Origin of the sequence: Mycobacterium sp. NPDC048908, assembly GCF_043197955.1 — a bacterium.
GTDB lineage: Bacteria > Actinomycetota > Actinomycetes > Mycobacteriales > Mycobacteriaceae > Mycobacterium.
In genome coordinates, this window is sequence record NZ_JBICUE010000004.1 from 166,556 (window position 1) to 281,898 (window position 115,343).

Sequence of the window (115,343 nt, forward strand, 5' to 3'; positions counted from 1 at the left end):
GCCACTTATTACCAGGACGTCCGGGTGCCGACCAGCAACCTCGTCGGCGAGGAGAACGCCGGCTGGAAACTGGTCACCAATCAGCTCAACCATGAACGCGTCGCGCTGGTGTCGGCACAACCGATCTTCCTGGCGCTCAACGGCGTTCGCGAGTGGGCCCAGAACACCAAGGACGTCCACGGCAACCGGGTCATCGACTCCGAGTGGGTGCAACTGAACCTGGCCCGGGTGCACGCGAAGGCCGAGGTGCTCAAGCTGATCAACTGGGAACTCGCGTCGTCCGACGCGGCCGCGCCGTCACCCGCGGACGCGTCGGCGGCCAAGGTGTACGGCACCGAACTCGCCACCGAGGCGTACCGGCTGCTGATGGAGGTGCTTGGCACGGCGGGCACGCTGCGCACCGACTCCCCCGGCGCACTGCTTCGCGGGCGCGTCGAGCGCATGCATCGCAGCTGCCTGATCCTCACGTTCGGCGGCGGTACGAACGAAATTCAGCGTGACATCATCGGGATGGTGGCACTTGGACTGCCCCGGGTCAATCGGTAAGGAATACCATGGATTTCAAGACGACGGAAGCAGCTGACGATCTCGGCGGGCTGGCCCGTACCATCACCGATTCGATCTGCACCAATGAACACCAGCGCGAGCTGGACAAGCTCGACCAACGCTTCGACCGCGACCTGTGGCGCAAGCTGATCGCGGCCGACATTCTGTCGGCCGCCGCGCCAGAGTCGTTGGGCGGTGGAGGTTTCGGCGTACTCGAGCAGGTCGCGGTGCTCGCAGCGCTTGGTCGTCAGCTGGCGGCGGTGCCGTACCTGGAGTCGGTGGTGCTTGGCGCCGGCGCGCTGGCGAAGTTCGGTCCCGACGCCCTGCAGCACGAGTGGGCAACGCACGCGGTCGGTGGCGACAAAATCATTGCTGTCGCGCTCGACGGCGAGATGGGCGAGGGTCCGGTGCAGGCGGCAGCGAGTGGCTCAGGCTTCAAGTTGACCGGCACACGCACCCAGGTCGCCTTCGGACCCGTCGCCGACGCTTTTCTGGTGCCGGCTGAAACCGAAACAGGTACAAAGGTTTTCCTGGTCGCCAAGGACGACGCCGGCATCACAGTGACGAGCCTGGACACCACTGGCCTCGGCAGCGTCGGCCACCTCGACCTTCAGGGCGTGGAGACCGATCGGGTCGTCGGCGGCGGGGAGGTCGTCGGGTGGCTGACGACTCGCGGTGCGCTGGGCCGCAGCGCCTATCAGCTCGGGGTGCTCGACCGGGCGCTGGAACTGACTGCGTCCTATGCCCGCGAGCGTGAACAGTTCGACCGGCCGATCGGCAGCTTTCAAGCGGTCTCGTCACGGCTGGCCGATGACTACATCGCGATCAAAGCGCTGCGCCTGACCGTCACCCAGGCGGCGTGGCGGTTGTCCGAGGACCTGCCCGCCGATGTCGACGTCAGTACCGCGGCGTTCTGGGCGGCCGAGGCCGGTCACCGCGTCGCGCACACCACTGTGCACGTGCACGGCGGCGTCGGCATCGACCTCGACCACCCCGTCCACCGGTATTTCCTGGCTGCCAAGCAGACCGAGTTCGCGGTCGGCAGCGCCACCGGCCAACTGCTGCGCATCGGCCGCGAGTTGGCCGATACCCCAGCTTGATCCGGTGACTGAGGCCCTGCCGACCGTCACCGGACTGCTGGCCCCGCTCGCCGAGGTCGACGACCGGGGCGTCCTGTTCGAGGAGTCGTTCACCAGTTGGCGTGACCACATCAAGCAGGGCACCACAATCGCTGCCGCACTGCGAGCCCGGCTGGACCAGGACGGCCCGCCGCACGTCGGTGTTCTGCTGCAGAACACGCCGTTCTTCTCCGCGGTGCTCGTCGCGGCGGCCCTGACCGGTATCGTGCCGGTGGGTTTGAACCCGGTGCGGCGCGGCGCGGCTTTGGCCCGCGACGTAACGCATGCCGATTGCCAAGTGGTGCTTGCCGATTCGGCGTCCGGCCGCGGCCTGGACATCGATTACATCGATGTCGACTCGCGGGAGTGGGCTGACGAGGTCGCTGCCTTCGTTCACAGCCCGGTAGAGCCGTACAACGCGCAGCCCGACGACTTGTTCATGCTCATCTACACATCGGGCACCAGCGGGGAGCCCAAGGCCGTTAAGTGCAGCCAGGGCAAGGTCGCGGTCGCGGGCACAACGATGACGCAGCGCTTCTCGCTCGGGCCCGACGACGTCTGTTATGTGTCGATGCCGTTGTTCCATTCCAACGCGGTGCTGGTCGGCTGGTCAGTGGCGATCGCCTGCAGGGGCTCACTTGCGTTGCGGCGCAAGTTCTCCGCATCGCAGTTCATCCCTGACGTGCGTCGCTACGGCGCGACATACGCGAACTACGTCGGCAAGCCACTGTCCTACGTGCTGGCCACTGCCGAGCGTCCTGACGATGCGGACAATCCGCTGCGGGCCGTGTACGGCAACGAGGGCGCACCCGCTGACGTGGAGCGGTTCGCCCAGCGATTCGACACCGTGGTGATGGACGGGTTCGGCTCGACGGAGGGCGGTATCGCGATCGGCCGCACACCTGACACACCGCCGGGCGCGCTCGGCCCGCTGCCGCCGGGCACCGAGATCATCGACGTGAACACCGGAGAGCCGTGCCCTGTCGGCGTGACCGGCGAACTGGTGAACATTTCGGACGCGGGGCGTTTCGAGGGCTACTACAACGATCCCGATGCCGAGGCCGAGCGGATGCGTGGCGGCATGTATCACAGCGGCGACCTCGCCTACCGCGATGAGAACGGCTACGCATACTTCGCGGGCAGGCTCGGCGATTGGATGAGGGTGGACGGCGAGAACTTGGGCGCCGCCCCGATCGAGCGGGTGCTGCTGCGCCATCCCGATGTGGTCGAGGTGGCGGTGTACGGCGTGCCCGCCTCGGATATCGGCGATCAGGTGATGGCCGCGGTGGTTCTCACGGAGGGCACGGAGTTCGACGCCGACAAGTTCAGGGCTTTCCTCGCCGAGCAGCCCGATCTGGGGCCCAAGCAATGGCCGTCGTTGGTTCGTGTTGGCACGGAGTTGCCGCGCACCGAGACGTTCAAGGTGATCAAACGGCAGCTACAAGCAGAGGGCGCGGATTGCACCGATCCGGTGTATCCGATACCGCGCTGACGCGGGATTGGCAGCGCGCCGCAGCGGCGGTCGCTCTCCCGATCGGTGTTGGCACCTCATGTGCCTCATCGCTGTCTGCAGCCAGACCCGTCGTTCGGATGGACGGCGACATTGCGCCGACGGTAGCTATGCGGTCGCGACCACAATGTAGCGGTTCAGGCTGTAGAAGAACTCGCCCGCGTCGCTTCGGGCTTGCAGGTCGGCCACCCAGGCGGCGGCATCCGCCTCGGTCAGGCCGTGATGGCCGGGCACGTATTGCGCGACCGCGCGCATGTCGAACGCACTGAACGAATTCTCAGTCAGCTCGGTGTTGAACAACACGTGCACCCGCTGCGCGGTCACGGTGAAGCCGGCGGTCCGCATCAGTCTGGCGAGCACTCTGGGCAGGTGCGGATGCACCAGGTGGTCATTCCACGCCGCTTTGATGCGTTGATGCAATTCGCGGTCACTGGTGTGCCACACCAGCGAGTCCCAGTCGGTGTCGAGGATCAGAGCACGCCCGCCCGGGCGTAACACCCGGTGCAGTTCCTGCAGTGCCCGCGGTAGATCAGCTACGTATTCGTAGACCTGTGTCGAGACCGCGGCATCAAAGGCGCGATCGGCGTAAGGAAGCTCGAGCACATCACCCTCGTCAACCTGCACCCAGGGTATGTCGGCGCAGCGGCGTGCGGCGATCGTGTTCATGGCGACGCTGGCATCCACACCGCGCACCGCACCGTCGCGGCCGACCGCCGCACCCATCTCGGAAATCATGTAGCCGGGCCCGGATCCGATATCCAGAACACGCTCACCCGGCTGAAGGTCCAAAAGCCCGAGCGCAAACTGGCGCTGGGCCACGACATCGGGCGTCGCGTACATCGCGTCGATCAACGCGGACTGTTCCGCATCGAAATCGAGAATCGTCATATCACCGACAACCCCAATGTGGGCCAATCCGATCCCGTTGCTGAAAGATGCATCTCGTCACAGGTATCACCTCAGACGTTCGGCTTGATGAACTGCGCTGGCAACACGTTCCCTGACCGTGGGACAGACCAGCCGAGGATCTCGTTCGCAGGCTCGCTAGGGACGAACGTGAATCTGGCTCGTGTATGCAGTTCCCGACGTCAAATTCGTTCGGGTATGCGGGTCCGGCCCAAGGACCACGAACATCTTGTCTTGCCGTTCGCCTCGGCGCGAATAGGTCCGAGCACCTACAACGACCTGGCCCGCACAAGGGCTGACGACACGCGCGGACGAGGTCATCCTCAAGCCCCCGTCACAGCAGGCCAAGCAATTGCAGGTCGGTGATGTATTTGACGATGATCGGCCTTGTGATGCGGGATATCCTTATCTGGACCGATTTTCGCCAACTGCACTGCGGACCGGAATCGCCCGGTGGGTGCCAGCGCTCCGCAAGTCGGCTTCTGAGGCCGCTGAAAATTGTGCAACAGCGGCAACACCGAGCTGTGGCGTTGACGTTCGGGCAGCGCGCGAATCGCCGTTTCGAACCGTTGCAACCAGAGGCCATAGTCGCCGATGCGCTCGATCGGATAGCTCGCGTCGTTCAGCCAGTCGACGAATTCGTCGAGGCCGATTCCGTCGTCGTGGGGGTTGAGCACGTGATAGGTCGCGCACGCGTTGCCTATCCGGGTGCCAAGGGTGGAGATGGCTTCGGCGATGAACTCGACGGGCAGCCCGTCGTAGTGGGCGCGTTGCCGCTGGCCGTCGGGACCGAGTTCGTAGAACGAGCCGGGCGCGATGCCGGTGGCCACCAGACTTAACAGCAGCCGGGTGAACACGTCTGGCAGGTTGAGCTGGCCGGCATAGCTGGTGTCGGCCAGGATCATGTCACAGCGAAAGACCGCCGCCGGGAGACCGCACAGGTCGTAGGCCTCACGCAGTAGAACTTCGCCGGCCCACTTGCTATTCGAATAGCCATTGGCGTAGCCATCGTCGATGTTGCGTGTCGCGCTGATGACACGGATATCGGCGTCCTCGACGAACGCCGACGCTTCCACCTGGTCCCCCACGCCGATGGTTGACACATAGATGAACGGTTTGAGTTTGGCGGTGAGCGCAATTCGGATGAGCTCCGCGGTGCCCAACACATTCGGGCGAAATAGCTCGCTGTAGGGCAGCACATGGTTGACCAATGCCGCGGGGTCGATGATCAGGTCCACCGTGTCGGCCAGCCGTTGCCAGGTCTGCGCATCCAAGCCCAGGTTCTGTTCGCCCTTGTCGCCGGCGAGGACCTCCAACCGATCGGTCGCCAAATGCCGGTAACTCTCGAGCAATTCGGGATCGCCGCTGTCGAAAGTGTTATCCAGCCGTGCGCGGGCGGCGGTGTTGTCCTTCGCGCGCACGAGACAGATCAGCTTGCCTCCGACCAGGTCCAGCCGTTGCAGCCACTCCAGGGCGAGGTACCGGCCAAGGAATCCCGTCGCGCCGGTCAGCAGTACGGTGCGCACCTCGGTGCCCGGCCGCGGCAAGGTCTGGGCCGCGGCCAGTGTGTTGGTGTCGAGAAACTTGTCGAGGGTGAGATCTCGGGCGTAGACCGCGGTGGCATCGCTGCCGTGCACTGCGGTGAACGATGGCCGCGTCGTACCCGATGCCCGCTCGGCCTCGATGTAGTCGGCGATGCCCTGTAGGTCGGTCGCTGGGCTGACGATCAGCCCCACCGGCACATCGACGTCGAAGATCTCGCGTAACAGATTGGCGAAGGTCAAGGCCGACAGGGAATCACCGCCCAAATCGGTGAAGTGGGAGTCGGGTCGCAGATCGGTTGCCGGGGCGCTCACCAGCGCACCCGCGGCCCGGCTGAGGGTTTCCAGCACCGGTCGATCGGCACTGCCTTGGCGCAGAGCACGTAGTTCGGCGGTCTGGCTGTCGGCTAGCTTCTCGTAGAGCTGTTCGAGCCGTTGTCCGTAGTGCTCTTTGAGTTTGGGTCGCGCCAGCTTGCGGATGCCGGTGAGTAACCCGTTCGCCAGCGAAAACGGCGTGGTCTCGACCAGGAAGTCTCGTGGGACCTCATAGGCCTGCAGCCCCACAGCTTTGGCGGCGTGCTGCAACGAGTCCTGGATCAGTGGCTTGAGCGACTGCACGTCACCCGCGCTTCGCGACAGCGCATCCTCCGTGGGAACGACAACGGCCAGCAGGTATGAGCGTGCGCTGTTGCCGTAGATATAGATCTGGCGCACCAGCGGGCTGGTCGTGAACACCGCCTCCAGTTTGGACACGGTGACGAACTCGCCTTGCGAAAGCTTGAGCACGTTGTTGCGTCGGTCGAGGTAAGCCAACCGGTCGGCGCCGACCTCGGCCATGATGTCGCCGGTGTGGTAATAGCCGTTCTCGTCGATGACGTCGGCAGTGACCTCCGGGCGTTTGTAGTAGCCGGGAAACAAGTCCTTTGACTTGACCAGAAGCTCGCCGCGCGGATATGGCTGATCGGTGTTGAAGTAGCCCAATTCGGGCACGTCGGCCAGCTTGTAGTCGATCACCGTTGGACGCTGCACCTGACCGTCGATGCAGACCGGCCCGACTTCTGTCGAACCATAGACTTCGGCCAGATGCAGATCGAGGATGGACTCGACGAACGCTCTGGTCTCGGCCGATGTCGGCGCGGAGCCCGTCATTGCCGCCACAAACCGTCCGCCCAACAGGTTCTGACGCTGCTCGGCGATGACCTCTGACTCCAGCGCGGCACGATCGACGTCGCCGCACGACCGCCGGTCGACCTCGCTCTGAAATTCCTGGAACAGAATTTCCCAGATGCGTGGCACGAAATCCAACCGGGTCGGTCGCACCAGAGCGAGGTCTTCCAGCAGTGTGGACAGATCGCTCTTGGCTGCGAAGTAGGCTGTGCCGCCTGCGCCGAGCGTCCCGTAGAGGACCGCGCGGCCCATGAGGTGGCTCATTGGCATGAAGTTGAGCGTGATCGACGGCACGATCTCTGATCCACGCCAGGGCCTGCTGAACTTCTGCCAGTGGTTGGCGACCAGGCGCTCCGATTGCATCGCACCCTTCGGAGCGCCGGTGCTCCCTGAGGTGTAGATCAGCAGCGTGAGCGGATCCGGTTCAGCGGAGACGAACACCGGCGGGGTCGGCAGGGCCATGCCGCGGGCAAGCACCTCGGAGAGATCTTCGACGATCACCGAGGCGCCGGCCTGTGCCAGACGAGTTTTGGCCTCCTGCAAGGCCTCCCGGGCATCGTCAACCTCCGGTCGGTAGTCGAACACCACCAACCGCTTAACAGTCCGAGTGTTCTGCACCAGGTCGACGGCTTCGGCAAGATCGTCCACGCTCGATGCGATAACGGTCGGCTCGGCCTCCGCCACGATCGGTCGCAACTGACTGGTCGGAGCACCGGTTTGCAGCGGCACAGACACCGCGCCCATAAGCACCGCGGCCAGGTCGACGGTGGTGTAATCGACGCTGTTGAAACCCATCAGGCAGATGCGATCACCAGGGCGCACCGTATGGACGTTGCCGTGGCTCAGGGCTCTCGATACCGCGCGGATGCGGGCCCAGAGCTCGCGGTAGCTGATGGTGACGAATCGCGGCAGCAGATCGACTGAGGTCCGGCCGGTCTCCGGGTCGGTCTCGAATCGCACCGCACGTTCCCCCAGCGCGGGCCGATCCGAGTAGCCCTCCATCACGGTTTGAACGATCTGCGGGAGCCGCACACCGGGCTGGTTGATCGCCGCGATGATCGCCGAGCTTGGCCGAGCGTCGGCGAACTGCTGGTCAGTGGCATACAAATCGGATAAGCGGCGCGCGAGCCGCTCCTGATCAGCGTCGGTCGACATGGGAACTCCAATCTGTATTTTTATCGGGTGCCTATGTATAGGGCTAGTTGTCCATCGCCGAGGGTGCAAGGAATTATGAGACAAGTCACTCGCGGTTATGCTCACCGAACGTCACCGCCGGGCTGCCGAGGACGCCGCACCGGCTGCGGGATCCCTTAACTCCACAACCTGAATAATCTTGCTTGGCAACACTAAACGTGCCGAAGATCTGATACACCTCCAGCAGTCGAACACACCAGCTTCGTTGATGGCTAGGTAGACACGACGGCCCCGGTGATCCCAGCCGCCGCGGCGCTATCCCCAGAAGTGCGTAGGTCATAAATATCGGATACCGATTCTTCTATGGTATGAATGAGGGGTGGAGGAGCGAGGGAAGGGACGCGATTGCATCCTTGAGGCGCTCGAGCAGGCCGCGATTCTGATGACGCGGCAGTTCGGCAGCCGCGGAGCGTTAAGCCTGACCGGGGCCACGACACTGACCACACTCGGTGAAGGCCCGGTCCGGCTGACTGCGCTCGCCTCGGCGGTCGGCATCAGCCAACCGTCGATGACCGAATTGGTTCATCGACTCCAGCGGCAGGGGCTGGTAACTCGGTTCAACGACCCCGAAGACGGGCGCGCCGCTCTGGTTGGCATCACCGACGCCGGGCGGGCGCTCATGCAAGACCGGCGCTTGGACCGCCGCGACGGGCTCGATGAACTGCTGACCGCACTCTCGCCGCAAGAGGAAGCTTCATTGACGCTGGCTGCGCACGTGACCCTGCCTATCATCCGGCGTTTGATCGCGAACACGCCCAGTGCGGTACAGACTCCGACAGCGAAATCCCATCGATCTTCCGCGGGTGCCTCGTGCACCGCGACGAGTGGATGACGTTGGCCGTCACGAACCGGACCAGGTTCCCCCGAACCGGTCAGCACCGTCTGCATCGTCACACCCGAGAGCGCTGCGCCGTCGGCCAATCGGATCTCCCGCCGACCGGGTGACGTCACTGGCGAACGCCTAAACACTGCCGATGTGAGCTGACTGTCCATGGGGAGCACGCTAGGTCGGCGGCCGGGCCTGTCATGAACAAATCGGACAAGCCGACTTTCAGGACAGCCGGTTAGCCTCGCTACCGCATACCCCCAGAGCGAGTGTGCGATGTCGACGGCCGTCGACATGAGATTGACAGGAGTTCATGAGTGAAGCGCACAGCAATCACTGCTACTGCCGCGGCAATGGCGATCGCGCTGTCCGGTTGCGGCTCCGCCGCCAAGACCGAACCCGTCGTGTCGATGTCCCCGAAGCCGTCGGCCGGCTCGTCGACGAGCGCCAAGGGCCCGCACCCGACGATCGCAAGCTACATCGCAGAGAACAGCATTCAAGAGACCCCCGTCAAGCGCGGTGACTCCGGCTCCCCCACCATCGATCTGACGCCTCCGCCCGGCTGGCAGGACGGGGGTTCCGATACCCCCGATTGGGCTTATGGCGCATTGGTTTACAAAGGCCCCAACACTGGTGACCACACACCGAGCATCACCGCGGTGATGTCCAAGCTGACCGGCAATGTGGACACCCAGAAGATCATCGACCTGGCGCCCGGTGAGCTCGAGAACCTACCGGGCTGGACACCAACCGATACCGGGCAGCGGAGCACCCTGGGCAACTACCCGGCGTTTCAACTTAGCGGGACCTGGACGCAGGACGGCGAGACGAAGGTCGTTGCGCAGAAGACCGTCGTGGTCCCCGGCAAGGGCGGCCTCTACGTTCTCCAACTCAATGCCGACGGCGTGGTGGCCGAGAAGGAAATCATCAGGGCAGCAACCGATATCGTCGACTCGGACACCAAGATCAAGGCGTGACCGCGGCGCGTTGCGGTCATCGCAACCGGTCGAGAACGTTCGCCAAATCCCTCGGCCGAGACAGGAATGGCGAGTGACTGGCTGCGAACTCCACAACAAAAACGAGGTGTCGCAATAGGTGGTGGTCAACCCATGTGGTTCGGCCATGCGAGTCCGGCGCACTCAGGCCGGCTACGTAGTCAGGGTTCAGCATGTCCGGGTCGGTCAACTGCTGGTGAAGGAACTGGCCGGGATTCCCGGGAATGGCACCCAGATACACCAACCGACGCAACGGCCTGCGCACCGCTACGAGCGGAATCGTCTGCACGGCCAACGAATGCCCGAGGAGAACGAGATCCTCGCCGACGTCGGTCACCGCGACGCATACCACATCGGCGTAATCATCGAACGTTGCCGAGCTGTCATCGCACGGCAGATTCATTGCGATCACGCGATGGCCAAGCGCTTCCAATTCGGGTGTCAGCCGCTCCCAGCACCACGCCCCGTGCCAAGCGCCGTGCACCAAACCGAACGTCACCATTTCCAGTCCTCCCCAAGGGGGGACGCGAGCTAACCCTCGCGGATTTCGTCGAGGCTTCGAGTGGCCTCGTCGAAGCCGGCGACCAACTCGGCGATGATGTCGGCCACCGGACGAATCTCGTTCATCCGGCCGACGATCTGACCGACGGGCATCGCCACGGTTTCGGGGTTGTCCGGCTCGTTCATCCGCTGATGCGCCTCGCTGACGAGGATGTTCTGCAACGGCATCGGCAACGGCTCAGGCGCGCCAACGGCATCCCACGCGTCGGTCCATCGGGACTTGAGCAGCCGCGCCGGCTTACCGGTGTATATGCGGCGCCGCACTGTGTCGCTGGAGGTGGCGGCCAACAGCGCCTCCTGGATCGTCGACACCCCGCTGGCCTTGCGGTGACCGAGATCGTATTCCGCCGAGGTCAAAAACGCCGAGCCCATCCAGACGCCTTGTGCGCCAAGCGCCAACGCCGCGGCGACCTGCCTGCCGGTGCCGATGCCTCCGGCCGCAAGCACCGGCGCCCTACCGTCGAGTGCATCGACGATCTCCGGCCACAGCACCATCGACCCGATTTCGCCCGTGTGTCCCCCTGCCTCGTGGCCCTGTGCGACAACGATGTCGACACCGTTGTCGACGTGGCGCTGTGCGTGTTTGGCGCTGCCCGCCAATGCGGCCACCGGAACGCCCGCCTCGTGCGCCTGGTCGATGACGTCGCGCGGCGGCGAGCCAAGCGCGTTGGCGATCAGTTTGATCGGATGCTTGAGCGCCACTTCGACGTGCGAGCGCGCCACCGAGTGCAGCCAGCCCAGCACACCCTCGTTGCGCGAGCCGTCGTCGGGAAGTGGCGGAACACCGAGATCGGCAAGGGTTTTGGCGACGAAGTCGCGATGGCTCTGCGGGATCAGCTTGTCGATGTCGACCGCAGAACCCTCCTGCGGCACCTTTGCGGGCATGACGACGTCGACGCCGTACGGCTTACCGTCGGTGTTCTCGTCCATCCAGCAGAGCACGTTCTCCAGATCGGCGGCGTCGTTGAACCGCACGCACCCGAGCATCCCCAGGCCGCCGGCCTTGCTGACTGCGGCGGCCACCTTCTCCGAGGGCGTGAAGACAAAGATCGGATGGTCGATGCCGAAGCGGTCACACAGCGCGGTACGCATCAGGTGCTTGACCCCACGTGGTTGGCGTGCGCATCATCGGCCGGACGTTCCTCGGTGGTGTCCTTCGCCCATCGATAATCGGGCTTGCCCGCAGGCGTGCGGTGGATCTCTTCCACCCACCAAACCTTGCGTGGCACCTTGTATCCCGCGATGTCCTGACGGACGAACGAGTCGAGTTCGGCCAGCGTCGGGTTGGTGCCGGGACGGCGATGCACGACGGCGGCCACGCACTGGCCGTAACGCTCGTCGGGCACGCCGACAACGAGAGCGTCGAACACATCGGGATGTCCCTTGAGCGCGGCCTCGACCTCTTCGGGATAGATCTTCTCACCGCCGCTGTTGATGGACACCGATCCGCGGCCAAGCATCGTGACGGTGCCGTCCGCCTCGACTTCGGCATAGTCGCCGGGAATCGCGTACCGGATACCGTTGAACGTCTTGAACGTTTCGGCGGTTTTCTTCTCGTCCTTGTAGTACCCGACCGGGATGTTGCCCTTCTTGGCGATGACGCCTCGGATCCCCGAACCGGGCTTGACCTCATTGCCGTCCTCGTCGAGCACGACGGTTCGGTGGTCGATCGTGACACGGGGACCACCGGTGTGCGACTGGCCTTTTGCCACGATGCTGGTTCCACCGAAGCCGGTCTCCGAGGAACCGATCGAGTCGGTGATGACGCGGTTGGGCAGCAGTTCGAGGAATTTCTCCTTGATGCTCGTCGAGAACAGCGCTGCGGTGCTGGCGAGCAGGAACAGGCTCGACAGGTCGGGTTCGCGGCCTGCGTCGTGCAGCTTCGTCAACGCGTCGAGCAACGGTCGCGCCATCGCGTCGCCGGTGAAGAACAACAGATTGACCTTGTGCCTCTCGATGGTCCGCCACACTTCATCGGCGTCGAATTCCGGCGCCAGCACCGTGGTTTGACCGGAGAACAGCGACATCCATGTCGCCGACTGGGTGGCGCCGTGGATCATCGGCGGGATCGGGTAGCGGATCATCGGCGGGTTCTGAGCGGCGGCCTTGGCGAGGTCGTGTTCGTCCTTGACGAACTCACCGGTGGCGAAGTCGGTGCCGCCGAACAGTACTCGGTAGATGTCCTCGTGGCGCCACATGACACCCTTCGGGAAGCCGGTGGTGCCGCCGGTGTACAGCAGATAGATGTCGTCGGCGCTGCGCTGGCCGAAGTCGCGGTCGGGCGAACCCTGAGCCAACGCGGAGTCGAACTCCACGCCGCCGTAGCGCTCGAAGTCGTCGTCGGAGCCGTCCTCAACCACCAGGACGGTCTTCACGTTCGGCGTCTCGGGCAGCACGTTGGCGACCCGATCGGCGTATCGGCGCTCGTGCACCACCGCAACCATGTCGGAGTTCTCGAACAGGTACTTGAGTTCGCCCTCGACGTAGCGGAAGTTGACATTGACCAGGATGGCGCCCGCCTTGACGATGCCGAGCATCGCGATCACGATCTCGATGCGGTTGCGGCAATAGAGGCCGACCTTGTCGTCCTTCTGCACACCCCGGTCGATGAGGTAGTGCGCCAGCCGGTTGGCTTTCTCCTCCAGCTGCGCGTAAGTGATCTGCTCGTCACCGCAGATCAGGGCGACACGGTCAGGCACAGCGTCGATGGCGTGCTCGGCGAGGTCGGCAATGTTCAGGGCCACGAGACCTAAACTAGAACGTGTTACATTTTCATTCAAGTCTGTGGTACCACGCAGAAAGGCGGACACCCGTGAGCCAGCCCGAAAAGGGCCCCGACGCCCTCATTGAGCAGCGTGGACACACGTTGGTCCTGACGCTGAACCGACCGGAGGCGCGCAACGCCCTCTCCACCGAGATGCTCTCGATCATGGTCGAGGCCTGGGACCGCGTCGACAACGATCCGGAGATCCGCAGCTGCATCCTGACCGGCGCCGGCGGCTACTTCTGCGCGGGCATGGACCTCAAGGCGGCGACGGCCAAGCCGCCCGGCGACTCGTTCAAGGACGGCAGCTACGACCCTTCGCGTATCGACGCTCTGCTCAAGGGCCGACGGCTGACCAAGCCGCTGATCGCCGCGGTCGAAGGCCCGGCGATCGCAGGCGGCACCGAGATCCTGCAGGGCACCGACATCCGGATCGCCGGCGAAAGCGCCAAGTTCGGCATCTCCGAGGCCAAATGGAGCCTGTACCCGATGGGCGGCTCAGCAGTTCGACTGGTCCGCCAGATTCCGTACACCGTCGCGTGTGATCTGTTGCTGACGGGCAGGCACATCACCGCCGTCGAGGCCAAGGAGATGGGCTTGATCGGCCATGTGGTACCCGACGGCTCCGCACTGGAGAAGGCCCTCGAGATCGCCGAAGTGATCAACAACAACGGCCCGCTCGCCGTGCAGGCAATCCTGCGGACCATCCGCGAAACCGAGGGTCTGCACGAGAACGAGGCGTTCAAGATCGACACCAAGATCGGTATCGAGGTGTTCCTTTCCGACGACGCCAAAGAAGGCCCGCTGGCGTTCAAAGAGAAGCGGGCGCCGAACTTCAAGATGAAGTAGGCCCAGCGCCACTACAGTGATGCCCGATGACCCACCTTTCGGGCAAACGAGTCGTGTTCATGGTCGGCGCGCTGCTCGTTGCGGTGATGTCGTTTCAAATCAACGCGACCATGCTCGCTCCCGCGATCCGGGACATCGAGACCGAACTCGGCGACGGCGCGTTCGCGGCAATGTCGACGTACTTCTATCTGGCTGGTGCGGTCGGCAACGTGGTGCTTGTCAGGTGGAGCGACTTCGTCGGGCGCAAGCGGATGATGCTCGGTGTGCTGGTCGTGCTGTGTGTCGGCACCCTGCTGTGCATCATCAGCGCGTCACTGCCGATCGTGTTGATCGGCCGGTTCCTGCAGGGCGTCAGCAACGTGACGTTCGGTCTGGCATTCCTGATCATGCGGGAACGCCTGGACATCAAGACTTTTGGCTTTTCCAGTGGGTTGGTCACCGCAATGTCGGGCGGGGTAGCCGGCACTTGTCATCGTCGAGAAGCGGCTGCCGCATCCGCTGGTGAACATCGACCAGCTGCGGTCGCGCGAGGCCTGGCCGCTGATCGTGTTGACCATCCTCAACATGGGTTCGTTCCTGGTGATACTCGGCTTCATCGTGCCGTACATCGCCGAGGACAAGGACTCCGGATTCGGCCTCAGCGGTGTGATGACCGCGCTGCTGTTCATCACACCCGCTGCCCTGATCCAGCTGATCGTCTCGCCATTGGCCGGGCGCACCGCGGTGCGCATCGGGTTCGTCATGCTGCTGCGCGCCGGTCTGGTCAGTGCACTGACCGTCACGGTGCTGCTGGCTGTCTTCGCGCACAGCTTGGCGCTGCTCGTGATCTTCGTGGCGTTGTTGGGCATCACGTACTTCGGCATGGCGATGACCGCGATGGGAATCCTGGGCGTGGTGCAGGCGCCCGAGGACGAGCCCGGCTCGCTGCCCGGTATCAGCAACGCGGCCTACGGTATCGGTTCCTCATTCGGATTCGCCTGGGCCGGTCCGGTGGTCGGTTCGGGCACCGCGTCGAGTTTCGGGTTGTCGCTGTGGATCTGCATCGGCATCGGCGCGGTCTCGCTGGCGATGAGCCTCATTCTGCGCCCGCGAATGAACGCGACCGTCTCCGGACCGATTGCGCTGCGTCACTGAGAGTTCCGGTCAATCACCGCTCCAGATAACGAGAGCGGCAAGCCCACCGGGCGAGCTTGCCACTGGTGGTGCGCGGGATGGCACCGGCGGGCACGAAGCGAATGTCGGACACCGACAGACCATGCTTCTGCGACACCAATTTTCGGATTGCTTCGATCGCAGGAGCGGGATCGTCTCGTGCGGTGCCGGCCGCCCGTTCGGCGACGATCACCAAGTCGCCGCCAGACACCGTGAATGCCGCCACGTATCCCCGCCGCACCATCGGTGACGCCTCTGCCGTCGTGGCCTCGATGTCCTGCGGATAATGGTGAGCGCGATCGATGGTGATGAGGTCCGCGATTCGGCCGGTGACATACAGCTCACCATCCAGATACACGCCGAGATCGCCGGTGCGTAGCCAATTACCCTGCCGGGAGAGTAGTTTCGCCTCAAACGTCCGGCGGCTTTCATCGCGCCTGCCCCAGTAACCCCGGCAGACATTGTCGCCCTGCAGCCAGATTTCGCCTACATGGCCGTCGGGCACCTCAGCGCCGACGTCGGGGTCGACGATCAACGCCGACTGGCTGCGGGCCACCTGACCGCATGCGACGTGAGCCATCGCATCGGCACTGCCGGCACTCCTGTGCACCGCCCTGCCGTGCGCCAACTGCTCCCGGTCGAAGTAGCTGACCGTCGGTTCCGCGCAGGGCTCGATCGTCGAAACGAACAACGTCGCCTCGGCGATCCCGTAGGACGGCTTGAAGGCAGATCGCGGTAAACCGAAGGGCGCAAAGGCGTTATCGAACGCTCGGATAGCGTCGATGCTCACCGGTTCGGACCCGATGATCAACACGACATTGCTCAAGTCGACATCGTCACCGGCTTCCGGTACGCCCCGCTGGGCAGCCCACTCGTAGGCGAAGTTGGGTGCGGCGGTCACCACACGACCGTCCCGGGAGCCCGCGGACAACGCCCTGATCCACCGCTGCGGCCTGCGGAGGAACGCTGTCGGTGCCATCAGTGTCGAGTGCCCGCCGTACACCGCTGGGAAGCCGATCATGGATAGGCCCATGTCGTGGTAGAGCGGTAACCAGCTGACGCCGTGGGTATTTCGGTCCAACAGGTCGATGGACAGAATCATCTGGATCAGGTTGGTGCCGACTGCCCGGTGGGTGACTTCGACCCCGACGGGAGGCCGCGTCGCGCCGCCGGTGTACTGCAGATGCGAGACGTCCTCGACGTCGAGCGCTACCGGGATGAACGACTCCGCCGCGGAATCGGGTATGTCGTCGATGGCGACAACGGCAGGCCGACGGGCGGCCGGAATGTGCGCCAAGAATTGTTCCACCGACGCTCTGGCCATCGCGGTCGTGAGCACCACAGCCGGCTCAGCGTCGTTGAGCGCAATTTCGAGTCGTTCGGCGTGACCGGGTAACTCCGGTGCGAACAGTGGCACCGCAATGGTGCCCGCCTTCACCGCCGCGAAGAAGCCCGCGATGTATTCCAACCCCTGCGGCGCCAGAATCGCCACCCGATCGCCGCGGGCGGTGACCTGTTGGATGCACGCTCCAATGGCCCGCAACCGGACTCCGAGTTGAGTCCAGGTGATCTCACTGAGCTGACCCGCCTCCGACCGAGTGAAGTCGAGGTAGCGGTAGGCCACCGAATCGCCGACATTGGCGATATTGCGGTCGATGAGCGAGATCAGGGTGACACCGGGTGGCAGCACGACGCCGCCGTCGGCGTCGAGGCAGTCGTCGATCTGGAGCAGCCCGGTCATGACCGCAGTCTAGGCACGGCGACGACCAGTGGCCGCTGCCTGTGACGGACCTCGCTAGCTGGTGAGCACCGGCTTGGTGGGCGTGAAGGTGACCGGCATGGACTCGAGGCCGCTGACGAAGTTCGCTGGTCGCAGTGGAAGCTCGGCGCCGTCGGCGAGTTGCAGATCCGGCAGCCGCTTGAGCACCCGTCGCGTCATGTTGACGAGCTCGATTCGGGCCAACTGGTTGCCTAGGCAGAAATGTGTGCCGAACCCGAATGCCAAGTGGCTATTCGGGTCTCGCTGGATATTGAAGCTGTCGGGGTCCTCGAAGACGGTTTCGTCGAAGTTCGCCGACTCGAACATCAGCATCATCTTCTCGCCCTGCTGCAGCTTCGTACCGTGGAACTCGGTATCGGCCGTCAGCGTCCGACACATGTTCTTCAACGGCGAGGTCCAACGCAGCATCTCTTCGATTGCGCCGGGAACGAGGTCGGGGTTGCCTTGCAGCAGAGCCCACTGGTCGGGATGGCGGATCAGCTGCTCGGTTCCACCGGAAATCGTGTGACGTGTCGTTTCATCGCCGCCGACCAGGATCAGCAGGCTCTCCTGCAGGATGTCGTCGTCGGAGAGTCGATCGCCGTCGACCTCCGCGTGCACCAGCACACTGATCAGGTCGTCGGTCGGCTCGGCGCGACGCTGCTCGATCTTGTTGCGGGTGTAGTCGTTGTAGGCGATGAAAGCGTCCAAGGTGACCTGCATATCGGCCTCGGACACTGTGGAGCTCAGTCCGACCATCATCTCGTCGGACCACTTCAGGAACATCTCTCGCTCGTCGGGAAGCACGCCGAGCATGTCGCCGATCACCGCCATGGGCAGCGGTGCGGCGATGTCTCGGACGAAATCGCATTTGCCCCGTTCGCACACGGCGTCGATCAGCCAGTCGCACAGCATGCCGATGGATTCGCTCTGGACCTTCAACCGCTTGCGGGTGAAGCCGGCGTTGACGAGCTTGCGGCGCAGCAGATGTGCCGGATCGTCCATGTCGATCATCATCGGCAAGGGATCCTGATCGGGGCGGATGCCACCGGCGTTCGAGAACAACTCGGGGTTGCGCTCGGCGTCGATCACCGCCTGGTAAGTCGTCGCCCCGGCCAGCCCGTTGCGATCGCGGAACACCGGCTCGTTGGCCCGCATCCAGCGGTACGCGTCACGGGAGGCCGGTCGGTCGGCGTAAAAGGCACCGTCGGCGAGATCAACGTCGGGCCTTGTCATCGTCGTCACCGCCGAACCTCCTGCGCATCGGCGAACGACATCTCCACATTGCTTGCCGAACTGGAGACCAGCGCACGTTTCGGGAAGCCCAGCGAGGCAAGCTCTTTCGCGTAGGGGTGGTCGCCGAGCCGCACCTGCGCGCCGCCGGGTCGGTAACGTACGCCCTGGAAAGAAACCTGATAGGGGCTTTGGCGTGTCAAACCGTCCAGGCAGGAGTAGGCGCGCAATTCTTGCGACGCCGGCGTGAGCGCCGACGGCACAGCGAGTCCCTGGCTGAATTCCATGCCGAGCACGAACTGGCCGTCGATGCTGGCGTCGAAGCCGAATTGCTTGCCATCGCGAATGGTGAAGTCGGCCATCACCTTCGGGAAGCCCCAGATAGTCCTTCCCGCCTCCAATGTGAACGCCTGGTCGACGAACATGTGGGCCACGAACGCCGATTGCAGCGCGGGCGCATCGCCGCCGGGCGGCTTGACCATCACACACGTGCTGTACTCGTAGTACGGACCGAGGTCACCATCGACGAAGTGCGTCAGAATGAGCGTCGCGATCGCACGACCGGGAACGGGCCGGTACACCTGAAGACCGCTGCACTCGATCAACCGCTGTGCCGCGTCCGCATCGACGGCGAACATGGCGTTGTGCTGACTGGCCTTACGGATCTTCACCGGCATGGAAAGCACGGTGCCCGCGATGGTGTGCTGCGAAGACCCTGATTCAGTCATCCGGCCAATCTAGAACGCGTTCTAGACAACTAGCAAGAAGTGTCTACACCAGTCCCGCGAGGTCGCGGATCTGTTCGGGTGACCGAGCGCCGACAACCATCATCGTCACGCCCGCCGCTTCCCATGCCTTGATCTGCTGCTGCACATAGGGAAGGTCCCCGACGATCGCGGAGTCGTCGACGAGCTCGTCGGGAATGATCTTGGCCGCCTCGTCTTTGCGGTCCGAGCGGAAAAGCCGAGTGACGTCGTCGACCACCTCCGCGTAGCCCATCCGGCGGTAGACATCGGCGTGGAAGTTGGTGTCCTCCGCACCCATTCCGCCCACGTAGAGCGCCAGGTGCGGCTTCATCAATCCCATTACCGCCGGGCGGTCGTCGGTCACCACCACTTGCGCGGTCGCGCAGATCTCGAACGTCTCCCTGGTCCGGCGGGCGCCCGGTCGTGCGAAGCCCTCGTCGAGCCACTCGTTGTACATGGAGGCGATCCGCGGCGAGTAGAAGATCGGCAGCCAGCCGTCACAGATCTCGGCGGCAAGCGCTACGTTCTTCGGGCCCTCGGCACCGAGCATGACCGGGATGTCCGCCCGTAGCGGATGCGTGATCGGCTTGAGGTTCTTGCCGAGGCCGGTCGTGCCTTGTCCGGACAGCGGCAGTGGATAGTGCGGGCCGTCGCTGTGCACAGGAGCCTCGCGGGCCCAGACCTGGCGCAGGATGTCGATGTACTCGCGGGTGCGGGCCAGCGGTTTCGGGAACTTCGCGCCGTACCAGCCCTCGACGACCTGCGGCCCCGACACCCCGAGTCCGAGGATGTGCCGTCCGCCGGACAGATGGTCGAGTGTCAGCGCGGCCATCGCGCAGGCCGTCGGGGTTCTGGCGGACAGCTGAATGACGGACGTGCCGAGCCGCATCCGTTTCGTCTCGCGGCCCCACCAGGCCAACGGCGTATAGGCGTCCGAACCCCAGGCTTCGGCGGTGAACACGGTGTCGAAGCCGGCGTCCTCGGCCGCGGCCACCAGTTCAGCGTGGTTGTCCGGCGGCTGTGCGCCCCAATATCCCAGCTGCAATCCCAGCTTCATTAGCCCGCCTCTCTAGCATTCTCACGATGGCTTGAAACCATTCTTAGAACCTGTTCTACTCGAATCCGTGACCACCAGCCAAAGCTGCCCGGTGCAGATCGACAAGCATGAGCGGCCGCTCTCCGCGCCGCTGAAGCTCTCATTCGACTACACCCGTTCAGTCGGCCCACTCCTTAGCCAGTTCTTCACCGCGCTGCGCGAGCGGCGCATCGTCGGTGTCCGCGGTTCAGACGGGCGTGTGCACGTGCCGCCCGCAGAGTACGACCCGGTGACGTATGAACAATTGACCGAGATCGTACCGGTGAGCGGCGTCGGAACGGTGCTGTCGTGGACCTGGCAGTCGATCCCGCTGGAGGGTCAGCCGCTGGACCGGCCGTTCGCGTGGGCGCTGATCAAACTGGACGGTGCAGACACCGCGATGCTGCACGCCGTCGATGCGGGGTCCTCCGACGCCATCAGCACCGGCGCCCGCGTGCATGCGCACTGGATCGACGAGCCCGTCGGGGCGATCACCGATATCGCCTATTTCCTGCCGGGCGACGAAGACGAGTCAGCGGAACCCTCCTCCGACGACCGCGAGCCGGTCAAGATCCAGGTGACGCCGTCGTCGATCGAAATCCAGCACACGGCATCGCTTCCGGAGACCACGTTCCTCAAGGCGCTGGAAGAGGGCAAGCTGCTCGGCGCGCGCACGAGGCGCGGACGCGCCGATAAACCGGGTCCGGTGTACTTCCCTCCCAAGGAGGCCGATCCGGCCACCGGCCTGGAACTCGACCAGTTCGTCGAGCTGCCCGACAAGGGCACGGTCACGACGTTCGCGATCATCAACATCCCGTTCTCCGGGCAACGGATCAAGCCGCCCTACGTCGCGGCGTACGTGCTGCTGGACGGCGCCGACATTCCGTTCCTGCATCTGGTTACGGAGATCGACCCGGCAGATGTCCGGATGGGCATGCGCGTTCAGGCCGTGTGGAAGCCCCGCGAACAGTGGGGCCTCGGCATCGACAACATCGACTACTTCAAGCCGACCGGCGAGCCCGACGCCGAGTACGACACCTACAAGCATCACCTCTGAGGACTGGCATGACTGATATTGCAGTGGTGGGCTTCGCGCATGCGCCCCACGTACGCCGCACCGACGGCACCACCAACGGCGTCGAGATGTTGATGCCGTGTTTCCACAAGCTATACGACGAACTCGGCCTGCAGCAGACCGACATCGGCTTCTGGTGCTCGGGATCTTCGGATTACCTTGCCGGCCGGGCATTTTCGTTCATCTCGGCGATCGACTCGATCGGGGCCGTACCGCCGATCAACGAGTCGCACGTCGAGATGGACGCGGCGTGGGCGCTGTATGAGGCCTACATCAAGCTGCTGACCGGTCAGGTCGAGACCGCGCTGGTCTACGGGTTCGGCAAGTCCTCGGCAGGCACGCTGCGCCGGGTGCTCGCGCTGCAGACCGACCCGTACACCGTCGCGCCGCTCTGGCCGGATTCGGTGTCGATGGCCGGTCTGCAAGCGAGGATGGGGCTGGACGCAGGCAAGTGGACGGCCGAGGACATGGCACAGGTGGCCCTGGATTCCTTTGCGGCTGCGGGCCGTACCGACTCAGAGAAGCCGGCAAAAAGCATCGACGAGTTGCTCGCGCGGCCGTTCTTCGCCGACCCGCTGCGCCGCCACGACATCGCGCCCATCACCGACGGCGCCTCCGCGATCGTGCTGGCCGCGGGCGACAAAGCCCGCGAGCTGCGCGAAAACCCGGCCTGGATCACGGGTTTCGAGCATCGCATCGAGACGCCGATCCTTGGTGCGCGGGATCTGACCACCTCGCCGTCGACCGCCGCGTCGGCGAAGGCGGCGACCGGCGGAGACACCGGCTCCATCGAGGTCGCGGAGATCTATGCGCCGTTCACCCATCAGCAGTTGATCCTCACCGAAGCGATCGGGCTGCCGTCGTCCACCGAGGTCAACCCGTCGGGCGGTGCGCTTGCCGCGAACCCGATGTTCTCGGCGGGCCTGGAGCGCATCGGCTTCGCCGCACAGCACATTTTCAACGGCTCGGCGCAGCGCGTGCTCGCGCACGCCACCAGCGGTCCTGCGCTGCAACAGAACCTCGTCGCCGTGCTGGAAGGGAGGAACTAGTGGCCGGTCAGCTTGCCGCGGTCCTGGGTACCGGGCAGACGAAGTACGTCGCCAAGCGCCACGACGTGTCGATGAACGGTCTGGTTCGCGAGGCCATCGACCGGGCGCTCGAGGACTCCGGTTCGACGTTCGACGACATCGACGCCGTGGTGGTCGGCAAGGCGCCGGACTTCTTCGAGGGCGTGATGATGCCCGAATTGTTCATGGCCGACGCGACCGGCGCCACGAACAAGCCGTTGATTCGCGTGCACACCGCGGGTTCGGTTGGCGGTTCGACCGCGATCGTTGCGGCCAGCCTCGTGCAGTCAGGCAAGTACAACCGCGTGCTGACGATGGCCTGGGAGAAGCAGTCGGAGTCGAACGCCATGTGGGCGTTGAGCATTCCGGTGCCGTTCACCAAGCCGGTGGGCGCCGGCGCCGGCGGCTACTTCGCACCCCACGTGCGGGCGTACATCCGCCGTTCGGGTGCGCCGACGCACATCGGGGCGATGGTCGCCGTGAAGGATCGACGCAACGGCGCCAAGAACCCGTTGGCGCACCTGCACCAGCCCGACATCACCGTCGAGAAGGTGATGGAGTCGCCGATGCTGTGGGATCCGATCCGCTACGACGAGACCTGCCCGTCGTCGGACGGCGCGGCCGCGATGGTGATCGGTGACGAGGCCGCCGCCGATGCCAGGGTGGCCGACGGTCACCCGGTCGCGTGGATCCATGCCACGTCGCTGCGGACTGAGCCGCTCGCTTATGCCGGCCGCGACCAGGTCAACCCACAGGCCAGCCGCGACGCCGCCGCCGCGCTGTGGAAGGCCGCCGGGATCAGGAGCCCGATCGACGAGATCGACGCCGCCGAGGTGTACGTGCCGTTCTCCTGGTATGAGCCGATGTGGTTGGAGAGCCTGGGCTTCGCCCCGGAGGGCGAGGGTTGGAAGCTCACCGAAGCCGGTGAAACCGAGATCACCGGACGGATCCCGCTCAACGCCTCCGGTGGTGTGCTGTCGTCGAATCCGATCGGCGCATCCGGCATGATCCGGTTCGCCGAGTCAGCGATCCAGGTGATGGGCAAGGCCGGCGACCATCAGGTGCCGGGCGCCCGCAAGGCGCTGGGGCACGCTTATGGCGGTGGCGCACAGTACTACTCGATGTGGGTCGTCGGAGCTGATAAGCCGTGAAGTACACGCTCAGCGTGGCGATGAGCCCGATCGAGCAACTGATCGAGCTAGCCAAGACGGCAGAGGAAGTCGGATTCGATTCGATCGCGCTGCCGGATTCGATCTTCTACATGGAGAAGCAGTCGGCGGATTACCCCTATACCGCCGACGGCTCGCGGATGTGGAGCGAGGACACCCCGTGGGCCGATCCGCTGATCGTCGCGGGCGCGATGGGGGCCGTAACGTCGAACCTACGGTTCTACACCAACGTGATGAAGCTCGGCTCGCGCAACCCGCTGCTGCTGGCGCGCCAGGTGGGCTCGGTGGCGAACCTGACAAACAATCGATTCGGGTTTGGTGTCGGAATAGGCTGGGCACCAGAAGAATTCGAATGGTGCGGGGTCCCCTACGCCAAGCGTGGTAAGCGCGTCGACGAGATGATCGACGTCATCAAGCTGGTGCTTGGTGGCGGCATGGTCGAATTCCACGGCGAATTCTACGATTTCGACAGGCTGCAGATGAGCCCGGCGCCCAGCCGGCCGGTGCCCTTCTACGTCGGCGGCCACACCGATGTCGCACTGAAGCGCGCCGCACGGGTCGGCGATGGCTGGACCAGCGCAATGCTGACGTGCGATCGACTGGCCGAGATCATCGGCAAGCTGCAGGCCTTGCTGGCCGAATACGACCGCGCCGACGCCCCTTTCGAGTTTCAGGCGGTGTGCATCGACAAGTTCGACGTCGACGGGCACCGTCAACTCAAAGAGGCCGGCGTGACCGACAACATCGTCATTCCATGGATCTTGGAAGGGCACGGCTTCGACGCACCCATCGAGGCGAAGAAGGATTCTCTGAAGCGCTACGCCGACACCTTCATCCACTCGGGATGGCAACAGTGACAGACAGCCCGGTTCATCTGGCCGGCAAGCGTTCCCGCGAGGCAGCGATGGCGCACGACAAAGAGGCGTGGCTGGCCGTGTTCGCCGATGACGCCGTCGTCGAAGATCCGATCGGTCCATCCCACTTCGATCCGGAGGGCAAGGGACACCGCGGCAAGGAGGCGATCGCGAAGTTCTACGACATGGCCATCGCCCCGAGCCAGCTCACGTTCAACTTCGAGAAGACATATCAGTGCGGCAACGAAGAGGCCAACGTCGGCAACATCGTGATCAGGGCCGCCGGATACGAGGTCACCACCGAAGGTGTGTTCACCTACCGCGTGAACGGCGAAGGAAAGATCGTTGCGCTGCGCGCCTTTTGGGAACTCGACAAGGCCACCGCGAGCGCCCGCAGACTGTAGCGGTGTTAGCGCTAACATGGCCGGGTGTCTTTTCAGCCATGGTCGGCGCTCGGCGAGCAATACCAGCTGAGCCTTGACGCCGCGGGGCGGTCCGTGCGTGCGGTGATCACTGAAGTCGCCGCCGCGATACGGCACTTGTCGATCGACGGCGTGCAGCTCACCGCGGGTTATGACGACGACGCTCCGCCGCCATTCGGCTGCGGAATCGTGCTCGTTCCCTGGCCGAACCGCGTGCGTGATGGACGGTGGACACTGCACGGGCGAACGCTGCAACTCGACATCACCGAACCCGCGCGCGGCAACGCGTTGCACGGCCTTCTGCAGAACGCGCCGTATCAACTCGTCGAGCGCAGCGGTTGTTCGATCACGCTGCGCGCACAGGTCTTCCCGCAGAACGGCTATCCATTTCGGTTGGACACCTGCGTGCGGTACGCGCTCGTCACCGACGGCATCCAGGTGACGCACACGATTCGAAACGTGGGATTGCACTGTGCCCCAGTGGCGGTCGGCGCGCACCCGTTCCTCACTCTCGGCGACGTGCCGACCGACGCGCTGACCTTGACCGTGTCGGCGGACCGCCACATCGACGTCGATGACCGGCTCAACCCGGTCGGCGTCACATCCGTGGAGGGCACCAAATGGGACCTGCGCGGGGGACGGCCGGTGGCCGACCTCGACCTCGACGACTGCTGGTCAGGGGTGACCATGACCGGGGGTAAGAGCATCCACTGGCTGAGCGCTCCCGACGGGCGAGCCGTATCCCTGTGGGCCGACGATCAATTCGGTTATCTGCAGGTCTTCATCACTCGCGAGTTCCCGCACGCCGGTGGCTCGATCACCGCCGTCGCCGTCGAACCGATGACCGCACCGGCGGACGCGTTCAACAGCGGCGAAGGACTGCGGTGGCTGCTCCCCGGCGAGCGTTGGTCGATGTCGTGGGGGATCCGTTATCGCGACACCGTCAGGGTTCGATCACGACCTTGAGGCCGGCCCGGTCCGCGGCCACGGCGAATGCGTCCGCCGCGCGCTCGATCGGATACCGGTGGGACACGATCGAGGAGACGTCGATCAAGCCTTGCTGCACGAGCCGAATCGCGCGGGGATAGGCCTCATTCATACGCCGGACCATCGCCAGCGTAAGTCCTTTACGACGGGCCAGAGACGCTGGGAAGGAGGTGCGATCACCGTCGGGGATACCACCCAACACCACCCGGGCACCCGGCCGCGCCGTGCGCATGGCGATCTCAACTGCCGAGTCGGTCCCGGCCATCTCGAACACCGCGTCGGCACCGACTTCGTCGCTCGCCCCCGTCACGTCGAGAACTTCATCGGCACCGAGCCGCTTGGCCGCGTCCCGTCGATGTGGGAGTGGTTCGACGACCACCACACGCGCAGCTCCCGCCCGCCGCGCCGCCTGCATCAGCAGAAGACCGATCGGCCCCGCGCCGATCACGGCAGCGGTCGCCCCAATTCGCAAGTGGCCCAGGTCCAGTGCGTGCAATGCGACGCCGAGCGGCTCGAGCATCGCGCCGTCGGCCGCAGGCATGTCGGCGGGCACTCGATGAAGGGCCCACGACGGCCAACTCAGGAACTGCCGTAGTCCGCCGTCCAGGCCGCCGTGCCCGGCGAATACGACGTCGGGGCACAGGTTGCGGTAGCCGCCGATGCACACCTCACACTGTCGACAGGGCAAGGCCGGGTCCACCGCGACACGAAGCCCGTGCCGGGGACCGCCTTCGATCACACCAGCGAATTCATGGCCCGGCACCAAGGGCCGGGTGAGCTTGGCGTCGCCGATGCCCGCCTCGGTGAACCAGTGCAGGTCCGACCCGCATAGCCCGACCGCCGTGATGCGCACCAGTTCCTCGCCGGAACCGGCGGTCGGCACGGCTTCGGTGTGGGTCCGAATATCGCGCACACCGTGCAGTCGCGCAGCGATCATCAGAGCCGACATAACTGAATGTTAGCGTTAACATCAGCGCAGGGAAAGCCCGGTGAGCGTTCACATTTGGATACCATGCGACAGCAAACGTGTCTTCGTCGGCACGAGAGGGGGTCGCATCGATGGCGGGAGGCGTCGACAGGCCGGGGCGGCGTCGCGAGGGCCGACCGGTCAACATGTTCGACGTCGCCAAGGCAGCGGGCGTCTCCCATCAGACCGTGTCCCGCGTGCTCAACGACTCGGCCGCGGTGAAGGAGTCGACTCGTCGTCGAGTCAACGCCGCGATCGACGAATTGGGCTACCACCGTAATCTCGCGGCCAGGGCGCTCGCCACACACCGGTCGAACACGTTGGGCGTGATCTGTTTCGACAGCACGCTGTACGGCCCGGCGAGCATGCTGTACGCGATCGAACACGCCGCGCGGGGAGCCGGCTACTTCGTCAGCGTGGCAAGCGAATCCACCATCGACAGCACGACGTTGCCGCGGACACTGAACCGGCTGACCGAACAGTCGGTGGAAGGTGTCGTGGTGATCGCGCCGCTTTCCGAAACCCACGACGCGCTCTCGCGGCTGCGCCGAGACATCCCAGTGGTGGCCGTGGATGCCACCGGTGGACTCGGCCTGCCGGTGGTGAGCGTCGACCAGTTCGATGGTGCCCGACAGGTCACCAGGCATCTGCTGGAGCAGGGCGCATCGACCGTATGGCATGTCACCGGCGCCGAGGGCTGGACAGAAACCGAGGCGCGGCTGGCTGGGTGGCATCGTGAGCTGACCGATGCCGCACGCGCGATTCCCGAACCGCTGCACGGCAACTGGTCGCCGGCATCCGGGTATCAGGCCGGTATCGCACTGGCAAGACGGGCCGACGTCGAGGCGGTGTTCGTCGCGAACGATCAGATGGCACTTGGCGTCTTGCGTGCGTTCGCCGAGGCGGGCCGGGCGGTACCCGACGATGTTTTGGTCGCAGGCTTCGACGATGTGCCGGAGGCCGAGTTCTACTCTCCGCCGCTGACCACCGTCCGTCAGGATTTCACCACTGTCGGCCGAACGAGCGTGGAAATGCTGCTTGCCCGGATCGAAGGCACCGATTCCGGATCGGCCGACGATCAGCCGACACTGGTGCCCGCTCAACTCGTCGTACGGCAGAGCACCCGGCGGAGTTAACGGCCGCCCTTGCGCTTGTTGTAGACGTCGAATCCCACGGCGACCAGCAGCACGAGTCCCTTGATCACCTGTTGGACATCGCTGCCGATGCCGAGGATGGACATGCCGTTGTTCAACACGCCGAGCACCAGACCGCCGACGATAGCCCCGAACACCGTGCCGACACCGCCACTGGATGAGGCACCGCCGATGAAGGCCGCCGCGATGGCCTCGAGCTCGAAGTTGATGCCGGCCTGTGGCGTCGCGGAGTTCAGCCGCGCGGCGAACAACAGGCCCGCGACGGCGGCGAGCATGCCCATGTTGACGAACACCAACAGCGTCACCCGCTGATTGCGGATGCCGGACAGCCGAGCTGCCGCCGAGTTTCCGCCGACCGCGTACACCCGTCGGCCGAGGACCGTGTTGCGCATGACAAACGCGTAGATCAACGTCAGTACCACCAGGATGATCCCGACGATGGGCACGCCGCGGTAGCTTGCCAGCAGCAGCGTGAACGCCGCAAGCGCTGCGACGATCGCCGCGCACTTGGCCACGAACAGCGTGATGGCCGAAACCTGCTGTCCGTAGCGGATTTGCGAGCGCCTGCGCCGGATCTGTGCCACCAGGGTAGCCACCATGATGACCGCACCGAGGATGACCGTCGGCCAGTGATAGACGGCGCCGGTCCCGATCTCCGGCAGGAATCCGCTGCTGACCTGCTCGAGGCCGCGCGGCATCGGGGCGATCGACTGGCCCTCGAGCAGATACTGTGTCGCGCCGCGGAAGACGAGCATGCCGCCGAGGGTGACGATGAACGAAGGGATCCCGACGTAGGCGATCCAGAATCCCTGCCACGCACCGATCAGCGCGCCGATGCCCACGCACACCCCGACGGCCAACAGCCAGGGCATGTCGTTGCGCACCATCAGGACTCCGGAGACCGCGCCGATGAAACCGGCGATTGAGCCGACGGACAGGTCGATGTGGCCGGAGATGATGACGATGACCATGCCGATCGCCAGCACCAGGATGTAGCCGTTTTGTTGAATGATGTTGGTGACATTGAGCGGCTTGAGCAGGATGCCGCCGGTCCAGATCTGAAACAGCAGGACGATGGCGGCGAGCGCCACCACCATGCCGGACTGCCGCACGTGCGACATGAAAAACGACGAAACGCGCTGACGTAGGCCGGGTCGGTTCGGCCCATCGGACTGTGGTTGCGCCTCTGGATTCTCAGACGCCTTCTCGACGGTGGTAGTCACCTTAGGCACGTCCTTCCAACATGTACCGCATCAAGGTTTCCTGCGTCGCATCGGCCTGCGCCACCTCACCGGTCAGCCTGCCCTGGCTCAAGGCGTAGATACGGTCGCAAATGCCAAGCAACTCAGGCAGTTCCGAGGAGATGACCAGCACGGCCTTACCGCGCGCGGCGAGTTCGTTGATGATGGTGTAGATCTCGTACTTCGCGCCGACATCGATACCGCGGGTCGGCTCGTCCAGGATCAGTACGTCGGGATCGGTGAACAGCCACTTGCTGAGCACGACCTTCTGTTGGTTGCCGCCCGACAGCTTGCCGGTCACGGCCGATACCGAGGAAGCCTTGATCCTCATCGACCCGCGGAACCGCTCCCCGACAGTTAGCTCCTCATGCTGATCGACGATCCCCCGCTTGCTGATCTTGCGCAGCGACGGCAGCGTGATGCTCTGGGCAATGCTGTCCATCAGGTTGAGCCCGAGGTGCTTGCGGTCCTCGGTGGCATAGGCGATCCCATTGGCGATGGCATCGGTCACCGTGCGGGTGCTGACCTCCCGATCACCTTTGAAGACCTTGCCGTCTAGGTACTTTCCGTAGGAGCGGCCGAATACGCTGAGTGCGAGTTCCGTCCGGCCCGCGCCCATCAGTCCGGCGATTCCAACGATTTCGCCGGCACGCACGTTCAGCGAGACGTCGTCGACCACCTTGCGGTGTTGGTCGATCGGGTGCAGCACCGTCCAATTGGTCACCGCGAATGCGACGTCGCCGATCTCGCGTTCGGTGCGGGGCGGGAATCGGTGGGTGAGGTCCCGGCCCACCATGCCGCGGACAATGCGGTCCTCGGTGAGCTCATCGTCGACGGACATCGTCTCGATGGTGTGGCCGTCCCGCAGGATGGTGATGCTGTCCGCCACTTCCATCACCTCATTGAGCTTGTGCGAGATGATGATCGAAGTGATGCCTTGCCTGCGCAGCTCCAGGATGAGGTCGAGCAGATGACGACTGTCGGAATCGTTGAGCGCCGCAGTCGGTTCGTCCAGAATCAGCAGGCGAACCTCCTTCGACAGCGCCTTCGCGATCTCGACGAGCTGCTGCTTGCCGACGCCGATATCGGCGACCCGGGTTTGCGGGCTCTCCCGAAGCCCGACCCGGTCGAGCAGCGCCTGTGCCTCGACAAGCGTGTGATCCCAACTGATCACACCCCTTCGGCTCTGTTCGTTGCCGAGGAATACGTTCTCCGCAATCGATAGGTACGGCACCAGCGCGAGCTCCTGGTGGATGATCGCGATCCCGGCGCGCTCGCTGGACCGAATGTCCTTGAACTCGCACATACGCCCGTCGAGAAGGATTTCACCCACGTAGTCCCCGTGCGGGTACACCCCGCTGAGCACCTTCATCAAGGTCGACTTGCCTGCGCCGTTCTCGCCGCAGATGGCATGGACGGCACCGGCGGTCACCGTCAGATCGACATCCGAGAGCGCCGTGACGCCGGGGAACCGCTTGGTGATGCCCCGCATCTCCAAGAGCGTTGAGGTCATTGCACCTGAGCTTCGGTGTAGTAGCCCGAATCGACAAGTACCGCTTTGTAGTTCGACTTGTCGACACTGACCGGCTGAAGCAGGTACGAGGGGACGACCTTCACGCCGTTGTTGTACGTGGTCGTGTCGTTGACCTCTGGCTTGCCACCGGTGAGGACCGCGTTGGCCTCCTGAACGGCGGCCTTTGCGAGTTCACGGGTGTCCTTGAACACCGTCTGTGTCTGCTCCCCCGCGACGATGGACTTCACCGACGCCAATTCGGCGTCCTGCCCTGTGACGATCGGCAGCGGCTTGGTGGCGTTGCCGTAGCCTGCACTTTTCAGCGCCGAGAGCACGCCACGCGAAATTCCGTCATAGGGCGACAGCACCGCGTCGACCCTGGCCGTGGTGTAGGCCTGACTCAGCAGGTTGTCCATCCGGGATTGGGCCAGGCCGCCGTCCCACCGCAGGGTCGCGATCTGGTCAAACGACGTCTGGCCGCTCTTGACGATCAGCTTTCCGCTGTCGAGGTAGGGCTTGAGCACGCTCATGGCGCCGTCGAAGAAATAGGTGGCGTTGTTGTCATCGGGTGAGCCGGCGAACAGTTCGAGGTTGAACGGCCCTTTCCCCTGGCCGAGCCCGAGCTTGTCGATAATGTAATTGCCCTGCAGCACACCCACTTTGAAGTTGTCGAAGGTGGCGTAGTAGTCCACATTCGGTGTGCCTTTGATCAGGCGGTCATAGCTGATCACCGGGATCTTGGCGTCCGCCGCGTGTTGCAGCGTGGTGGTCAGCGACGAACCGTCGATCGGCGCGACGACCAATAACTTGACGCCCTTGGTGATCATGTTCTCGATCTGGGACACCTGGTTCTGCACGACGTCGTCGCCGTATTGCAAGTCGGTGGTGTAGCCAAGGGCCTGGAACTGGTCCACCATGTTCTTGCCGTCGGCGACCCAACGCTCTGACGACTTGGTCGGCATCGCGATGCCCACCGTGCCCTTCTCCACGCTGCCGCCACTCGCCGTGTCGGCGGACCGACCGCAACCCGAGAGAGCCAACGCCGTCAGCACCGCCATTACGGCGAGCCAGATCAACTTCCTCACGAATGCCTCCTCCTCGGGGGGACGCGGTCGGCCAGGCTCCGGCGTCCAAATGTGAGCGTTAACATGCCGGGCGATAGTATGTGAGCCAACTCACTGGCTTGTCAACAAGGTGCCCGAAACGGTGCACTGATCTGCGCACTTGGCAAATTTCTCGCCGGCACTGAGGCGGCGTCACGGCGAAGGCCGCGCCAAAAACACGGCCGTTGACAGGCCGTAATTGTTAACGCTAACATCCTCGCTTTGTAACGCCGGTCACACCCGCAGGACGGCGCGATGCGCGCTGACCTCGCCCGCAGCGACCGATTTCTACAGAACCGACAAACAAGGAGTCGCGGTGAAGAGAACAGTTGCAGCGGCGCTTGGTGCGCTGATCGCAGCAACCATGGTGGGGTGCGGCAGCGGTCCGGCGCCCGGCGGAAACGCGGACGGCAAGGTCACGATGGGCTTCGCTCAGGTGGGCGCTGAGAGCGGGTGGCGCACCGCGAACACGAAGAACATTCAGGAAGCTGCCGCGGCCGCGGGCGTCGACTTGAAGTTCTCCGATGCCAACGGCAAACAGGAGAATCAGATCTCCGCGATCCGCTCGTTCATTCAGCAGCACGTTGACGTCATCGCTTTCAGTCCCGTCGTCCGCACGGGCTGGGATGCGGTCCTTCTGGAAGCCAAGAACGCCAAGATTCCTGTGATACTCACCGACCGCGCCGTCGATACTCAGGAGACCGACGTCTACAAGACCTTCGTCGGCGCCGACTTCGTCGAGGAAGGCCGGCGCGCAGGCGATTGGGTGGTCAAGCAGTACGCCACCGCGCCACAACCGGTGAACATCGTGGAGTTGCAGGGCACCACTGGCGCCGACCCCGCCATCGACCGGAGCAAGGGCTTCTCCGAGGCCATCGCGGCCAATCCGAACCTGAAGGTGATCGCTTCGCAGACAGGCGATTTCACCCGGTCGGGTGGCAAGCAGGTGATGGAGGCCTTCCTGAAGGCACACCCGAAGATCGATGTCGTGTTCGCCCAGAACGACGACATGGGACTGGGTGCGATGGAGGCGATTGAGGCGGCCGGACTCAAGCCCGGGCAGGACGTCAAGATCGTGGCCGTCGACGCCACCCATGACGGTATGCAGGCATTGGCCGACGGCAAGTTCAACTACCTCGTCGAGTGCAATCCACTGCTGGGACCGCAACTGATGGACCTGGCCAAGAAGGTGGTTGCCGGTGACAGCGTGCCGGCCCGTGTTGTCGTGCCGGACAAGACATTCGACCAACAACAAGCCATCGCGGCCCTGCCGGACCGCAAGTACTGACCGACCGGAAGACACGCACCATGTCATCGACATCCGCCGCGCAGCCCGTGGCTCCTGTGGTGGAGATGCGCGATGTCAGCATCAGCTTTCCCGGGGTGAAGGCACTGGACCGGGTCACGTTGCGGCTGCTGCCGGGTGAGGTGCACGCCTTGATGGGTGAGAACGGCGCGGGAAAGTCCACGCTCATCAAGGCGCTCACCGGGGTGTACGATCTCGACGCAGGCAGCATCACGGTCGCCGGTGTGCCATGCCGGTTCTCGGGCCCTCGGCAGGCCCAGGATGCCGGGATCAGCACGGTGTATCAGGAAGTCAACCTGTGCACCAATCTGACCGTCGCTGAGAACATCTTGCTCGGCCGTGAACCGCGCCGACTCGGTCGAATCGATCATCGGGGGCTCAATCGGCGTGCCCGCGAGCTGCTTTCAGAGCTCGAGCTCGACGTGGATCCCCGTTCGTTACTCGGCACGCATTCGGTCGCGGTTCAGCAACTCGTCGCGATTGCACGGGCCACTGCAGTGTCGGCGCGAGTGCTGATCCTCGACGAACCGACGTCGAGCCTGGACGCCGACGAGGTCGCCGAGCTCTTCAGGGTGATCCGGCGGTTACGCGACGGCGGCACGGCGGTGCTCTTTGTCTCGCACTTCCTCGACCAGGTTTACGAGATCTCAGATCGGATGACGGTGCTGCGCAACGGTGAGCGGGTCGGCGAGTACCTCACCGCCGTGTTCAACCACCACCAGCTGGTCACCGCGATGCTCGGCCGCGAACTCGACCTACTCGACGAAATCGGCGACACCGAGCCGGGGACGCATCGCAACGACCTGGCGCCGCCGATCGTCAGCACCTCGGGCATCGGCCGCGAGCCGCGGGTACATCCGGTCAGCCTCGACATCGCATCCGGTGAGGTGGTCGGCCTGGCCGGCTTGCTCGGTTCGGGCCGAACGGAATTGGCCAGATTGCTGTTCGGCGCCGACAGGCCGACGAGCGGGCAGATCAACGTCGACGGAAAGCCAGCCCGACTGCGATCTCCACGAGCTGCAATCGGTCACAGATTTGGCTTCACCTCCGAGAACCGCAAGGGGGAGGGCATCGTCGGCGAGCTCAGCGTGCGGGACAACCTCGTGCTGGCGCTGCAGGCACGGCGCGGCTTCGCGCGGCCGCTGTCGGCGAAGGCCAAGAACCGGTTGGTCCGCCGCTATATGGACATGCTCGACATCCGACCGCGAGATCCCAACGCGCTGATCAAGAACCTGAGCGGAGGCAATCAGCAGAAGGTGTTGCTGGCGCGCTGGTTGATCACCCAACCCACGCTGCTCATTCTCGATGAGCCCACCCGTGGCATCGATGTCGGCGCCAAGGCGCAGATTCAGAAGCTGATCACGGAGCTGGCCGCCGACGGTATGGCGGTGTTGTTCATCTCGGCCGAACTCGATGAGGTCGCGCGCATCAGCGACCGTATCGCGCTGATGCGCGACGGACACAACATCGCCCAGATCAACGGCGGCTGCCCGGTTTCGGAGCTCACCCGGCTCATCGCAAGCGGGAGCCAACGATGACGCGCCGGCTGGTGAGCTCGCCGCTGCTGTGGCCCGTGCTGGCGCTGATCGCCCTGCTGTGCCTCAACATCGCTCTGACACCGTCCTTCTTGACCATCCGTGTCGAGGACGGCCACCTCTATGGAAGCGTGATCGACATCCTGCGCAATGGCGCGCCCACCATGCTCGTCGCCCTCGGAATGACGCTCGTCATCGCGTCCCGGGGTATCGACCTCTCGGTCGGCGCGGTGATGGCGATCTCCGGCGCGCTCGCCTGCGCACACATTGCGTCCGCAGCGGACGGGAGCAGTGTGCTCACCGTTGTGACCGCCATGCTCATCGCACTCGGCGTCGCCGTTGCGCTCGGGCTCTGGAACGGAATCCTGGTCTCCAGTCTGGGGATCCAACCGATCATCGCGACGTTGGTGCTGATGACTGCGGGTCGAGGCATCGCCCTGCTGGTCACGAAAGGTCAGATCGTCACCGTCACCAGCGATCCGTTCAAAGTTCTCGGCGCCGGATACGTTCTCGGCCTGCCGGTGGCGATCTTGGTGAGTTTGGCTGTCTTCGCCGTCGTCGGATTGGTCACCCGCCGCAGCGCGCTCGGCATGTTGTTGGAAGCCATCGGTATCAACCCCGAAGCCAGTCGATTGGCCGGCGTGCGTTACCGCACAATCGTTTTCGCCGTCTACGTATTCAGCGCCATGTGCGCCGGTGTCGCAGGCTTGATGATCGCCTCCAACATATCCGCGGCAGACGCCAACAACGCAGGCCTGTGGATCGAGATGGACGCCATCCTCGCGGTGGTGATCGGCGGCACGTCATTGCTTGGCGGGCGCTTCAGCCTGACCGGAACCATACTCGGAGCCTTGATCATCCAGACCCTGACCACCACCGTGTACACGGCGGGTATCACGCCCGAGACCACCCTTGTGTTCAAGGCGATCGTCGTCATCGCTGTTTGTTTGATGCAAGCCCCGAAGTTCCGGCGACTGGTTCGACGACGCCGTGGAGCAGGCAAGCGACCTGCCATCCCGAGTACCGACATATCCGAACCCACGCGAGAAACGGACAAGGTGGCGGCATCGTGAGCACCCAGACCCTGCGTCGCCCACCGGTCGTCCTCACCTCGATCGGTGAGCGGATGCGAGGACGGTACCTGTCCCCCATCGCCTCCCTCGTCCTGTTCATCGCGCTGTTCGGCACCGTCATCGTGCGGTACGGATTCGCCAGTCCCGGGCAGGTGTTTTTGAACCTGCTCGTCGACAACGCCCACCTGATCGTGCTGGCCGTCGGCATGACATTCGTGATCCTCACCGGCGGAATCGATCTCAGTGTCGGCTCGGTCGTCGCCCTGTCCACCGTGATCCTTGCCAAGACGCTGCAATCGGGTTGGCCGGCACCCGTTGCCATCGCGACCGTGCTACTGGTCGGCACTGTGCTCGGGTTGCTGATGGGTACGGTCATCGAGTTCTTCGACGTACAACCGTTCATCGTCACACTCGCCGGGATGTTCCTGGCTCGCGGACTGTGCTACGTGATAAGCGTTGACACGCTGCCGATCAAGAACCCCCTGCTGAGGGCGCTCGGCTTGAACTATCTGTACCTGTACGAGGACAAGTTCATCCGCTGGACAGTCATCATCGCGCTGACCGTCGTTGTGGTCGCGGTCTACATCCTGCACGAGACCCGATTCGGGCGAACCGTTTACGCGATCGGTGGAAGCAGGCAGTCGGCTCAGCTGATGGGGCTCGCTGCCGCGCGTACTCAAGTCTCGGTGTATGTGGTCAGTGGCTTCTGCGCCGCACTTGCCGGCTTGCTGCTGGGCGTCCAGAAGTTGTCGGGCTACAGCCTCAACGGAGTGGGACTCGAACTGGATGCGATCGCTGCCGCAGTGATTGGCGGGGTATTGCTCTCCGGCGGCGTCGGTTTCGTGCTCGGCTCGCTCATCGGGGTCCTGGTGCTGGGCACCATCCAGGTCTTCGTCACCGCGGAAAACCTTGATTCCTACTGGACCCGGATCATGACAGGCGTCCTGCTGCTGGTATTCGTGTTGGTGCAACGAGTGCTGGTCAGGAACACCCGATGACCGCAGAACCGGCCCCGCGCAGACCCGTCATGGCAGACGTCGCAAAGCTGGCAGGCGTCTCGCATCAGACCGTGTCGCGGGTCATCAACGGCTCGGCGAGCATCCGGCCCAGCACCAGGGAGCGGGTGGAACGCGCGATCGCCCATCTCGGCTATCGGCCCAACACGGCCGCCCGCGCGTTGGTCACGCGGCGGTCGAAGATCATCGGGATCATCGGCAGCAACACCGCCCTGTACGGTCCGACCAGCATCCAGTTCTCGATTCAGGACGCCGCTCGGGCCGCAGGCTACTTCACCAGCCTGGTCACACTCGCCGCGGTCACACACGACGAATTACGCGGCGCCCTTGACTATCTCGGCCGCCAGTCGGTGGAGGCGATCGTCATGATCGTCACCCAGCAGGATGCGCTTGCCGTGGTCCGCTCGGAGGCCACCACCATCCCGCTGATCGTCGTCGAGGGTGAGCTGTCCGGACGTGGCCTGAGCGTGGGAGTTGATCAAGCCGAAGGGGCTCGGCTGGCGACGCAGCATCTGATCGACCTCGGTCACCGCGACATCGTCCACGTCAGCGGCCCGCTGACGTGGACCGAGGCCCGAGCCCGCCGAACCGGCTATGTCGAGGTCATGCAAGCGGCGCGGCTGCCAGTGTTGGCGGATCTCGAAGGCGACTGGAGCCCAGGCAGGGGCTACCAGATCGGCCGAGAACTGGCCGATCGCAACGACTTCTCGGCGGTCTTCGTGGCGAATGACCAGATGGCAATCGGCATCCTGCAGGCGTTTTCGCAAGCGGGTATCAGGGTGCCCGAGGACGTCAGCCTGATCGGCTTTGACGACATTCCCGAGGCCGCCTACCTCAATCCAGCGCTGAGCACGGTTCGACAGGACTTCCACACGGTCGGCAGGCGGGCGATCGAGCTTCTGACCGCGGTCCTCGACGGCGTCGCCGCCACCACCCCGCTGCTCGCTCCCGAACTCGTTGTTCGCGCCAGTACCTGCCCCCGAGTCGGAACCACGTGAGGACATTGATGCCACGTCAGAAGTACACGGTCGGAATTGATTTCGGCACCCTCTCAGGACGCGCCGTCGTCGTGCGTGTCGACGACGGCGAGGAAATGGGCAGCGCCGACCACGACTACGAGCACGGGGTGCTGACTCAGGCTCTGCCCGTCGGCGATGTGCGGTTGCCCGCGGAATGGGCGCTCCAGGTGCCCGACGATTACCGGAAGGTGCTGAAAACCGCGGTACCTGAAGCGATCCGGCGGGCCGGTGTCGACCCTCGCGATGTGATCGGGATCGGCACTGATTTCACCGCCTGCACGATGGTTCCCGTGCTCTCGAACGGCACCCCCCTGTCTGAGACGGCCGCCTTCGCTGAGCGGCCGCACGCATATGCGAAGTTGTGGAAACACCATTCCGCGCAGGTACAGGCCGATCGGATCAACTCCCTGGCCAGTGACCGGAACGAACTGTGGCTCAAGCGATACGGCGGATTCATCTCCAGTGAGTGGGAGTTCGCGAAGGCCTTGCAGATCCTCGAAGAGGACGCGGAGGTCTATCACGCCATCGACAGATGGGTGGAAGCCGCCGACTGGATCGTCTGGCAGCTGTGTGGCAAGTACGTGCGTAACGCGTGCAGCGCCGGGTACAAGGGCATCCTCCAGGACGGGCAGTACCCGTCCCGCGAATTCCTGACCGCCCTGCACCCCGAGTTCGCCGATTTCGTCGATACCAAACTCGACCACCCGATCGGCGCGCTCGGCGCGAGCGCCGGACCACTGACCGAGGAAGCGGCCGGGTGGACCGGGCTGGCGGCAGGCATACCGGTCGCGGTCGGCAACGTCGACGCGCATGTGACAGCGGCCGCGGCCGACTCCCTCGAACCCGGCCAACTACTGGCCATCATGGGCACCTCAACCTGCCACGTGCTCAACTCCGATGTGCTGCAGGAAGTTCCGGGCATGTGCGGCGTCGTCGACGGCGGCATCGTCGCCGGCTACTGGGGTTACGAGGCGGGTCAGTCCGGCGTCGGGGACATCTTCGCGTGGTTCATCGACAACTGCGTTCCGCAGGCCGTTCACGAACAGGCGCGGGCCCGCAACATGTCCGTTCACGACCTGCTCACCGAACAGGCAGCAGACCAGCGCGTCGGTCAGCACGGCCTCGTGGCACTCGATTGGCACAGCGGCAATCGGTCGGTGCTGGTCGATCACCAGTTGTCGGGCGTGATGGTCGGGCAGACCCTGGCCACCACCTGTGCCGACATGTACCGCGCGCTGCTGGAGGCGACCGCGTTCGGCACCCGGATGATCGTCGAAACATTCAGCAACAGCGGGGTTCCGGTCACCGAAGTCGTCATCGGCGGCGGCCTTTTGAAGAACCGCCTGCTCATGCAGATCTATGCCGACGTCATAGGACTGCCCCTTTCGACGGTCAATTCGACGCAGGCGCCCGCGCTTGGCGCGGCCATTCACGCCGCCGCGACCGCAGGCGCTTATCAGACCGTGCCGGCCGCAGCGAAGCAGATGGGCGGTCGTACGCACCACGCGTACACGCCGATCGGCGAGCACGCCGCACGCTACGACGCGTTGTATGCCGAGTACGTCAAGCTGCACGACTGGTTCGGCCGCGGCAACGCAATGATGCGGACGCTGCGCACGATAGCCGCCAACGCACGAGCCGAAAGAAGCTGATGACCGTCACCTCCGAGATCCAGACCATCGTCGAAGATCTGCGCCGGGAAGTCTGTGCGCTGCACGCGCAGCTGACGAAGTATCAGCTCGTCATCTGGACCGCGGGCAACGTCTCGGCCCGTGTGCCCGGGCGCGACTTGATGGTGATCAAACCGTCCGGCGTGGATTACGACGCGTTGGCTCCCGACGACATGGTGGTGTGCGACCTGCACGGCAACCTGGTGGACGGTCGGTTCGCGCCGTCCTCGGACACCGCAGCACATGCCTATGTCTACCGGCACATGCCCGAGGTGGGCGGTGTGGTGCACACCCACTCGACGTATGCCACCGCGTGGGCGGCAAGGGGCGAACCCATCCCGTGCGTGTTGACGATGATCGCCGACGAGTTCGGCGGCGACATTCCGGTCGGCCCGTTCGCGTTGATCGGGGACGACTCGATCGGCCGCGGCATCGTGGAGGCACTACGGCACAGCCGATCTCCCGCCGTGTTGATGCGCAACCACGGGCCGTTCACCGTCGGACCCGACGCGCGCTCGGCAGTCAAGGCGGCCGTCATGGTCGAGGATGTCGCGCGCACCGTGCACATTGGTCGACAACTCGGCGCACTCGAGAAGATCGACGACAGCGACATCACCGCGCTGTTCGACCGCTACCAGAACGTCTACGGCCAGCAGGCAGCTGCGCAGGAAGGTTCAACACCATGATCGATTCAGGAATGGTCGACGGCGAAGTGTGGTTCGTCACCGGGAGCCAGGCCATGTACGGCGAGGAAACCCTCGATCAGGTGGCGCGCCAGTCTCGCCAGCTCGCCGAACAACTCGACGGCAGCGCCGAGATCCCGATCAGGATCATCTGGGTACCGACAGTTGTCACCTCCGACAACATCGCGGCGGTGATCCGGCAGGCCAACGACAGCGCGCACTGCGTCGGCGTGATCGCGTGGATGCACACCTTCTCCCCAGCCAAGATGTGGATCCGCGGGCTGAAGGCACTGCAGAAGCCCCTGTTGCATCTGCACACCCAGTTCGGTGTCGAGTTGCCATGGGGCAGCATCGATATGGACTTCATGAACCTCAACCAGGCCGCGCACGGCGACCGGGAGTTCGGCTACATCCAGTCGCGGCTCTCGACGCCGCGCAAAACCGTCGCCGGGCACGTCAGCGATCAACGCACCCGCGCACGCATCGGGGCATGGACGCGCGCCGCGCTCGCCGCCGCCGAACTCGCTACCCTGCGGGTCGCGCGGTTCGGCGACAACATGCGCAACGTCGCCGTCACTGAGGGCGACAAGGTCGAGGCGGAAGCACATTTCGGCGCCTCGATCAACACCTATGCGGTCAACGATCTGGTCGACATGGTGGAGCGGGTGCCTGCGTCGGAGGTCGACAAACTGGTGCGCGAGTACGAGAACGCCTACCGGCTGGCGCCAGAACTGCGCCCAGGAGGTGAGCGCCATACCTCGCTTCGGCACGGCGCACAGATCGAGGCTGGGCTGCGGAAGTTCCTGGAAACCGGCAGCTTTCACGCGTTCACCACGAACTTCGAAGACCTGGGCGGGCTGCGCCAGCTGCCCGGCCTCGCGGTGCAGCGGCTGATGGCCGACGGCTACGGGTTCGGCGCAGAGGGCGACTGGAAGACCGCCGTGATGCTGCGAGCGGTCAAGGTGATGGCCGAGGGACTGCCCGGCGGTACCTCGTTCATGGAGGACTACACCTACGACCTGACCGCGGGCGCTGAACGAGTGCTCGGCGCTCACATGCTCGAGGTGTGCCCGTCCATCGCCGCGGAGGTGCCGTCGCTGGAAGTGCATCCGCTGTCGATCGGCAGCCGAGAGGACCCGGTCCGATTGCGGTTCACGGCGGCACCGGCGGATGCGGTGATTCTCGGAATCAGCGATATCGGTTCACGATTCCGACTGGTGGCCAACGAGGTTCGGGTAGTCGAGCCGCCGGCACCGCTGCCGAAGCTGCCCGTTGCATGCGCGGTGTGGGAGCCGCGCCCGAACTGGTCCGTCGCCGCCGAGACATGGCTGGTGGCGGGCGCACCGCACCACACCGTGCTGACCACAGCGGTCGGGACGGAGATGCTCGAGGACTTCGCCGCGATGACCGAGACAGAGTTGCTGGTGATCGACGCCGACACCACTGTGCGCGGTTTTGTTCGAGAGCTCAAGTGGAACGACGTGTACCACCACGTCGCCGCCGGGCTCTGACGCCACCGCACGCGTATGCGGCCATTGGATCGCTTCGACCGCGACTTGCTGTCGTTCATGGTCAGCTGGGCGCCGTACGGCGGACCGCCGGACAACGAGTGCTTCGTCGAATTCGGAATGAGCGCCGACCGGGTGCGTGAGCGGTGTGTGCACGTGGTTTCCACGGCGCGCGCCGCAGATTGCGCCGACGAGGAGCGTGAGCTATTGCTGCGCACCTGCCGGTTACTGCTGGGCCAGCGGGGTCAACGCGACAGCCGGTCGATGCCCATGTTGACCAATCCGAATGTGATCCGCTTCGCGCGACGGCCGGCCTCGCCGAGGAACCGACGCGATGCGTTGGCGGGCCGCAACGCGACATCGTCGCCGACCCGCACCCTGCCGCCGGTGTCGACCCAGCAGTAGACGCCGAGGCAGCGCTCCGCACGCGTGGCCACGACCTTGGTGATTCGGCGATCAACCTCGAATCCGGGTTGCGCCCGGCTGGGAACGACGCAGCGGATCGTCGGCATCGTGACCTCCAGGACGGTGCCACCGACTGCGAGCTGCGCTCCGGTCCAATGTGACTCCGGCAGCCCGTCGGCTGGATCATCAACCGCGAGAAGCACATTGGGCCGAAACCGGCGCACATCAAGATCACTGCCGACTTCGGCGCCGATGGTCGCCAGGCTGGTCTTGGTCAGCACATGCAGCGGAGCCAAGTCGACGAACATCCCCGGTGGGGTGGAGTAGCGGGTGAAGTTGACCATGTCCGAAAACCGCATCATCGACAGATCAGGCAACTTGTCGTCGTCCGCGAGGCCGAACGCCGCCCGAAGCCATCCCGCCGACATGGTTTCGGAGCGCTCCGCGCGTGAGAGTTCGTGCAGGCGGGTGTCGTCGACCGGCGGCAATGCGGTCAACTCGACCTCACGGTGGGCCAATTCAGAGAGTTTGGTGTTCACGCCGCTGTCGCTGCTGGGCACCACCGATCCGTCGGGAAAGGTGATCGCCACCTCGGGAACGTTGCCGGGGCCTGCGTCCGGCGGAACAGCGTCGAGGTATCGAGCGGTCGCAGTCAGCAGTGCTGGGAGTTGGCGCGCAGAGGCCGTGACGCCCTTCTCGACGTCGCGAACCGCCCACAGTCGATCACCGAGGACTCCCCTCGGCCCCACGTCGGCATGTTCGATTCGAGCGCCGCCCAGCGACTTGACGGGATAGCGCCACAGTTCGGCGACCTGACCTATGGTCATGGCGCCACGCTACGGCGCGCTATTCGGAAACGGGTCGCATTCCGGTCATGTAGCGGCGGGCCAGGTCCTGATACGCCCCGGGGTTGGTGTCGACCCACATCTGGGCACCGGTGCCCGCGACCGGCCCTCGCACCTTCGCGGGGGCACCGGTCACCAGCACCTCGTCGGGAATCTTCGTGCCACCGACCACCAGCGAATGCGCGGCGATCAGGCTGCGGGCGCCGATGACAGCGCCGTCGAGGACCGTGCAGTGGTTGGCGAGCACCGCCTGGGCCCCGATGTGTACTCCGTGCACCACACACCCGTGCGCGACGGTGGCCCCAGGGCCGACGTCGACAGGAATGCCCGGCGGCGCGTGCAGCACGCAGCAGTCCTGTACGTTGGCGCCTTCCCGGACGATGATCGGTGCGAAGTCGGCGCGGATGACCGCGTTGAACCACACCGACGCGCCTGCCTCGACATGCACGTCGCCAACCAGCGTGGCGGTGGGCGCGACAAACGCGCCTGGATCGACCGTCGGTGATCGGCCCTCGAATGAGTACAACGGCATCGTCTAGATATACCGCAGGTAAACCCAGCGACGAGCGGTTGCGCGTGGGGGCACCTCCCGCCCGCGAAGCTGGGCAGGGGGAGAGCCGATCAACCGCGTCGATTGCGCCCCGCTGGGCAAAAACTGTAACGTGTTCTAGTTAGAGAGCACAGATTGGGAGACCAGAGGTGACCACCGAAACCGCAGGCATCCGCGAAATCGACGCCGGCACGCTGCCGGACAGGTACGCGCGAGGCTGGCACTGCCTTGGCCCGGTGCAGGACTATTTGGACGGCAAACCGCACGGCATCGAGATTTTCGGGACCATGTTGGTGGTTTTCGCCGATTCGCACGGCGACATCAAAGTTCTTGATGGCTACTGCAGGCACATGGGCGGCAACCTGGCGCAGGGCACCATCAAGGGTGACGAGGTCGCCTGCCCCTTCCACGACTGGCGCTGGGGCGGCGACGGCAAGTGCAAGTTGGTGCCCTACGCCAAGCGCACCCCGCGATTGGCCCGCACCAGGTCGTGGACGACCGATGTGCGCGGCGGACTGCTGTTCGTCTGGCACGACCACGAGGGCAATCCACCGCAACCAGAGGTGCGCATCCCGGAGATTCCAGAGGCGGCCAGCGACGAGTGGACCGATTGGAAGTGGAACTCGATCCTGATCGAAGGCTCCAACTGCCGCGACATCATCGACAACGTCACGGATATGGCGCACTTCTTCTACATCCATTTCGGGCTGCCGACGTACTTCAAGAACGTGTTCGAGGGCCACATCGCGTCGCAGTACCTGCACAACGTGGGCCGTCCCGATGTCGACGACATGGGCACCACTTACGGTGAGGCGCATCTGGATTCGGAGGCGTCGTACTTCGGTCCGTCGTTCATGATCAACTGGCTGCACAACAGTTATGGCGGATTCAAGGCCGAGTCGATCCTGATCAACTGCCACTATCCGGTCACCCAGAACTCGTTCATGCTGCAGTGGGGGGTGATCGTCGAGAAGCCCAAGGGACTCGATGAGGAGACCACCGAAAAGCTGGCGACAGTGTTCACCGAAGGGGTCAGTAAGGGCTTCCTGCAGGACGTCGAAATCTGGAAACACAAGACCCGCATCGAGAATCCGCTGCTTGTCGAGGAAGACGGCGCGGTCTATCAGATGCGCCGGTGGTACCAACAGTTCTACGTCAACGCCGCCGACGTCAGTTCGGACATGACCGACCGGTTCGAGATCGAGATCGACACCACTGCGGCCAACGAGAAGTGGCACGTCGAAGTCGAAGAGAATCTCAAGCAACAGGCTGCCGAGAAGGAAAAGGCCGGTTCGTAAATGACCGCGCGCAAGGACGCCCCGGACGCCGACCGGCTGGCACGGTCGATGCTGGAGCTCTACGGCGCACACGATGATCACGAGGGACACGGTGCCCATGCGGAGGGCGGGGCGCCGAAATCTGCTGGCGCACCGAACTTCGCGTCGGATCCCGATCGCGCCGCGGCGGTGCGCGAAGCCACGCAGCGTGATCGCCAGCGGTACTTGACATCTGGTTTGGTGTCCGTCGACTGCCGGTTCTGCCACGTCGCGGTGCAGGTCAAGAAACTCGGCCCCGGCCATACATCGGTGCAGTGGAACACTGAAGCCTTGCAGCGGTGTGCATATTTCAGCGAGATCCGGCAATCCGGCGGTGACTCCGCTCGAGCGAAATCCTGTCCGAAGCTCGCCGACAGCATCAGACACGCGGTGGCCGAGGGGTGTTTAGAGGAAATGTCCAGTGCCCCTTCGCCGGGCGACGGCTAGTCTGCTGATCAGCCTCGCCGTCGCGGGCTGCACCCGAGATGCCGAGGCGCCGACGCCGCGGCCTGAGCGACCGGTGGCACCGATCACCGCGCTTCAGGTCGACGACCTGTTGAGCGACAAGGTTCAAGACAAGGACGGCAACCTGTTCGTCACCGTCACACCGCCGCAGTGCGCCGGGCTGGCGCGGGAGGTGGACCCGCCGCTGATCTTCGATCTGGACCCGGCGGCGACCGACGGCGGACACTGGGTGACCGAGGACGGCCCCGACGTGGTCATCGACGAGGCCGTCGGCGTCTACCACGCCGACTTTGACCCGGAGTACGCGCTCGCGCAGACCGCACGCACCATCGAATCGTGCCGCGATGTGCCGTTCACTGTCACCGACATGCGCGGCCGCGACTACCACTTCCGGTTGCTGCCGCACATCGAATCGGGGTCACCGGACGTCGTGCTCTACTCGTTTCGGGCGCCCGACTGGGCGTGTGACAACGCGTTCGTCGCGGCGCACAACGCGGCGGTGCGAATCTCGACGTGTGCGGCCGTCAACGGATACGACGTGCTGTCACTGGCTCACGACGCGCTGAAACGCATCGAGGAGCTGGCCAATACGACGGCCTGAGCTTTCTCGCGCGTTAGAAGCTAGAGCCCCTTGAAGCGGTCCTTGACCTGCTCGCCCGTCAGGCCGTAATCGGCCAGTGAATAACTGTGCTTCGGGGCGCGGGGGCCCTTCTTGCTCTCGGCATGGGTATCCTCCGCCGCCGTCCTTGCCTCGTCGCTGAAATCGATGCCGAAGTGCCGATAGATCTTCTCCAGCTCGCGGACCGGTTCAGCGATGAAGTCGAAATAGTCCATGTCGTAGAATTGGGACGAATCATGTTTGACCCGTTCGGCATTGAACAACTCGAGTCCCCGAGACCACGTCTCCAATGCGTCCGCCCCGATCGTCTCACCGACAAATGTCGTCGACCAGCCCTCGGTCGTGTGCTGGGCCAACGAGCACATCGACGCCATGATCGTTTCGGGCGGCCGATGACACTGGACCACCAGCGCGTCGGGATACGTCGCGAACAACGCGTCGAGCGCGAACAGGTGGCTCGGATTCTTCAACACCCACCGCTTGTCCGCCTCGTTCAACCCGATGAGCTGAAGATTCTTACGGTGCCGCTGATACGGCGGCGTCCAGTCCTGGCGAGCCAGCCAGCCGGAGTAGGTGGGGATATGGGCGAGTGTCTCGTAGGACACCGAGTGCAGAGACTGCCGCAACAGCTGCCAGCATTCCTCCACATCGTCTGCGGTCATGTAATGCAGCCCGGTGTAATCCGGGTTCTCCTCGTGAGCTTTCTTGAAGCGCGCATCGAGGTCAGCGAAAACCGGGTTTTGCGGCCATGTTTCGCGTGGTGGGCGCGGCTGAGGGAATTCCGCAAGCCACAGTTCGAGGCCTTGATGCCGGGGATCGGCCGCCAACAGCCGATGCAGGGCGGTGGTGCCGGTGCGCGGCAGTCCGGTGACGAAGATCGGCCGCTCGATCGCGACATCTGTGTGCTGCGGATACTGTTTGAACGCGGCCTCCGACACCAGCCTCGCAACCAACGCGTTGCGCACGAAGAACCGCTGCATCTTGCTGCCGAACTCCGTCAGGTTCGCGTCGCGCGCGTACGAGTCGAGTAGCACCCCGAGCGCTTCGCGGTAGTTGTCGTCGTCGGTCCCGAAATCATCGAGCCCACAAGCCTTGATGGCGGACGCGTGCAACTCGTCGACGGTGCCTACGTTGGTACGGGCGGTCATTTAAGCCTTGTACTCCCCGCAGTTGACGTCGAGAGTCTGCCCTGTGATGCCGCTGGACAGATCACTGGCCATGAAGAGGATCGCCGAGGCGACTTCATCCTCCGTCGGCAGGCGCTTCAGATCGCTGTTGACAGCGGCGGCCTTGTAGATCTCGTCGACGGTCGTACCGTACTTACCGGCCTGGTGCTCGAAGTATCCCTTCAGCGTGCCGCCCCAAATGTAGCCCGGCAACACCGAATTCACCCGAACGCCGTGCGGGCCGAGCTCACTGGCCAGTGACTGGGACATGGCCAACAACGCGGACTTGGCCATCTTGTACGCACCCTGCTTGGGGTCGGAGTGACGCACCACCATCGAGTTGACGTTGACCACGGACCCCTTCGCCTCCGTCAATGCGGGCGTGAAGCCCTGAATCAGCCGCAACGCGCCGAGGACGGTGAGCTCCAGTGTGTCTCGGATGTGGTCGAACGTGGTGTTGGCGAAGGGCTTCATGGACGGCACCTTGAACGCGTTGTTGATCAACACGTCAACCTTGCCGTAGGCCTTCAGCGTCTCTTCGACGAGGTTGTTCACCTGATCCTCGTCGGTGATGTCGGTGCCGACCGACACCGAGCGCCTGCCCAGGTCGGTGATCTGCTTCGCCACGTCCTCCAGACGTTCCACCGTGCGGGCCGCGAGCACCAGATCCGCACCCTCCTCGGCGCATCGCCGCGCGAGCGTGGTGCCGAGCGCAGGGCCGACACCACTGATCACGACGACCTTGCTGTCCAGTAAGCCGGCCATTCTTCTACCCCACCATCCTGTGTCCAATTTGCGCCTGGCGCTGTGCGATTCGCGCGCGCCAGTCCTGCTCGGAGATCTTGTTCTGCTCGTAGTAGGGCAGCGACGCGGCAACTTTGTCGAAATCGACCACTTCGGCCGTCGGCCCGTCCGCCGCGGTGAGCTCCCGCGACACCCGCTGCCAGCGGAACTGCAGATAACCCTTGGGGTGGCCAAGCGTCTCCACCCAATTGGTGACGCCGGGGTTGCGGTCGGCGACCACGATTCGGATCTGTCCATCCGGATCCGCCTGCGCCTGAGTGCCGTTCAACGACGTCTGGTGGTTGATGTAGTCCAGCGAGATGTACCACAGGCTGCCCAACTGGAATCCGAGATAGGGCGCATCGCTCACGGGAAGCGTGATCACCATGGCCTGCCCCGGTGTCAGTTCGAAGTGGCCGACCGACGAGTACTGCGTGGCCAGCCCACCGGGGGTGAGCCGGGGCGCCACCAACGTGTTGACCGGAATGTTCGTGTAGAACCACTGCGGAAACTGCAACCAGGTCTTCACCCGCTGCACCAACTGCTTACCTGCAGTGGCGTAACGCTTTTCAATCAGCTGACGGGTCAGCGGCGGCGGTGCCGTGCCCGCGGTGTCGAGACGCTTGATGGCGAAGGACCCACGCTGCGCCGACCAGTCGTTGTAGACCTCTCTGATCACCAACTGCGACGGGGCGTCCGGGGAGAAGCGCCATTCGAAGGTGCCGTCCGCGCCGATGTCGAGTTTGCGGTCGTCGAATGCCGTCTCGCTGTCGGGCACCACTTCGTCGGTGTATTCACCGCCGAGCAGTTGAAAGCTCACGTCGGTTGTGGTGCCGCGCTTGCCAGTCACGACGTAGTCGTGGCCGGGCAACACGCGGGTGCCGAAATAGAGGGTGTCGGGATTGTCGAGGCCCATCTTCGTGAACGGACCCGTGCCGCTGTGCAGGAACGGGTGGTCGCGGTCGTAGTCGAACGCCACGTGGGTGCACGCCGCGATGCAGCCCGCCAGATACTGCAGACCCTCCAGCAGATCGGCCTCGGATTCGATGTGCGGGGCCTGCGCGACCAGCCTCTCGGCTTCGGCGATCGCATCGGTAAATGGCTTTGTGAACACGCTTCTGAAACTAGAACGCGTTCTACCGAGAGTCAACATATCGACCGCAACGGTACATATATGGAACGCCACGGGTACGCTCCAGGAATGTCCGCCACCGAGACCACCGGCCGTGCGTCGCCTCCCACCGAGCGCGTGGTGCGCATCCTGGACTTCCTTGCGACGTGCCCCGACGAGCGGTTCGGGCTCTCCGATCTCGCCCGCAGGCTCGGGCTGAGCAAGCCGACCTGTCTCGGCATCGTCACCTCCCTCACCGAGGCCGGCTATCTGGTGCGTGACCCGAACGACAAGACCTACCGCCTCGGTCCATCACTGATCACCCTCGGGCACAAAGCCCAGGAGTCCATGCGCGTCAGCCCCGCAGCCCGCGACGAGCTGCGCCGCCTGTCCGCACGCTTCGGTGTCACCGCCGCCCTCTCCGGCGTGATCGATGACAGAATCACAGTCCTGGATTTGGTGGCGCCATCCGGTGCAAGACCCGGCGTCGAGGTGGGGCAGAGTTATCCCTTCGCGCCTCCCGTCGGGCTGATGTTCGTGCTGTGGGACGACGAAGCCGAACGCGATTGGCTTGCAAAGGAACCCACGCTGCCGCTGCGGACGAACAGCGACCGGCTGAACCGGGTGATCACCGCGTGCCGCGCGGACGGTTACCTCGTGGAGCGCCTGACCCCTGGCGGACGGCGGCTGTACTCGTTGATGGCGGGCGTGCCGAGCAACCTGCCCGACGAACTGCGGGCGCTGCTCGGCGAATTGGTGTCCGATATCGGCGAACGGGTTTACCTGCGGGACGAGAATGCGGGCGGGCGCACCGCTCGTTTCGATATCAGCGTGATCTCGGCACCCGTCTTCGACCACTACCAACGCCAGGCGATGGTGGTGTCCATGCATATCGGAAAGTCGTTGTCCGACAATGAGATAAGCGAGCGTGCGCGCGCCGTGGTGGCAACAGCCGACGCGATCACCAAGCAATTGGGCGGTGCCAAGCCCACTCGTTAGGGGTGTTTGGCATCGCGTCACGACGGGTAGCCAGCCCGATGTCCGGGGGGGTCTTCACATGAACTACAAGTCGACGTTGGACAAGGAGTTCGGCATGAAGATCAAGAACATCGCTGCCAGCGCCGCAATTGCAGGCGCGCTGGGGATCGGGGCAACTGCGATCGGTAGCGGGCTCGCACAGGCCGACCCGCCGGGTCCGTGGCCTCCGATTCCACCGATTCCTGGCGATAACGCGTGGCTGCCCGGCGATCCGCCAGGACACAATCCCTGGGGTCCCCCCGGACAGCTGATGAAACAGCCGGGTCCGTTCTACGGAGTTCCGCCGGGCCAGTGGGATGATCCGGTGACGTTCGGCATGCCCGCCGTCTGGCTGCCGCCGAACATCGACGGCGTGACCGTGCCATTGCCTGTGCGGTTCAATCCCGATTTTCCGGGTTGGGGCGTTTGGGTGAACCCTGACTGGTTCGTCCCGCTGCCGCAGGTTCAATAGGCAGGCGCACTCAATAGGCATAGGTATTCGCTGGTTTGGCGACCTGAATCACCCGCGAAACTGCAATGGTGGGAACGAAATTCGTCGATAGCCCGGACGATCCGGGCACGACGCTGCCCTCTACCCGGAGCCAGGTGTCCTCCGGGTAGAGGGCCGCAACCCCGGCGGCGGGGCCGGACAGGTGCACGTGGGCCAGTTGCGCGTCGGCGGCGCAGCACACGATGACGACGCGGCCGAGGTCGGTGCCGGCCGGGTAGTGGAGCGTGAATCCGGTGAGCGTGATGAGGCGCCTGTCGAGGCTGTTGGTGGAATCGGCCGCGGCCCGCATCATCACGTCCGGAATGGACACCACAGGGGCCCGTCCTGCTGGAAGCGGAGGGAACGCACGCTTGGGCGGTGCCGTCGTGGAGAGGGCTTCTGGAGCAGCACCTTGCGCACCCAGTGGCGGCGGCACCACGAACGCGGTCAGCGCAATTGGCATCAGCAGCAGCCAGACCAGCCACGAGCGATGACGATGACCGTGATCGTCTTCAGACACGCCGCGGCGCAGATCCCGGACCATTGACGCGACGGCAAGCCCGATCAGGACGGCGCCCGCGGCGATCAGCCACGGCAGCAGAGACGGCTTGACGAAGTGCAGATAGTTACCCTTGACCACCATCAACAGGGCGCTCAACCCGACGAGCAGCACCACGGTGTGCTGCGCCCCCCGACTCATCGCGCACCGCCGAGGAAAACCATGCCGACCGCCGTCGCGACCAGCGTGGCCACTACAAACGTCGCAGGCCCGAACCGAACTGCGAAAGGCCTGCCGAACATGCCGGCCTGCATGGCCGCAAGCTTGAGGTCGACGGCAGGCCCGACGACGAGGAATACCAGTCGCGGCAGCAGCGGCAGCATTGTCAGGCTGGCGGCAACGAAAGCGTCGGCCTCCGAACACAGGGCCAACACGACGGCCAATACCGCCATGGTCAGCACGCCCGCGAAGGTGTTTCCGGCGAGATGTTGAAACACCCACGGAGGCAGGGCAACTCGTAACGCTGCTGCGGCAGCCGCGCCGAGCACCAGATAGGAGGCGGCCTGCAGGAAGTCGTGCCGGGCCGCTTCGGTGAACACCACCCAGCGTGACGCGCCGGTGTCAAGCGGGCTCGGCAGGCGCCGAGTCACCCATTCAGACCGGCCCCACCGAAGCCAGAGCAACCCCATCACCACCGAGGTGATCAGCGAGCCGGCGCAGCGCGCCACCACCATCGCGGGCTGGCCAGGGAACGCCACCGCGGTGGCCACCAGCACGACGGGGTTGATCGCGGGCGCCGACAACATGAACGTGAGCGCGGCCGCGCCGGAAACACCGCCGCCGAACAGCCGCCGTGCTATCGGCACCGATCCGCATTCACAGCCCGGCAGAGCTGCGCCCCCGACGCCCGCGACGGCGACCGCCAACGCGGGACGCGAGGGTAACCAGCGGGAGATGCGGTCGGCTGACACGAAGGCCGCGATCAGACCGCTGACCACCACACCAAGCACCAGGAACGGCAACGCCTGGACGAACACTCCGCAGAACACCGTCGCGGCCACACTGACGTCGACGTGTCGGGCCACAAATGCACTCATCGCGCCGGCCGATGAGGCCAGCGCGATGAGCGAAGCGAGCAAGACCTCCATGGATCCCACGCGCCTGCGGCGCGCGGTAGGGGCGGCGATCACCGCCCCATCTTGCCCGCGTTACCTGACTAGAGCGTCTGCAGAATCTCCGAGATCGGTGTCGGGGTCACGGTGACGCCGCACTGCGCCAGAAGGTCGTTCGCGGGCTGGTTGATGACCTGCAACTCGTTGGCGATCTGCGGGTTCGCGTCGAAGTACACCTGGTAGGCCTGCTCGGCCTGCTCAGGTGACTGTTTGGCGATATCCGTCAGTTCCTGGTTGGTCTGCGGATGCGCGGCCAGATAGGCCGCTGTGCTCGCCGACACCGAGCTCGCGGTGGTCGCGATGCCACTTTGGCTGCACGCGTCGGGCGCAGCATTGGCGACGGGCAGGACGATGGCCGCCGATCCGAAGGCCATCAGGCCACCGGCGAACATTCCGTAAAGGCCGCGTCGCACGGTCGTTGCGGACATATGCATCGAATCACTCCTTTGGTTTGCGACGGAAAGCCGCACCAAAGGCCTAACCCGGATCCGGGGGTGCCTAAACAAATCGCAGGCTGAGCGCGGTGTCAGCCGCGCACGGCGCTACTTCGCGGCGGCCGCGTCCTGCTCGCGCTTGATCTCGAGCGCGATGTCGATGAGCTGGTCCTCCTGGCCGCCGATCAGCTTGCGCTGACCCGCCCGGTGCAGCAGTTGATGGGCGGGTACGCCGTAGCGCTCGGACTGGCGGATGGCGTGCTTGAGGAAGCTCGAGTAGACCCCCGAGTAGCCCATGATCAGCGCATTGCGGTCGAGGAGGCACTCCTGCGGCATCGCGGGTTTGACGACATCCTCGGCGGCGTCAGCGATGTCGAAGAAGTCGATGCCGGTCTTCACACCGATCTTGTCGAACACGCCTATGAGGGCCTCCACCGGCGCGTTGCCCGCACCCGCACCGAACCGGCGGCACGAGCCGTCGATCTGCTTGGCCCCCGCGCGGACTGCTTCGACGCTGTTGGCGACGCCGAGGCCGAGGTTCTCGTGGCCGTGAAAGCCGACCTGTGCGTCGTCGCCGAGTTCGGCGACGAGCGCGGCAACGCGGTCTCGCACACCCTCGAGCACCAACGCGCCCGCCGAGTCGACGACGTACACGCACTGGCACCCGGCGTCGGCCATGATGCGTGCCTGTGCCGCAAGCTTTTCCGGCGAAATGGTGTGGCTCATCATCAGGAACCCGACGGTCTCGAGGCCCAGTTCGCGTGCCAGCCCGAAGTGCTGAATCGACACGTCGGCCTCGGTGCAGTGGGTGGCGATCCGGCAGATGGTGCCGCCGTTGTTCTGCGCCTCTTTGATGTCCTCTTTGGTTCCGACGCCAGGCAGCATCAAAAACGCGATCTTGGCCTCTTTCGCGGTCTCGGCCGCAAGCTTGATCAGTTCCTGCTCAGGCGTTTTCGAGAATCCATAGTTGAAGCTGGACCCACCGAGCCCGTCGCCGTGGGTGACCTCGATGACCGGCACACCGGCGGCGTCCAATGCCGAAACAATCGAGTGCACCTCATCTTTGGTGAACTGGTGGCGCTTGTGGTGGGAGCCGTCACGCAGCGATGTGTCGGTGATGCGGATGTCCCACACCGGGTTGAAGAAAATATCGGTGCTCATGCTTGTGCACCTCCCGCCAGAGAGAGTGATTCCTTCGCGATTTCCTCGCCGACCTTGGTGGCCGCCGCGGTCATGATGTCGAGGTTGCCTGCGTACGGCGGTAGATAGTCCCCGGCACCCTCGACCTCGATGAACGTCGTGACCAGGTGGTTGCCGCCGTTGACCACCGACGGCTCGTCGAACTGCGGTTCGTTGAGCAGCCGATACCCGGGCACATAGGTCTGCACTTCGGCGACCACGTCCTTGATCGACTGCGTGATCGCGTCGTGGTCAGCATCCTCGGGAATAGCGCAGAAGATGGTGTCGCGCATGATCATTGGCGGTTCGGCCGGGTTGAGGATGATGATCGCCTTGCCCCGCTTGGCGCCACCGATGTTCTGCACGCCGGCGCTCGTGGTCTTGGTGAACTCGTCGATGTTGGCGCGGGTGCCGGGTCCGGCCGACGCCGAGGACACCGACGCCACGATCTCGCCGTAGGGGACGTCGACAACACGGGAGACTGCGTAGACGATCGGAATGGTGGCCTGCCCACCGCAGGTCACCATGTTGACGTTCTCGGCGTCCAGGTACTGCCGCAGGTTCGCGGGCGGAATCACGCCAGGCCCTACCGCCGCCGGTGTCAGGTCGATCGCGCGGATGCCGGCTTCGGCATATTTGGGCGCCGCGTCCCGGTGCACGTATGCGCTGGTGGCCTCGAAGACCAGGTCCGGTTTGTCGCTTTGAGCGAGCAACCAGTCCACTCCCTCGTGCGATGTCTCCAGGCCGAGCTTGCGGGCACGGGCCAGCCCCTCGGACTCGGGATCGATGCCGATCATCCAGCGCGGCTCCAGCCACTCCGACCGCAGCAACTTGTAGAGCAGGTCGGTGCTGATGTTGCCCGACCCGACGATCGCGACAGAGGCCTTGCGAGCCATGGGTACTCCTCGCTATTCGAAGCTATTCAGAACTATTCGAAACTCAGTCGTACAGAACCCAACCCGGTGAAGTCGGCAACGAAATTGCTCCCAGGCGGTGCATCTATCGCACGCGTGCACGAGCCGGGCAACACGATGTCGCCCGCCTTCAACCGCACCCCGAAACCATCCACCTTCCGGGCCAGCCATGCCACCGCGGTGACCGGATTGCCGAGCACCGCGTCGCTGCGCCCCTTGGCGACGACCTCACCGTTGTTGGTCAGCACGGCATCGATGTTGCGAATGTCGATGTCCTTGGGCGAGACCCTCGCTTCACCGAGCACCCAACCCGCTGAGGAGGCATTGTCGGCGATGGTGTCGCACAGCTTGATCTTCCAGTCGGTGATGCGGGTGTCGATCAGTTCGATCGACGGTGCGAACGCGGCCGTCGCGGCCAGCACGTCGTCCTCGGTGCAACCTGCGCCGGGGAGGTCGTCGGCAAGGACGAACCCGACCTCGACCTCGACGCGCGGATACAGGTACTTGGCCGACCTGACTGGCCGGTCTTCGTAGACCTGCATGTCGTCGAGCAGGTGCCCGTAGTCGGGTTCGTCCACGTTCATCATCTTCTGCATGGCCTCCGACGAGAGGCCAACCTTGTGTCCCACTACGCGGGCGCCTTCTGCGACACGCTGCCGGATGTTGATCAGTTGAATCTCGTACGCGTCGACGACGTCGATATCGGGATTTCCGTCGGTCAACGGAGTGATGGGAACCCGGCTGCGCTCGGCCTGAGCGAGGTCGGCTGCGAGCTGTTCACGTACCTGGGCGCTGAGCATTTATGCTATGGCCTCTCTTGGTCCACTCGTTTCTTCGACCGGCGCAGTTGTGAGTCGGCCGGGCAATTCTATAACGTGTTCTACATGACGGGTCAGGAGTACGGCGCTTTCGACGTGGTCGTGGTAGGAAGCGGCGCCGCCGGCATGGTCGCCGCCCTCACCGCGGCCCACCAGGGACTATCCACATTAGTCGTCGAGAAGGCGCCGCACTATGGCGGTTCCACTGCGCGGTCGGGCGGTGGCGTATGGATTCCGAACAACGAAGTCCTCAAGCGCGACGGCGTGACCGACAGCCCCGAGGCTGCCCGCACGTACCTGCACACGATCATCGGCGACGTCGTCGAACCCGAGCGCATCGACACCTATCTCGAGCGCGGTCCCGAGATGCTGTCCTTCGTGCTGAAGCACTCGCCGCTGAAGATGTGCTGGGTGCCCGGCTACTCGGACTACTACCCCGAGATACCGGGTGGACGCCCTGGCGGCCGGTCGATTGAGCCGAAACCGTTCAACGCCCGCAAGCTCGGCGCCGACGAGTCCGGCCTGGAGCCGCCATACGGCAAGGTTCCACTGAACATGGTTGTGATGCAGCAGGATTACGTGCGTCTGAACCAGCTCAAGCGTCATCCGCGCGGCGTCCTGCGCAGCCTGAAGGTCGGTGTCCGCACGGTGTGGGCGAATGCGACGCGCAAGAATTTGGTTGGCATGGGTCGCGCGCTGATCGCCCCGCTCAGGATCGGCCTGCAGCAGGCGGGTGTTCTGGTCAGGCTGAACACCGCGTTGACCGACCTCTATGTCGAAGACGGCGTGGTGCGTGGCGTCTATGTCCGCGACATGAACGCCCCGGAATCCGCCGAGCCCGAGCTAATCCGAGCCCGTCGCGGAGTGATTCTCGGGTCAGGCGGATTCGATCACAACGAGCAGATGCGAGTGAAGTACCAACGTGCACCGATCGGCACGGAATGGACGGTCGGAGCCGAGGCCAACACCGGTGACGGCATTCTCGCGGGCGAAAAGCTCGGCGCCGCACTGGATATCATGGAAGACGCCTGGTGGATCCCGACGGTCCCGTTGGTCGGTGCGCCGTGGATCGCTTTGTCGGAACGGAACTCACCCGGCGCGATCATGGTCAACATGTCCGGCAAGCGGTTCATGAACGAGTCGCTACCCTACGTCGAGGCCGGTCACCACATGTACGGCGGACAGTACGGCCAAGGGCCGGGGCCTGGTGAGAACATTCCCGCCTGGCTGGTCTTCGATCAGCAGTACCGCGATCGCTATATCTTTGCCGGACTGCAACCCGGACAACGCATCCCGACCAAATGGCTCGACTCTGGTGTCATCGTCAAGGCCGGCACCCTGGAAGAGTTGGCGCAGAAAGCCGGCGTCCCTGTCGACGCCTTGAAGGCGACGGTCGAGCGGTTCAACGGCTTCGCCCGGTCAGGCACCGACGAGGACTTTCACCGCGGCGAAAGCGCTTACGACCGCTACTACGGCGACCCGACCAACACGCCCAACCCGAACCTCGGGGAGATCATCCACCCGCCGTATTACGCGGCCAAGATGGTGCCCGGCGACCTCGGCACCAAGGGTGGCATCCGCACTGACATCCATGCCCGCGCGCTGCGCGACGACGGTTCGGTCATCGCCGGGCTGTACGCCGCGGGCAACGTCAGCGCGCCGGTGATGGGACACACCTACCCGGGGCCAGGGGGGACGATCGGTCCCGCTATGACTTTCGGGTACCTCGCGGCGCTACATATCGCTGCAGCCGCGAAGGCGGCGACATCCGATTCGGGGAAGAACTGATGCCGATCAATCTGGACGAGGCGCTGGGCGCCGAACTCGAACCGGCCGAATTCTCTTGGACCAGTAGCGATATCCAGTTGTACCACTTGGGCCTCGGCGCGGGCGCCGACCCGATGGACAAGCGTGAGCTGCGTTACCTGACCGACGAGACACCTCAGGTGTTGCCGACGTTCGGCAACGTCGCGCAGAGCTTTCACATGACCAAGCCGCCGACGGTGCAGTTCCCCGGCATCGACATCGAGCTCTCCAAGGTGCTGCACGCCAGCGAGGCGGTGTCGCCGCCAGCCCCGATCCCGCCGTCGGGCACCGGCGTGGCGGTGACGCGCTTCACCGACATCTGGGACAAGGGCAAGGCCGCGGTGATCTGGTCGGAGACGACGGTGTCGGCGCCGGACGGCACGCTGCTGTGGACGCAGAAGCGGTCGATCTTCGCGCGCGGCGAGGGCGGCTTCGGTGGCAACCGCGGGCCGTCGACTTCATCCGAACCCCCAGAACGCGCACCAGACGTCGAACTCTCCATACCTGTGTCGCCGCAGCAGGCGCTGCTGTATCGGATGTGCGGTGACCGCAATCCGCTGCATTCGGATCCGGACTTCGCCGCCGCGGCCGGGTTTCCGCGTCCGATCCTGCACGGCCTGTGCACCTACGGCATGACCTGCAAGGCGATGGTGGATGCGCTGCTGGACGGGGACGCGTCGCGGGTGGCCAGCTATGGCGCCAGGTTCGCGGGTGTGGTCTTTCCCGGTGAGACGCTGACGGCCAGCGTCTGGAAGGCGGGCGATGGTTTCCGGGCCGTCGTCACCGCGCCGGCGCGCGATGACGCCGTGGCATTGGCCGGCGTCGAGCTCATCCCGGCGTAGCCGTCGGCCAGGCTGCTAGTCCTTGCGCAAGCAAACTGCAGCAAACTCCTGGGGCCTGACAGTCAGCGGCCACTTGGGCTCAACGCATTTGAAGGCAACCCGTTGACATTGCGATTCTCCGGTCAACTGACTCATCCCGGCGGTGCGATCTCGATGACGTGCCGTGCGCACGGTTAAGTGTCCCGACGCGCGCGTCGAATTTTCCGGTCTAAGTTCGCTGACGGTGTCGTCGAATCTCATCATCCGAACGACCGACACAGTTGCTGGCAAACGCCAAAAATCCACGAATCTAGTGGTTGACAGGCTATTGTCGGGTCTGCGAAGCTAGCAGGGACTTCCACGGAGGAAAGGCAGGGGGAGCCATGAACACGATTGCTACAAAGCTCCAAGTTGGTACCGCAGCACTCGCCGTCGCGGCGGCGGCGACGTTAGTACCGGTGGCGGCACAAGCCGCACCCGAAATCTCGGCGCCTACCGCGCCGATCACGCAGGTAATTGACCGTGCGGTCGAGGGAACAGGCATCGCCAGCATTCCCGAGTTCAGCTTCTTCTTCTTCGGCCCGACGCCTTCGTCGCAGCCGCCGGGGATCACGTTGTTCAGCCCGGGTTTCCCGATTCTCGGTCCGGTCTCGCAGATCCTCAATCCGCTCTGGCGCGTGCTCGGCCTGAACGGTAAGGAGCTCTGCCTCGGTGGCGCCAGCATCCAGTGGGGTTCTTACGGCGGGTTCAGCGTCCGCATCGGACTCGGCTGCTAACCACCTCCGTAAGCAAACGACTAATCGACCGCCCGGCGTGCCGAGCGGTCGATTAGTCGTTGTCCAGTACGGCGTCGATACCGGTTTGAGCAAACATCTCCCGTAACCGCCGATTTTGCTTCACACTGAAAGAATCGGCACACACGGGGGGGATACTGTCGACGTGGCAAACGCAACAGATGACGATCACGGGTCGCAACCGGACGAAGGCGCATCTGAAGTCAGCAACTCTGTGCAGACGCGGCGCACCAGATGGCGGTCCCTTCCTCGGGGTCGGCGACGCGCGGCCGCCGGAGGGCTCCTGCTCCTTCTCGTTGTGGCGTTCGCGGCCTGGCTCGGGTACCAAGCGACGCAGGCCAAGTCGTCCCTCGAGCAGGCACGCGCCAACGCGCAGAACGCGAAGGATGCGCTCTCGAAGGCCAACGTCGGCGAGGCGACAAAGTGGGCGGACGCCGCACAGTCGGAGGCCCGGCGGGCACAGGACGCGACGCATTCGGTGCCGTGGAACATCGCCTCGGTTGTGCCGTGGTTGGGTAGTCCCTTCAAGAGCGGGCAGCAGATTTCCGACGTCGTCATGGGCCTGGCCTCGGACGTCTTGAAGCCCTCTGTGGGGGTCGCGCAAGCCCTGTCGCCCGAACATCTGCTGAGCGGCGACGGACGAGTCGACGTTCAACTTCTTAGCGACAACGCGCCGAAACTAGAAGAAATCTCGAAAGCTGCGAAAAGACTCAACGCTCAGGCGGAAGCAATCACTGACCCTGCTTATCTCTCGGCTATCGGCGACGCGCGCTCCGCACTCCAAACGCAGACGTCAGATATCACCGGACTGCTGGCGAACACGGCGCTTGCCGGTCGACTCGCAGGGCCGATGATGGGCGCGGACGGCCCGCGGGCGTACTTCATAGGATTCCAAACCAACGCCGAGGCTCGAGGCACCGGTGGGTTGGTCGGCGGGTTCGGCATTCTTCAGTTCGACAACGGCGCCGCAAGCGTGGACACACTGGGACAAAACGTAGCCCTGGATAGGAAATACGCACCGATTGATCTTGGCGAAGAGTTTACGAAGGAGTACGGGTTCAACAACCCTACGACCGATTTTCGAAATAGCAATTACAGCTCGCATTTTCCCTACGCCGGCCGCATATGGCAATCCATGTGGGAACAGATATCGGGACAGCGGGTAAACGGTTCGATATCAATCGACCCAGTGGCGCTCAGTTACATCTTGGGCGCAGTCGGCCCGGTAACGATGCCGGATGGTGAGGTGATCACCAAAGACAATGTTGTCGAGATGACCGAGAACACTTCTTATATCCGGTTCGCTGACAACAACGAAGCGCGCAAACAGTACCTTCAAGATGTCGCTGCCGCTGTCGTGCGAAAGATGACCGGCCACCTGGAATCGCCTCGTGCGCTTCTCGATGCGCTGGGCAAGTCGGTCAGCGAGGGACGAATCGCGGTGTGGAGCGCCTCGCCCGAGGAGCAAAAACTTCTCGAAGAAACACCCCTGGCCCACGTCGTGCCCGACGACCCGGCACCGTTTGCGTCGGTGGTCATCAACAACCTGGGCGGAAACAAGCTAGATTATTACCTGACTCGAGAAATCGAGTACTCAGCTGGAGAATGTGATTCGGATACTCGAAAGTCGGCTGTCACCGTCCGATTGACGAACAAGGTCCCCGACGCCCCTTTGCCCGAATACATTGCGGGCGCCGGAGGACTTCGCGAGTTGACGCCGGAGGTCGACCTGCCGTGGGCCACGAACGCAACCTCGGTTCGATTACTTGCCACCAAAGGAGCGACCCTGACCGGAGTCTTCGTCAATGGCATGAAAGTGCCGTCGGTCTTCGGCGGCATGGAACGCGGTCATCCAACGTTCGAAGTACAGCTGGGCCTTCAGCGTGACCAGCCGGTCGTCATTCGTTACGAGCTCAGTGAACCGACCGCGCCTGGGGCCGCTCGAGTTCCGATTCAGCCACTCCGGGACGAAGTCACACCGAAGGTGTCAGTACCCACCTGCTCAAATTGAGTGGTTATAACCCGCAGTGGGCACAACTTGACGGTGTTGCGTCGGATTGCCTTGCCGGACTGTACGAGCGCTCGGCAGTCCACATCCGCGGCATAACCGGATAGCTTGCCCGCGCGAAGAGCGGACAGACGTACCGTGGACGCCGCCTGCCCGCAGCCATGGCACGCCCCTCCTGCTGGCAGCCAGGGCACGCCCGTCGCAGCCGGCGTTGATGAAACCCCCGGCGCCGGCGGACACGACGCCCACATCTCTGCCGCCGGCACCTAAGGAGTGGCTCGACCACCACGCGTGGAACTCATCGAAAGTTGACCCCTGCAGGCCTGGTTATACCTCGCTGAGCACTAGCCTGGCCTCGTCGGTCCATGCCACCGTGGGACGGCCATCTTGGACGCCGCAGAACAGTACGCCACTGACCTTGTCCGGTGTCGCGTTGCGCCGCCACGGTCCCGGTGACTGAATGTTTCCGGGGCAGTTGACCATTGTCGACGCCTGCACGATGTCGTTGAGCGCCGCGTCGAGCGCGGCCTTGTCTGAAACCAGTGTGTAGGTCGCCGACCGCGAATCACCCCCGTCGGAGTTCTGCTCGCAATTGACAAGTAGCCGATACGTCGCTCTGGCAATTCACCTGCCACTCGCCGGAAAGGCCTTTCCAGGCCCTTCGACTCAGCGATCCGCGCGACGCTGCCAAGCAGCACGCAAGCTCGGCAAGCAAATACAATGCGCTCCTTGACATGGCAAGGGACCACTCAGCATTTCAATTGTCGTGGTCCGATTTCTGTCGTATGTCCGGCTTACATGTCGGTGGATTGACACATCGCCTTGGTAGCAATGCGTTTTGCCGCGCTTTCAGTGTCAGATGTCTATGTTGCTCTGTACCACACGAATGTGATTCGATCCCCGCCGAGGGGAAACAAGCAAACGCTGCGCTGCACATTGAGCACGCCAAGTTGGAGGCGGGTCCGGCCCGCGGAGGGTGTCTTGGGCGCGCATTGCTAACTCTTTAGTGCGGTTAGTTTCGAGACGAGGGACGGGCATCGCGCACTGGCGGCGGCATAGCATGGTTGCGCTACCCGGCAAAGGCAGGGTGCTGGGATTCGCCGCCGGCGCTGTGGTCTAGAGATCGGGTTGTCTCATGGGAAGACGGTAGGGCTAGAGCTCAGCGATCAAATTAGTCAACTCTATTCAGTGGTTGGGCAAACGGAGTAGCGTTTGCTCATGCCATCGGTCGCACGATGACATTGAGCCGATGGGTAAGCGGCCTAGGTCTTCGTCGAGGTGCTGTCGCGGTGGAACTTTATTTCGCCGCTGATTCCAACGAGAGAAAGGGTTGGGCTTGAGGATTATTTGCGTGGGCGCCGGCCCCGCGGGGTTGTACTTCGCGCTCTTGATGAAGCGCGCGGAGCCAAGCCACGAGGTTGTGGTGTGCGAGCGGCGTTCGCCCGGCTACGTCGGCGGCTGGGGCGTAACCATATGGGACGACTCTATGGTCGAGCTGCAGTCAAACGACGAGGTCACTGCCGCCCGCGTCCGCGAGGCGGCATTCGAATGGCACGGGATCGTTGTCGATCGAGCAGGTGAGCGCGTCCAGTACGAAGGCAGTTGCTACGCCATCGCGCGCGCGACCATGCTCGACATCCTGAGTGAACGCGCGACCTCACTCGGTGTCGACATCCGCTTCGACACCGACGTCACCACCGCGTTCAGGGACGCCGATGTCGTCGTAGCATGCGATGGGGCAAATAGTGCTCTGCGCGAACGCGATGCCCAACGGTTTGGGACTCACGTCGTCCCCGGGAGAGCGAAGTTCGTCTGGCTCGGTACGACGAAGGTCTTCGACCCGTTCATCTTTGCCTTCGTACGCAGCCAAGCGGGGTGGCTTTGGTTCTATGCATACGCCTTCGATGAATCTACGAGCACGTTCATCGTCGAGTGCACCGAAGACACGTGGCGCGGTCTTGGGCTACACGAGGCATCGGCATCCGACAGCCTCCATGTCCTCGAGCAGCTCTTCGCGGACCATCTCGACGGCGAATCGCTGATGAACACCCCTGGACGTGAGGATCCAATGCTGCCGTGGATGAACTTCCCCACGGTCACAAACGAACGGTGGTACTGCGAGAACGTCGTGCTGATGGGCGACGCCGCACACACAACGCACTTCTCGATTGGGTCGGGAATGCGCCTCGCCCTCCAGGACGCAGCCTGCCTCGCGCGCAAATTGCAGACCGAGCCGACCGTTGCCGAAGCGTTCGCTGGATACGATCTGGAACGACGCGCCGCGCTCATCGGTCCACAAACGGAAGCGAGGTCCAGCCAACAGTGGTTCGAGAACTTCGAGCGGTACGCGGATCTGCCGGCAGCGGCGCTTTGCGCGCTGCTTCGCGCCCGACGCGACCCGCTCATGATGAAGGTGTCGCCACAGCTGTATTACCGAATCGACACGATGGTGAATTCAGTCGGGTTCACGCGCACGCTGCGCCATCGAGTGGGCCCGCGGCTGCGCACGCTGTATGGCAAGCGCACAGGCCGCAAGGCGGGGATGTCTGCATCGTGACGCTCGGCTCGAACGACTCCACGCCTGCGGTCAGATTCGCCGCGACGGCCTTAGTTCGTCGGGCCACGGCGAAGCCATCGGGCCATTACTGGCCCCGGTGCTCGCGCTTCCATCCTCCGGTTGTGTCTGAAGCTCGGAACCGATCTTGTGTGCCCATTGCCACATCTGTCCAATTGAGTTTCGACACCGGTTCAGTGCAACGTCGGCAGCGTTGTTTCTTTGCACGCGACGAGGTACACCTTCGACCCGGCGATCTGTTCGGCAGACCCAGACCCGCCGCGTCGGTACCGGGCATAGAGTTTGCCCAGCGGGGTCAGTAGGACATGACGACATCAAGTCGACACTAAGGGGCGCGGCGTGTCGGGGGTTCGGGTGGTTCGATCGCACAGCGAAGTCGCCGCCCTACATGACTGCGGCGACTCGGTACCCTCGACGCCCTCCTGGACGCGAAAATGATCGGTCGCAATTTGCCAGATCCACTCGTCGACTACGAAACCGAGGATGGCCGTGACACCTGCTCAGTCAGACTAAGCTGCCGGCCCGACACGCGTGAGCTCGCGAAGTGGGACGAGCTTGTGCAGAACGTCCCCGGTAGCGATGTCGCTCAGCTATCCCCTTGGGCGGAGGTGCGTCGGCCAGCCGGTTTCGAGCCGCTGTACCTGTTTGTGCAGCGGGGTGCCGAGCTGGTCGGCGGAGCACTGGTGCTGACGCGTAGGCTACCGCTTGTCGGCGAGGTCGGTTACGTGCCGTACGGGCCGGTGATCGCCTTCGGCGCGGAGCGCGATCCAGTCATCGCCGCACTGGGTGCCGCGATGCGGCGACTCGCCAGCCGCAAACTGCGGATGCTGTTCGTCCAGCCACCGCTCGAGGGCGCGGACATCAGCCTCGAACTCCGACGAACGGGCTTCCGGCCCTCGCACGCAGGCATCGCCCCTGTCGCCTCGCTCCGCTTGGACCTTGCCAAGGACGAAGGGGAACTTTTCTCGGCGCTGCCCAAAGAAACACGACGACGTGCCCGGAAATGGCCGGAGTGTGGGGTGCGAGTCCACCGCGGCACAGAACAGGATGTGCCACTCTTGGCGCGGCTGCACGCGGCCACCGCGCGGCATCACGGTTTCGAGCCCATCCCGCTCAACTACCTTGAGACCCTCTACCGGCGGCTGGCCCCAACTGGCCATGTAGAACTGTTCATCGGGGAAGTGGACGGCATACCCGTGTTCGCCGACCTGCTCACCGGCTGCGGCGGTGTCCTTAAGGGACGCGTGACTGGCATGGATCGCGACTCCGCGGCGGGTCGGCTAAAGGTCCCGGCCGCCGTCCGTTGGGAAACAATTCGATGGGCGAAGGCGAAGGGCTACCGCTGGTTTGACTTCGGCGGGATCCGCGATGCGGCGGTGACAATACTCCAGGAAGAGCGGTCGGACTTGTCTGCATTGACAAGTTCGGAGGTGTTCAAGGCCTCCTTCGGCGGAACGCCGTTCCGGTATCCGACGCCCGTCGAGATGATCTCCCCGGCAGTGGTCCGGGCCGCCTATGATTTCACGTTGCGCGGGCGGGCTAGTGGTCGCCTGGCGGCGCGGACTTCTCACCTCCTGCGATTAGGCGGCATGTCGGCCGGCGGCGTGTGGCGAAGCGTTATCCCATTCGCTCATCGAACTAATGACGCTGGCAGCAAAACGGAGGATTCTCCGTTAGGTCCAATCTGGAACCAAGAACAGAGCAGCCAATCAAGCTGAGATTCGAAACGGGATCAAACGGGACCTGCCCCTCACGCGCAAACTCGATGAGGGCCTCCGGCTGTTCAGCAATACCGGCGCGCGGCGCGGGCCGGCGCCCACCTCGAAGGCCTCTTCGAGCAGATCGCGGAGTACGACGCCTTGCTCCGGCAGCTCACCGGCATCACGCTTGCCGAAGCGGCGGTTTTCGAGATCGGATGGGAACGTGTTGCCGTCACGACCGAGCTTCTGCGCGAGTTCAAACTTGTAGCACTTCCCTGCTTCAGCAAACCGAACTCGGGCAGGCTAGGTGTTCGTGTGGGGCACGTGCCAAAGCCGTGTACCCCTCGAGTTATCTGCAAACTTAACCAAACGACCACGTTGTCATCGGCTCGGGGCCGGTCCGTTTGTGCAAGTCTGCTTGGATTTGCTACGTCCACTGGACGGCTGCCGTACCGTTGGCGTTATGTGTGGAATCTTCGGCTACGTGGGGTCGCGTAATGCGCGGGGCCTGTGGTCGATGCGCTGCGGCATATGGAGTACCGCGGTTATGACTCGGCCGGTGTGGCCGTGCTGGATGGTCGTGGCGGGTTGACGGTGTTCCAGCGGGCGGGGCGGCTGGCCAATCGAGGGCGTGCGGTGGCTGACACCGATGCCGCGGTGCTGGCGGGCTGCACAGAGTTGGGCCATACTCGCCGGCCAACCCACGGGCACCCGACCGACCGCAACGCGCATCCGCACCGCGTGGGGTGTCAGCTAACTCCGCAAACGGCGCCCGGGTCCTTGTGATGGCCCAGATCGTAGGGGGAGCAGATGCGGTTGCCGAAGATGGTCGAGCGCATGTTCGCTAGTGCGCGGTACAAGGCCCCCTGGGGAATAGCCAAAAAGGCCGCGCAGGACGGTGTCTTCGCGCCGGACTCACAACACCATCTGAGGAGCGGACACATCCTGATCGTCGTCGAAAACTTCTCGGTGCCGTCCGATCGCCGGGTGTGGCAGGAAAGCCGAGCGTTGACCGAGGCCGGATTCAGGGTCAGTGTCATTTGCCCGACCGGCGACAAGCGGGACATGGAACGTGAAGCCATCATCGACGGTGTGCGCATACTGCGCTATCGGTTGCGGCCGGCTACGGGTGGACTGCTCGGCTATGTCCGCGAATACACGCTCGCGCTCTGGCACACCTTGCGCTTGGCGTTGAAAATTCGCAGGACTGACCGTATCGATGTCGTGCACGCATGCAATCCTCCGGACATCCTTTTCCTGGTCGTACTGATACTTCGTCTTGGTGGCTCGCGTTTTGTCTTCGACCATCACGATTTGGTTCCCGAATTGTTTATTTCCAGGTTCGGCGACGTCCATCCCCTCCTCCAGCGGCTGACTAAGTGCGCCGAACGACTCACGTTTATCGCTGCTGACGCGGTAATTTCGACCAACGACACCTACCGTGGTATTGCCATAGAGCGCGGCAAAGTGCCTCCCGATCGTGTGGTCGTCGTTCGTAACGGTCCGGATTTACGGCGTTTCACGCGACGAGAACCGGATCCGGCGTTGCGGAGAGGCAAAGCCTACCTGCTCGCGTACTTAGGCGTGATGGGTTCCCAAGATGGAGTCGACTACGCATTGCGAGCGATCCGGCTGCTCAAGGACGAAATCGGGCGTGATGACATACATTGCATCTTTATGGGTTCCGGTGACGAATTCGACTCGCTAGTCGCTCTTGCTGCGGAACTTGGGATCAGCGATATTGTTGAATTCACCGGGTGGGTAGAAGATGAGTTCATTCAACGCTGTCTTTCGAGCTCCGATGTCTGCCTTGCGCCGGATCCCTTGAGCCCGCTCAACAACGCTTCCACCATGATTAAAGTCGTCGAATACATGGCACTAGGGAAGCCGATCGTGTCGTTCGATCTAGCCGAGACACGCGTATCGGCTGCCGAAGCGGCCGATTACGTTCCCGCCAATGACGAATACAAGTTCGCGCAAACAATCGATGCACTTTTGAAAGATCCAGGGCGACGCCGCCGGATGGGTGACTTCGGCCGCAGGCGGGTTGAAGAAGAACTCTCTTGGGATGTGTCGCGTCAAAAACTGGTCGACTTCTACCGTCAACTACTGGCTCTGCGGGCCGAACACCCGCAGCGACCGCTGCGCCAGCGCCGTCCGTTTGCACCTCCACGTAGGTATCGGAACTGGGCCTAAGAGGCGGAAGCTAGAATTCACATCAGGAAGCGTCGGTTGCGACTTCGACGAGTGATGTTGGGTTTCCACGAGCAGGTTTTTCGCCGCAGATTCCCTGCGCGACGTCACGAGGCGGGCAAGTGTCCCAAAGATCGTCGACCGGCTCGCAGATGACCCAGTTGACAGTCAACGGCTCGCGCTCTATTCGACGGTCGGCTAACTTCTTCCTACGCCGCGATACTTCCATCCCGCTCCACGCCAAGTTTTCGGATCTAGGCAATTCCGCCCATCAATTATGTTTCGTTGCCGCACCACGCCCTCTAGATCTCCGGGCACCAATTCCCGGAACTGCAACCACTCTGTGAGCACGAGCGTCACGTCCGCTCCGTGGCAGGCCTCGACCATCCCGGGCGCATATTCAAGCGTCGGGAAAAGTGCCCGCGAATTGTTCATTGCCTTCGGGTCGTAGACGACGACGGAAGCGCCCTGCAGTTGAATCTGGCCAGCAATATTTAGAGCCGGCGAATCCCGCACGTCGTCAGAGTCGGGTTTGAACGCCGCGCCGAGCACCGCCACCCGCGCGCCAATCAGTGAGCCACCGACTATGTCTCGGGTGGACTCCATCATGCGGGTGCGCCGCCGCATGTTGATGCTGTCGACTTCACGTAGGAATGTCAATGCTTGGTTGGCACCCAGTTCCCCCGCGCGGGCCATAAATGCACGAATGTCTTTCGGCAAGCACCCGCCTCCGAAACCGATGCCTGCGTCAAGGAACTTGCGGCCGATCCTGGCGTCGTACCCGATTGCATCCGCCAGCACCGAGACATCTGCACCTGACACCTCACATAATTCGGCCATCGCATTGATGAAGGAAATTTTTGTCGCCAGGAAGGCGTTCGCCGACGTCTTGACCAACTCCGACGTTGCCAGATCGGTGACCAAAAACGTTGTGCCCTGCTCCAGAAGTTTCGCGTATATCTCCCGAGCAACTTCTTCGCCGCGCCCAGGACGCTCTTTATCCACACCCAACACAATCCGGTCCGGATGCAAAGTGTCGTGGACCGCGTGCCCCTCACGCAAAAACTCGGGATTCCATGCCACGTCGACTGCGTCGCCAGCAGGCGCTAACGAACGCGCCCGAGTTCTTAGTTGCGCGGCCGTGCCGACCGGAACTGTCGACTTCCCGAGCATTACCGCTGGCTCGGTCAACAGCGGTGCCAGCGTTTCAACCACGGCGTTGACATACGTCAGATCTGCCCCAAACTCGCCCTGCTTCTGTGGAGTCGCTACCGCGATAAAGTGCAGGGTCGCAAACTTTGCGGCCTCCTCGTACGAAGCAGTGAATCGCAGCCGGCCATTATCAACATTGCGCTTGAGTAGCTCGTCAAGGCCTGGTTCGTAAAAGGGCGCTTTCCCCTCCCGCAGTTTCGCCAGCTTATTCGTATCCAAGTCGACACCCAGCACTACGTGCCCCAATTCGGCCATGCACGCAGCATGCGTAGCACCTAGGTAGCCTGTTCCGAAAACCGCGATACGGGCCATGTGAAGATTCTCCAATGTTGGCTAGAGCGTCGGACCTGTTTTGTTCGCCGCAAATGTCTTTCTCTCCCCAGGAAAGTTTTCGGGCAACGCGCTTCGCGTTGGTGATTACGAGGCCAACAGCATTGACATAGGGCAGCGATGCTGGCGGTGAGATCCGAATCAGTCTGAGCACGCGCCAACTTTGCCAGGCCGTCGCTGGATAGCCGAGTATCCTACAAACGGGTCCAGGGCCGTTCGTCCAACGGGCGCTGTACGCGCTGTATGTAATCCAACGCCGGACCGTCCCTCCACTCTCCGGAGTAGTGCCACCCTAAACAACCCGGCAGATCGCCGGGGATGTAGCCGTCCTTGCGGAGGTAGCTTGCCCAACCCTCGAAGCATCCGCGAATATAGGCCAATCCATAGTCGACGTTGAAAGCTGTGTGTAGCTGTGAGTCCGGCCACGAACCTGGCCGGAAGATGTACTTGAGCTGCAGCAGACCGAAGCTCGTCGGGCACGGCACCCGGTAACCGCCGACGCATAGTGACGGATCGTTGACTTCGTCTCCGACGTGCGCCTGCCGCCATGATGACTCTGCCCACGCTACCGCGCGAACCACATCGGTACTGAAGCCCCATTTGCAGGCACCCCACGCGATGATCTGATCGGTCGTGCCCGTGAACTGTCCATTGATACGCGGAACGAACAATTGGTTCGCCAATGGATCCCAGAATTCGGGCCACGGCGGAAGCGCTAGACCGCTCGGGACCGAGTTGTTCGCTGCCGTGTTCTCGGGCCTGCTTTCGCGATTGGATCCGACTTGCTGGGCGTACGCCGCGCAATGCTGATCGGAAGGCAGGGGGGAGCCGACAGGTAGTGTCCCGGCGGCGCTCTCTATGGGCACTCGCTCAGGTGCCGAGATCCCCGGTGCGGCCCGATTGCTGACGATAAGGACCATAACGAGCACGACGGCAATGGTGCTGGCGATAGCCCAGATCGGGAACCAATTACGGGTAAGCAGCTTTGACATCTGTAATCCGCCCCTCGTCGGCGATTCGGTGAACCACCCGGCCCAGCGTCGTAACTGTTACAGGCCGACCTGAGAGAGTGACCTCGACACGTCTTAGCGAATACTACTCCGACAGACGGCGAACGGAAGAAAGTTTGCTTTACTGGATGGGTGCCCGATGGGGCGAACAGCAAGAGCTCGGCGTGCTGCATGAACACACCGCGGCTGCTCCCATCACCCGGACACCGCTGCGCCATTCATGGGCGCCGACACCGCACGACGTCTTGGCGTGTACGCTGCCTTCCTCCCGCCTGCTGCGAATCTGCCGCGGGTTTCGCGCGGCGCCGAGCAGTGATGTCTGCGAGCGGGTCCGTCAGTTCAACAGGAACTGTTCTGGGAGCGCGGTCACTCAGACGAGCATCGGACCACCGTTGACCGAGTCGCTCCAACGATGATTGGGTGGCAGCCTGTGCGGTGGTGTGCCGTTGCACGCCTAGGCCGGAAACCTCGGCGCTCTTGATGGGTCTCGGCAAATCTCACCTCTTACGCTGGCAAAGGGATACGGTTTGCTTCAGAGGGTCAGTACGCGATTAGGCGATATCAAGGGGGCGCCGTGCCGCGGGTGTGTGTCATTCGATGCCACTACTTCAGGGACACCCGCGTCCAGCGCGAGGTCGCCGCCCTGCTCGAGCGGGGTCACCAGGTGCACGTGCTGTGCCTGCGGGACCGGAGCGAACCGCTGCATGAACACCGCGGTTGCCTCACCATCACCCGGATACCGTTGCGTCATGCAATGGGTGCCGGCACCACACGACGTCTCGCCGAGTACGCTGCGTTCTTCCTCTTGGCTGGCTTAGGAGTCAGTGCGCTACACCTACGCCGCCGTTTCGACCTGGTACAGGTCAACTCCTTGCCGGACGTCTTGGTATTCGCCGCGCTTCTGCCGCGACTCACCGGAGCTCGGATCCTGCTGGATTTGCAGGAACCCTCACCGGAGTTCTACGCAGCGAAGACACATGTCGGGCTACGACATCCGGTCGTGCGGCTGGTCACCGCGCTCGAGCAGGCCAGTATCCGGTTCGCAGACGCAGCTGTGACGGCAACTGAGCCGATGCGACAGGCGTTCATCGCCCGCGGCGCCGCGCCGGACAAGATCACCGTCGTGATGGACGGATCAGACGAAGAGGTATTCGACCCCACCCGACTCCCCCAACGCGGGCGCGACGACGACAAGTTCGTGCTGGTCAGTCACGGCACGATCGAGGCCCAGTATGGACTGGACACGGTCATCGAGGCGGTCGCCCAGCTGGCCGCCACGATTCCTTCACTTGAGCTGCGCATCATCGGCGACGGTTCACAACGCCCGGCCTTGCAGGCGTTGGCGTCCCGCCTCGGGGTCTCGGACCGCGTGGTGTTCAGTTGCGGATTCATCCCGGTCGACGAGCTGGTGGCGACGCTGGCCACGGCCGATGTCGGCGTCGTCGCGATGAAGCAGGACCGATTCCGCGACCTCACGCTCGCGGGAAAGATGTTCGACTACATCACCATGGGCGTCCCCATGGTGGTATCGATTACGCGTTCGGTGCAGGAAACCTTCCCTCCGGGCTGCTTCGAATCTTTCATCAGCGACGACCCGGACGACTTGGCCCGCGCTGTCGAACGCCTGTACAAGGATCCACAGCTGGCCATGGCTTATGCGAATCGGGCAAAAGAGGCCGCACAGCCTTATTCGTGGCCGGTACAACGCCAACACTACTGGCAAGTCGTCGACGCCCTGCTCGATCTGCCAGCAACATCCGATTGCGGCTTTGTGCAACCACCTGGCGGTAATATAACCCTCAACGGCCGCGAATCGCTGGCGGTTACGCTGACCCGCCAGCCCGGCGCATCGGCGCTCGCCATGTGGGACCAATTGGTGCGGAAGGTGCCCGGGAGCGACGTCGCACAGCTGTCAGCGTGGGCCGACGTGCGCCGGGTAGCCGGATTCGAGCCGCTTTACGTGCTTGTTCGCCGGGGTCCCGAACTGGTGGGTGGAGCGCTGGTGATGACGCGGAAACTGCCTGTCGTTGGCGAAGTCGGCTATGCGCCGTACGGCCCGCTGATCTCACCGGAGGCGGACCGAGACCCCGTGATCGCTGCACTGGCCGCCGCACTGCGGGGTCTCGCCCAACGAAAGATAAGGATGCTTTTCATCCAACCACCGCTCGGCGGCAATGACATCAGCCGGGAACTTCAACAGGAGGGCTTTCGGCCGTCTAGCGCCGGCATCGCCCCGGTCGCCTCGCTGCGCCTGGACCTTACCCGAGGGGAAGACGAGCTTCGGGCAGGACTGCGAAAGCGCCTGACAGTATGGACCCGAAACTGGCCAAAGCGTGGGGTGCACGTCCGCCGCGGCACCCAGGACGATGTAGCACTCCTGGCCCGGCTGCACGCCGCGAGCGCGCAGTACCAGGGCTTCGAGCCCATCCCACACAGTTACCTCGCGAACCTCTACCGGCGGCTGGCCCCGGACGGTCACGCGGAGTTGTTCGTCGGGGAGATCGAGGGCAGGCCGGTGGCCGCCCGTTTGTACACCAGCTGCGGAGGTGTACTCAAAGCACGTTTGGCCGGCATGGGACGTGACCCCGCGGCGGGGAAGCTAAGTGTCCCGGCCGCCGTCGAATGGGAAGCGATCCGGTGGGCGAAGGCCAACGACTACCGCTGGTTCGATTTCGGCGGGATCAGCGACACGGCGGTTTCGATACTTGAAGATGAGCAGGCCGACTCGTCCATGCTGACGAGTGCCGAGGCGTTCAAGTCATCGTTCGGAGGGACGCCGTTCCGCTACCCGACGCCCGTAGAGCGGATCTCGCCTGCTATCCGGATCGCCTATGACCTCTCCCAACGCTGGCCTGCTGGGCGCCGCATGGTCAAACGGACGGCGAACCATCTATTGCGGATCGGCCACGGGTCCTGAGGTCGTGGCTGGGATCAAGCGAAGTAACGGTGAAGAAGGGCCAGCGGATTCAAAATGGTCATGTCATTCGGGAAGCGGGCGAAGAACGCCCAACCGCATGCCCTGCGGGATGGCGCGGCGCCGACTGACGGCAGTTTGTCGGCGCCGGTCACAGGCAACCAAAGCCGCGAACTGTCAGTCACGCTGACCCGCCAACCCGATGCGTCGACAACGGCCGCATGGGACGAGCTGGTGCAGAACGTGCCCGGCAGCGACGTTGCTCAGCTGTCCGCGTGGGCTGATGTGCGTCGGGCAGCCGGTTTCCAGCCTCTGTATGTGTTTGTTCAGCGGGGTATCGAACTGGTCGGCGGCGCGTTGGTGTTGGGACGGAGACTGCCTCTGATTGGGGAGGTCGGCTACATACCGTACGGCCCGGTGGTCCGACCGGAGGCGGACCGAGACCCGGTCGCCATCGCGCTCGCTACAGCCTTGCGGCGTCTGGCCCGCACAGAGTTGCGGATGATCTTCGTCCAGCCGCCGCTCGGCGGCAATGACGTCAGCCTTGAACTGCAACGGCAGGGCTTCCGGTCGTCTGCGGCCGGCATCGCCCCTACAGCCTCACTTCGTCTAGATCTGGACCGAGACGAGGACGAGCTGCGCGCGGGGCTGCGGAGGCGCCTCCAACGATGGACCCGGAACTGGCCGAACCGGGGTGTGCGGGTCCGCCGCGGTACCCAGCAGGATGTAGCTCTGCTGGCCCGGCTGCACGCCGCCAGTGCGCTGCATCAGAACTTCGAGCCACTTCCCCTCGACTACCTGGAGAACCTCTACCGGCGGCTGGCCCCGACCGGTCACGCGGAATTGTTCGTCGGAGAGATCGACGGCAAGCCGGTGGCCGCCCGCCTGTACACCAGCTGCGGAGGTGTACTCAAGGAACGGCTGCTCGGCATGGATCGAGACTCCGAGGCGGCGAAGCTAAGCGTCCCGGCCGCCGTCGAATGGGAGGCAATTCGGTGGGCGAAGGCAAGCGGCTACCAGTGGGTGGACTTCGGCGGGATCAGCGACAAGGCGGCGTCGATACTTGAAGATGAGCGGTCCGACTCGTCGAAGCTGACGAGTGCCGAGGCATTCAAAGCATCGTTCGGAGGGACGCCGTTCCGCTACCCGACGCCCGTCGAGATCATGTCCTCGCCGGTGATCCGGATTGCCTACGACCTCGCCCAACGCTGGCCGGTTGGGCGCCGCATGGTTAAACGGACGACGCACCATCTACTGCGGATCGGCCGCGGATCGCGCGGTGCCGTGCCGATCAGGTGAAGTAGCGGTAGATAAGGGATCCGGCCCGCTCGGTGATGTGGTCGGGCACCGCATCCTCGGTAAGCAGGCGCGTCAGCTCGCCGAGCAGCCGACCGGAGTCGCGAGCATTATCCGAGTCCTCACCGGCGGATCGTAACGTCACGATCCGCCGCTCCTCGCTGGCCCACTTGCGCTTGTATGCGACGAGCCCTGGTTGATCCAGATCGCTTAAGCCCCAGTCCAATCCGCGTAACCCCCGCTCGGACGCCCAGCGCAGGGCGGTCCACGCCAGCGCATCGTTGGGCCGTAACGACAATGTGGCCGCCAGCGATGCACCGAACTTGTAGTACAGCACGTCGTTCCATACGAGATAGACGGCGCCCGCAACCGGTTCGCCGTTGACGCGCGCCAGTAAGGTGACGATGCCGTCATTGACGGAGAACTCCTGCCAGATCCGCTCGAACAGGGTGAACGGCTGGGCCAACAACCGATACTTGTACTTGCGGAGTGATACATGCAGCCGGTGATAGATTCGGATGCCGTCCATCCCGGTCACCGCTTCGACGCGCACGCCGTTACGCTCCGCGGCGGCGATGTTCCGCCGGGCTGCGGAGCTGAGTGACCGGTAAATGTCTGTTATGGGCGCATCCAACGGGGTGCCGTGCCAAGCGGCCTCGCCCGCTTGCACGAGCCGGGCGTCGACCGTCGGCACAGCAGCGTCGAGGCAGCGGATTTGGAGCGGGGCGTCGGTTTGCAGCGCGTCGTGCACTAACGACCACCACATCGCCCGACCAGACACGAATGGCTCGGCTCGGTCTGAGAACGGCAGACTGACCAGCCGGTCACCGCGGATGTCACTGATCGGCACCCATGCGAAGCCGTCGGTTGGACGTCCTGCGGCATCGGTGGCGACGCGTGCCTGCGGTGTAAACCCATAGGTGTCGCACACCGACCTGATCCACGGCGGCGAGGTGAACAGGCTGCCTTCGGCGGTAACCGCGAGCGTGTGCCAACGCGGATCGGTACGAGGATCGGCGGTGACTACCGTCGGCTGGGTGGCCGAACCCATCACGGTACTCAGCGGGCACCATCCGTGCGGAGCAGCACCGGAACGGTCCGGGCCAGGATTGCGACGTCGCCGCGTAACGTCTTGTGCTGGACATAGTCGACGTCGAGGCGAAGCATGTCCAGGGTGCCGAGGGTGCTGCGGCCACTCACCTGCCAGAGCCCGGTCACGCCAGGGCGAACAGTAAACCTTTCCCGGAATTCGCTCGGGAACATCTCCGCCTCCCATTCCAGACAGGGGCGCGGGCCGACCAAAGTCATGTCTCCGCGCAGGACGTTGATCAGCTGCGGCAGCTCGTCAAGGCTGGTCCGGCGCAGGAACGAGCCGAACCGGGTGATGCGGGGATCGCCGTCGAGCTTCCAGCTTCCTCCAATAGAGGTATCTTCACCGCGCAGCTCCTGGGCGATGAGGTCACGCAGGGCAGTGTCGTCGCCGCCGATTCGCATTGTTCGAAACTTGTAGAACGAAAACGACTGTCCGTCGAGCCCGACCCGTCGCTGTGTGAAGAGCACTGGGCCCGGGGTGCTCAGTTTTATCGCGACAGCGATTATGGCCATCACCGGTGCCAGCACGACCAGCGCAGCCCCGGCGACGAGGATGTCAGCGGCCCGGCGAGCCACCCGCTCCGATGTTGCTGTCCGATGCTCAGGACGTCGCATCATTGCTCCTTTCCTCGAGAGCTCGGCCGGTGACGAGCCCGATGAGCGTAAAGAGCAGGTCACCCGGCCCCCGCATGAACAGGTGCGGATCTAACAGCAAAAGGATCACGATCATCCACCACGCAATGGCAAGGGCGGATGCGCATGCACCGATACCGTCGGTCCGCCAACTGAGCCGACCGGTCCACCTGAGAACAGCCCAAGATAGAACGATGAAGGCGGCGAGTAGCGGCACCCCGCCGATCCATAGCAACTGGAGAAATCCCGACTCGAGGTACACGACATCGCGCCAAGTGTCGGGTGGGATCACGACCGAGTTCGGTGACACTCCTACGAGGAACCGACAATTCTCGACGAGTTCCGGGATGTAGAAGTGGCTCAAATTGTCCCATCTCACGCGCCAGCTTTGCGGAGAGCCACCATTGGAGAACTCCTCGAGTCGGCCGCGCAATGCCGGAGAACCGAGCAGCATCGCAACAACAAACATCGGTGCAAGGCGAACCGCGGATACCCGCGCCTTCGGTACACGCCAGAAGATCAGCGCGCCGATCACAAGCGCCCCCAACCAGGTCGAGAACTGGCCCGCGGCCAACAACCCCGCTGCCAGTACCAGCCCGGCGCCGAACCGGGTCCATCTATGAATCAGGCCACGGACCGCCGATGCGATCAGCAGGGTCAGGCCGATCAAGATGTAGTCGCCCGTGGCGATCGGGCTCGTGAGTGTCGCCGAGCCACGCTGGTCCAGAAAATCGGCGCCTGGGTCGATATTCTGGAGCACTGTGAGGACCGGTCCGACGCCCAGGGTCTGGAGGATGGCGATGGCGGCGAGACCGACCGCGCCGCCGATGATCAGCCGGATGCACCAAACCACGTGGGTGGGGGTGCGCACCGTGGTGCGAACGAGCAGGAGAAGCCCTGCCAGCTTGCACACTGGGAGTACTGCCATGACGTCCGAGGAACCGGGAGGCACGCCCCGCAGCAGCATCGAGCAGATCGGCCACAGAGTGGCGAGGAGGACGAATGTTGCGAGCGGTATGTCCAACGGGCGGAGGCGAAGCTGCAGCGGCGCACCTCTCAGGGCCCGGACATAACCCCCGGCCATAGCGGCGGCCATGAGCAGGATTAATAACGCCTCGTTCGGCCGCAACAGCGGGATCAACGTGCCGCGCTCGATGCCGGCGATGAAGGGCAGCGTTGCAAGGTACAGGTAGGTGGCGAAGACCGGCCGCCAGGCGACCAAACTGAGCAAGCCGACCCCGAGGGCAATGACGACAGCGACCGGTCCGACGGCCGCGGCGAGGAGGCCGGTCACCAACGCTGCCGCGATTGCGGTACCCGTTAACGCACCGGAAAAGGACGGGTGAGCCACCGGCTGGCGAGGTTGGCGACCCCGGACGTCAACGCTCATGCCGCCGCCCCGGGATGCCGAGTGGCGGCATGCAATGTCAAAGCGAACAATCCCAAGGCGAGCGCCGCCGTCATTCCGACAATGAGAAGGTTTCCGAAGCGGTTGCCGTCGAGCGCGTGGACTAGGAACCACCCTCCGGCGACCACAGGCAGCATGCCGATTGACGCGAGCGCCGCCGCCCGCACCCGTCCGCGGTCCGCGAGCGCCTCGGGCCGCACGACCTGCCGCAGCAAAATGATCACTGTGGCCGCCGCCGCGACGTCGCCAACTAACACAGCACCCCCCAAACCGATCAGCCGGTCGGTCCCGGCGAGCTCGAGCAAGGTGAACAGTGCCGCGGTCAGCGTGACGCCGAGACCCACGAGCGCCGCTATGCGGGGGCCGCGGATGTCGAGCCGGGCGAACAGGGCTTGCCGGCCGACCTCGTACAGCCCCCCCGCGAGCTGCGCTACTGCCAGCACGACAATGCACCCGGCGAGCGTCCCGACCAGCTCGCCGACGCGGAGCTCACCGTTGGCGAGGACATCGGCGATCGGCCAGGCAAACGCCACCATGAGAAACAATGACGGCAGGCTCGCGGTGAATGCGTATGCGAGACCCTGGCGCACCTTGTCGGCAAAGACTGATACGTCGCTTCCGTAAGCGGCATCTGACAGCGCGGGCAGCACGGCCGTCGCCACTGCTCGCGCTCCCAGAGCCACAAGTGTCGCGTAGACGGCGTAGGCGATCTGCAGAACTAGCACCCCGCCAGGGACCGTCGCCGCTGAAGCGACCAGCGTGAAATAGGCGGCCTCCGGGCACGCCGCGATGACGAATGACTGGCGGACCCGGTGAGTGATTTCACGGGTGAGCGGGTCCCACCGGCGCCGCAGGCGGGGCCATATCGGAAGGCCCACCCGGGCTGCCCCAACTAGCTGCAGCGCCATGTGCAGGGCGACGGACAACGTGCTGCCCAGACAGAGCAGTATCGGCAGGCCAATCGGTGCATTGTCCATGTCGACGTGGGGCGCGTAAACGAGCCCAACTGCGACGACGGTTGCCATCACCCCCACGTTCTCCACTGCCGGTGCCGCGGCGGCAAGCGCAAAACGCCCCCTGGCCTGCTGCGCAGCCGCGCCCAGAGCCGCGATTATGTAGAACATGATCTGAGGTGCGACGAACAGGAGCATCACAACAGTAAGGTCCTCGGCCCGGTCGCGGGTCGCGGCGTCGGCAATGCCAAAGGTTAGAAGCCGGGCGATCAACGGGGAACCGAGCACTAGGACCAGCGACGCCAGGGCCATCAATACGAGCAGAAATCCCGCAAGCCGGCCAAGGAGGTCGCCAGCACTGCGGTTCCCGCAGTTAGCGGTGGTCCGCATAATTGCTGGCACGACCACAGAGCCGAGCACGCTGCCCACGATGGAGAGATAGATGATGTTCGGGACGGTGTTGGTCGCAACGAAAGTGTTGGCGAAAAAGGTGGGTCCGAACACAGCGCCGATGACGACGACCCGGCCACAACCGGTCACCCGGCTGACCAGCGTCCAGGCCGCCACCGTCGCTGAGCTGCGAACTGCCCTCGTCGGTGCCTGAACCCCTGCCCCCGCCTCTCGCATCTCAGCTCACGAACGGAGACGGCGCCGAGCGACGAGGAGGACGATAAACGCGGCCACGAGGAATGCCGTCGCCGCGCCGGCCCCGGCGGAGATCAGCGGCTTCGGGCGCACTTGTTGAGGGACCGGGTACGGCTCGGTCAATATCCGAGCTGGCGGACCGGCCGCGGATTGCGGGTCGGACGACGTTGTCGGTCTGGGTTGGAGAGGGTCAAGAAGACTTTGCAGAACCTGCTCCCGACGGGCCAGTCCGAGGGCTACGTCTTGTGGCAGGTCCGGTGCCCGCCTCTGAATCTGCACCTCAGAGATGTTGAACATCAGATAAGACAGAACCGGGTCCTTCCAGTCCTTATTCGCCATCGCTATATACGCGTCGATGATGCTTTTCAAGATCAGCTGTGCACGCTCCCGCGTCTGGTCCCGCACCTCGACCTCGATGATCTCGCTGCTATCGACAACTCTCGCGGAAACGTGCTCGGTCAGGGTTTCTGGAGGAATCCCATACTGGAAGGCCACCGGCGCGAGCACGACCCGGCTGCGTAGCAGGACCAGCTGAGTGGTCAGCCTGCGATCCTCGCGGAGGAGTTCGTTTGGCTGTGAGTCCGTTAAGCGGTAAACGAGCTCCGCACGGGCCGCGTATTGCTTTGGCAGAAGCAGAGTTCCGAAGAACCCGGCGCCTGCACCGATCAACACGACAAGAACAGAAAGAAGGGCGAGGCCGAGGTTTGCGCCCCATGGAAGCTTGCGCTGTCGACTCGGAGCCGCGGTCCGAACGGCGTCGTCGTAGCTGCCCGGCCTCGATTCGGCCTCGGCATCGACCATGGCGTCGTCATAAACTATGGCCTCGTCATGGACGATGTAAGAGCCGTTGCCGTTGATGACCGGTATCCAGCGGGCGTCTACGAAATCGCCCTGTGGAAGTCGGCCGGTGGTATCAGTCATTTCGAAGCCCTCCAGAGCATTTCGCACACTCGGTCCACTTGTGCGTCGCTGAGCGTCGGGGACATTGGGAGCGAGAGGATCTGCTCCGCAGCATCTTCGGCGACGGGTAACGAATCGGCGAACTCTTGGTATGCCGGCTGCCGGTGACATGGGATCGGATAGTGAATGCCCCAGCCGATCCCATGGCGGTCAAATTCGGCCGTTACGGCGACGCGGTCCTCGACGCGAATCACTGCGAGGTGGTGCACGGATTCAGCTGCGGGATGCGTCGTGACCGGCCGACACGACGGCGGGAGTTGTCGACAGTATCGGTCCATCGTGCGGCGGCGCGCCAGATTCGCCTTATCTAGGTTGGCGAGCTTGATGGACAACATGGCTGCCTGCAGGGTGTCCAACCGGCTGTTGCGCCCGCGGTCGTCGTGGCGGTGCCGATCCCCGCTGGCTCTGCCATGGTTGGCGCGCCTCTGTATATGCTGAGCGAGCGCCATATCTTGGGTGACGACCGCGCCACCGTCCCCCAATCCGCCCAGGTTCTTCCCCGGATAGAAGCTGAAACTTGCAGCCGCCCCAATACTTCCGGCCCGCCGTCCACGAAGCCTGGCACCGTGTGCCTGCGCAGCATCCTCGATCACCACCAGGCCGTACCGTCGGGCCACAGGGCAAAGAGCGTCTAGGTCAGCCATCTGCCCGAATAGGTGCACCGCAATGACGGCGGCCGTCGCCGGGCCCGCGGCCGCCGCGACCGCCTCAGGGTCGATCAGCAACGTGTCCGGCAGCACGTCGACGAACCGGGGGCGGGCGCCCACTGCGCACACCGCTTCCGCCGTGGCGACGAAGGTGTTTGTCGGAACGATCACCTCGTCGCCCCGTCCGATTCCGATACCGGCGAGGATGAGTTCAAGGGCGTCCGTGCCGTTCGCCACCCCCACACATGCATTGGTCTCGCAGTAGGCAGCAAAGCTTTGCTCAAACCGTTCCACTTCGGGGCCACCAATGAACCGCCCGTGCTCCAGCACCTTCTTGAATGCGAGCTCGTAGTCGCCCTGAAGGCCGCCGTTAACAGTGGCCAGGTCAAGAAATGGCACAGAATCAACGACTTCGGTCACGAGGCGACCTCCGCGGTGCCGACCGGCGTTACGATGCGTTCGCGTCGCGCCGCAGGTGGCGGGATCCGAGCGGGTGCACCGGTGGCGAGGGCCTCGTCGATAGCGGCTAGCACCCTTACGACGCCCAAACCCCGTTCGCCCGGAGTGTCAGGGCGATTGCCCGTCCGAATGCAGTCGATGAAGTGCGTGTCCTGGACGAGCAGCGGCTCAATGAACTGCACGTAGGGAGATGTGATATCGCCGGTACGGTAGGTGACGGGCACCGCATACCGGGTCGGTCCCTCGCACATCTCCGCCGGGGCCACACCGACGTCGTAGATCCGGATGCGGTCGATGTCCGAAACGTCGTTGTAGACCGCCATCTTTCGCTCACCCACTACGGTGACCCGGCGCACCTTCCTCGGATCCAGCCAGCTCACGTGGACGAAGGCCGGTGCACGTGGGAAGTCCAGTCGCAGGTAGGCGACATCGGCGTGCACGTCGCCCACGTTGCGCTGCGCCCACGCGGCCGTCATCTCTGGGAACTCGTCCAGCAGGTAGGAGATGATGGAGATGTCGTGCGGCGCGAGGTCCCAGATTACGTTGCAGTCGTTCTGGTAGCGGCCGAGGCTCAGTCGCGCTGTGTCGACGTACAGGATGCGACCGAGTTCGCCGGAATTGATGATCTCCTTCAGCTTCCACACCGCGGCGTTGTACTCAAAGGTGTGTCCGACCATTAAGGCCAGTCCACCGCGGTCCGCTGTATCAACGAGCTCTTCGGCGACTGCGACCGAAGTGGCCAATGGCTTCTCTACCAGGGTGTGGAGCCCAGCCCGCAGCGCCTGCAGCGCGACCGGGCCGTGACTGTGCGGAGGGGTGGCGACAACGACGGCGTCCAATTCGTCCTGGACTTCGTCGAGACGTAAAGCGACGTGGATGGCGGAGAAGGACGTCATAGCCTCGCGTAGCCGATCCGGTTCGCTTTCGATGACAGTCAGCTCCACACCGGGCACGCCAGCCAGCACGCGGGCGTGCTTGGATCCCCAATACCCGTAGCCGATTACCCCCACCCGAATCGGCCTATCCGGTACGTGCCCTGGTGGACACAGCACGTCAAACAAGCCATTCAAGCGCGGTGAGTTCGCCGTGCTCATTGCTCCCCCTTCCGCATACCGCGCAAGCGCGGCGTTGGAACAACTAGGGACTCGCAAATCGAAGATCTGCGAGGCGAACGGAGCGATCCCAAGTGAGGCGACACCGCTACTCCCTTCCATCTACGCCGACAAACCTGATGTCGGCAAATTTATCAGAATTAGCTAGACGGATGTTTTTTGGCCAGTCTCGATCTTGTGCTGCGACACTACCATTTGCTGCGGATCCTCGACAAGCAAAAATTTTCGACCTCGTTGATATAGATACAGTAAGCGAGGCTCATTATCTGGCTCGGGCCAAATATTCAGCTCGTTTGAGCTGATAATTCGCCGATCCGTAGTCCACGACGCCGCGCGTCGCACGAGGCGCAGACGGTGACGTTTGACGATAAGAGGTGCTTCTAGCAATCTCATAAGCTTAGAAGCTGCTCTGCTCGAACTGGTCCGGGCGCCTAGATTGCTGATCTAGACGCGAGTTCACATATGTCGCTAGCTCATATACAGCAATCACGTTCCCGCTCACAAGGTGTTCCGACACCCCAAACCGCCGATGTGACCGTCGGCTGACGATGAGACAACTGGAAGGCTGGCGTCTACATCGCTGACTGAGGGTGCGACCCCCTTCTTGCCCAGTACAGCGACATAACGAGACCGGCTGATGTCGTGCGCCACCGTGCTGGGCATCGCCGTAGCCGTAATGAGGTCTCCTAGTCGGCGCCACTAGACACCCCGCCTGAACCAGAACCCGATTCATTACCAGAACCCCCACTGGAGCCAGAACCCGATCCGCCACCAGAACCCCCGCCTGAGCCAGAACCCGGTCCGCCACCAGAACCCCCGCCTGAGCCAGAACCCGGTCCGCCACCAGAACCCCCGCCTGAGCCAGAACCCGGTCGGCCACCAGAACCTCCACTGGGACCTGTGGCGTGCCCGCCGCCTGGACCAAGATCGTCGGGTCGACCGCTTGAACTCCCATGTGAAGTACGTGCCGATCCGCCTTGGGAATGCTCCGCTGGTTTCGGCACGGTGGATTGTTCAGCCACTGGGGGCGACGTCGGCTGGGGCGGACTACTCGGGGGCGGACTACTCGGGGGCGGACCACTCGGAGGCGGACTAATCGGCGGCGGACTAATCGGGGAGGGAATCGGCTGCGGGAGTTCAAGCTTCGGCAAGTTGGGGATCACCGGCTTCATGATGATGTGTGCCCACGCCCGTATGTCCAACCACCGCGGCAATGGAGTCGGCCCAAGCGGGACTTCTGGAAGCGTGCCTCCTCCGCCCCCACCGCCGCCGGCTGGGGCCAACGGCGGCGGCGTAAATTCAGGTTGCAGAGTCATGGTTGTAGCCGGTGAAATACCCGGAACTTGCTGACTCGGGACACGTGAAGATTCCGTCATGGGCAAGTTCGGGAATTTGCGCTGTATGAAATCGAGAAACTGGCTCACGTCCGCCACCTCGTGACCCGGGGACTCGCGGAAGCTGTCAATCACTACCGCGGCTAGGGACGAAACGGCGCCGAACTTAAGGTTCGGCAGATCCGAGAACTCCGTATCTGTCGAATCACTGCGGGATAGGTCAGGTTTAGGGTTGAGCAGATCAACGGCTGTAATTGGGTGTTGAACCGAGGCGAACAGCAGTATGGCGCTGAATGCAAGACCACCCGCCATAATGCCGGCGCGAGCAGCGTCAGGATTGCGAGCACCTCGCTGTCCGTTGTTGGATGTCTTCACCGCTTCCCATAAGCGTGGATTATTGGTCAGGTCGGGCATGATCCAGCCCTCCTTATGGGTTTTGTGTTTGCTGCCGTAGCTGACGCGGATCGACCATCACCGAGTGACGACGGCTTGACCGAAGGCCTGGCGCCGGCAATCAAGGGCTGGTTAGAGGTCCTAGCGCGGAACATTCGATGCATCCTTCATGCGGCGTATCCCATCCGGGACCGTGATGGGAGCTTTCCGCCCCAGTACCTCCTCGGCTTTGGCCGGGTTCAGCGCGACGGCATGTAATTCATCGCTGTGGGCAGCACTCATCAGGCCGTATACCTCTGTGACGGTGGTGTGCCGGAATGCCGTCTCCAGGTTGTCCGTGTCACCAGTGCTCAAGTTGTCGATTCCAACCACGTGGTGGCCTTCCGCCAGGAGGCGGTCGACCAGATTTGATCCGATGAATCCGGCGGCACCGGTGACGAGGGTTCGCATTATCGGTAATTTCCTTCTGGCCCAATGCCTTTGAGCTCTTCGTCCTCGATGACTACACCCGGAGATCCGAGGTTGTGAGTAGGGCGGTCCGCCTGCGACCACGCGGACACGTAAGTCGCCGTGCCGGTGGAGCCGGGTAGCTACCACCGACCCCACCGGCGGTGGATGGCGTCTTGCACCGTCATTCATTGGTTGCCGCCTTGCGCAGTAGTGCGATACCTCTCCCTGCAGATGAGGCGCGCCACCGAACCATTTCCCTGCCGCGACGACGCGAGAGCCTGTGGCACACCTACGAAGTCGCCGTGGCCCAGTAACCGGAACCACAGGCCCATATCCGTCGGAGTCAACAGGTCCCCCCGACAACCCCCGCATCGATCGAAGCTTTCCTGTCGGAACAACCCCGAAACCGGAGGGCCGATGGGATCGGCGCTGCTGCGAGCCATTCTCCTGATCACCCGCTCCGCGGAGTGGCGGCCGACAAGGCCGGCCAGTCCGCATGCAGAGGCCAGCAGCTTGTCTTCATCATCGATGTAATCGCTCCGAACAGCCACAAGCGCCACGTCGGGGTTGTCCTCGAGCACTTTGGCTTGCTTGGCGACGCAGTCGGGGTGGAGCAAGTCGCCAGGACAAACCAGCTTCACGAACTGACCATTACTCTGCTCCACGGCCAGATTGAAGTTGTCAGCGATGGGAACCGTTGTTTCGCTTCGGATTATCCGAACGCGATCATCGGTGATCGCTGCCAGGGTGTCTCGGATGTCGTCGGAGTTGTTGTTATCGACGATCACGACCTCTAGCTCGGCGCCGTGCTGCGCCAAGCAACTGTCGATTGTGGCCCGCAGATGGCGCTTCGCCTGGAAAGCACTAACGCAGAGCGAAACCTTGGGCCGACGGGCCCGAGGCCAACGCGGTTTCGCCATGGCAATCGGCCGGTACCCTTCGACGATGTCGGCCCAACTACTGATCGGCCGCATCGTCGGCGATTTCACAAGCGTCGGGGCGCTCATCTCATCGCCTCCGCGTGCGGGTCGCCAGTATGCGTCGGTAGCAGCTCGATGTCAGTCGCATGCGTGAGGCACGCGACGATGCCACACATCAGCGACACCATTGGTCCGAGCCGGCGGTCGACTGTAGCGGTGCCACTGGCGACGGGCCGAGAGCGGCCGGTTCGTTCGCTAGTGGCCGCCGATTTCGACCCAGAGCTAATTCACTACGCACCACTTCACTATCGGTGCCCGCGCGGGCGGCGTACATGGACCATCGGACCCAAATTTCATTAGGCCTCGGTCTGGTTCTTACGGGCGCCTCGCTCAGACGAGATGGCGCGGGAAAGGGCCGCCGCTTCGGCACGCGTATGTACACCGAGCTTCGTCAACAGGTTGTGGACGTGGTTTTTTACCGTATGCACGGCGATGTTTAGCCGTGCTGCGATATCGCTGTTCGATCGGCCTAGTTCCAACATTTTGAGGATCTGGGCCTCCCTCGTCGTAAGTGCCAGGTCCCGTCCCGCTGGTTGCGGCTGAGACGCCAGGCTCGAGAGTCGGCGGAGCAAAATAGCCGATACCCGTGGCGGACAGATGGATTTTCCGCCAGCGACGTTGTGTATCAACATGATCAGGTCATCAAGTGAGTCGCTGCGCACATGGTAGCCGGCCACCCCCGCTTCGGCGCACGCGATGATCTTCTGCTCATCCTCTTCTGGAGTGGCCACAACGATGATCCGCGCTCCCGGACTGATGTCCATCGCTGCCCGTATTAATAGATGACTGCCTCGAGTGTCCATGTTGACCAACACCAGATTCGCGTTGGTTTGTTCGAAAGCTCCTACTAGCGACGGTAAGTCCCACGCGGTGCCCGCAACGGCTATCCCCTTCAGGGCGAGGATGCCCGCGAGGATCTCCCGAAAGAGGGTGCAATCATCGATGATCAGCACCCCTTCAGCGCCTACGAGGTCCTGCCTCGTTGCGCCCTCGGGCGCCGGATTCAGAACGCCGCCGAAATTCGCTGACCCTCGGGAACTACCGTGCTTCCGCCCCGTGATATCTGTCGACAGCGCCTCAGGCCCGCTTGGGGTTCCATCACCATTTGGTGGCTGCCCGACGGCCGTCGTCGGAAGAGCGAGCGAACCGAGCGGGTGCCCACCCCCCGCGAGTAGGGGTACCGCTCGGCCCGAGCGATCAGCAACGACATTCACGGTGCGAGATAACCTTGCTACGGTCCCCAGTTCGGTCGCTTCTCTTTCCTCCATTTGTCCATCTCCGCGGGTTAGGTCGCGCGGGTGCTGGTGACCGCACCGTCGTTCTTGGGGTTCGATCCGCCTGAGGAACCAGCATTCGAGGGTCCACTCGAAGAGCCGCCACTGGTGCTGATCGAAGTGCCGGCATCAGTACCGCTGCGAGGGGCCCCTGTTCTGCGCACCGGAGGTGCCGCTATTCGGATGGCTGGTAGAACTGCCATTGGATCCGCCCTCAGACACGTGAGTGTCCGGATCCGATGAAGTTGGAGGATCCGGCGTGGCTGGTGCTGGTTCAGGAGTTGCCGACGCCGTTGCAGTGGTGGGTTCGGTGACGTGTACATCAACGCCTGCCGAAACCGTCGGTGGGAACCGTCGGTTGGGGTGCCGCCGTCGGAGAAAGCCGACGGCCCAGCGGCTGCCGTCATCGGCGGGTTGGGACTTGCCGAACTCGCGATGGCCACAGTGGTGGGAGCCGGTGCTACCGATGGTGCTACCTGCAAGGTTTCGGGAGGTGTCGAAGCCAGCGCAACAGCCAGCGTCGAAATTTTCGCCTGAGGCGCCAGCACTTGGGGTGCGGGCTCGGGCCCCCGCGACTGCATCGATGCCGGCAACACCCTGGTGAGGAGTCCGTGAAGCCCTGCCCCCGCGAAGCGTTGGCCCGTTGACGAACTCCCAGCACCTGTCTGATGCGGCCTCACTGGTCGATCCCCGCAGAGATATGCCGGAATGAACTCGGCTCGGCGCAATGTTGTCGGCGGCACCGTCATCGAACGTCGCATCGGCGGCCGGTTGGTGCGACCATACCGGCGGGGGTATGCGCATCGGCCCTTAGTCAGCAACAACACGTCCTGTTTGCCCGGCTGGCATCCGTGGTACTTCCGACCGCTGAGCATCGCACGCACGGAGGTCGACGAAGAACACTGGGCGCACTCTCGGTCTCGAGCTCTAGCTAACGCGTATGGCACCGATCCACTATTAACCCGTGCGTACCCGGCGGTATATGAGCCATCGGACCCATTTTGATACCGGTCCTCGGACTAGTTCTCGCCCGCCAGTTCGGGATACCGGATGGACCTCGCGTAGGCCGCTGCCGCTGCTCGGGTGTTGACCCCGAGCTTGCTCAACACCCTGTGGACGTGGTTCTTCACCGTGTGCAGTGCAATACACAGGCGGTCGGCGATCTCTCGGTTTGAGAGGCCTGATTCGAGCAATCGAAGGATCTGGATCTCGCGCGCGGTCAAAGCTAGTTCCTCCACCTCGGGCCGCCGCTGGGCGGCGAGCGTCGACAGTCGTCTGAGCAGAATCGCGGAAACCCGTGGGGAGCAGAGAGATTCCCCGTTGGCGACCCTGGACATGAGCGTAAGGAGGTCATCGAGCGACTCTGCCCGCAGATGGTACCCAGCAACGCCCGCTTCAGCACATGCGACAATCTCCGATTCGTCGTCCTCCGAGATGCCGACGACTATCACCTTCGCTTCAGGGCACCTATCCCTCACCAGTCGAAGCAAAGTGAGACTGTCGCGGGTACCCATGTTGAAAAGAACAATGTCCGGAGCGACGTCACCGAGCGCAGCACACAACGAGGGCAGGTCCCACGCCACCGCCGACTCGGAAGCACCGTGGGCAGCGAAGATGGCCGCAAGGTTCTCGCGATTTAGCTTGCAGTCATCAACGATCACGAAGCTGGCGTCAGGAACGGCACACCCGCGTTCGACCTGGCTCGACGGACCTGCCGCTGCGAAGCTGTCGAGCCGAGCATGTCCGTTGTTCAGTGCATCCGCACCTTCATACCGCAGAATCGGATGACTCGCGGTCATCCCTCCACCTGCCGAACCCGAAGGCGAGCTGTCCATCGGCCGTGTAAATCGGCTCGGCAGGTCAGTCGCAGCCGCGTCATGCAGCCGGTCGCGCCCCCTCGGTCGAAGCTCTTCCAGGTGACCCACACCCGGCAGGTTGTGTCGTCCCGATGTGGTATGTCGTAGGTGAGCCACTTTTCGGACTCCACTCCATAATCAACGCCATTGATAGTGATCTGCCATAGGTCGCGTCCGGACGCATGCACTTCGGCCCTTAGGCCTGTGGTGCGGGTGACAAGCGCTAGAGCACGCTGTTGCGTACCGACGACGCGATGGCCCCCCTCGGCTCCTCACCCGCAGGGCCACGTGCCGTCACTGCCTTTGGCCCTACCTCTATGGTGATTCCCCGTATTCGATTGTCCTCCAAGTGATGCCAATGTTAGGCATTTGCCGAAAACACGGTCAATGCGCACCGTACCGTCGCCGAGCAAATGTTTGCGTTAGCAACGCAGCGGACAAGGAACTGGGTCGACCTACTTCGGAATCCTCCAAAGCAAAAGACCTGTTAGAACCCGTTAGTTCATACCAATGGTACGAAAGCAGCGCGGATTACGTAGGCGATAATTTATTTGGCCGACTATTCTCGGTTGAAACAACTAGTCGTGCGGATGACGACGTAACGAGGGCGGCACGGGCGGCATCGGCGCATACGGTCGCCGCTGGCTTGGGCGCGGTACCTAGACCACTGCGGTCGGGATGAGCAACTTTTCTACGAATTCGACAGATAGTTGACAACCTTTGCCGCATCGGTCGTAGCACGGCGCACGGCTAGACGGCGCCTCTCTGTGTCAAGCGATGCGGTTGTGACTTGTAGGGTGGGTTCGGCTGGCCCGGTGAGTGACTTGTCCGAAGTGCTGGGGATGGGGTGTGAGCCGCCCGCGCTGGATATTGGAGTCGCCCCCGCCTGTCCCGCGGAGGCCTGCCTCTATCAAGGAGTTTGCGTCACGCAGAAGCTGTCGGTAGATGATGTCGGAGAGTCGTCGTTTGCGGCAGCGCAAGGCTTTCTCGGTGGGTCTTGCCGGCAGCTCGCTTTCGGCGGCAGTAGGCCCGTCCTGGGGTGTCTCGGCTGATCTGACTGATCGCCATGGTGTGTATGCAGCAGTTGAGTTGGCGGTCTCCGGCACGGGAAAGCCGATGGCGGGTGACGTCACCAGAGGAAGCTGCAATGGGTGCGGTGCCGGTGTAGGAGGCGAATGCATCGGCCGAGCGGAATCGCTGGACGGCCCCGACGCGGGCCAAGATCTTGGCGGCGTTGGAGCGTGCCGATACCGCTGAGTTCGGTCAGGGTGGTGCGCGATGATTCCACTGCTGTGGTGACGTCGGCAGCGGCTTTGGTGATCCGGCGATCGACTGCACGGATCTCAGCGAACAGGTCGGCGGCCAGGCTGCGCAGTGTCTTGGCGGCGGATCCGCGGGGCCGGATCTGACGCAGGATGTCAGCGGCGCGGTCAGCGGTCAAACCCCGCGGGGGCCCCCGCTGGCGTGAGGTGGGTGAGCAGCACATGTAGCCGGTTGATCGTTTGGGTTCGAGTCTTGACCAGATCGTCACGGTGTTCCACCAGGGCACGTCACCGACGTCCCGGCGAAACTGGCAGCTCGTATGCGGGTGCTGTCCACTGGGCATGGCCGCAAAACGGATGAGACGGCCCCGATGCCATCTCGGTCGGCATCGCCGCGCTGACCGCGACCCGACTCAACACCGCGTCCGTCGAGGCCGCCATCACCGCGCTGGGTGCCGTCGGCGTGCAGCCGGTGGGTCAGTGGGGCGCCCAGGCCGGATGCGCCTTCGATGGCCCAGCTGTGGTCGTTCCAGCGTCGGGCAAATCGCCGTAACTGCCGGTAGCCTTCCGCGCTGACGGCAACCGGGTGACCTGCAGGGGTTGCAGCGCGGCATCGACGGCAGCCGCGGTCCAGGACGCCTTGTGCGGTTGGTCCTCCCTTGTGTTCAACGAACGTGAGTAGCGGGAGGGCACACCAACTTTCGGCTTTGCAGGCCTCTCTGCAGCCACTCCCGGCCGACGGCGCCGGCTCGGGACGCAGGCCGTCTAAGAGCCAACCCGACTGGGCGGCAGGCATGAGAGCGAGCGATCCCCGCACCGGCACCTAAGCAACCTGGGCTGCAGACCCCCGATCACCTGAGGACTATTGAACAAGTTGGTATGGAGCGACCGCCGGCGTTGTGTCGGGGATTGCGGGCCGGGGCCTCGCTCACCCATGTTTGTGGGTTACCGGGTGGGTAGTGAGCCCGCCCGGTCTGTCCGACAGTGGTGGGAGGCCCCGGTATTCATTGAGCGAACGAGTGTTGGGCTGGACGTGCACGCACGTTCTGTTGTGGCGGCGGCGATCGACGGCGCCACCAGGGAAGTGTCGCAGACCCGGTTGACGCCGTCCCACGAGCACATCCCGGAGTGGATCAAGCAGCTGCCGGGACCGGCGGCGGTGGCCTATGAGGCGGGTCCGAACGGTTTCGGGTTGTATCGGGCATTGACTGGCGCCGGCATTCGATGCGAGGTCCTCGCGCCGTCGAAATTGCAGAAGCCCGCCGGGGATCGTGTGAAGACCGATGCCCGCGATGCACCTCATCTGGCGCGGTTGTTGCGCCTGGACGAGGTCACCTCGGTCTCGATCCCGAGTGCGAACCAGGAGGCCTGCCGCGACCTGGTGCGTGCACGCGAAGACTGCCGCGGTGACCTGATGAGGGCGCGTCATCGACTATCGAAGCTGTTGTTGCTCCACGGCATCGTCTATCACCAAGGTGCGGCCTGGACTGATGCACGATCGCTGGCTGCGCGCGCACGCGGTACCGCAGTTGCTGACGCTGGCGACGCGAATGGCCTTCGATTCCGACTATGAGCACGTGTTGATGCTGCAGGCCAGACGCCGGTCTGGTCTCGGCGATCGAGGACATCGCCGCCGACAGTGAGTCCACTGCAATGGTGCGCCGGCTGTCGTGTCTTCGCGGGGTGGGCACGTTGACCGCGTTCGCGTTGGCAGTTGAGATCGGCGACTGGGATCGGTTCACTGGCAACACGATTGGCTCGTTCGTCGGATTGATGCTCTCGGAGTCCTCGTCGGGTTCCACGCGGGCGCAGGAGCCGATCACCAAGACCGGAAACACCCACGCGCGGCGGCTGCTGGTCGAGGCGGCCTGGCATCACCGGTCCAAGTACTAGGCCAGGGCGGTCATGCGGGCACGGTGGGAACTGGCCCCGGCGGCGGCCTGCGCTCGTGGTCACGAGGGCAATTGTCGTCTCCACAACCGATGGTTGGAATTCCTGGCGCGACGTAAGCGGTCCACCGTGGCCAACGTCGCGATCGCCCGTGAACTGGCCCGCTGATGTTGGTCGCTGGCGGTCATGGAGGACTGATCGCCACGTGAGTGCTTCCTCACGCGCGATGGTGGCAGCGCGTGGATCGACCCGCGACACAACTATGAGCAGACCCGATGAAGTCGACGCGCGACCCTAGACACGCGGATGCGATCCAGCCGAAACCCCGTCCTGCGGTAGCCAACCCGCGAATATCAGTCTGACCGCGCGTCGCCAACCGACACGCTCACCACACGGCTCGCGAGAAAGCAACGAGGCGCCGTCGGGGTAGCTCCCCGACGGCGCCTCCCCGTGCCACTTGACGAAGTTCGCTATATATCAGTTGGCCAGGGCCGTTGCCCGATCGCTAGCCGAGGATCAGGCCCGAGGTCGGCACCCCGGTGCCCGCGGTGACCAGTACATGCTCGACGTTGTCCACCTGGTTGACCGAGCTGCCGCGAAGCTGGCGCACCCCTTCGGCGATGCCGTTCATCCCGTGGATGTACGCCTCACCCAGTTGGCCGCCGTGGGTGTTGATCGGCAGCCTGCCGCCGATCTCGATCGCACCGTCGGCGATGTAGTCCTTCGCCTCGCCCTGGCCGCAGAACCCCAACTCCTCCAACTGAATCAGCGTGAAGGGGGTGAAGTGGTCATAGAGCACCGCGGTCTGGATATCGGTCGGCCTCAGTCCCGACTGCTGCCACAGCTGCTCGCCGACCAACCCCATCTCGGGCAGGCCCAACTCGGGCCGGTAATAGCTGACCATCGAGTACTGGTCCGGGCTGGCACCCTGCGACGCCGCCTCGACGATCACCGGCCGGTGCTTGAGATCCTTCGCCCGCTCGGGCGATGTCACCACGATCGCGACGGCTCCGTCGGTTTCCTGGCAACAGTCGAGCAACCGCAATGGCTCCGCGATCCACCGCGAAGCCTGGTGCTCGTCAATGGTGATCGGCTTCTCGTAGAAGTAAGCCTTCGGGTTCTTGGCCGCGTGTTTGCGGTCGGCCACCGAGACCGCGCCGAAGTCTCTGCTCGTCGCGCCCGAAAGATGCATGTAGCGCCTGGCGATCATGGCGACCTGAGCCGCGGGGGTGGACAATCCGTGCGGATAGGAGAACGAGTTGTCCACGCCCGTCGAATCGGCGTTCTCGACCAGCCGCATCTGCACCTGGCCGAAGCGCGTTCCCGAGCGTTCGTTGAAAGCACGGTATGCCACAACGCAATCCGCGACACCGGTCGCGACCGCGATCGCGGCCTGCTGAATGGTGGCGCACGCGGCACCGCCCCCGTGATGGATCTTGGAGAAGAACTTGAGCTCACCGATGCCGGTGGCCCGCGACACGGCGACTTCGGTGTTCGAATCCATCGTGAACGTCACCATGCCGTCGACATCTGACGGCGTCAGACCCGCATCATCGAGGGCGTCGAGCACCGCCTCGGCGGCCAGCCGAAGTTCGCTGCGCTCGGAGTTCTTCGAGAAGTCGGTGGCGCCGATGCCGACGATCGCCGCCTTCCCGGACAGCTGACCCGGCATCACGCACCTCCAATCGTGAGTGTCGACGAGGCGATCACGTGGTCGCCAAGGCTGTTGCGGCCAACGATTTTCAGCGTGATCAGGTCACCGTCGATGGCGGTCACCTCACCCCTGAACGTCACGGTGTCGTAGGCATACCACGGCACCCCGAGGCGCAGTGCGATCGACTTGATCATCGCGCTCGGCCCCGCCCAGTCGGTGACGTAACGCTGAACCAGCCCGGTGTCGGTGAGGATGTTGACGAAAATGTCCTTCGACCCCTTGGCCTGCGCCTTATCGCGGTCGTGGTGCACGTCCTGATAGTCGCGGGTGGCGATGGCCGTCGACACGATGAACGTCGGGTCGCCGTACAGCGCCAGCTCGGGCAGCTTCGTGCCCACCTCCACCGTGGGTGCACTCATGCGTCAGGCTCCCAGGCGTAAAGCGTCCACGCCGGGCCCGAATCGCCCTCCGGGAAGTCGATATAGGTTGCGCGAACTGGCATTCCGATCTCCACCTCGGCGGGGTCCACGTTGCGGAGCTCGCCGAGCATTCGTACTCCTTCTTCGAGTTCGACGAGCGCGATGACGAACGGCAGCGTGCGGCCTGGCACCTTCGGCGCGTGGTGCACCACGAAACTGAACACCGTGCCCTTGCCGCTGGCCACCTGATACTCGATCGATGACTCTTTGTCCTGCCAGATGGCGGGCACCGGCGGGTGCTGCAGGCTTCCGTCGGGCCTCTTCTGGATTCGCAGTTCGTGGGCGTTGACGCCGTCCCAGAAGAACTTGGTGTCCCGCGACGACGCGGGCCGCATCATCGAGGCGGCATCGAGGTCTTCGGGAACTCCAGTGCCGCCCTTATTCTCGGCAGGCCGGAATTTCATGATCCGCCACATCATTTCGGCGACGTCCTCGTCACCGACCTGCCAGGTGATCTTCTGCGTGATGAAAAAGCCCTCGCCAAGCGCGGTGTTCTTCGGTCCGACGACGTCGGTCAGCTCGGCCAACACGCTGACCTCTTCGGCCGGTCGCAGATACCGGTGGTAGGTCTGCTCGCAATTGGTGGCGACGACGCCGACATAGCCTGCGTTGTCGAACAATTCCATGATCTTGGTCAGGGGGTCGTCGGCGGCCCGGCCACCACCGAGGCCCGCCATCGTCCACACCTGAATCATCGCGGGCGGGGCAACGATGCCGGGATGGCCTGCGGCCTTGGCGGCCTGCTCGTCGACGTAGATGGGGTTCTTGTCGCCCATCGCGTCGAGCCAGTGGTCGACCATGGGCTGGTTGACCGGATGGCGCCCGACGCGCGGCTTGCTCTTCCCCTCGGCCTTGACCTTCTCGGCCGCCGCCTGGATCGCCTCGACACTCACCTCGGAACCCTCGGCACTTTCAGACCCGACGCCGCAATCATCTCGCGCATCACCTCATTCACTCCGCCGCCGAACGTGATCACCAGATTCCGCTTCGTTTGCGAGTCAAGCCACTCGAGCAGTTCGGTGGTGGCCGGATCGGCCGGGTTGCCATACTTGCCGACGATCTCCTCGGCAAGTCGCCCCGCGTATTGGATGCGTTCGGTGCCGAACACTTTTGTCGCGGCGGCATCGGCGACATCAATGGTCTCGCCGGACGAGGCGACTTGCCAATTCAGCAGTTCGTTGACCCGCCACATCGCCTTGAGCTCACCGAGCGAACGCTTGACGTCGTCATGGTCGAGCGGGGTGTCGCCGTTGCTGCCCGGCTTGGCGGCCCAGTCATGCACCCGGTCGTACAGCGATGCGAATCGTCCTGCGGGGCCGAGCATCACGCGCTCGTTGTTGAGTTGGGTGGTAATCAGGCGCCAGCCACCGTTCTCCTCGCCGACGAGCATCTCGGCGGGCACATGGACGTCGTTGTAGTACGTGGCGTTGGTGTGGTGAGCGCCGTCGGACAGGATCATCGGCGTCCACGAGTAGCCGGGATCGGTGGTGTCGACAATGAGCATCGAGATGCCCTTGTGTTTTGCGGCACTCGGGTCGGTGCGGCACGCCAGCCAGATGTAGTCGGCGTCGTGGCCACCGGTGGTGAACACCTTCTGGCCGTTGACGATGTATTCGTCACCGTGACGAACCGCGGTGGTGCGCAGCGACGCAAGGTCGGTGCCTGCTTCAGGCTCCGTGTAGCCGATCGCGAAATGCACCTCACCGGCCAGGATTGCGGGCAGAAACTTCTTCTTCTGCAGATCGCTGCCGTAGGCCTGAAGCGTCGGCCCCACGGTCTGCAGCGTGACGGCGGGCAGCGGCACATCGGCGCGATGCGCCTCGTTCACGAAGATCGACTGCTCGATCGGGCCGTAGCCGAGGCCGCCGAACTCCTTGGGCCAGCCGACACCGAGCTTGCCGTCGGAGCCCATCCGCTTGATGACCGCGCGGTAGGCCTTCCCGTGCCGGTCCTTCTCCATCTCCGCCGTCTCTTCGGCAGAGATGAGATTCGAGAAGTACTCCCGCAATTCGGCCTGCAGCTTGCGCTGCTCGGGGGTCAGTTCGATGAACATCAAGCTCCCACCAGATCGAGTCGGTGTGAAGGGCCGCCCACTAGTCGGGTGAGGTCCTTGATCGTCGAGTAGTAGCGATCCATCGGGTATGCGATGTCCATTCCCATACCGCCGTGCATGTGATGGCAGAGCTGCATCACCGGCGGCGCCTGCGAGGCAAGCCAATACCCGAGGATGTCGATGTCGCTGTCGGCGTCCAACCCCTCGGACAGCCGCCACGCCACCGATGTCGACACCAAAGTCAGTGTGCGCGAGGCGATGTAGACCTCGGCGAGCTGAGCCGCCACCGTCTGGAACGTGGACAGCGGCTTGCCGAACTGCTCGCGGTTCGCCACGTAGTCCGCGGTCAGGCGCAACGCCCCTGCCACCAGACCCGCGGCGAACGAACCGATCGCGGCGAGCGCCAGCTGATTCACCCGACGCGGTTGCGCGCCCTCGATCACCCCGTCGGCCGCGGCGTCGGAGAACGTCACCGTGTACTCGTCGCTGTGGTTGGAGGTCGGTGTCTTGATCACCTCGACACCGTCCGCCTGCGGCGACACCACGACAACCGCGTTGGCGGCCGTCACAATGAGCCAATCAGCTTGAGCCGCATAGGAAACCGCTACCTTGGCGCCGTTGAGCTTGCCGTCGATGAACGTGGTGGACGGCAGGTCCGGCAGCGGTGAACCCGGCTCGTTGAGCGCGGCCGTCAGGATGCCGCCCTTCGCGACACCCGCCAGGTAGCGGTCCTGCTGGTCGTCGGTGGCGAGGTCCAGGAGCGGCAGCACGCCGAAGCCCAGGGTGGCCAGCGCCGGGCTGACGGTGCCGTGCCTGCCGATCTCGGTCAGTGCGGTGCTGATCTCGGCCAGCCCGACGCCGTCACCGCCGAGGCGTTCGGGTACCGCGAGCGCGGTCACGCCACCCGAGACCAGGGCATCCCAACTGTTGTCTCGCTCCAATACCGACGTGACGACATCGGCGACTGCCTGCTGCCCTTCGTCTGGGCTGAAGTCCACCCGAACCCTCCTCGACTACTAGTGGGCGCTGGCTTGATTCGCCGGCCCGCGGGCGGCTGGGCACTTACCGGTGTAGTCCACCTGCCAGTGCTTGATGCCATTGAGCCACCCCGACTTCAGCCTCTCGGGCTCACCGATCGGTTCGAGATCGGGCATGTGATCGGCGATCGCGTTGAAGATCAGGTTGATGGTCATCTTGGCGAGATTAGCGCCTATGCAGTAGTGCGCACCCGTTCCGCCGAAACCGACGTGGGGGTTGGGGTTACGCAGGATGTTGAACGAGTGCGGATCCTCGAACACCTCTTCGTCAAAGTTGGCTGAGCGGTACGACATCACCACCCGCTGCCCCTTCTTGATCTGCACACCGCCCAATTCGGTGTCCTCGAGCGCGGTGCGCTGGAACGCCGAGACCGGGGTGGCCCATCGGACGATCTCGTCGGCAGCGGTCTCCGGCCGCTGCGCCTTATACAGCTCCCACTGGTCGGGGTTCTGCGAGAAGGCGATCATGCCGTGCGTGATCGAGTTGCGTGTCGTCTCGTTTCCGGCGACCGCGAGCATCACCACGAAGAAGCCGAATTCGTCGTCCGACAGCTTTTCGCCCTCGATGTCGGCCTCGATCAGTTGGGTGACAATGTCCTCGGTGGGATTCTTCGCGCGCTCCGCGGCCATCTGCATCGCGTACTGGATGAGTTCGACCGACGACAGCGCGGGGTCGATGTGCGCGTACTCCGGGTCCTCACCCGCGGTCATCTCATTGGACCAGCGGAACAGCTTGTCGCGGTCCTCCTGCGGCACACCGAGCAGGCCGGCGATCGCCTGAAGCGGCAACTCACAAGAGACCTGTTCGACGAAGTCGCCGGACTCTTCCGCCGCGGCCGCCTCGGCGATCTTCTGAGCGCGGGCCCGCAGTTCGTCCTCCAACCGTCCAACGGCGCGAGGGGTGAAGCCACGAGAGATGATCTTGCGCAACCGGGTGTGCTGCGGCGCATCCATGTTGAGCAGCACGGCCTTCTGCAGATCGATGGCGTCACGCGTCATGTCCTGCGGCCAGACCGGGATCGCGCCGTCCGGCGAGCTGCCGAAGACTTCGTTGCGCTTGGACACCTCTTTGACGTCCGCATGCTTGGTGACCAGCCAGTACCCTTTGTCTCCGAAGCCACCTGTGCCGCCGGGAACGTCGACCCAGTGAATCGGCTCGGACTTGCGAAGCTCGGCGAGCTCAGCGACGGGCAGACCCACGAGGTTGCGCTCCGCGTCGAGGAAATCGAACTCGGCTGAGATGGGGCATGCCATAAAAAGCTCTCCTCAATTGCAACGTGTTCTAGTGCCAGTAAAACATGGCTTCTGTGCAGATAAAAGGCAGGTCGCCATCCTCGCTTGTCAGAATTATGAAACGTGTTCTAGCCTGGCGGAATGGGTAACCCTGTCATCGTTGAAGCCACCCGCAGCCCGATCGGCAAGCAGAACGGATGGCTGTCCGGCCTGCACGCCACCGAGTTGCTGGGCGCCACCCAGAAGGCATTGGTCGACAAGGCCGGCATCGACGCAGGTGACGTCGAGCAGGTCATCGGTGGCTGCGTCACGCAGTTCGGCGAGCAGTCCAACAACGTCACGCGTGTGAGTTGGCTGGTTGCGGGTCTGCCCGAACATGTCGGCGCGATGACCGTGGACTGCCAGTGCGGCAGCGGCCAACAGGCGAACGGATTGATCGCCGGGCTCATCGCGGCGGGCGCCATCGACATCGGTATCGCGTGCGGCATCGAAGCGATGAGCCGCGTCGGCCTCGGCGCCAACGCGGGTCCCGACCGCAGCATCCTGCGGCCAGCGTCGTGGGACATCGACCTACCCGACCAGTTCACGGCCGCCGAGCGAATCGCCAAGCGGCGCGGCATCACTCGTGAAGACATCGACCAGTTCGGCTTCGATTCGCAGCGCAAAGCCAAGCAGGCCTGGGCCGAAGGGCGGTTCGATCGGGAGATCAGCCCGATCGAGGCGCCGGTACTCGACGAGAACAAGCAACCGACCTCCGAGCGGGCACCCGTCAGCAGGGACCAGGGGCTGCGCGACACCACGCTGGACGGTCTCGCGTCGCTGAAGCCGGTGCTCGAGGACGGTATCCACACCGCGGGTACGTCGTCGCAGATCTCCGACGGCGCCGCGGCAGTGCTGTGGATGGACGAAGACAAGGCGCGCGCGCTCGGCCTGACGCCGCGGGCGCGGATCATCAGCCAGGCACTGGTCGGTGCGGAGCCGTATTACCACCTCGATGGTCCTGTCCAGTCGACGGCCAGGGTGCTGGAGAAGGCCGGGATGAAGATGGGCGACATCGACATCACCGAGATCAACGAAGCGTTCGCCTCCGTCGTGTTGTCGTGGGCCCGGGTGCACAACCCCGACATGGACAAGGTCAATGTCAACGGCGGTGCGATCGCGCTCGGCCACCCGGTCGGCAGCACCGGCAGCAGGCTGATCACCACAGCGTTGCACGAGTTGGAGCGCACCGATCAGAGCACCGCGCTGATCACGATGTGCGCGGGTGGCGCGTTGTCCACCGGCACGATCATCGAGCGAATCTAGTGGCTCCGGCGGGCAGGAGCGAAGCGACCGGGGAATCGGCTCCGGCGGGCAGGAGCGATGGGCCCACGCGCGCAGCGCAGGGGACGACCGGGGAATCGGCACGGTCGGACGAAGAACGGATCGCGGCCGCGCAGGCCTACATCGACGCGCTGGTGAGTCATGATGCCGACAAGGTTCCGTTCGCGCCTGGTTGCACGCGTATCGAATTCGGGGTGAAGACGGGTTTCTCGGGAGATCACTTGCGCCGCAGCCTGAATGACGGGCCGCAGTACCGGGTGATCCGGAATACCAGCGTCCCGGAGTTCACCGTCTCCGGGGACGTGGTGCGGGCGCGTTTCGACCTGGTGACCAAACCGTCGATCGCGGGTCGTCGGGTCGGCGCCCACATCGACGAGACGTTTCTGATTCCCGCCGAAGACGGCGCCATTCACCACATCAAGGCGGTCGTTTGGCCCTTCCTGACGTCATAGGATCGGCCCATGCCAAAGACCCGCCCGCGTTTCATGGACACGAAGGCCGCGGACTTCTTCATCAAGTGGATGTCGAGGCTGAACACCTACATGTACCGCCGCAGCGACGGCGAAGGGTTCGGCAGCGACTTCCAGGGCATCCCTGTCGCGCTGCTGACCACGATCGGGCGCAAGACGGGCGAACCCCGTATCAGCCCACTGTATTTCCATCGCGACGGTGACATTGTGGTCGTTGCGGCGTCCAAGGGTGGCAGCGACAACCACCCGATGTGGTATCTGAACCTCAAGGCCAATCCGAGGGTCAAGGTTCAGATCAAGAAAGAGATACTCGATCTCACCGCACGGGACGCCACCGATGACGAACGCGCCAAGTACTGGCCTAAGCTCGTCGAGATGTATCCGACCTACAACGACTACCAGTCGTGGACCGAACGGGTCATCCCGCTCGTGATTTGCGAACCATGACAACGGATTACGACCTTCACTTCTATTTCGATCCGGTCTGCCCGTTCGCCTGGATGACCAGCAAGTGGGTGCGCATGGTGGCGACGCAGCGGGACTATCGAGTGGACTGGCGTTTCATCTCGCTGCGCATTCTCAACGCACACATCGACTATGCGGCGCACTTCCCTGCCGATTACGAGGAGGGCCACACCGCCGGATTGCGGCTGTTGCGGGTGTGCGCACGACTGCGCGCGGAACGAGGACGCGACGCGGTCGGGCCGCTGTACGAGGCGATCGGCACCCGGATCTTCGACACCTCACGTGAGGTCGATCCACTGTCCGCGGCGGGTCAAGGTTCGCGGGAGATGCTGGAACCGCTGTTGCAGAAGATCGGACTGCCTGACGATCTGGTGCAGACCCTCGACGATGCCGGGTACGACGACGAGATCCGAGCCGAGACGGAGGAGGCGTTGGCGCTGACCGGTCGCGATGTCGGGACGCCGATCATGCACTTCCAACCCCCGGAGGGGACGGCGTTCTTCGGTCCCGTGATCAGCAGACTGCCCTCAGCCGACGACGCGGGCAGACTATGGGACCACGTGGTCGGCCTGGCCGAATTTCCTGGATTCGCGGAGATCAAGCGCAGCCTGCGCGAGCGGCCGCAACTGGCCAGTTTCGGAGTCGACACGGAATCGGTTGGCAAGGAAGAGGATTGGCACGGCGGCAGCCGGCGTCTCAAGAAGTAGTTTGCCGACCGCGGATAGCGGCAAGACAGTGGGCATGACCGAGCGCCACCGGATCCGCAACTCGAACGCGCTCGTCCTTGCTCTCAAGTACTTCTCACGTGCGCACATCTGGACCTACCAGCGCACCGGAGGACGCCTGGGCGCCAAGCTGCTGTGGTTTCCCGCAGCACTGATCACCACGACGGGGCGCAAAACGGGCAAGCCCCGCACCACGCCCGCGTTGTTCGTCCGCGACGGCGACCGCGTTGTGCTGCCTGCGTCGTTCTTCGGCCGTGGCGAGAACCCGATGTGGTACCGCAATCTCAAGAACAACCCGAAGGTGCACGTCCAGATTCGCGGTGAGCACCTCGACCTGGTCGCCCGCGACGCCACCGACGAGGAGCGCGACCGATACTGGCCGAAACTCATGCGGATCTACCCCCCGTACCGCAACTACCGGCAGGCGACCGACAGGGTGATCCCGCTGGTGGTCTGCGAGCCGTAGGGAAAGCATCCGGTCCGACCATAGACAGATGTGTGAAACTGTCTACTTGGTCCGTCAATATCCTCTACTGTGGGCGCGCCGCCGACTAGATGGAGTGAGTGATGCGCCGACTGTCTTCTGTTGCCGCGACGGTGCTGACCACGATCGCGTTGATGCTCGCGACTGCCTTGCCCGCATGGGCCGCAGAAGCGATGACGCTGACGTTCGTTCGGCATGGTGAATCTGCGGCCAACGCCGCGGGCGTGATCGACACGTCAGTTCCCGGCCCGCATCTGACCAGCGTGGGACAACAGCAGGCAGAGGACATCGCTGATGCCCTCAAAGGCAACGCCTATGACGGCGTCTACGCCTCGTCGATGATCAGAACGCAGGAGACGGCGCAGCCGCTTGCCGACAAGCTGGGCCTGCCCATCACGGTGCTGCCCGGTGTTCGGGAAATCGACGCCGGGGTGTTCGAAGGCCAGTCTGAGGATTCGGGACTTGGCCGGATCGGATACGTGCTGGGGCCGGTCGCGTGGACTCTCGGGGCACGGTTCGTGCCGGTGCTCGGGGCGGCCGACGGCAATGCGTTCGACGCCAGGGTCGACGACGCCGTGCAGACGATATATGACAGCGGTGACCGGAACGCGGTGGTGTTCTCACACGGGGCCACGATCATGTTCTGGACCATGATGAACGTCGACAATCCCGATCTGGGTCTCCTCCTGCGCCATCCGTTGGACAACACCGATGTCGTGGTGATCACCGGCAATCCGGAAGACGGTTGGACCCTGGAAAACTGGGCCGGCGTCGACGTCGCCGCGGAGCCATCGCTTCCGACGAAGTTGTTCGTTGACACCCGCAACGTCGTCACCGCGCCCCAGACCGCTCTCTATCGCATCGGACGGGCCTTCGCGGCAGGCGATGTCGCCGGCCTGGCGAAGGCGGTTCGCGACGGGGTCGTCGACGTCGCCACCAAGGTGGTCGGCTTCGTTCCCAAGGTCGTGGGTGACGTGGTGGACTCGTTGCGCGGTGCGACCCCGAATCAGTCGGCTCCACAAGAAGCCGCGACGCTGAGCGCAACCACCGGCGAGCGCACCACCGCGGAGACGCCGAAGACAGCGAAGCCTGCGAAGAAGACCGAAAAGAAGCCGGCCGAGAACACGAAACTGAAGAGTGGAAACAAGTTTCGCCCCGGCCAGACCGCCGCGACCACGCCGTCGACGCCGCAACCCAGTACGCCGAAGGACGATCCCGAAACCGTCACCTCTAACGATCAGCAGGCCACCGACACCACCGAGAGCACCGGGGCGACCAACAAGTCCGCCGCTGAAAGCGACCATGAGGCAGCCCAACAGCAGGCAGCGTAGCTAGGCGCCGTAGACCGGGACCGGCGGTCGGGTCTTCGCGAGCAGATCCTTGACCACCGGCCCCAGTTCGGCCGGATCCCAGCGCGCGCCCTTGTCTACCTGAGGGCCGTGCGCCCAACCCTCGGCCACCCGGACGATGCCGCCCTCGACCTCGAACATTCTGCCCGTGACGTCGCCGGACTCGACGCTGCCGAGCCACACCACAAGCGGCGAAACGTTTTCCGGGGCCATCGCGTCGAAGTCGTTGCCCTGGGTCGCCATCATCTCGGCGAACACCGTCTCGGTCATCCGGGTGCGCGCGGACGGCGCGATCGCGTTGACGGTGACGCCGTACCGGCCCATTTCCGCGGCCGCCACCAGCGTCATGGCCGCGATGCCTGCCTTGGCGGCACTGTAATTCGCCTGTCCCACACTGCCTTGCAGTCCGGCGCCCGAACTGGTGTTGATGATCCTGGCATCGACGGAGTTGCCCGCCTTCGACTGGGCGCGCCAATACGCCGCCGCATGACGCATGGTGGCGAAGTGACCCTTGAGATGCACCGCGATGACGGCGTCGAACTCCTCCTCGCTGGTGTTGGCGAACATGCGGTCACGGACGATACCGGCATTGTTGACCAAGACATCCAGCCCGCCGAATCGCTCGACCGCGGTTCGGATCAATTCCTCGGCCTGCTGCCAGTCGGCGACGTTCGCCCCACTCGTGACGGCTTCGCCTCCGGCGGCAGTGATTTCGTCGACCACACCCTGCGCAGCGCTGCCGCCGCCTGCAGGCGACCCGTCGAGTCCGACACCGATATCGTTGACCACCACGCGTGCGCCCTCAGCGGCGAACGCGAGCGCGTGCGCACGCCCGATACCGCCGCCTGCCCCCGTCACGATGACCACCCGGCCGTCGAGCAAACCCATATTCGGTGTCTCCTTACTTGAATGCGTTCGTTGTGGCCAGGTATTGCGGAGGCTCGCCGCCCCCGTGCACCTCGAGGCTCGCGCCGCTGATGTACGACGCGGCGTCAGATGCGAGAAATGCTGCGGCCCAACCCACGTCGGCCGGCTTGGCGAGCCTGCCGAGCGGCACAGTCCTCGAGATCGCCGCAATCGACTCCGCATCGCCGTAGAAGAGTTCGGACTGTTCGGTCTCGACCATGCCGACGACGACGGAGTTGACCCTGACCTTCGGCGCCCACTCGACCGCCAGTGTGCTGGTGAGACTTTCGACACCCGCCTTGGCGGCGCCGTACGGCGCGGTACCGGGAGTGGGCCTGCGGCCGCTGACACTGGCCACGTTCACAATCGACCCGCCACCGTCCTGCGTCTGCATCACCGCGTTCGCGTGCTGCGACACCGAAAGCGGGCCGAGCAGGTTGAGTTCGATGATCTTGCGGTTGAACTTCGCGCTCGCGTCCACGGTGAGCACATACGGTGACCCGCCCGCGTTGTTCACCACGATGTCGAGTCGGCCGTGGCGCTGCGCGATCGTCGTGATCATCGCCGCGACGGCGTCGTCGTCGCGAACATCGCAGGAATGGAACTCGTACGGGAGTCCGTCGACTTCGCGCCGTGCACACGTCACCACTGTGGCGCCCTGATCGGCGAAGACGGCGCTGATTCCGGCGCCGACGCCGCGGACACCCCCGGTCACCAGGACCACCCTGTCCCTGAGCCCGAGGTTGATGTCAGCGGCGTCGGTCACTGTGCTAGCGTACCAAGCAAGTGCTTGCTTAGGTATCGACCCCCAGGAAGTGCAATGCCAATCACGTCCACCCCCACCGAACCGGGGATCGTCTCGGTCACCGTCGACTACCCGCCGGTCAACGCGATCCCGTCGCGCGGTTGGTTCGAACTCGCAGACACCATCACCAAGGCCGGCGAGGACCTCGAGACGCACGTGGTGATCCTGCGCGCGGAGGGGCGGGGCTTCAACGCGGGCGTCGACATCAAGGAGATGCAGAACACCGAGGGCTTCACCGCACTCATCGATGCCAACCGAGGTTGCTTCGCGGCGTTCCGCGCGGTCTACGAATGCGCAGTGCCGGTGGTCGCGGCGGTCAACGGTTTCTGCGTCGGCGGCGGTATCGGCCTTGTCGGCAACGCCGACGTGATCGTCGCGTCCGACGACGCCAAGTTCGGCCTGCCCGAGGTGGAACGCGGCGCCCTTGGCGCGGCCACCCACTTGTCACGCCTGGTGCCCCAGCACATGATGCGCAGGCTGTTCTTCACCGCGGCCACGGTCGACGCGCAGACGCTGCACCAGTTCGGGTCCGTGCACGAGGTGGTGCCCCGCGCCGAGCTGGACGAGGCGGCACTGCGGGTGGCCCGCGACATCGCCGCGAAGGACACCCGGGTGATCCGCGCGGCCAAGGAAGCGCTGAATCTGATCGACGTGCAGAAGGTGAACTCGAGTTACCGCATGGAGCAAGGCTTTACGTTCGAATTGAACCTGGCAGGCGTGGCCGATGAGCATCGCGACGCGTTCGCGGGAACCAACAAGGGGTCCAAGTGAGCGATAAGCGGACAACGTTGGACGACGCCGTCTCCTCGGTCGAGAGCGGCATGACGATCGGTATCGGCGGCTGGGGATCGCGGCGCAAGCCGATGGCGTTCGTGCGGGCTCTGCTTCGCACCGACGTCACCGACCTGACCGTGGTGACCTACGGCGGGCCGGACCTCGGGTTGCTGTGCTCGGCAGGCAAGGTCAAGCGCGTCTACTACGGCTTCGTGTCGCTTGACTCACCGCCGTTCTACGACCCGTGGTTCGCCAAGGCCCGCACCAGCGGCTCGATCGAGGCGCGCGAGATGGACGAGGGCATGCTGCGATGCGGGTTGCAGGCCGCCGCACAACGGCTGCCGTTCCTGCCGATCCGCGCGGGCCTCGGCAGCGACGTGCGTGCCTTTTGGGGCGACGAACTGAAGACGGTGAGGTCGCCGTATCCGACGGACTCCGGTTCTCAGGCTGGGTTCGAAGAGCTCATCGCGATGCCCGCCCTGCGCCTCGATGCCGCATTCGTGCACATGAATCTCGGTGATACACAAGGCAATGCCGCCTACACCGGTATCGATCCGTACTTCGACGACCTGTATCTGATGGCCGCCGACCGGCGGTATCTGTCGGTGGAGAAGGTGGTGCCGACCGAGGAACTCGTCAAGGCCGTGCCCCCGCAGGCGCTGCTGGTCAACCGGATGATGGTCGATACGGTGGTCGAGGCGCCCAACGGCGCCCACTTCACCACGGCCGAACCGGACTACCGCCGCGACGAGAAATTCCAGCGGCACTACGCCGAGGCCGCCGCGTCCGACGAGACATGGCAGCAGTTCGTGCAGACGTATTTGAGCGGCAGCGAGGCCGACTACCAGGCCGCGGTGCGCGAATTTGGGGAAACGCAATGATGTCAACGACCCGTGCCGAGATCTGCGCTGTCGCATGCGCAGAACTGTTCCGCGATGCGGGCGAGATCATGGTCAGCCCGATGGCCAACATGGTGTCGATCGGCGCGCGGTTGGCCCGACTGACCTTCTCCCCCGACATCCTGCTCACCGACGGTGAAGCAAGGCTGCTCGCCGACACACCGGCGATGGGCGTCGTCGGCGCCATCGAGGGGTGGATGCCGTTCGGCCGCGTCTTCGAGACGTTGGCCTGGGGCCGCCGCCATGTGGTGATGGGCGCCAACCAGATTGACCGCCACGGCAACCAGAACCTGTCGGCCTTCGGGCCGCTTCAGCATCCGACCCGCCAGATGTTCGGTGTCCGCGGCGCACCGGGCAACACCATCAACCACGCGACCAGTTACTGGGTCGGCAACCACTCCAAGCGAGTGTTCGGCGATTCCGTCGATGTGGTGTCGGGCATCGGGTGGGACAAGGTCGATCCGGACAACCCCGCGTACCGGTTCGTCAACGTGTACCGCGTGGTGAGCAATCTCGGTGTGTTCGACTTCAACGGCCCCGACCGTCAGATGCGCGCGGTGTCGCTGCACCCGGGAATCACTGCGGAGCAGGTGGCCGAGAACACCTCGTTTGAGGTGCACGGTCTCGATACGGCTGAGCCAACCCGGCTCCCGACCGACGCCGAACTGAGGCTGATCCGTGAGGTGATTGATCCTAAGTCGTTGCGTGACAGGGAAATACGGACATGACGAAGCTTCGGACGGCGCTGACGGAACTCATCGGCATCGAGCATCCGGTGGTACAGACCGGGATGGGCTGGGTGGCGGGTGCGCGACTGGTGTCCGCGACGTCGAACGCGGGCGGCCTCGGCATCCTGGCATCGGCGACCATGACACTCGACGAATTGCGGACCGCCGTGACGAAGGTCAAGGCTGCGACCGACAAGCCGTTCGGCATCAACATCCGCGCTGACGCGGGCGACGCGAACGAACGCATCGACCTGTTGATCCGCGAAGGTGTCAAGGTCGCGTCGTTCGCGCTGGCACCGAAGCCCGATTTGATCGCCAAGCTCAAAGATGCTGGTGTGGTGGTGATTCCGTCGGTGGGCCTGGCCAAGCATGCGGAGAAGGTGGCCGGGTGGGGCGCTGACGCTGTCATCGTCCAGGGCGGCGAGGGCGGCGGGCATACCGGCCCGATCGCGACCACGCTGCTGCTGCCGTCGGTGCTCGATGCAGTGGATATCCCGGTCGTGGCGGCGGGCGGTTTCTTCGACGGCCGCGGGTTGGCTGCGGCGCTTTCCTACGGTGCGGCGGGCGTCGCGATGGGCACCCGATTCCTGCTGACGTCCGATTCCACCGTGCCCGAGGCCGTCAAACAGCGGTACCTGACGGCCGGACTCGACGGCACCGTGGTGTCCACCCGCGTCGACGGCATGCCGCACCGGGTGCTGCGCACCGGGCTCGTCGAAAGACTCGAGAGCGGTTCACGACTGAGGGGTTTTTCCGCCGCGGTCCGCAACGCGCAGAAGTTCAAGAAGATGTCGGGCATGACGTGGCGGTCGATGATCAGCGACGGCCTGGAAATGCGGCACGGCAAAGAACTGACCTGGTCCCAGGTGGTGATGGCGGCCAACACCCCGATGCTGCTGAAAGCCGGGTTGGTGGAGGGCAACACGGACGCCGGGGTGCTGGCGTCGGGTCAGGTCGCAGGGATCCTCGACGACCTGCCGTCGTGCGCAGAACTGATTGACACGATCGTCAGCGACGCGATCAAACACCTGCAGGCGGCGGCCGCTTTCGTCGAGTGATTCCGGCGATGGAACGTCAACCAGCGCAATGTCATCCATCGGTTCAGCAGCCGGAGTAGCGTCTAGCTATGACAGCACTTACCCACAAGCGAGCGAATGTCAACGACGTTGCGCTCCACTACGTCACGGCGGGTAGCGGCCCGACCGTCCTCTGTATGCACGGTTGGCCGCAAAACCACCGTGAATTCCTGCCGGTAATCGAATGTCTCGCCGATGAGTATTCGTTCATCGCACCCGACCTGCGGGGATACGCCGACAGCGACAAGCCCTACGTCGGCTACGAGCCGAAAACGATCGCGCAAGACATGCTCGCGCTGCTCGCCGTCGAAGCGGTGGACAGTTTTCACATCCTGAGTCACGACCTCGGCGGACCGCCGTCCGTGGCGCTGGCCTACGCCGCGCAAAATCGTGCGCAGTCGATTGCCACGATCGAGACGCCGTATTTCGGTTTGAGTCATCCCGGGTATGTCGATCCACGCGTGCCGTACTGGCACCTCAGCATGCACATGAACATGGACGTCACCCGAATGCTCATCGAGGGCCGGGAGGAGCAATACCTGCGGCACTTTTTCCGCGACTTCGCCTTCAACCCGACGGCCGTGCCGGAGAGCGAAATACAGCAGTACGTCATGCACATGCGGCAGCCGGGAAGTCTCCGCGCAAGCCTCAACCATTACGGCTATATCCCCCAGATGGCCGCCCAGACAGCCGAACTGACCAAGGACACACTCACGGTGCCGATGCTGGCGTGGGGTGGCCGCCACTCATTCGGAGAGCACTGCTTCAACTGTGCATCAGCGATCGCCGAGCACGCCGACGGCGGCGTGATCGAGGAATGCGGGCACTGGGTCTTCGAAGAGAAGCCCGACTTCATCGTCGCGCAGCTCCGCGACTTCTGGGCCAAACACACGGCGCCCAGCCTGGCGCTGACACACTAACCTTCACCGACCGCCGCGAAGGTCGAGTAGCGCCTAGAGGCGCTCGATGATCGTGACGTTGGCGGTGCCGCCGCCTTCGCACATCGTCTGCAGGCCGTAGCGACCACCGGTGCGCTCCAGCGTATTCAGCATCGTGGCGAACAACTTTGCGCCGGTGGCACCGAGCGGGTGCCCGAGCGCGATGGCACCACCGCTGGGGTTGACCTTGGCGTGGTCGACCTTGAGTTCCTTCATCCAGGCCATCACGACAGGCGCGAACGCCTCGTTGATCTCGACGGTGTCGATGTCGTCCATCGACAGCCCCGTCTTGTCCAGCGCGTAGCGCGTCGCGGGAATCGGCCCTGTCAACATGAACACCGGATCGGCGCCGCGGGCGCTGATGTGGTGGATGCGAGCGCGCGGTGTGAGGCCGTGGTCCTTGACCGCCTGCTCGGATGCGAGCAGCACCGCGCTGGCCCCGTCGGAGATCTGGCTGGCCATCGCTGCCGTCAACCTGCCACCGTCGGTGAGCGTCTTCAGCCCAGCCATCTTCTCCAGTGAGGTGTCGCGCGGGCCCTCATCGGTGACGAAACCAGCCCCATCGACGGAGACAGGGATGATCTCGTTCTCGAAGTACCCGGACCGGATCGCCTCCTGCGCGCGCTGGTGGCTGGCGAGCGAGAACTCCTCCATCTCGTCGCGTGAGAGCTCCCACTTCTCGGCGATCAGCTCCGCACCGCGGAACTGTGAGATCTCCTGATCGCCGTACCGGTGCAGCCAGCTCTTGGATTCGTTTGTGGGAGAGGTGAACCCGAACTGCTCGGCGACCGTCATCGCGGACGAGATCGGGATTTGGCTCATGTTCTGCATGCCGCCCGCCACGATCAGATCAGCGGTACCGGACATGATCGCCTGCGCACCAAAGGAAATAGCCTGCTGACTGGAACCGCACTGGCGATCCACGGTGACGCCGGGAACTTCCTCCGGGTATCCGGCGGCCAGCCACGACAGGCGGGCGATGTTGCCCGCCTGCGGGCCGATCGCGTCCAGGCAACCGGCGATCACGTCGTCAACCGCAGCGGGGTCGACGTCCACACGGTCGAAAAGGCCGCGCCACCCCGCCGCACCGAGGTCGACGGGATGCACGCCGGCAAGCGACCCATTGCGCTTGCCGACGGCGGTGCGCACGGCGTCGATGACGTATGCCTCAGCCATTTGAAGCTCCTTCTTTAGTGATACCGCCCAAAACGATGCTCAGATACTGCTGGCCGACTTGTTCGGCCGTCAGTGGTCCGCCCGGTTGATACCAGCGGACCGAAACCCATGTGGTGTCGCGGATGAATCTATAGACCAAGTCGACGTCGATGTCGGGCCGGAAGCGGCCCTCGGCGACGCCCTGCTTCAAAACGTCCACCCACATCCTGCGCTGCTCGCGGTTGCGGGTCTCCACGAAGTCGAACTGCGGAAGCGAGGACAGCCGCTTGGCCTCGTCCTGGTAGATGACGACCTGCGCATGCCGGTTCTCGATGGCCTCGAACGAGGTCATGAACAGACCCTTCACCCGCTCGAGCGGATCGGACTCGCGAGCGACGATCTCCGCGTACCGCTCGAACAGCCAGTCAAGGAAGTTCCGAAGGACCTCCTCGACCATCTGTTCCTTGGACTTGAAGTGGTGATAGAGGCTGCCCGAAAGGATGCCGGCGGAATCGGCGATGTCACGCACGGTCGTGGCACGCAGGCCGCGCTCGGCGAACATCGTCGCGGCGAGGTCCAGCAGCTCGTCGCGGCGACTCGGAAGCGCCTTGTCCACCCGATCAGGATAGCAACCAAGCGCTTGCTAGGTAAGCCTGAGGCCTCAGGCTCGTTGACTGGACACCGAGATGACCTCGCCCGTCAAGTAACTGGAGTAGTCGCTGGCCAGGAACGCGATGGTGGCCGCCACCTCCCACGGTTCGGCCGCGCGGCCGAAGGCCTCCACCTCCGACAGTCGGTCCAACAACTCCGAGGAGCTCGTTTTTTCGAGGAACTTGTGCCTGGCGATGCTGGGTGACACCGCATTGATCCGCACGCCGAACTCGACGGCTTCGATTGCGCTGCAGCGGGTCAGCGCCATCACGCCCGCCTTGGCCGCCGCATAGTGCGACTGCGAATGCTGCGCCCGCCAGCCGAGCACGCTGGCGTTGTTCACGATCACTCCGCCGTGGCCGGCCTCGCGGAAGTACCGCAACGCGGCGCGGGTAGCCCGCATCGTCGAGGTCAGGGTCACGTTGAGGACCCGGTCCCACTCTTCGTCGGTCATGTCGACAACCGGGGTCGAGCCGCCGAGACCGGCGTTGTTGACGAGTACGTCGAGGCGGCCCATGCGCGCAGTGGTCGACGCGATCAGCGCGTCCACTTGCGCGGTGGACGTGACGTCACATACCACGCCCTCGACGCGGCCCAGCCCGAGTTCGGTCAGTTGGTCGCGAGTCTCGCCGAGCCTGCGCTCGTGGTGGTCGGACACCATGACGTCGGCACCCTCGGCAAGGGCTCGACGCGCTACCGCAGAGCCGATGCCGGTCCCGGCGGCGGCCGTCACCACAACGACCTTTCCGGTCAGAAGTCCATGCCCCTCAATCTCTTTCGGCGCTGTGCTTAACAAGGTGCTCCTCTCGTCCGCGGCCGAAATTCATCCTTTGGGCTCCCTGGGTAGACCGAGCACCCGCTCGGCGATGATGTTGCGCTGGATTTCATTCGATCCGCCATAGATGGTGTCTGCGCGGGTGAACAGGTAGAGGTGCTGCCAGACGTCGAGCTCACCGTTTTCGGCCACCAGCCCGGCCTTGCCGACGACGTCCATCGCCAGCTCGCCGAGATCACGGTGCCAGTTGGCCCACAACAACTTCGAAACTGAGTCTTGGCCGGGCTGTTCCACGTCCATGGTTGCGAGCGCATACGACCGCATGGTCCGCAGGCCCACCCACGACCGTGTCAGCCGTTCGCGGATCAACGGGTCGTCATCGGCGCCAGTGTGCTTGGCCAGCTCGACGAGATTGGAATGCTCACGCGCGTAACGGATCTGCTGACCGAGCGTCGACACGCCGCGCTCGAACGTGAGCGTGCCCATCGCGATCCGCCAGCCGTCACCTGGCTCACCGACCACGAGATCGGCGTCCGTGCGGGCGTCGTCGAAGAACACCTCGTTGAAATCCGCGGTGCCTGTCAGCTGCACGATCGGACGGATCTGCACACCGGGCTGGTCGAGTGGCACCAGCAGATAGGACAGCCCGGCATGGCGCTTGGAGCCCTTTTCGGTGCGGGCCAACACGAAGCACCACTGCGACAGGTGCGCCATCGACGTCCAGACTTTCTGGCCGTTGATCACCCACTGGTCGCCGTCGCGTTCGGCGGTCGTCGACACATTCGCAAGGTCGCTGCCCGCGCCGGGTTCCGAATAGCCCTGACACCACAATTCGGTCACGTCGAGGATCCTGGGCAGGAAGCGCTTCTTCTGCTCCTCCGTACCGAACGCGATCAGTGTCGGGCCGAGCAGTTCCTCGCCGAAGTGGTTGACCTTGTGGGGGGCGTCCGCGCGGGCGTACTCCTCATAGAACGCGACGCGGTGCGCGACCGTAAGCCCGCGCCCGCCGTACTCGGCCGGCCAGCCGAGGCAGGTCAGCCCCGCGGCGGCCAACTTCTGGTTCCAGGCCCGCCGTTCCTCGAAGGCCTCGTCCTCGCGTCCAGGCGCTCCGAGGCCCTTGAGCGCGGCGAATTCGCCGACGAGATTGTCGGCGAGCCAGTCGCGGACCTCGGCCCTGAACTCCTCGACCTCTATCACCCCTGTAGGCTAACCTACCAAGCACTTGCTTTGTTAGAGGAGCATCAATGGCATCGGATCGTCGGACCATTCCGCAGGTCCTTGACCGGATTGCCGACCGCCTCCCCGACCACGCCGCCCTGGTCACGCCCGATCGGCGGCTGACCTACGGCGAACTGCGCGACGAGGTCCGCCGGGCCGCCGCGGCGATGATCGACCTGGGCATCGCCGCCGGGGACCGGGTCGCGATCTGGTCGCCGAACACCTGGCACTGGGTGGTCGCATGCCTGGCCACCACCTACGCCGGCGCGGTTCTGGTACCGCTGAACACCCGGTACACCGCCAGCGAAGCCGGCGACATCCTCAGCCGCACCGGCGCACCGCTACTGTTCGCATCCGGCGAGTTCCTCGGCGCCGACAAGGCCGCATCGATTGACCGCGACGCCCTGCCCGGGCTGCGTCACATCGTCCGGGTGCCGATCGAAACGAGCGACGGAACATGGGACGAGTTCATGTCTCGCGGCGATGGTGTTGCCGCCATGGAACGAGCCGACGCGCGCGCGACAGCCGTCACACCGGACGACGTCTCCGACATCCTGTTCACCTCCGGCACCACCGGCCGCAGCAAGGGCGCGCTGTGCGCGCATCGTCAGTCGCTGGCCGGTTCGGCAGCGTGGGCCGAGTGCGGCCAGATCACCAGCGAGGACCGCTACCTCTGCATCAACCCGTTCTTCCACAACTTCGGCTACAAGGCCGGAATCCTCGCGTGCCTACAGACCGGGGCCACCCTCATTCCGCAGTTGACCTTCGATCCTGAGGGCGCGATGCAGGCCGTCCAGGACTACCGCATCACGGTGCTGCCGGGGCCGCCGACGATCTACCAGGTGCTGCTGGACCATCCCAAGCGCAGGGACTACGACTTGACCTCGCTGCGGTTCGCGGTCACCGGGGCAGCCGTGGTGCCGGTCGTGCTGATCGAACGGATGCAGACCGAGTTGGATTTCGACATCGTGCTGACGGCATACGGGCTCACCGAGGCCAACGGATTCGGCACGATTTGCAGCGCCGGCGACGATCCCGTCACCGTCGCCACCACATGCGGCCGTCCGATCGCCGACTTCGAATTGCGGATCGGTGAATCCGACGAAGTGCTGCTGCGCGGGCCGAACGTGATGCTGGGCTATCTCGACGACCCGGAAGCCACCGCCGCGGCCATCGATTCCGACGGTTGGTTGCACACCGGCGACGTCGGAAAGCTCGACGAGGCCGGCAATCTCACCATCACCGACCGGCTCAAGGACATGTACATCAGCGGCGGGTTCAACGTCTACCCGGCCGAGGTCGAACAGGTGTTGGCCAGGCTGGACGGCGTCGCCGAGGCCGCTGTCATCGGCGTGCCCGACGAGCGCTTGGGCGAGGTCGGCAAGGCCTTCGTGGTGGTCAAACCGGGCGCTACGCTGGATGAAGAAGCGGTGATCGCCTACACCCGTGAGCATCTGGCCAAATTCAAGACGCCGCAGTCGGTCGAGTTTCTCGACGCGATGCCCCGCAATCCCGGCGGAAAGGTGGTCAAACCAGTGTTGAGAGAAAGAGTTTGATGGACCTGAACTTCGACGACGCCACTGTGGCCTTCCAGGCCGAGGTCCGCGATTTCCTCGCGGCCAACAAAGACTCGTTTCCGACGAAGTCCTACGACACCGCCGAGGGCTTCGAACAGCACCGGCGGTGGGACAAAGTGCTTTTCGATGCCGGGCTGTCGGTGATCACGTGGCCGGAGAAATACGGCGGCCGGGATGCCACCCTGTTGCAGTGGATCGTCTACGAGGAGGAGTACTTCCGCGCGGGCGCGCCGGGCAGGGCCAGCGCCAACGGCACGTCGATGTTGGCGCCGACACTGTTTGCCCACGGCACCGAGGAGCAACTGGACCGGGTGCTGCCCAAGATGGCCAGCGGTGAGGAGATCTGGGCGCAGGCGTGGTCGGAGCCGGAGTCGGGCAGCGACCTGGCGTCGCTGCGATCGACCGCGACGAAGACCGACGGCGGCTGGCTGCTCAACGGGCAGAAGATCTGGAGCTCCCGTGCACCGTTCGGGGAGCGCGCATTTGGCTTGTTCCGCTCCGATCCGCAGGCACAACGCCACCAGGGTCTGACCTACTTCATGTTCGACCTCGAGGCCGACGGCGTCACCGTGCGGCCGATCGCGCAGTTGGGCGGCGACACCGGCTTCGGGGAGATTTTCCTCGACGACGTCTTCGTTCCCGACAACGACGTGATCGGTGGCGTGCACGATGGCTGGCGTGCGGCGATGAGCACCTCGAGCAACGAACGCGGCATGTCGCTGCGCAGCCCTGCGCGCTTCCTGGCGCCCGCGGAACGACTCGTCGAGCAATGGAAAGCGAACCGGGACCCTGCGTTCGCCGACCGCGTCGCCGATGCCTGGATCAAGGCGCAGGCCTACCGGTTGCACACCTTCGGCACGGTGACACGGGTGGCGGCAGGCGGCGAACTCGGCGCCGAGTCGTCGGTCACCAAGGTGTTCTGGTCCGAACTCGACGTCGCGCTGCACCAGACCGCGTTGGACCTGCGGGGCGCGGACGGTGAACTGGCCGACTCGTGGACCGACGGCCTGCTGTTCGCGCTTGGCGGCCCGATCTACGCGGGCACCAACGAGATTCAGCGCAACATCATCGCCGAACGCCTGCTGGGACTACCCCGAAAGTAATCATGAGATTCGATTTGGACGAACAGCAGCGCGACTTCGCCGCAAGTATTGACGCGGCGTTGGGCGCCGCCGATCTGCCTGGCGCGGTGCGGGCTTGGGCCGCGGGCGACACCGGCCCTGGCCGCAAGGTGTGGGCGCAGCTAGCCGACCTCGGCGTCACGGCGCTCATGGTTTCGGAGAGATTCGACGGGATCGACGCCCACCCGGTCGATCTCGTCGTCGCGGTGGAACGGCTGGGCCGATGGTGCGTGCCGGGACCGGTCGCCGAATCCATTGCGGTGGCGCCCGTTCTGCTTGCCGACGACGAACGGTCGGCCGCCCTGGCGAGCGGTGAGCTGATCGCGACCGTCGCGCTGCCGCCACAGGTGCCGC

General features: G+C 64.1%; 99 protein-coding genes and 5 pseudogenes (2 of these 104 running past the window's edge). 53 read left to right on the plus strand and 51 right to left on the minus strand.

Annotated elements, in window-relative coordinates:
- The 3 genes in view from ACGFK1_RS12840 to fadD17 are tightly spaced (at most 8 nt apart) and all read left to right on the plus strand, a layout consistent with a single transcriptional unit that may run on beyond the window.
- Nucleotides 1-546: the end of an acyl-CoA dehydrogenase family protein gene (locus tag ACGFK1_RS12840; RefSeq protein ID WP_393430077.1), read on the plus strand. 639 nt of this gene lie to the left of the window's left edge; the window shows 546 of its 1,185 coding nt (coding positions 640-1,185); its start codon lies off the left edge, out of view; the stop codon is at nt 544-546.
- A gap of 8 nt (nt 547-554) precedes the next feature.
- Nucleotides 555-1,646 carry an acyl-CoA dehydrogenase family protein gene (locus ACGFK1_RS12845; RefSeq protein WP_393428993.1) on the plus strand — a complete coding sequence of 364 codons (1,092 nt, stop codon included), beginning with the start codon at nt 555-557 and terminating at the stop codon, nt 1,644-1,646.
- 4 nt (nt 1,647-1,650) lie between these two features.
- Nucleotides 1,651-3,156, plus strand: coding sequence for a long-chain-fatty-acid--CoA ligase FadD17 (fadD17, locus tag ACGFK1_RS12850; RefSeq protein WP_393428996.1), 1,506 nt, complete (start codon nt 1,651-1,653; stop codon nt 3,154-3,156).
- A gap of 126 nt (nt 3,157-3,282) precedes the next feature.
- On the opposite strand, the gene ACGFK1_RS12855 is transcribed toward fadD17, so the two are convergent.
- Nucleotides 3,283-4,062, minus strand: a complete 780-nt coding sequence (locus tag ACGFK1_RS12855) for a methyltransferase domain-containing protein (protein WP_393428999.1) — start codon at nt 4,060-4,062, stop codon at nt 3,283-3,285.
- Between the two features lie 352 nt (nt 4,063-4,414).
- Nucleotides 4,415-7,943 (minus strand): annotated as a pseudogene (gene car, locus ACGFK1_RS12860) (carboxylic acid reductase).
- A gap of 358 nt (nt 7,944-8,301) precedes the next feature.
- Here car and ACGFK1_RS12865 point away from each other — a divergent pair.
- The gene (locus tag ACGFK1_RS12865; protein ID WP_393429002.1) at nt 8,302-8,814 is read left to right on the plus strand and encodes a MarR family winged helix-turn-helix transcriptional regulator; all 513 of its coding nucleotides are present in this window, start codon (nt 8,302-8,304) and stop codon (nt 8,812-8,814) included.
- A 311-nt stretch (nt 8,815-9,125) separates the two neighbouring features.
- Nucleotides 9,126-9,785, plus strand: coding sequence for an LpqN/LpqT family lipoprotein (locus tag ACGFK1_RS12870; RefSeq protein ID WP_393429005.1), 660 nt, complete (start codon nt 9,126-9,128; stop codon nt 9,783-9,785).
- Between the two features lie 16 nt (nt 9,786-9,801).
- On the opposite strand, the gene ACGFK1_RS12875 is transcribed toward ACGFK1_RS12870, so the two are convergent.
- From ACGFK1_RS12875 to ACGFK1_RS12885, 3 genes are read right to left on the minus strand one after another with little or no spacing between them, the layout of a single operon-like run.
- Nucleotides 9,802-10,305, minus strand: coding sequence for an alpha/beta fold hydrolase (locus ACGFK1_RS12875; protein ID WP_393429008.1), 504 nt, complete (start codon nt 10,303-10,305; stop codon nt 9,802-9,804).
- A 29-nt stretch (nt 10,306-10,334) separates the two neighbouring features.
- A complete protein-coding gene (locus ACGFK1_RS12880) occupies nt 10,335-11,456 on the minus strand; it encodes an NAD(P)H-dependent flavin oxidoreductase (RefSeq protein WP_393429011.1) in 1,122 nt (373 codons plus the stop codon).
- On the minus strand, nt 11,456-13,108 hold the full coding sequence (locus ACGFK1_RS12885) for an acyl-CoA synthetase (RefSeq protein ID WP_393429014.1): 1,653 nt from the start codon (nt 13,106-13,108) through the stop codon (nt 11,456-11,458). Before ACGFK1_RS12885 ends, ACGFK1_RS12880 begins: the two co-directional genes overlap by 1 nt.
- 68 nt (nt 13,109-13,176) lie before the next feature.
- Here ACGFK1_RS12885 and ACGFK1_RS12890 point away from each other — a divergent pair, with 68 nt between their 5' ends.
- The 3 genes and pseudogenes from ACGFK1_RS12890 (at nt 13,177) to ACGFK1_RS12900 (ending at nt 15,111) form a co-directional block, all read left to right on the plus strand.
- A complete protein-coding gene (locus ACGFK1_RS12890) occupies nt 13,177-13,977 on the plus strand; it encodes a crotonase/enoyl-CoA hydratase family protein (RefSeq protein WP_393429017.1) in 801 nt (266 codons plus the stop codon).
- A 110-nt stretch (nt 13,978-14,087) separates the two neighbouring features.
- A pseudogene (locus tag ACGFK1_RS12895) lies at nt 14,088-14,369 on the plus strand (MFS transporter); the annotation flags it as partial.
- A 109-nt stretch (nt 14,370-14,478) separates the two neighbouring features.
- Nucleotides 14,479-15,111: an MFS transporter gene (locus tag ACGFK1_RS12900; RefSeq protein WP_393429019.1), complete on the plus strand. Its 633-nt coding sequence runs from the start codon at nt 14,479-14,481 to the stop codon at nt 15,109-15,111.
- Nucleotides 15,112-15,124: 13 nt separating this feature from the next.
- On the opposite strand, the gene ACGFK1_RS12905 is transcribed toward ACGFK1_RS12900, so the two are convergent.
- Genes ACGFK1_RS12905 through ACGFK1_RS12920 form a run of 4 tightly spaced genes read right to left on the minus strand, consistent with a single transcriptional unit; the run spans nt 15,125 to nt 19,924 of the window.
- The gene (locus ACGFK1_RS12905; protein ID WP_393429022.1) at nt 15,125-16,870 is read right to left on the minus strand and encodes a fatty acyl-AMP ligase; all 1,746 of its coding nucleotides are present in this window, start codon (nt 16,868-16,870) and stop codon (nt 15,125-15,127) included.
- A 54-nt stretch (nt 16,871-16,924) separates the two neighbouring features.
- Nucleotides 16,925-18,124: a cytochrome P450 gene (locus ACGFK1_RS12910; RefSeq protein WP_393429025.1), complete on the minus strand. Its 1,200-nt coding sequence runs from the start codon at nt 18,122-18,124 to the stop codon at nt 16,925-16,927.
- Between the two features lie 5 nt (nt 18,125-18,129).
- Complete coding sequence (locus ACGFK1_RS12915; protein ID WP_393429028.1) at nt 18,130-18,849, minus strand: acetoacetate decarboxylase family protein; 720 nt, start codon at nt 18,847-18,849, stop codon at nt 18,130-18,132.
- Nucleotides 18,850-18,892: 43 nt separating this feature from the next.
- Complete coding sequence (locus ACGFK1_RS12920; RefSeq protein ID WP_393429031.1) at nt 18,893-19,924, minus strand: LLM class F420-dependent oxidoreductase; 1,032 nt, start codon at nt 19,922-19,924, stop codon at nt 18,893-18,895.
- A 67-nt stretch (nt 19,925-19,991) separates the two neighbouring features.
- Here ACGFK1_RS12920 and ACGFK1_RS12925 point away from each other — a divergent pair, with 67 nt between their 5' ends.
- Genes ACGFK1_RS12925 through ACGFK1_RS12950 form a run of 6 tightly spaced genes read left to right on the plus strand, consistent with a single transcriptional unit; the run spans nt 19,992 to nt 25,495 of the window.
- Nucleotides 19,992-20,999: a Zn-ribbon domain-containing OB-fold protein gene (locus ACGFK1_RS12925; protein WP_393429034.1), complete on the plus strand. Its 1,008-nt coding sequence runs from the start codon at nt 19,992-19,994 to the stop codon at nt 20,997-20,999.
- Between the two features lie 8 nt (nt 21,000-21,007).
- Nucleotides 21,008-22,066, plus strand: a complete 1,059-nt coding sequence (locus tag ACGFK1_RS12930) for a thiolase domain-containing protein (protein WP_393429037.1) — start codon at nt 21,008-21,010, stop codon at nt 22,064-22,066.
- Complete coding sequence (locus ACGFK1_RS12935; RefSeq protein ID WP_393429039.1) at nt 22,066-23,235, plus strand: thiolase domain-containing protein; 1,170 nt, start codon at nt 22,066-22,068, stop codon at nt 23,233-23,235. The genes ACGFK1_RS12930 and ACGFK1_RS12935 overlap by 1 nt, the downstream gene beginning before the upstream one ends.
- Nucleotides 23,232-24,110 (plus strand): TIGR03619 family F420-dependent LLM class oxidoreductase, encoded by an 879-nt coding sequence (locus ACGFK1_RS12940; RefSeq protein WP_393429042.1) that lies wholly within the window; start codon nt 23,232-23,234, stop codon nt 24,108-24,110. Before ACGFK1_RS12935 ends, ACGFK1_RS12940 begins: the two co-directional genes overlap by 4 nt.
- Nucleotides 24,098-24,511 (plus strand): nuclear transport factor 2 family protein, encoded by a 414-nt coding sequence (locus ACGFK1_RS12945; protein ID WP_393429045.1) that lies wholly within the window; start codon nt 24,098-24,100, stop codon nt 24,509-24,511. The genes ACGFK1_RS12940 and ACGFK1_RS12945 overlap by 13 nt, the downstream gene beginning before the upstream one ends.
- 24 nt (nt 24,512-24,535) lie before the next feature.
- Nucleotides 24,536-25,495, plus strand: a complete 960-nt coding sequence (locus ACGFK1_RS12950) for an aldose 1-epimerase family protein (protein ID WP_393429048.1) — start codon at nt 24,536-24,538, stop codon at nt 25,493-25,495.
- Here the strand turns inward: ACGFK1_RS12950 and ACGFK1_RS12955 are convergent.
- On the minus strand, nt 25,473-26,465 hold the full coding sequence (locus ACGFK1_RS12955; protein WP_393429050.1) for a zinc-binding dehydrogenase: 993 nt from the start codon (nt 26,463-26,465) through the stop codon (nt 25,473-25,475). The two genes, ACGFK1_RS12950 and ACGFK1_RS12955, sit on opposite strands and share 23 nt — an antisense overlap.
- Nucleotides 26,466-26,575: 110 nt before the next feature.
- On the opposite strand from ACGFK1_RS12955, the gene ACGFK1_RS12960 reads away from it, so the two are divergent.
- A complete protein-coding gene (locus tag ACGFK1_RS12960) occupies nt 26,576-27,619 on the plus strand; it encodes a LacI family DNA-binding transcriptional regulator (protein ID WP_393429053.1) in 1,044 nt (347 codons plus the stop codon).
- Here ACGFK1_RS12960 and mmsB read toward each other — a convergent pair.
- From mmsB to chvE, 3 genes are read right to left on the minus strand one after another with little or no spacing between them, the layout of a single operon-like run.
- Nucleotides 27,616-28,860, minus strand: coding sequence for a multiple monosaccharide ABC transporter permease (gene mmsB / locus ACGFK1_RS12965; RefSeq protein ID WP_393429056.1), 1,245 nt, complete (start codon nt 28,858-28,860; stop codon nt 27,616-27,618). The genes ACGFK1_RS12960 and mmsB overlap by 4 nt on opposite strands.
- Before the next feature lies 1 nt (nt 28,861).
- On the minus strand, nt 28,862-30,391 hold the full coding sequence (gene mmsA, locus ACGFK1_RS12970) for a multiple monosaccharide ABC transporter ATP-binding protein (RefSeq protein ID WP_393429059.1): 1,530 nt from the start codon (nt 30,389-30,391) through the stop codon (nt 28,862-28,864).
- Entirely contained in the window at nt 30,388-31,476 is a 1,089-nt protein-coding gene (chvE, locus tag ACGFK1_RS12975) for a multiple monosaccharide ABC transporter substrate-binding protein (RefSeq protein WP_393429062.1), read from the minus strand. Before chvE ends, mmsA begins: the two co-directional genes overlap by 4 nt.
- A gap of 334 nt (nt 31,477-31,810) precedes the next feature.
- Between chvE and ACGFK1_RS12980 the strand changes: the two genes are divergently transcribed.
- The 8 genes from ACGFK1_RS12980 to araA are packed head-to-tail and all read left to right on the plus strand — an operon-like array spanning nt 31,811 to nt 41,307.
- Nucleotides 31,811-32,782: an ABC transporter substrate-binding protein gene (locus tag ACGFK1_RS12980; RefSeq protein ID WP_393429065.1), complete on the plus strand. Its 972-nt coding sequence runs from the start codon at nt 31,811-31,813 to the stop codon at nt 32,780-32,782.
- Between the two features lie 20 nt (nt 32,783-32,802).
- On the plus strand, nt 32,803-34,338 hold the full coding sequence (locus ACGFK1_RS12985) for a sugar ABC transporter ATP-binding protein (RefSeq protein WP_393429068.1): 1,536 nt from the start codon (nt 32,803-32,805) through the stop codon (nt 34,336-34,338).
- Nucleotides 34,335-35,408 carry an ABC transporter permease gene (locus tag ACGFK1_RS12990; protein WP_393429071.1) on the plus strand — a complete coding sequence of 358 codons (1,074 nt, stop codon included), beginning with the start codon at nt 34,335-34,337 and terminating at the stop codon, nt 35,406-35,408. The genes ACGFK1_RS12985 and ACGFK1_RS12990 overlap by 4 nt, the downstream gene beginning before the upstream one ends.
- Complete coding sequence (locus ACGFK1_RS12995; RefSeq protein ID WP_393429074.1) at nt 35,405-36,406, plus strand: sugar ABC transporter permease YjfF; 1,002 nt, start codon at nt 35,405-35,407, stop codon at nt 36,404-36,406. Before ACGFK1_RS12990 ends, ACGFK1_RS12995 begins: the two co-directional genes overlap by 4 nt.
- A complete protein-coding gene (locus tag ACGFK1_RS13000) occupies nt 36,403-37,422 on the plus strand; it encodes a LacI family DNA-binding transcriptional regulator (protein WP_393429077.1) in 1,020 nt (339 codons plus the stop codon). The genes ACGFK1_RS12995 and ACGFK1_RS13000 overlap by 4 nt, the downstream gene beginning before the upstream one ends.
- Before the next feature lie 8 nt (nt 37,423-37,430).
- Nucleotides 37,431-39,095, plus strand: a complete 1,665-nt coding sequence (gene araB / locus ACGFK1_RS13005) for a ribulokinase (protein ID WP_393429080.1) — start codon at nt 37,431-37,433, stop codon at nt 39,093-39,095.
- Complete coding sequence (locus tag ACGFK1_RS13010) at nt 39,095-39,799, plus strand: L-ribulose-5-phosphate 4-epimerase (RefSeq protein ID WP_393429083.1); 705 nt, start codon at nt 39,095-39,097, stop codon at nt 39,797-39,799. The genes araB and ACGFK1_RS13010 overlap by 1 nt, the downstream gene beginning before the upstream one ends.
- The gene (araA, locus tag ACGFK1_RS13015) at nt 39,796-41,307 is read left to right on the plus strand and encodes an L-arabinose isomerase (RefSeq protein WP_393429086.1); all 1,512 of its coding nucleotides are present in this window, start codon (nt 39,796-39,798) and stop codon (nt 41,305-41,307) included. Before ACGFK1_RS13010 ends, araA begins: the two co-directional genes overlap by 4 nt.
- Before the next feature lie 242 nt (nt 41,308-41,549).
- Here the strand turns inward: araA and ACGFK1_RS13020 are convergent, their stop codons facing one another.
- A complete protein-coding gene (locus ACGFK1_RS13020; RefSeq protein ID WP_393429089.1) occupies nt 41,550-42,536 on the minus strand; it encodes an MOSC domain-containing protein in 987 nt (328 codons plus the stop codon).
- A 19-nt stretch (nt 42,537-42,555) separates the two neighbouring features.
- Nucleotides 42,556-43,086 carry a gamma carbonic anhydrase family protein gene (locus tag ACGFK1_RS13025; RefSeq protein ID WP_393429092.1) on the minus strand — a complete coding sequence of 177 codons (531 nt, stop codon included), beginning with the start codon at nt 43,084-43,086 and terminating at the stop codon, nt 42,556-42,558.
- Nucleotides 43,087-43,253: 167 nt separating this feature from the next.
- Here ACGFK1_RS13025 and ACGFK1_RS13030 point away from each other — a divergent pair, with 167 nt between their 5' ends.
- From ACGFK1_RS13030 to ACGFK1_RS13040, 3 genes are read left to right on the plus strand one after another with little or no spacing between them, the layout of a single operon-like run.
- Entirely contained in the window at nt 43,254-44,402 is a 1,149-nt protein-coding gene (locus tag ACGFK1_RS13030; protein WP_393429095.1) for a Rieske 2Fe-2S domain-containing protein, read from the plus strand.
- A complete protein-coding gene (locus ACGFK1_RS13035) occupies nt 44,403-44,867 on the plus strand; it encodes a hypothetical protein (RefSeq protein ID WP_393429099.1) in 465 nt (154 codons plus the stop codon). It begins immediately after the preceding gene.
- On the plus strand, nt 44,842-45,486 hold the full coding sequence (locus ACGFK1_RS13040; protein ID WP_393429102.1) for a sensor domain-containing protein: 645 nt from the start codon (nt 44,842-44,844) through the stop codon (nt 45,484-45,486). Before ACGFK1_RS13035 ends, ACGFK1_RS13040 begins: the two co-directional genes overlap by 26 nt.
- Before the next feature lie 20 nt (nt 45,487-45,506).
- On the opposite strand, the gene ACGFK1_RS13045 is transcribed toward ACGFK1_RS13040, so the two are convergent.
- From ACGFK1_RS13045 to ACGFK1_RS13055, 3 genes are read right to left on the minus strand one after another with little or no spacing between them, the layout of a single operon-like run.
- Nucleotides 45,507-46,652 (minus strand): sulfotransferase family protein, encoded by a 1,146-nt coding sequence (locus ACGFK1_RS13045; protein ID WP_393429106.1) that lies wholly within the window; start codon nt 46,650-46,652, stop codon nt 45,507-45,509.
- The gene (locus tag ACGFK1_RS13050) at nt 46,653-47,435 is read right to left on the minus strand and encodes an SDR family oxidoreductase (protein WP_393429109.1); all 783 of its coding nucleotides are present in this window, start codon (nt 47,433-47,435) and stop codon (nt 46,653-46,655) included.
- Nucleotides 47,436-47,439: 4 nt separating this feature from the next.
- Nucleotides 47,440-48,606 carry a hypothetical protein gene (locus ACGFK1_RS13055; RefSeq protein ID WP_393429112.1) on the minus strand — a complete coding sequence of 389 codons (1,167 nt, stop codon included), beginning with the start codon at nt 48,604-48,606 and terminating at the stop codon, nt 47,440-47,442.
- Between the two features lie 48 nt (nt 48,607-48,654).
- On the opposite strand from ACGFK1_RS13055, the gene ACGFK1_RS13060 reads away from it, so the two are divergent.
- Nucleotides 48,655-49,563 carry an IclR family transcriptional regulator gene (locus tag ACGFK1_RS13060; protein ID WP_393429115.1) on the plus strand — a complete coding sequence of 303 codons (909 nt, stop codon included), beginning with the start codon at nt 48,655-48,657 and terminating at the stop codon, nt 49,561-49,563.
- A gap of 58 nt (nt 49,564-49,621) precedes the next feature.
- Nucleotides 49,622-50,053: a hypothetical protein gene (locus ACGFK1_RS13065; RefSeq protein ID WP_393429118.1), complete on the plus strand. Its 432-nt coding sequence runs from the start codon at nt 49,622-49,624 to the stop codon at nt 50,051-50,053.
- 10 nt (nt 50,054-50,063) lie between these two features.
- Here ACGFK1_RS13065 and ACGFK1_RS13070 read toward each other — a convergent pair whose 3' ends face one another.
- The 6 genes from ACGFK1_RS13070 to ACGFK1_RS13095 form a co-directional block, all read right to left on the minus strand.
- Entirely contained in the window at nt 50,064-50,771 is a 708-nt protein-coding gene (locus tag ACGFK1_RS13070; protein WP_393429121.1) for a TIGR03943 family putative permease subunit, read from the minus strand.
- Nucleotides 50,768-51,760, minus strand: coding sequence for a permease (locus tag ACGFK1_RS13075; RefSeq protein ID WP_393429124.1), 993 nt, complete (start codon nt 51,758-51,760; stop codon nt 50,768-50,770). Before ACGFK1_RS13075 ends, ACGFK1_RS13070 begins: the two co-directional genes overlap by 4 nt.
- 26 nt (nt 51,761-51,786) lie before the next feature.
- Entirely contained in the window at nt 51,787-52,170 is a 384-nt protein-coding gene (locus ACGFK1_RS13080; RefSeq protein ID WP_393429127.1) for a hemophore-related protein, read from the minus strand.
- Between the two features lie 114 nt (nt 52,171-52,284).
- Nucleotides 52,285-53,337: a 4-hydroxy-2-oxovalerate aldolase gene (gene dmpG / locus ACGFK1_RS13085; protein ID WP_393429130.1), complete on the minus strand. Its 1,053-nt coding sequence runs from the start codon at nt 53,335-53,337 to the stop codon at nt 52,285-52,287.
- Entirely contained in the window at nt 53,334-54,251 is a 918-nt protein-coding gene (locus ACGFK1_RS13090; protein ID WP_393429133.1) for an acetaldehyde dehydrogenase (acetylating), read from the minus strand. Before ACGFK1_RS13090 ends, dmpG begins: the two co-directional genes overlap by 4 nt.
- A gap of 32 nt (nt 54,252-54,283) precedes the next feature.
- Nucleotides 54,284-55,069: a 2-keto-4-pentenoate hydratase gene (locus ACGFK1_RS13095; RefSeq protein WP_393429136.1), complete on the minus strand. Its 786-nt coding sequence runs from the start codon at nt 55,067-55,069 to the stop codon at nt 54,284-54,286.
- A gap of 84 nt (nt 55,070-55,153) precedes the next feature.
- On the opposite strand from ACGFK1_RS13095, the gene kstD reads away from it, so the two are divergent.
- The 8 genes and pseudogenes from kstD (at nt 55,154) to ACGFK1_RS13135 (ending at nt 66,987) form a co-directional block, all read left to right on the plus strand.
- Entirely contained in the window at nt 55,154-56,875 is a 1,722-nt protein-coding gene (gene kstD / locus ACGFK1_RS13100) for a 3-oxosteroid 1-dehydrogenase (protein ID WP_393429139.1), read from the plus strand.
- Nucleotides 56,875-57,735, plus strand: a complete 861-nt coding sequence (locus ACGFK1_RS13105; RefSeq protein WP_393429142.1) for a MaoC/PaaZ C-terminal domain-containing protein — start codon at nt 56,875-56,877, stop codon at nt 57,733-57,735. The genes kstD and ACGFK1_RS13105 overlap by 1 nt, the downstream gene beginning before the upstream one ends.
- A gap of 362 nt (nt 57,736-58,097) precedes the next feature.
- Nucleotides 58,098-58,490 carry a hypothetical protein gene (locus tag ACGFK1_RS13110; RefSeq protein ID WP_393429145.1) on the plus strand — a complete coding sequence of 131 codons (393 nt, stop codon included), beginning with the start codon at nt 58,098-58,100 and terminating at the stop codon, nt 58,488-58,490.
- Nucleotides 58,491-58,806: 316 nt separating this feature from the next.
- Entirely contained in the window at nt 58,807-60,519 is a 1,713-nt protein-coding gene (locus ACGFK1_RS13115) for a DUF4012 domain-containing protein (protein ID WP_393429147.1), read from the plus strand.
- A gap of 1,348 nt (nt 60,520-61,867) precedes the next feature.
- On the plus strand, nt 61,868-63,073 hold the full coding sequence (locus ACGFK1_RS13120) for an FAD-dependent monooxygenase (RefSeq protein ID WP_393429150.1): 1,206 nt from the start codon (nt 61,868-61,870) through the stop codon (nt 63,071-63,073).
- 452 nt (nt 63,074-63,525) lie between these two features.
- A complete protein-coding gene (locus ACGFK1_RS13125; RefSeq protein WP_393429153.1) occupies nt 63,526-64,809 on the plus strand; it encodes a lipid II:glycine glycyltransferase FemX in 1,284 nt (427 codons plus the stop codon).
- A gap of 445 nt (nt 64,810-65,254) precedes the next feature.
- A pseudogene (locus ACGFK1_RS13130) lies at nt 65,255-65,532 on the plus strand (glutamine--fructose-6-phosphate aminotransferase); the annotation flags it as partial.
- Between the two features lie 69 nt (nt 65,533-65,601).
- Entirely contained in the window at nt 65,602-66,987 is a 1,386-nt protein-coding gene (locus ACGFK1_RS13135) for a glycosyltransferase family 4 protein (protein ID WP_393429156.1), read from the plus strand.
- Nucleotides 66,988-67,182: 195 nt separating this feature from the next.
- On the opposite strand, the gene ACGFK1_RS13140 is transcribed toward ACGFK1_RS13135, so the two are convergent.
- Both ACGFK1_RS13140 and ACGFK1_RS13145 read right to left on the minus strand, forming a co-directional pair.
- Nucleotides 67,183-68,508, minus strand: coding sequence for a UDP-glucose dehydrogenase family protein (locus tag ACGFK1_RS13140; RefSeq protein ID WP_393429159.1), 1,326 nt, complete (start codon nt 68,506-68,508; stop codon nt 67,183-67,185).
- A gap of 212 nt (nt 68,509-68,720) precedes the next feature.
- A complete protein-coding gene (locus ACGFK1_RS13145; protein ID WP_393429162.1) occupies nt 68,721-69,518 on the minus strand; it encodes a hypothetical protein in 798 nt (265 codons plus the stop codon).
- 592 nt (nt 69,519-70,110) lie between these two features.
- Between ACGFK1_RS13145 and ACGFK1_RS13150 the strand changes: the two genes are divergently transcribed.
- Both ACGFK1_RS13150 and ACGFK1_RS13155 read left to right on the plus strand, forming a co-directional pair.
- Nucleotides 70,111-72,453, plus strand: coding sequence for a GNAT family N-acetyltransferase (locus tag ACGFK1_RS13150; RefSeq protein WP_393429165.1), 2,343 nt, complete (start codon nt 70,111-70,113; stop codon nt 72,451-72,453).
- Nucleotides 72,454-72,513: 60 nt separating this feature from the next.
- Nucleotides 72,514-73,749: a lipid II:glycine glycyltransferase FemX gene (locus ACGFK1_RS13155; RefSeq protein WP_393429168.1), complete on the plus strand. Its 1,236-nt coding sequence runs from the start codon at nt 72,514-72,516 to the stop codon at nt 73,747-73,749.
- Here ACGFK1_RS13155 and ACGFK1_RS13160 read toward each other — a convergent pair.
- From ACGFK1_RS13160 to ACGFK1_RS13220, 13 genes and pseudogenes are all read right to left on the minus strand, one after another.
- Nucleotides 73,742-74,797 (minus strand): GNAT family N-acetyltransferase, encoded by a 1,056-nt coding sequence (locus ACGFK1_RS13160; RefSeq protein ID WP_393429171.1) that lies wholly within the window; start codon nt 74,795-74,797, stop codon nt 73,742-73,744. The genes ACGFK1_RS13155 and ACGFK1_RS13160 overlap by 8 nt on opposite strands.
- An 8-nt stretch (nt 74,798-74,805) precedes the next feature.
- Nucleotides 74,806-75,453, minus strand: a complete 648-nt coding sequence (locus ACGFK1_RS13165) for a sugar transferase (protein WP_393429174.1) — start codon at nt 75,451-75,453, stop codon at nt 74,806-74,808.
- Entirely contained in the window at nt 75,440-76,765 is a 1,326-nt protein-coding gene (locus ACGFK1_RS13170) for a hypothetical protein (protein WP_393429176.1), read from the minus strand. The genes ACGFK1_RS13165 and ACGFK1_RS13170 overlap by 14 nt, the downstream gene beginning before the upstream one ends.
- 92 nt (nt 76,766-76,857) lie before the next feature.
- Nucleotides 76,858-78,399, minus strand: a complete 1,542-nt coding sequence (locus ACGFK1_RS13175) for a lipid II flippase MurJ (protein WP_393429179.1) — start codon at nt 78,397-78,399, stop codon at nt 76,858-76,860.
- A 66-nt stretch (nt 78,400-78,465) separates the two neighbouring features.
- Complete coding sequence (locus ACGFK1_RS13180) at nt 78,466-79,398, minus strand: hypothetical protein (protein WP_393429182.1); 933 nt, start codon at nt 79,396-79,398, stop codon at nt 78,466-78,468.
- Nucleotides 79,395-80,504, minus strand: a complete 1,110-nt coding sequence (locus ACGFK1_RS13185; RefSeq protein WP_393429185.1) for a DegT/DnrJ/EryC1/StrS family aminotransferase — start codon at nt 80,502-80,504, stop codon at nt 79,395-79,397. The genes ACGFK1_RS13180 and ACGFK1_RS13185 overlap by 4 nt, the downstream gene beginning before the upstream one ends.
- Nucleotides 80,501-81,553, minus strand: a complete 1,053-nt coding sequence (locus tag ACGFK1_RS13190; RefSeq protein WP_393429188.1) for a Gfo/Idh/MocA family protein — start codon at nt 81,551-81,553, stop codon at nt 80,501-80,503. The genes ACGFK1_RS13185 and ACGFK1_RS13190 overlap by 4 nt, the downstream gene beginning before the upstream one ends.
- A 2,147-nt stretch (nt 81,554-83,700) precedes the next feature.
- Nucleotides 83,701-83,832 (minus strand): annotated as a pseudogene (locus ACGFK1_RS13195) (NAD-dependent epimerase/dehydratase family protein); the annotation flags it as partial.
- Between the two features lie 185 nt (nt 83,833-84,017).
- Nucleotides 84,018-84,839 (minus strand): glycosyltransferase family 2 protein, encoded by an 822-nt coding sequence (locus tag ACGFK1_RS13200; RefSeq protein WP_393429191.1) that lies wholly within the window; start codon nt 84,837-84,839, stop codon nt 84,018-84,020.
- A gap of 269 nt (nt 84,840-85,108) precedes the next feature.
- Nucleotides 85,109-85,765: a LuxR C-terminal-related transcriptional regulator gene (locus tag ACGFK1_RS13205; RefSeq protein WP_393429193.1), complete on the minus strand. Its 657-nt coding sequence runs from the start codon at nt 85,763-85,765 to the stop codon at nt 85,109-85,111.
- Between the two features lie 1,340 nt (nt 85,766-87,105).
- A complete protein-coding gene (locus ACGFK1_RS13210) occupies nt 87,106-87,747 on the minus strand; it encodes a LuxR C-terminal-related transcriptional regulator (protein WP_393429196.1) in 642 nt (213 codons plus the stop codon).
- A gap of 1,119 nt (nt 87,748-88,866) precedes the next feature.
- Nucleotides 88,867-89,163, minus strand: a complete 297-nt coding sequence (locus ACGFK1_RS13215; RefSeq protein ID WP_393429199.1) for a transposase — start codon at nt 89,161-89,163, stop codon at nt 88,867-88,869.
- Entirely contained in the window at nt 89,072-89,383 is a 312-nt protein-coding gene (locus ACGFK1_RS13220) for a hypothetical protein (protein ID WP_393430146.1), read from the minus strand. Before ACGFK1_RS13220 ends, ACGFK1_RS13215 begins: the two co-directional genes overlap by 92 nt.
- Before the next feature lie 755 nt (nt 89,384-90,138).
- Between ACGFK1_RS13220 and ACGFK1_RS13225 the strand changes: the two are divergent.
- A pseudogene (locus ACGFK1_RS13225) lies at nt 90,139-91,262 on the plus strand (IS110 family transposase).
- A 337-nt stretch (nt 91,263-91,599) separates the two neighbouring features.
- Here ACGFK1_RS13225 and ACGFK1_RS13230 read toward each other — a convergent pair.
- Genes ACGFK1_RS13230 through ACGFK1_RS13255 form a run of 6 tightly spaced genes read right to left on the minus strand, consistent with a single transcriptional unit; the run spans nt 91,600 to nt 97,571 of the window.
- On the minus strand, nt 91,600-92,766 hold the full coding sequence (locus tag ACGFK1_RS13230) for a lipid-transfer protein (RefSeq protein ID WP_393429202.1): 1,167 nt from the start codon (nt 92,764-92,766) through the stop codon (nt 91,600-91,602).
- Nucleotides 92,766-93,167: a MaoC family dehydratase gene (locus tag ACGFK1_RS13235; RefSeq protein WP_393429205.1), complete on the minus strand. Its 402-nt coding sequence runs from the start codon at nt 93,165-93,167 to the stop codon at nt 92,766-92,768. Before ACGFK1_RS13235 ends, ACGFK1_RS13230 begins: the two co-directional genes overlap by 1 nt.
- Entirely contained in the window at nt 93,164-94,120 is a 957-nt protein-coding gene (locus ACGFK1_RS13240; RefSeq protein ID WP_393429207.1) for a bifunctional MaoC family dehydratase N-terminal/OB-fold nucleic acid binding domain-containing protein, read from the minus strand. Before ACGFK1_RS13240 ends, ACGFK1_RS13235 begins: the two co-directional genes overlap by 4 nt.
- Complete coding sequence (gene fadE29 / locus ACGFK1_RS13245; protein WP_393429211.1) at nt 94,117-95,280, minus strand: acyl-CoA dehydrogenase FadE29; 1,164 nt, start codon at nt 95,278-95,280, stop codon at nt 94,117-94,119. Before fadE29 ends, ACGFK1_RS13240 begins: the two co-directional genes overlap by 4 nt.
- Complete coding sequence (locus tag ACGFK1_RS13250) at nt 95,280-96,278, minus strand: acyl-CoA dehydrogenase family protein (RefSeq protein ID WP_393429214.1); 999 nt, start codon at nt 96,276-96,278, stop codon at nt 95,280-95,282. The genes fadE29 and ACGFK1_RS13250 overlap by 1 nt, the downstream gene beginning before the upstream one ends.
- A gap of 18 nt (nt 96,279-96,296) precedes the next feature.
- The gene (locus ACGFK1_RS13255; RefSeq protein ID WP_393429217.1) at nt 96,297-97,571 is read right to left on the minus strand and encodes a cytochrome P450; all 1,275 of its coding nucleotides are present in this window, start codon (nt 97,569-97,571) and stop codon (nt 96,297-96,299) included.
- Between the two features lie 120 nt (nt 97,572-97,691).
- Between ACGFK1_RS13255 and ACGFK1_RS13260 the strand changes: the two genes are divergently transcribed.
- From ACGFK1_RS13260 to ACGFK1_RS13285, 6 genes are all read left to right on the plus strand, one after another.
- The gene (locus ACGFK1_RS13260) at nt 97,692-98,855 is read left to right on the plus strand and encodes a steroid 3-ketoacyl-CoA thiolase (protein ID WP_393429220.1); all 1,164 of its coding nucleotides are present in this window, start codon (nt 97,692-97,694) and stop codon (nt 98,853-98,855) included.
- Between the two features lie 119 nt (nt 98,856-98,974).
- Entirely contained in the window at nt 98,975-99,325 is a 351-nt protein-coding gene (locus tag ACGFK1_RS13265) for a hypothetical protein (RefSeq protein ID WP_393430080.1), read from the plus strand.
- 9 nt (nt 99,326-99,334) lie between these two features.
- Nucleotides 99,335-99,790 (plus strand): nitroreductase family deazaflavin-dependent oxidoreductase, encoded by a 456-nt coding sequence (locus ACGFK1_RS13270; RefSeq protein ID WP_393429223.1) that lies wholly within the window; start codon nt 99,335-99,337, stop codon nt 99,788-99,790.
- The gene (locus tag ACGFK1_RS13275) at nt 99,787-100,515 is read left to right on the plus strand and encodes a hypothetical protein (RefSeq protein WP_393429226.1); all 729 of its coding nucleotides are present in this window, start codon (nt 99,787-99,789) and stop codon (nt 100,513-100,515) included. The genes ACGFK1_RS13270 and ACGFK1_RS13275 overlap by 4 nt, the downstream gene beginning before the upstream one ends.
- Nucleotides 100,516-100,549: 34 nt before the next feature.
- Nucleotides 100,550-100,999: a nitroreductase family deazaflavin-dependent oxidoreductase gene (locus tag ACGFK1_RS13280; protein ID WP_393429229.1), complete on the plus strand. Its 450-nt coding sequence runs from the start codon at nt 100,550-100,552 to the stop codon at nt 100,997-100,999.
- A gap of 101 nt (nt 101,000-101,100) precedes the next feature.
- On the plus strand, nt 101,101-102,348 hold the full coding sequence (locus ACGFK1_RS13285) for a histidine phosphatase family protein (protein ID WP_393429232.1): 1,248 nt from the start codon (nt 101,101-101,103) through the stop codon (nt 102,346-102,348).
- Here ACGFK1_RS13285 and ACGFK1_RS13290 read toward each other — a convergent pair whose 3' ends face one another.
- Nucleotides 102,349-103,254, minus strand: a complete 906-nt coding sequence (locus ACGFK1_RS13290; RefSeq protein WP_393429235.1) for an SDR family oxidoreductase — start codon at nt 103,252-103,254, stop codon at nt 102,349-102,351. It lies immediately after the preceding gene.
- Nucleotides 103,255-103,267: 13 nt separating this feature from the next.
- Nucleotides 103,268-104,074, minus strand: a complete 807-nt coding sequence (locus ACGFK1_RS13295) for an SDR family oxidoreductase (RefSeq protein WP_393430083.1) — start codon at nt 104,072-104,074, stop codon at nt 103,268-103,270.
- A gap of 18 nt (nt 104,075-104,092) precedes the next feature.
- Here ACGFK1_RS13295 and echA20 point away from each other — a divergent pair, with 18 nt between their 5' ends.
- The 5 genes from echA20 (at nt 104,093) to ACGFK1_RS13320 (ending at nt 108,474) form a co-directional block, all read left to right on the plus strand.
- Nucleotides 104,093-104,848: a (7aS)-7a-methyl-1,5-dioxo-2,3,5,6,7,7a-hexahydro-1H-indene-carboxyl-CoA hydrolase gene (gene echA20, locus ACGFK1_RS13300; RefSeq protein WP_393429237.1), complete on the plus strand. Its 756-nt coding sequence runs from the start codon at nt 104,093-104,095 to the stop codon at nt 104,846-104,848.
- The gene (gene ipdA, locus ACGFK1_RS13305; RefSeq protein WP_393429240.1) at nt 104,845-105,732 is read left to right on the plus strand and encodes a cholesterol ring-cleaving hydrolase subunit IpdA; all 888 of its coding nucleotides are present in this window, start codon (nt 104,845-104,847) and stop codon (nt 105,730-105,732) included. The genes echA20 and ipdA overlap by 4 nt, the downstream gene beginning before the upstream one ends.
- Nucleotides 105,729-106,478: a cholesterol ring-cleaving hydrolase subunit IpdB gene (gene ipdB / locus ACGFK1_RS13310; protein WP_393429243.1), complete on the plus strand. Its 750-nt coding sequence runs from the start codon at nt 105,729-105,731 to the stop codon at nt 106,476-106,478. Before ipdA ends, ipdB begins: the two co-directional genes overlap by 4 nt.
- Complete coding sequence (ipdC, locus tag ACGFK1_RS13315) at nt 106,475-107,536, plus strand: (3aS,4S,5R,7aS)-5-hydroxy-7a-methyl-1-oxo-octahydro-1H-indene-4-carboxyl-CoA dehydrogenase (protein WP_393429246.1); 1,062 nt, start codon at nt 106,475-106,477, stop codon at nt 107,534-107,536. Before ipdB ends, ipdC begins: the two co-directional genes overlap by 4 nt.
- Nucleotides 107,537-107,604: 68 nt before the next feature.
- Nucleotides 107,605-108,474, plus strand: a complete 870-nt coding sequence (locus ACGFK1_RS13320; RefSeq protein ID WP_393429249.1) for an alpha/beta fold hydrolase — start codon at nt 107,605-107,607, stop codon at nt 108,472-108,474.
- Between the two features lie 33 nt (nt 108,475-108,507).
- Here the strand turns inward: ACGFK1_RS13320 and fadA6 are convergent, their stop codons facing one another.
- Genes fadA6 through ipdE1 form a run of 4 tightly spaced genes read right to left on the minus strand, consistent with a single transcriptional unit; the run spans nt 108,508 to nt 112,270 of the window.
- Entirely contained in the window at nt 108,508-109,668 is a 1,161-nt protein-coding gene (fadA6, locus tag ACGFK1_RS13325; RefSeq protein ID WP_393429252.1) for a steroid 3-ketoacyl-CoA thiolase FadA6, read from the minus strand.
- Nucleotides 109,661-110,263 carry a TetR family transcriptional regulator KstR2 gene (gene kstR2 / locus ACGFK1_RS13330; RefSeq protein ID WP_393429255.1) on the minus strand — a complete coding sequence of 201 codons (603 nt, stop codon included), beginning with the start codon at nt 110,261-110,263 and terminating at the stop codon, nt 109,661-109,663. Before kstR2 ends, fadA6 begins: the two co-directional genes overlap by 8 nt.
- 45 nt (nt 110,264-110,308) lie before the next feature.
- Nucleotides 110,309-111,094 carry a (5R,7aS)-5-hydroxy-7a-methyl-1-oxo-2,3,5,6,7,7a-hexahydro-1H-indene-carboxyl-CoA reductase gene (ipdF, locus tag ACGFK1_RS13335; RefSeq protein ID WP_393429258.1) on the minus strand — a complete coding sequence of 262 codons (786 nt, stop codon included), beginning with the start codon at nt 111,092-111,094 and terminating at the stop codon, nt 110,309-110,311.
- A 27-nt stretch (nt 111,095-111,121) separates the two neighbouring features.
- Entirely contained in the window at nt 111,122-112,270 is a 1,149-nt protein-coding gene (ipdE1, locus tag ACGFK1_RS13340; protein WP_393429260.1) for an acyl-CoA dehydrogenase IpdE1, read from the minus strand.
- 47 nt (nt 112,271-112,317) lie between these two features.
- Here ipdE1 and fadD3 point away from each other — a divergent pair, with 47 nt between their 5' ends.
- The 3 genes in view from fadD3 to ACGFK1_RS13355 are tightly spaced (at most 2 nt apart) and all read left to right on the plus strand, a layout consistent with a single transcriptional unit that may run on beyond the window.
- The gene (gene fadD3 / locus ACGFK1_RS13345) at nt 112,318-113,847 is read left to right on the plus strand and encodes a 3-((3aS,4S,7aS)-7a-methyl-1,5-dioxo-octahydro-1H-inden-4-yl)propanoate--CoA ligase FadD3 (protein WP_393429263.1); all 1,530 of its coding nucleotides are present in this window, start codon (nt 112,318-112,320) and stop codon (nt 113,845-113,847) included.
- Nucleotides 113,847-114,971 (plus strand): acyl-CoA dehydrogenase family protein, encoded by a 1,125-nt coding sequence (locus ACGFK1_RS13350; RefSeq protein ID WP_393429266.1) that lies wholly within the window; start codon nt 113,847-113,849, stop codon nt 114,969-114,971. The genes fadD3 and ACGFK1_RS13350 overlap by 1 nt, the downstream gene beginning before the upstream one ends.
- Before the next feature lie 2 nt (nt 114,972-114,973).
- Nucleotides 114,974-115,343, plus strand: the 5' portion of a protein-coding gene (locus ACGFK1_RS13355) for an acyl-CoA dehydrogenase family protein (RefSeq protein WP_393429269.1). It continues 584 nt past the right edge of the window; the window shows 370 of its 954 coding nt (coding positions 1-370); the start codon lies at nt 114,974-114,976; its stop codon lies beyond the right edge, outside the window.

What these genes read in the sequence shown, in the direction of transcription:
- ACGFK1_RS12845 (WP_393428993.1), top strand. Translation starts at nt 555, where the DNA reads ATGGATTTCAAGACGACGGAAGCAGCTGACGATCTCGGCGGGCTGGCC.
- ACGFK1_RS12855 (WP_393428999.1), bottom strand. Translation starts at nt 4,062, where the DNA reads ATGACGATTCTCGATTTCGATGCGGAACAGTCCGCGTTGATCGACGCG.
- ACGFK1_RS12875 (WP_393429008.1), bottom strand. Translation starts at nt 10,305, where the DNA reads ATGGTGACGTTCGGTTTGGTGCACGGCGCTTGGCACGGGGCGTGGTGC.
- ACGFK1_RS12880 (WP_393429011.1), bottom strand. Translation starts at nt 11,456, where the DNA reads ATGCGTACCGCGCTGTGTGACCGCTTCGGCATCGACCATCCGATCTTT.
- ACGFK1_RS12905 (WP_393429022.1), bottom strand. Translation starts at nt 16,870, where the DNA reads ATGACCGGGCTGCTCCAGATCGACGACTGCCTCGACGCCGACGGCGGC.
- ACGFK1_RS12910 (WP_393429025.1), bottom strand. Translation starts at nt 18,124, where the DNA reads ATGACAAGGCCCGACGTTGATCTCGCCGACGGTGCCTTTTACGCCGAC.
- ACGFK1_RS12915 (WP_393429028.1), bottom strand. Translation starts at nt 18,849, where the DNA reads ATGACTGAATCAGGGTCTTCGCAGCACACCATCGCGGGCACCGTGCTT.
- ACGFK1_RS12920 (WP_393429031.1), bottom strand. Translation starts at nt 19,924, where the DNA reads ATGAAGCTGGGATTGCAGCTGGGATATTGGGGCGCACAGCCGCCGGAC.
- ACGFK1_RS12930 (WP_393429037.1), top strand. Translation starts at nt 21,008, where the DNA reads ATGACTGATATTGCAGTGGTGGGCTTCGCGCATGCGCCCCACGTACGC.
- ACGFK1_RS12945 (WP_393429045.1), top strand. Translation starts at nt 24,098, where the DNA reads ATGGCAACAGTGACAGACAGCCCGGTTCATCTGGCCGGCAAGCGTTCC.
- ACGFK1_RS12955 (WP_393429050.1), bottom strand. Translation starts at nt 26,465, where the DNA reads ATGTCGGCTCTGATGATCGCTGCGCGACTGCACGGTGTGCGCGATATT.
- ACGFK1_RS12960 (WP_393429053.1), top strand. Translation starts at nt 26,576, where the DNA reads ATGGCGGGAGGCGTCGACAGGCCGGGGCGGCGTCGCGAGGGCCGACCG.
- mmsA (WP_393429059.1), bottom strand. Translation starts at nt 30,391, where the DNA reads ATGACCTCAACGCTCTTGGAGATGCGGGGCATCACCAAGCGGTTCCCC.
- ACGFK1_RS12985 (WP_393429068.1), top strand. Translation starts at nt 32,803, where the DNA reads ATGTCATCGACATCCGCCGCGCAGCCCGTGGCTCCTGTGGTGGAGATG.
- ACGFK1_RS12990 (WP_393429071.1), top strand. Translation starts at nt 34,335, where the DNA reads ATGACGCGCCGGCTGGTGAGCTCGCCGCTGCTGTGGCCCGTGCTGGCG.
- ACGFK1_RS13000 (WP_393429077.1), top strand. Translation starts at nt 36,403, where the DNA reads ATGACCGCAGAACCGGCCCCGCGCAGACCCGTCATGGCAGACGTCGCA.
- araB (WP_393429080.1), top strand. Translation starts at nt 37,431, where the DNA reads ATGCCACGTCAGAAGTACACGGTCGGAATTGATTTCGGCACCCTCTCA.
- ACGFK1_RS13010 (WP_393429083.1), top strand. Translation starts at nt 39,095, where the DNA reads ATGACCGTCACCTCCGAGATCCAGACCATCGTCGAAGATCTGCGCCGG.
- araA (WP_393429086.1), top strand. Translation starts at nt 39,796, where the DNA reads ATGATCGATTCAGGAATGGTCGACGGCGAAGTGTGGTTCGTCACCGGG.
- ACGFK1_RS13020 (WP_393429089.1), bottom strand. Translation starts at nt 42,536, where the DNA reads ATGACCATAGGTCAGGTCGCCGAACTGTGGCGCTATCCCGTCAAGTCG.
- ACGFK1_RS13025 (WP_393429092.1), bottom strand. Translation starts at nt 43,086, where the DNA reads ATGCCGTTGTACTCATTCGAGGGCCGATCACCGACGGTCGATCCAGGC.
- ACGFK1_RS13035 (WP_393429099.1), top strand. Translation starts at nt 44,403, where the DNA reads ATGACCGCGCGCAAGGACGCCCCGGACGCCGACCGGCTGGCACGGTCG.
- ACGFK1_RS13045 (WP_393429106.1), bottom strand. Translation starts at nt 46,652, where the DNA reads ATGACCGCCCGTACCAACGTAGGCACCGTCGACGAGTTGCACGCGTCC.
- ACGFK1_RS13050 (WP_393429109.1), bottom strand. Translation starts at nt 47,435, where the DNA reads ATGGCCGGCTTACTGGACAGCAAGGTCGTCGTGATCAGTGGTGTCGGC.
- ACGFK1_RS13055 (WP_393429112.1), bottom strand. Translation starts at nt 48,606, where the DNA reads ATGTTGACTCTCGGTAGAACGCGTTCTAGTTTCAGAAGCGTGTTCACA.
- ACGFK1_RS13060 (WP_393429115.1), top strand. Translation starts at nt 48,655, where the DNA reads ATGTCCGCCACCGAGACCACCGGCCGTGCGTCGCCTCCCACCGAGCGC.
- ACGFK1_RS13065 (WP_393429118.1), top strand. Translation starts at nt 49,622, where the DNA reads ATGAACTACAAGTCGACGTTGGACAAGGAGTTCGGCATGAAGATCAAG.
- ACGFK1_RS13070 (WP_393429121.1), bottom strand. Translation starts at nt 50,771, where the DNA reads ATGAGTCGGGGGGCGCAGCACACCGTGGTGCTGCTCGTCGGGTTGAGC.
- ACGFK1_RS13080 (WP_393429127.1), bottom strand. Translation starts at nt 52,170, where the DNA reads ATGTCCGCAACGACCGTGCGACGCGGCCTTTACGGAATGTTCGCCGGT.
- dmpG (WP_393429130.1), bottom strand. Translation starts at nt 53,337, where the DNA reads ATGAGCACCGATATTTTCTTCAACCCGGTGTGGGACATCCGCATCACC.
- ACGFK1_RS13090 (WP_393429133.1), bottom strand. Translation starts at nt 54,251, where the DNA reads ATGGCTCGCAAGGCCTCTGTCGCGATCGTCGGGTCGGGCAACATCAGC.
- ACGFK1_RS13095 (WP_393429136.1), bottom strand. Translation starts at nt 55,069, where the DNA reads ATGCTCAGCGCCCAGGTACGTGAACAGCTCGCAGCCGACCTCGCTCAG.
- kstD (WP_393429139.1), top strand. Translation starts at nt 55,154, where the DNA reads ATGACGGGTCAGGAGTACGGCGCTTTCGACGTGGTCGTGGTAGGAAGC.
- ACGFK1_RS13105 (WP_393429142.1), top strand. Translation starts at nt 56,875, where the DNA reads ATGCCGATCAATCTGGACGAGGCGCTGGGCGCCGAACTCGAACCGGCC.
- ACGFK1_RS13110 (WP_393429145.1), top strand. Translation starts at nt 58,098, where the DNA reads ATGAACACGATTGCTACAAAGCTCCAAGTTGGTACCGCAGCACTCGCC.
- ACGFK1_RS13125 (WP_393429153.1), top strand. Translation starts at nt 63,526, where the DNA reads ATGATCGGTCGCAATTTGCCAGATCCACTCGTCGACTACGAAACCGAG.
- ACGFK1_RS13135 (WP_393429156.1), top strand. Translation starts at nt 65,602, where the DNA reads ATGCGGTTGCCGAAGATGGTCGAGCGCATGTTCGCTAGTGCGCGGTAC.
- ACGFK1_RS13140 (WP_393429159.1), bottom strand. Translation starts at nt 68,508, where the DNA reads ATGGCCCGTATCGCGGTTTTCGGAACAGGCTACCTAGGTGCTACGCAT.
- ACGFK1_RS13145 (WP_393429162.1), bottom strand. Translation starts at nt 69,518, where the DNA reads ATGTCAAAGCTGCTTACCCGTAATTGGTTCCCGATCTGGGCTATCGCC.
- ACGFK1_RS13155 (WP_393429168.1), top strand. Translation starts at nt 72,514, where the DNA reads ATGTCATTCGGGAAGCGGGCGAAGAACGCCCAACCGCATGCCCTGCGG.
- ACGFK1_RS13160 (WP_393429171.1), bottom strand. Translation starts at nt 74,797, where the DNA reads ATGGGTTCGGCCACCCAGCCGACGGTAGTCACCGCCGATCCTCGTACC.
- ACGFK1_RS13165 (WP_393429174.1), bottom strand. Translation starts at nt 75,453, where the DNA reads ATGCGACGTCCTGAGCATCGGACAGCAACATCGGAGCGGGTGGCTCGC.
- ACGFK1_RS13180 (WP_393429182.1), bottom strand. Translation starts at nt 79,398, where the DNA reads ATGACTGATACCACCGGCCGACTTCCACAGGGCGATTTCGTAGACGCC.
- ACGFK1_RS13200 (WP_393429191.1), bottom strand. Translation starts at nt 84,839, where the DNA reads ATGAGCGCCCCGACGCTTGTGAAATCGCCGACGATGCGGCCGATCAGT.
- ACGFK1_RS13230 (WP_393429202.1), bottom strand. Translation starts at nt 92,766, where the DNA reads ATGCCGGGTCAGCTGTCCGGGAAGGCGGCGATCGTCGGCATCGGCGCC.
- ACGFK1_RS13235 (WP_393429205.1), bottom strand. Translation starts at nt 93,167, where the DNA reads ATGAGTGCACCCACGGTGGAGGTGGGCACGAAGCTGCCCGAGCTGGCG.
- fadE29 (WP_393429211.1), bottom strand. Translation starts at nt 95,280, where the DNA reads ATGTTCATCGAACTGACCCCCGAGCAGCGCAAGCTGCAGGCCGAATTG.
- ACGFK1_RS13255 (WP_393429217.1), bottom strand. Translation starts at nt 97,571, where the DNA reads ATGGCATGCCCCATCTCAGCCGAGTTCGATTTCCTCGACGCGGAGCGC.
- ACGFK1_RS13260 (WP_393429220.1), top strand. Translation starts at nt 97,692, where the DNA reads ATGGGTAACCCTGTCATCGTTGAAGCCACCCGCAGCCCGATCGGCAAG.
- ACGFK1_RS13270 (WP_393429223.1), top strand. Translation starts at nt 99,335, where the DNA reads ATGCCAAAGACCCGCCCGCGTTTCATGGACACGAAGGCCGCGGACTTC.
- ACGFK1_RS13275 (WP_393429226.1), top strand. Translation starts at nt 99,787, where the DNA reads ATGACAACGGATTACGACCTTCACTTCTATTTCGATCCGGTCTGCCCG.
- ACGFK1_RS13280 (WP_393429229.1), top strand. Translation starts at nt 100,550, where the DNA reads ATGACCGAGCGCCACCGGATCCGCAACTCGAACGCGCTCGTCCTTGCT.
- ACGFK1_RS13285 (WP_393429232.1), top strand. Translation starts at nt 101,101, where the DNA reads ATGCGCCGACTGTCTTCTGTTGCCGCGACGGTGCTGACCACGATCGCG.
- ACGFK1_RS13290 (WP_393429235.1), bottom strand. Translation starts at nt 103,254, where the DNA reads ATGGGTTTGCTCGACGGCCGGGTGGTCATCGTGACGGGGGCAGGCGGC.
- echA20 (WP_393429237.1), top strand. Translation starts at nt 104,093, where the DNA reads ATGCCAATCACGTCCACCCCCACCGAACCGGGGATCGTCTCGGTCACC.
- ipdB (WP_393429243.1), top strand. Translation starts at nt 105,729, where the DNA reads ATGATGTCAACGACCCGTGCCGAGATCTGCGCTGTCGCATGCGCAGAA.
- ipdC (WP_393429246.1), top strand. Translation starts at nt 106,475, where the DNA reads ATGACGAAGCTTCGGACGGCGCTGACGGAACTCATCGGCATCGAGCAT.
- ACGFK1_RS13320 (WP_393429249.1), top strand. Translation starts at nt 107,605, where the DNA reads ATGACAGCACTTACCCACAAGCGAGCGAATGTCAACGACGTTGCGCTC.
- fadA6 (WP_393429252.1), bottom strand. Translation starts at nt 109,668, where the DNA reads ATGGCTGAGGCATACGTCATCGACGCCGTGCGCACCGCCGTCGGCAAG.
- fadD3 (WP_393429263.1), top strand. Translation starts at nt 112,318, where the DNA reads ATGGCATCGGATCGTCGGACCATTCCGCAGGTCCTTGACCGGATTGCC.
- ACGFK1_RS13350 (WP_393429266.1), top strand. Translation starts at nt 113,847, where the DNA reads ATGGACCTGAACTTCGACGACGCCACTGTGGCCTTCCAGGCCGAGGTC.